The sequence below is a fragment of the Micromonospora endolithica genome (assembly GCF_003626595.1).
GTDB classification, from domain to species: domain Bacteria; phylum Actinomycetota; class Actinomycetes; order Mycobacteriales; family Micromonosporaceae; genus Micromonospora; species Micromonospora endolithica.
On sequence record NZ_RBAK01000005.1, the window covers coordinates 112798 to 225793 of the forward strand.

Below are 112996 nucleotides of genomic sequence, written 5' to 3' on the forward strand. Positions count from 1 at the left end.
CGACGTGGCCGCCCAGATCGCGCTTGTCGCCGCGCTGGCCGCGACCGCGGTGGCGCAGGAGCCGTCCACGCCGACCTGGCTGATCGCCGCGTTCGCCGGCACCTGGATGGTCAACCTGGTCACCTCGGTCATGCAGGCCGGCCCGAACGCGGCCAGCATGGTCACCTCGACCTCGCTCCCGGTTCGCCTGGCGAAGCTGATCCGCGACTACGGCGCGGTGATCTTCGTGGCCGGGCTGGTGCTGCTCTTCGCGCCCGCGCTCACCCTGTGGGTGGTGGTCGCGTTCACGGTCGTCAACGGCGGCTTCCTGCTGGCCAGCATCGCCTTCTCCGCCCGCGCCTCGCTCCGCTGAGGTGTAAGGAAGGGCCCCCTATTAACGCCTGCGGTAGAGGAAGGGCCCCTTATTAACCTGGCGGCATAGACAGAACGTGCCTGCGCGGTGCGAGCGGAAGCGCTAGCTGCACCGGGCAGCGCACCTGGTCGATGCGGCCCGCGCCGATCTTCAGGCCGACGACCCTGTCAGCGCGGGCCGGGTGCTGGTCGACGCCGCCCAGATGGCCCCGACAGAGGTACGCCACCGGCCAGCCGCCCGGGAGGCGCTCGCCCAGGTGGCCCGCGAACCGCACGCGCCGGCCACGATCATCCAGCTCGCCGCCGTCCTCGGGGTGAGCTGAGCATGACCGGCCCGTTCCTGTCGTTGGTCCAGATCCGCAACCGGCTTACTCTCACCGCCCGAGCGGTCCTCCGCGACCATCGGGCCAACCCGGACGGCCGCTGCCGGATGTGCCGTACCGGGGCACCGGGCCATCCGGACGATCGGCGAGGCGTTCGAGCGAGATCGGCAGCGCCCGGCACTCACCAGGTCGGTGGCCTAGCGGGGCGGGCGACTCAGCGAGGCGTACACGTCGATCAGCTGCTTGGTGACCACGTCCGGATGGAAGGTGCGCTCGTAGCGCAGGCGGGCGGCCGGGGCCAGCGCGGCGGCGCCGGCGGCGGCCGGCGGCAGGGCGGCGGCCAGCGCGGCCGGGTCCGGCGGCACGACCCAACCGGCCTCACCGGTCACCATCCCGACCGGCAGGCCGGGAATCGACGCCCGGAAGGCCGGGCCGGTGCCGGCGGGTTCCCGGGGGGCGTCGGCGCCGACCAGGTACGGGATGCCGCCGAGGGCGGTGCCGAGCACCGGCCGGCCCGCCGCCAGCGCCTCGATGATCACCGTGGGCAGCACGTCGTGCCAGGTCGAGGTGGCCAGGACCACGGCGCTGGCCTCCAGGGCGGCGCGCACACCCGCCCGGTCCAGCGGACCCAGGAAGGTGACGTCCGAGCGTTCCGCCGCGGCGGCCTCGACGAGCGGGCGCAGCTCGCCGTCGCCGGCGATGCGCAGCGGGCCGAGCGCGCCGTCCGGGTGCCGCCGCCACGCCTCCAGCAGCAGCCCCAGGCCCTTCTCCGGGGAGAGCCGACCGAGGAAGAGGAAGCCCTCGCCGACCGGCACGGGCGGGCCGGGGTCGGGAATCGCGTTCGGCTTCACCACGATCCGCTCGTCCGGAATGCCGTAGTCGCGCAGGTGGTCGGCGACGGCGCTGGTCAGCGCCACGAACCGGTCCACCGACCTCCAGGTGGGGCGGTGCACCGCCAGGGTGGTGGCCATCAGCGCGCTCTGCGCCCGGGAGTCCCGGTAGCAGCGGTGCACCACCGCCGGCACGCCCAGCGTCCGGCCCCGGCAGTCCTGGCAGATCACGCCGTCGCGGAAATACAGCCCGGAGGAGCAGACCTGCCGGTAGTTGTGCACCGTCTGCACCACCGGCACGCCGCGCCGGTGCGCGGTCCGCACCACCCACGGCGACAGCAGCGGGTACGGATTGTGCAGGTGCAACACGTCCGGACGGTGCTCGGTGATCAGTCGATCCAGGTCGTGCTGGGCCTTCGGCGCCCAGATCGGCGAGATCGGCAGCAGCGCCTTCGCCGCCTTCGACATCGACGGGATCTCGTCGGAGCTGCGCAGGAACGGCAGCACCTCCACGCCGGCGGCCGCGAGCTGCGTGATCTCCACGTCGACGATCGTGTTCTCCCCGGAGGGCTGAGCCTCGCGGTACCGGTTGTGCGCCACCACCACTCTCACGGGTGGAAAGGCTACCGTTGACTGGTGCCCGAACTACCGGAGGTTGAGGCGCTCGCGGGTTACCTGCGGCAGCGCGCGGTGGGGCGGCGTGTCGACCGGCTGGAGATCGCCGCGATCAGCGCCCTGAAGACGTACGATCCGGCCCCCACGGCCGCCACCGGACGGACGGTGACGGACGCGCGGCGGCACGGCAAGTTCCTGGACGTGGTGCTCGACGGCGACCTGCACGTGGTGATCCACCTGGCCCGGGCGGGCTGGCTGCACTACCGGGAGGCGTTCGCGTCCACCACCCCGCTGCGTCCCGGAAAGGGTCCGGTGGCGCTGCGGGTACGCCTCGACGACGGCTCCGGCTTCGACCTGACCGAGGCCGGGACCCAGAAGAGCCTCGCGGTCTACCTGGTGACCGACCCGGCGACGGTCCCCGGGGTGGCCCGGCTCGGTCCGGACGCGCTCGCCGCCGACCTGGCCACGTTCACCGAGCGGCTGCGCAGCCGCCGGGGCCAGGTCAAGGGGGTGCTCACCGACCAGACGGTGCTGGCCGGGGTGGGCAACGCGTACTCCGACGAGATCCTGCACGCGGCGAAGCTGTCGCCGTTCGCGCTGACCAACAGGCTGACTGACGACCAGCTGGCGACCCTGCACGCGGCGACCCGGCGGGTGCTGGGCGACGCGGTGACCCGGTCGGTCGGGCAGCGGGCCGCCGAACTGAAGGGCGAGAAGCGGTCCGGGCTGAAGGTGCACGCCCGTACCGGCCTGCCCTGCCCGGTCTGCGGCGACACGGTGCGGGAGGTCTCGTTCGCCGACTCCAGTCTCCAGTACTGCCCCACCTGCCAGACCGGCGGCAAACCGCTCGCTGACCGACGGCTGTCCCGATTGGTACGGTGAGTGACGACGCTCTCGATTACGGAGAGGAATCGACCGGCCTGTGCCGAACGTCCGGGTCGTCGTTCCACCGCGGCCGTCATCCATCGGTATAGTGGCTCGGTCCCCGGCTTTCGACAGGCGAGCACGTGGGAGACTGGGACGGTGGGCGACCCGGGCCCTCACGGCGAGTGAGCGGCACGTGTCATGCGGGAGGACATGGGTGAGGTGACGGCAAGCCTCCAGCGCCCGGTAACCAACACAGGCCGGAGCAAACTCGTGCGGCACGTCGACAGCTTCGAGATCCAGCCGCCGACACCGCCGTCCCCCAGCGGGGTCCCGCGGTCGGCATGGGCCCGGGCCCGGCGCCGGGTGTCGCGCTGGCACCGTCCCTACACCGCCGTCCTGCTGCTGCTGGACTTCGCGGCGGCGGCGTTCGCCAGCTTCACCGCCATCCACACCTTCGACCAGGCGCGGGCCGGCTTCCACGACGCCGACGACGACCCGACCTGGTTCTTCATCGTGGCATTCGCCCTGCTGCCGCTGGGTTGGGTGATCAGTCTCTGGTTCAACGGGGCGTACGACCGGCGCTACCTCGGCCTCGGTCCGGACGAGTACAAGCGGGTCATCCGGTCCGGCGTGGCGGTGGCCGCGACGGTCTCCTTCCTGGCGTTCGCCACGAAGACCGACCTCTCCCGTTACACGGTGGGCACCGCACTGCTCGGCGCGCTGCTGCTGATCCTGCTCGGCCGCATCCTGACCCGGTTCGTGCTGCACGTCATCCGACGCAACGTCGGCCAGGCCGGGCACCGGATGGTGCTGGTCGGGACGCTGCCGGAGTGCCTGGAGGTCTACCGGTCGGTCACCCGCAGCCCGGCCGCCGGCCTGGTGCCGGTCGCCATTCACATCACCGACGGCTACGCCGCCGCGCGGGGCATCCAGACCCCCATCCCGATCTACGCGGGCCGGGACGTCCTCGCCCTGGTCCGCGAAGTCGGCGGCGACACCATCGCGGTGTGCGGCTCGGCCAGCGCCGAGCCGGGCGAGCTGCGCCGGCTGGCCTGGCAGTTGGAGGGCTCCGGCGTCGACCTGGTCGTCGCACCGCAGCTCACCGACATCGCCGGCCCCCGGGTGCACATCCGTCCCATCGAGGGCCTGCCGCTGCTGCACGTCGAGGAGCCGACCCTCTCCGGGCCGGCGCTGCTGGCGAAGAATCTGCTCGACCGGGTCGCCGCCGGCGTCGGTCTGCTGTGCCTGATACCCCTGTTCGTGGTGATCGGGCTGGCCATCAAGGTCTCCGACCGGGGTCCGGTCTTCTTCCGCCAGCCCCGGGTCGGCCACGAGGGGCGGACGTTCCGGGTCTGGAAGTTCCGGACCATGTACGTCGACGCCGAGGACCGACTGGCCAGCCTGGTCGACCGGAACGAGACCGACGGCATGCTGTTCAAGATGAAGCAGGACCCCCGGGTCTTCTCGGTGGGCCGCTTCCTGCGCGCCTCGTCCCTGGACGAGCTGCCACAGTTGATCAACGTGTTCAAGGGCGAGATGTCGCTGGTCGGGCCCCGGCCGCTGCCCGCCGACGACGGCGACTTCCTCGGTGACGTACGCCGGCGGCTGCTGGTCCGACCGGGCATGACCGGCCTGTGGCAGGTCTCCGGGCGCTCCGACCTGTCCTGGGACGAGGCGGTCCGGCTGGACCTCTACTACGTCGACAACTGGTCCCTCACCTACGACCTCAGCATCCTGTGGCGCACCGTCGGGGTGGTGCTCGCCCGCAAGGGCGCGTACTAGCGCCGGGGGCCACCACCCGTCAGGATCGCTGCGTGGGTGGCAACCTCTCCGCCGTCTTCGGCGTCGTCTCACTGGTCAGCGCGCTGGCCGCGGCCCTGTACGCGGTGCTCCGGCTGCGTGCCCGGCGGGGCATCGCCACGGCCACCCAACGGGCCACCTACGAGGTGCTGCACACCGCCGGACTGGCCGCCGAGCCGCTGCGCGCCGGGCTGACCGCACCCCACGCGGCGAAGGCCGTACGCCATCTGCGGGCCCTGGTGGGGTCGGCCGGGCTGGCGCTCACCGACGCCGACCGGCTGCTGGCGCTGGACGGCCGCGGCACCCACCACGACGCGCAACTGGTCGCGGCGGCCCGGCGGGCGGTGGAAACCGGACGGTCGACCGTGCTCGGCGAGTCGGAGCTGCAGTGCGACCGGGTGGACTGCCCGGTACGCGGCGCGGTCGTCGCACCGCTCGACGGACCACTCGGTCGGCCCGCCGGCGCGCTGGTCGCGGTCGCCGACGGCCCACCCGAGCCGGGGCTGGTCCAGGCCACCCTGGAGACCGCCCACTGGGCCGGCAACCAGCTCGCCCTGGCCGAGTTGGACTCGTCCCGGGAGCGCCTGGCCCGCGCCGAGGTACGGGCGCTGCGCGCCCAGATCAGCCCGCACTTCATCTACAACGCGTTGACCGCGATCGGCTCGTTCGTGCGCACCGACCCGGACCGGGCGCGGGAGCTGATCCTGGAGTTCGCCGAGTTCACCCGGTACTCGTTCCGGGCGCACGGCGAGTTCACCACGCTCGCCGAGGAACTGCGGTCGATCGACCGCTACCTGACGATCGAACGGGCCCGCTTCGGTGACCGGCTCCAGGTGCGGTTGCAGATCGCGCCCGAGGTGCTGCCGGTGACGCTGCCGTTCCTCTGCCTGCAACCGCTGGTCGAGAACGCGGTCCGCCACGGGTTGTCCCGCAAGCCGGGCACGGGCATGGTGAGCATCGAGGCCCGGGACGCGGGCACCGAGTGTCACATCACCGTGGAGGACGACGGGGTGGGGATGGATCCGAGCGCGCTGACCGCCGGCATCGCCGAGCTGGCCGGGCCCGCCGGCGACCCCGGCGACGACCCGGGCGGTCACGTCGGCCTCTCCAACGTCGACGAGCGGCTCCGGTCGGTCTTCGGCGACGGCTTCGGCCTGGTCGTCGAGACCGGGCTGGGGGCCGGCACGAGGGTGAGCATGCGGGTGCCGAAGTTCCACCCCGGCGTACGGGCGGGCTCGTGAGTACCGGTTACCTGCGGGTGCTGGCGGTGGACGACGAGCCGCCGGCGCTCGACGAGTTGGCGTACCACCTGCGGGCCGACCCCCGGGTGGCCCGGCTGCACACGGCGGGCGACGCCACCGAGGCGCTGCGGGTGCTCCGCGACGACGACGTGGACGTGGTCTTCCTGGACATCCGGATGCCCGGCCTGGACGGCATGGAGCTGGCCCGGGTACTGCGCCGGTTCGCCCGGCCGCCGGCGATCGTGTTCGTCACCGCGTACGACGACGGCGCGGTGGACGCGTTCGACCTCGGTGCCACCGACTACGTGCGCAAGCCGGTCCGGGCCGAGCGGCTGGCCGAGTCGCTGCGCCGGGTGATGGGTTCCCGGGTGGTGCCGGCGCATCCGGCGGCGTTGGCCCGCGCCGAGGAGGACCCGACCATCCCGGTCGAGCTGGCCGGCACCACCCGGATGCTGCCCCGTTCGGCGGTGCGGTGGGTGGAGGCGCAGGGCGACTACGCGCGGCTGCACACCGCCGACGGGTCGCACCTGGTGCGGGTGTCGCTGGCGACCCTGGGGGAGCGCTGGGCGGACGCCGGTTTCGTCCGGATCCACCGGTCGTACCTGGTGCAGTTGCGGCTGATCGCGGAGCTGCGGCTGGTCAACTCCGGCTACGTGGTGGTGGTCGACGCGACCGAGCTGCCGGTGAGCCGCCGGCACACCCGGGAGTTGAAGGACAAGCTGGTCCGGGCCGCGAAGCAGGACTGGCGCTAGGTGCCTGTGTCAAAGCCCCTGGCCGGCCTGCGGCGGGCCCAGACGACGACCGGCCGCGTTGGAGACTCGTCCGGATACAACACCGGTATCCGCACGAATCTCCGCCTTGCCGGACCGCCGCCTGGACTCCGCCTCGGCTCGACCGAGGACTTCGACACAGGCCCTAGTTCGGCGGCACCCGGCCGTCCGCGGCGTGCAGCGGCAGGTAGTGGTCGAAGAAGAGCGACTTCGCCAGGTCGATGCGACCGCCCGCGCCGAACGCGGTGAACAGCGACATCATCCCCTCCTGCACCGAGTAAGCGGACATGCCCAGGTCGGCGGCGATCTGCCGGGTGCTCCGGCCGCGTACGACGGCACCGAGCAGCCGCCACTGCCACGGCTGGAGGCCGCGGGCCCGGCAGATGAACTCGCTGACCTGGTGCGGCTTGATCCGTTGCACGGTGACGTCCACCGAGGTCTCCCGGTGGGCGGCGTGGAACGCCAACCACCGCCCGTCGTGCCGGCTGCCGCCGGCCGGGTCGACCAGCCCGGAGACCCGGCCCCGGGTCACCGCCACCCCGACCCGGTCCAGTTCGGTGCTGTCGAGCAGCGCGCGGGCCTCCTCGCTGAGGTCGAAGAGCCGCCCGTCGGGGGAGATGGTCAGCGCGCCCGTCACCGGTCGACGGGGCCGGGGCGGGGCCGGCGGATCGGCCGGGCGGGGCGGCTCGCGTCGGGCCAGGCGGGCCAGCCGTTCCCGGCTGATCCGCCGGGTCCGGGCCGGGGCGGCGGCCGGGGCGGCGGACTCCTCGTCGGCACCGGCACGCGGGTCGTCGTCGCCCCGGGAGAGGGTGTGCCGCAGCGCCGTACCGAGCAGCGGGCCGGCGGGCGTGAGCTGGCTGAGGTCGGCGGCGGTGAACCGGCCACCGGCCCGGTAGAGCAGCAACGCCCCGACCGTGCCGACATCGTCGGTGAAGGTCAGGCGCAGTTCGTCGGTGAACCCACGTGGCTCGAGGACGGTCCGGAACCGCCGGCTGGACCTCGGGTCGCCGTGGGTGGCGGCGGCCAGGCCACCGGCGAGTGGGCCGTCCGCCAGGTCGGTGAGTTTCAGCACGTCGTCCTGGCCGTACTCGTTGGCGAAGAGTTCGTGCTCGAACGCGTCGTCGTGCGGGCCGCCGTCGATTACGCAGGACGCCCACATCAGCGTCATCGGGTCGAGCACCGCCCAGATCGCCAGGTCGAAGCCGACCGTGCCGCGCAGCAGCAGGCTGGCCCGGCGGCGCAACGTGACATGGTCGAGGTCGGTGTCCAGGTGCTGCCGCAGCCGGGCCAGGAACGGGGTGTGCGCGGCGACGGTGCCCACCGGCCAGGCGGCGAGCGGGTCGGAGCCCGATCCGGAGTCACCCCGGCCGGAGGGTCCGCCGCTGTCGTCGGCCGGATCCGCGTCGTCGTCCACGAGGTCGTCGAGGTCGTCGTCGTGCGTGCCGTCCAGGGGTACCCGGATGCCGGCGGCGTGCGCCAGCGTCACCGCCACCTCCCGGCTGGGCGGGCGGCGCTCCGGGTCCTTGGTGAGGCAGCGGTGCACCAGGTCGGTCACCACCGGCGGCACGCCGGACAGCCGGGGCAGCGGTTCCGGCTCGTGGTAGGCGTGCGCGGTCAGCATCTGGGTCGCCGTCTCGGTGGTCCACGGCGCCCGGCCGGCCAGCATCCGGTAGAGGATCAGCCCGACGGCGTACACGTCGCTGGCGGCCACCACGCGGTGCCCGAGCAGACGTTCCGGGGCCAGGTACGCGGCGGTGCCCAGCAGTTGGCCGGTGCCGTCGGCGTCGTCCGGCTGGCCGACGGCGGCGGCCAGGCCGAAGTCCACCACCTTCGCGCCGGCCGGGGTGAGCATCACGTTGGCCGGCTTGACGTCCCGGTGCACCAGACCGTGGGCGTGCGCGGAGGAGAGCGCGGCGGCGATCTCGGCGCCGACGCGCAGGGTCAGCTCCACCGAGACCGGACCCCGTTTGAGCCGGTCGGCCAGCGAACGCCCGGGCAGCAGCTCCATCACCACGAACGGCACCCGTTCGCCGGCCGTGGTCATCGACTCGCCGTAGTCGTAGACGTTGGCCACGTGCGGGTGGGTCAACCGGGCGGCGGCGCGCGCCTCGGCGAGAACCCGGCGGCGGGACACCGCGTCGCCGGCGTACTCGGCGTTCAGGACCTTGACCGCGACCTGACGGTCGAGCACCCGGTCGAAGGCGCTCCACACCACCCCCATGCCGCCCGCGCCGAGCTGGCTGACCAGCCGGTACCGCCGACCCAGCACCTGATGTCCCACGGGTGTCAGTCTGCCCCTCCCCCGGCGATCCCGCTCTGTCCGAAGTCGGTCCGTCGTCAGCGGGCGAAGGTTTCCAGGAGCCGGATCGCTCCCGGCCCGACGACGACGACGAAGAGCGCCGGGAAGATGCAGAGAATCATCGGGAACAGGATCTTGACAGGTATCTTCTGCGCGAGCTCCTCGGCGCGCTGGCGGCGCCGCAATCTCATCTCGGCGGCCTGCTGGCGCAGCACGTTCGCCACCGGCACGCCGAGCGTGGTCGCCTGCACCACCGCCGAGGCGAAGGCCCGCAGCTCGGTGACGCTGGTCCGGGCCGCCATCTCGCGCAGCGCCTCCACCCGGGGACGGCCGATCTGCATCTCGTGCAGCACCCGGGCGAACTCGCCGACCATCGGTCCGCGGCCGTTGCGCACCACCTGGGCCAGCGCCGCCTCGAACCCGAGGCCCGCCTCCACGGTCACCACCAGGGTGTCCAGGATGTCCGGCAGGGTGCGCCGGATCGCCTGCTGGCGTTCCTGGGCCAGGTGCAGCACGAGCAGGTCCGGTCCGAAGAAGCCGGCGGCCGCGCCGACGAGCACCCAGACCACGGTGCCGGCCGGCCCGGCGACCAGCAGGCCGACGACCAGTCCGGCGGCGGCGCCGACGAGCAGGAACAGCCCCTTGTACGCGAACAGGAGGTCCATCTTGAGCCAGGCCGGGTTGCCCGCCTGGTCCAGCCGCCGGCCCAGCCCGCCGCGCCCGCCACCGGGGGTCAGGCGGCGGCCCAGGTCGGTCGCCTGCCGGGTCAGCTCCCCCGCGCCGGAGGCCGGGCCCGCCTCCACCGCGCCGGGCAGCCGGTAGCCCTGGTCGACCGTCCGCAGCGTGCGGCGCACCTCGGCCCGCTCCCGGTCCGGGATCACCGCGACGAGCCCCACCAGCAGGGCGACGAACAGCGCGCCCACGCCGGCCAGCAGCAGCAACGAGTCCACGCCTACACCTCGACCTTCACCCAGCGGGACATCCACACCGTGCCGACCACCATCAGCACGGCGGCACCGATCAGCATGACCAGCCCGACCGGGGTGGTCCACAGCGGTTCGATGTACTCCCGCCGGACCAGCAGCATCCACCCGGCCATCACGAAGGGCAGCGCGATCAGCACGTACGCGGACAGCCGACCCTCGGCGGACAGGGCGCGGACGTGCCGGCGCAGCCGGTCCCGTTCCCGGAGCGTCTCCACCGTGGTCGCCAGGACCTCGGCCAGGTTGCCGCCGGTGTCGCGCTGGATCCGGATCGCCATCACCGCCCAGGCCAGATCGTTGTTGTCGACCCGCCGGGCGGCCCGCTCCAGCGCGTCGTCGAGGTCGGAGCCGAGCCGCACCTCGGCCAGCGCACGCCCGAACTCCACGGTCAGCGGACCGGCCGGGAAGTCGCGGACCACGCCGTCGATCGCCTGGGACAGCGCGAAGCCGGAACGCAGCGAGCCGACGATGAGCTGGAGCGCGTCCGGCAGTTGCTCGGCGAACGTCCGTCGCCGGCGGCTCTCCCGCAGCCGCCGGTAGAGGCTCGTCGCGAGCCAGCCGAGCAGGGCGCCGAGCAGCGCACCGAGCACGCCGCCGAGGAGCCCGAGCAGGACCGTGCCGCCGAGCGCGGTGCCGGTCCGCCAGGCCATCCACTCCCGGGGGCGCATCGTCAGCCCGGCGCGTTCCAGGTCGCGGCCGATCCGCTCCTCGGCTCCGCCGGAGCGGACCAACCGGTCGGAGAGGGCCAGCAGGGGGCGCGCGACATGACCCTCCGGCTGCGGCGGCACCGACCGGTCGTCGGGGCTGGCCCCGCCGCCGCCGAGGCGGAACCGGTCCACCTGCTTGAGGCGGCTGCGGGACACGCTGCCGCTCAGCCCGAGCACGACGAGCAGGCTCGCGAGCAGCAGGGCGGCGAAGACGAGCAGGCCGAGCGGGACCGGGCCGAGCGACGGCAGGGACAGCGCACCCCGGGTCGGATCACCGTCCGCCGGGCGCGGGACGGCGGCGAACCGGACCGGCAGGGCCGCGCTGACCCGCGTCGCACCGGTGCCGGCGGTGACGGTGAGGGTGGTGCTGGTGCCGCCCAGTTCCGGCGGGACCGCCACGGTGAGCGTGACCCGGGCGGGCACGGTGGCGGCGACCGCGCCCAGCGCGGCCGGCAGCGCGGACACCCCGGCGACACGGACCGTGCCGCCGGAGCTGGTGGCGAGCCTGCGCAACTGGCCCAACCCGTCGTCGGCGGGACCGATCCGGACCAGGTCGACCCGGTCCGCGGCGGCCGTGACGGCGGTGGCCGCCGCGCTCGCCGCCGCCGTGTCGTCGTCCCGTCCGCCGGCCACCACCACGAGCCGGCGATCCGCGTCCGGTCCGCCGACGGCGACCGCGGCGCGCAGCGCGTCGTAGAGGGCGGTCCCGTCGCTCGCCGGCAGGCCGTCCACCGCCGCGCGTACCGCCGCCCGGTCGGTGGTCGGCGTGGCCGCGACCGCCGGCTCGGCGCCGGCCGCGACCAGGCCCACCGCGACGTCCGTCGGCAGCGCCGCGACCAGCGCGAGCACCGCGTCCCGCACCGCCCGCAGGCGCGCGCCGGCAAGTCCGGTGTCGACGACCACCACGACGGTACGCGGACCGTCCGCCAACGCCTCCGGCGCTCCCGGCGCCACACTCACCGGCAGCGCGAAGCCGTCCCGCGCGACGGTCAACGGGGGCAGCTTCCCGTCCGCGGTCCGGGGCACGTCGGCGACGATGCGTAGCCGCTCCGGGGTGACCTCGGCGACGCTGGCCGTCAGGTCACCGCCGGCCGGCGCGGGCGCGACCCGGCCCACGGCGGGTGCGACCCCGGCGGGCGCGACCCCGGCCGGCGCGGCCACGGCCGGTACGGCGCCCGGCACGGTGAGCGCGGCGGCGGCCAGCGCCGCGACGGCGGCGACCCGGCGGCTCACCACGGCGCGCCCTCGAACACCCCGGCCGGCAGCGGGACCCCGGCGTCGGCCAGGGTGTCCAGCAGGCGGGGACGCAGTCCGGTCCAGCGCAGCACGCCCCGGTGCCGGCCGTCGGTGTCGAACCCGGCCCGGTGGTCGAAGACGAACAGGTCCTGCATGGTGACGACGTCACCCTCCATGCCGATCACCTCGGTGACGTGGGTGATCCGCCGGGTGCCGTCGCGCAGCCGGCTCTGGTGCACGATCAGGTCCACCGCCGAGGCGATCTGTTCCCGGATCGCGCGGACCGGCAGTTCCAGTCCGGCCATCAGGGACATCGTCTCCAGCCGGGCCACGGTGTCCCGGGGGGCGTTGGCGTGCACCGTGGTCAGTGAACCGTTGTGGCCGGTGTTCATCGCCTGGAGCAGGTCCAGCGCGGCGCCGTCGCGGACCTCGCCGATCACGATGCGGTCCGGGCGCATCCGCAGCGCGTTGCGGACCAGGTCCCGCACGGTGATCTCGCCGCGTCCCTCGATGTTCGGCGGCCGGGACTCCAGCCGCAGCACGTGGTTCTGCCGGAGCTGGAGTTCGGCGGCGTCCTCGATGGTGACGATCCGTTCCTCCGGCGGGAGGAAGCTGGACAGCACGTTGAGCGTGGTGGTCTTGCCGGAGCCGGTCCCGCCGCTGATCACCACGTCGAGTCGGCCGCGTACGCAGGCGTAGAGGAACTGCGCCACCTCCGGTGACAAGGTGCCGAACCCGATCAGGTCGTCGGTGGTCAGCGCCTCCCGGGCGAACTTGCGTACGGTCAGCATCGAGCCGTCCAGCGCCACCGGGGGCAGCACCACGTTGACCCGGCTGCCGTCGGGCAGTCGGGCGTCGACCATCGGGCTCGACTCGTCCACCCGCCGGCCGACCCGGGACACGATCCGGTCGATGACCCGGCGCAGGTGCTGCTCGTCGACGAAGGTCGCCTCGACCCGGTGGATCCGGCCGAACCGCTCCACGTAGATCTGGTCCGGCCCGTTGACCATGATCTCGGTGACGTCCGGGTCCCGCAGCAACGGCTCGATCGGCCCGTGGCCGAGGATCTCGTCCAGGAGTTCGGCCGCGATCCGCGCCGAGTCGGCCACCGCCAGCGGCGAGCCGTCCCGGGCCAGCACCTCGTTGACGGTGTCCCGGACCCGCTGCTCCAGGACCGCGTCGGCGGTGCGGTTGTCATAGAGCTGGGGGCCGAGGATGTCCAGCAGCTCGCGGTGCACCCGCAGCCGCAGCGCGGCGGCGGACGAGCCGTTGGAGACGGTGACCGCGCCGGACGTACGCCCGTTGCGTCCGCTGTCGTGCTCCGGGTACCGCTGCGCCAACCGGTCGGTGAGACTCATGCCGGCACTCCGCCGCGCTCCGTGCCGTCATGAGGCACCACGACGCTGAGTCGATGATTCACTCGCTGACGCTCGCTCATGACTTCCCACCACCGGGGCGGCCGAGGCGGTCCCGCAGGCCACGGGCCCGGGGGGTGGTCTGCCGGGCGATCCGCCCGAGCGCCAGGTCCCGGATCGCCGCGCTCACCGGATGGTTCGGCTTGTCCACCACGATCGGCACCCCTCGGTTGATCGACACCGGCACGTCCCGGCTGGACGGGACCTGCGCGGTGATCGGCGTCTTGAGCACACGTTCCACGTCGGCGGCGGTCAGGCCCACCCGGGCGTCGCCCCGGTTGAGCACCACCAGCCGGTTCTCGCCGCGCAGGCCCAGCAGGTCCAGCGTGTCCATGGCGACCCGCAGGTTCTTCAGCACCGGCACGTCCGGGGTGGCCACCAGCACGTGCACGTCCGAGACGTCGAACGCGGCCAGCACCGGATCGGTGAAGGCCGCCGGGGTGTCCACCACCACGTAGTCGGCGAAGGTGCGGACGGCGGCCAGCACCTTCGCCACCAGGTCCCGCCCGATCCGCTCGGCGTCGCTCGGCCCGACCGGTGCGAGCAGCACCTCCACCCCCGGCGCGTACGTGGTGAGCAGCGCCCGGACCAGCGTCGCGTCCACCCGGTCCCCGGCGGCCACCGCGTCGGCGATACCGCGCTCCGGGGCGAGTTGCAGCATGATTCCGACGTCGCCGAAGGCCAGATCCAGGTCGACCAGGCAGACCTTGCGCTTGCCCCCCTCGGCCAGCGACACGGCGAGGTTGGTGGCCAGGGTGGACTTGCCGACGCCGCCCTTGGCGGAGAAGACGGTCACCACCCGGGCCGGCGCGGTCGGCTGGCCACCGACGGTGGGCGCCGCGCCGAGCAGGTGCCGGGACACCTCCATCGCCCGTGCGCACGCGGTGCGGACTGCCACGATGTCCCGGGCGTCGACCACGTCGCGTACGCCGGCGCGCAGCGCGTGCCCCATCGTCTCCACGTCCAGCCGCTCGCGCAGCAGCAGCACGCCCACGGCGGGGCGGGCGACCCGCTGCCGGGCGGCGAATTCGAGCGCCAGCCCCGCGTCGGTCCCCGGGCCGAAGAGCACCAGCGGCTCGGCGTGCTGGTCCGCGAGCAGCCGCTCCACGTCCTCCAGCCGGCTCGTGGTGAGCACCCCCGGGCCGAGTTGCGGAGCGAGGTGGCCGCTCCACCGCCGGTCGGGCTCGAAGAGGATCGTCATGGCGCGTGCCTACCCGAACAGGGATCGGTTGTCCACGCCACTGTCCGGCTTGACCTCGGACGACTCACCGAGCAGGCCGATGTTCAGCTCCCCGCCGAGCGCGACCGCGTGGGCGAGCCGTTCGGCGTCCCGCTGGTTGAGGCCGAACGTCACCGACAGCTCGTCGGACCGGGCTCCGCCGGTGGACGCCACCCCACCGGCCGTGTCGCCGTCCCGCTCCTCGGCCTTGCCCACCGAGATCACCTCGACGTCGGTCATCAGCAGCCGGGTGACGCTGTTGGTCTTGCGCCCCTTCTCCAGGCCGGACCCGGAGACCGCGTCCCGGTCCTTGTCGTCCACCGGCGTGTACGTGTAGAAGATGGCCACCCGCGTGCCGGCCTGCACGGTGGTGGGGCCGAACACGTTGGACCGGACCCGGGCGGTGATCGCCAGTTGCCCGTCCGGGATCACCAGCCCGCTGCCGTCGCGCACGGCGGTGCCGAACATCGCCCGCAGCAGGAGCTGGCCGCGCTGCACCGGCGCGGTGACGACCAGCGCGTCCAGGTCGGCGCCGACCTCGCCGAGCGAGTCCTCGGGCAGGGTCTCGGCGGGCATCCGTACCTCCCGCAGGAACTTCTTGTCGCGCAGCGCCCGCCCGGAGGTGCCGGCGGGGATCTGCTTGTCGGCGACCAGCACGGTTCGGGCCTGCTTGCCCTCGACCGCCCGATCGTCGGCGGAGCGGAGGTAGAGCAGGACGGCACCGGTGCCGAACGCGGCCAGGACGACGGCGATCAGCACCGGGATGATGCGGCGGCTCATGAGTGTGACGTCCCCTGCCAGTGTGGTGTGTCGTGGTCAGCCGACGAGGGCGACGACCCGGGCGCCCAGGTCGGGCCCGCCGATCGCGCCGCCGCCGGGAAGAAGCTGCTCGGTGAGGTGGCCCCGTACGCACGGTTCGACGCCGTCGCCGCAGCCGGTGCCCTCGGTGCGGTCGCCGAACGTGAAGCCGGTGACCACGAACGCGGCGAAGCCCCGCACCGTGAACGCGTCCCCGCCGCCGCCGGTGGGCGGGTCGACCACCGGCACCAGCACCGACCGGCCCAGGGCGTCCTCCAGCGCGTCACCGCAGTCCGGATCGTCGGTCGCGCCGGCGGTCTCCTGGTTCACCGACCGCACCACCCGGCAGTCGTCGTCGGCGTCCAGCCAGCGGAAGCCGGCACCGGCGGCGGTGCACGTGCCGGTGGTACCCGGGCGCACCGGCACCGGCCCCGGGGCGGCCGGGAAGACGGTGCCGCTGCTGGTCAGCCGCTCCCAGTCGCAGAACGGCAGGGCCAGGGCCAGGGTGTCGGCCCGAACCGGCCCGCCCCAGGTGGCCCGGGCGCAGGCCCGCACCTCGGCGCCCCGGTAGCCGCCGAGCACGGCCTGCGCGAAGACCGGCGGCAGCAGGGTCTCGTCACCGTCGCGCCGGGTGCCGGTCCGCACCTCGACGTACGGGCCGGCGGCCGGCGCCGCGCGTAGGCAGTCGACCGGCGTGTCGCCGCAGGTGGCCAGCCCGCCGCCGCGACCGCACACCTCGGCGGTCGCCTGGCCGTCGTTGGCGTTGCCGTCGGCGTACCGGCCGGCCAGCGCGTCCACCGTCTCTCCGTCCGGGCCGGTGCACTCGGCCGGGTCCAGCGCGCAGGCCCGGGCGGCGGCCACGGCGGCGGCGTCCGCGCCGTTCTGCAACTGCCCGCGCTCGACGTAGAGGAGACCGACGTCGACCACCAGCGCCATCATGCCGAGCAGCACCCCCGATCCGATCAGCAGTCCGACGGTGACGGCCACGCCACCCCGGTCGGCGTCGGCCCGGCCCAGCCGGGCCCGGAGGCGGTCCCGCACGGCGGTGACGATCACTGGCACGGCGTCAACCCACGCGCGGTCAGCTCGACCTCACCGTCGAAGCCACCACCGAGCAGTCCGACCGGCGTGACGAAGACGAAGTCCTGGGTGAGCCGCACCTCCGCCGCACCGTTCACGCACTCCGCCTCGATCGCCACGTCCGGGCCGGCGATGCGGGTCACCCGCTCGGCCGGGTCCACGCCCAGCGAGACGCTCCGGGCGGCGTCCCGGGCCGCCTCGGTGAGCGTGATCTGGGTGTTCAACATCCGTCCGAAGTCGATGATCGCGAAGACGACGAGCAGGAGCAGCGGCAGCACCAGCGCCATCTCCACGGCCGCCGCACCACGGTCGGCGGTGGAATTGAAGCGGGAAGCTCGGTTCCGGCCGGCGTTCTCGCCCGACCGGAACCGGCTCCGGGGCTGTACTGCTAGCAAGCGTCGCCGCCGCCGATCGCGCGGCACGCGTTGAAGAGAAGAACGTTGATCCGACCACCGATCACGGCGAACGCGGCCGCCGCGATCGCGACGATGACGCCGAGGATCAGGGCGTACTCGACGGCGCTCGCGCCACGGTCGCGGGACTCGTGCCAGGCCATGACCCGGTGGATGAACTCCAGCATCGAACAGCTCCAGGGGATGAGTCGCGGCTCGGTGGCCGCGGCGGGTTGTTGACGGGAGGCAATTACCGGCAGGAACTTTCCCTTCCCCAAGGAAACATGTCAATCCTGTCGACGGGACCGGCCGGACCACCGGTGGCCACCGTGCGACACCGGGCCGGTCACTCTCCACTCCACCGTTCGGCGGGAGGCATCTCCACCGGTCGATCTAACCCGGAGTCGACAGCAGCACCGCGACCAGTGCGGCGAGGAGCATCGCCGGGCCGTACGGGACCAGCGTCCGGCGGCCCGCCCTCCGTACGATCAACAAGCCGATGACCAGTGGAAGATTGACCAGCGGGGCGAGCAGTCCGCCGGCCACCACGGCCGGCCAGCCGAGCCAGCCGAGGAAGAGACCGAGCACCGCCCCGAGCTTCACGTCGCCGAAGCCGAGTTGGGAACGCGGCAACAACGCAACGGTCAGATAGACGACACCACACGTGACCGCCGCCACTCCGGGACGTATCAGTAACGTGACGGAGCGCTCGGCGAGCGCGGCGGCCGACAGCAGCACCACCCCGCCGACGAAGGCGGTCAGCACCAGCGGGTCGGGCAGCCGCAGCACCCGCAGGTCGACCAGGGCGAGCGGCACGGCGAGCGCGGCGAGCAGCAGGAACGCCGGCAGCACCGGGGACGGGCCCACGGCGTACGCCAGGACACCCCAGGTCGCGGCGGACAGCGGCACGGTGAGCGCGGGGCCGGGCCACCGCCGGTCGGCGCAGCCGGCGCACCGCCGCGCGGCCCGCCACCAGGGCGGACGTGGCGCGTCGCAGTGCGGGCAGGCGGTCCGCCACGGCGGCTGGGGGGTGCCGTCGGGCCACTCGACGGCGTACCGGTCGACCAGGCCGGGGACGAGCAGCCCCCACCCGGCGCCGGCGAGGGTGGCCACGGCCACGAGGGGGAGCAGCACGCGCCGGATCGTAGCCGCCACCCACCGGACCGGCCGACCGGCGAAAGGAAACCTGGCTCTCCGGGAATACGCTCACCGGCCCGTACGCTGTACGGTAGCCCGTACGAGAGGCTGGAGGCCGCCGTGACCGCACCCTTCGATCCCGCCACCGAGTTCGACAGCCAGGTCGACACCCTGGTGAGACTGGGCTATCCGGCCCTCGCCGGACGCGCCGAGGACGAGTTCCGCGCCCTGCTCGCCCCGCTCCGGCCGGCGGCGGTGGCCGGGGCGGCCGGGCTGCCCGCGCCGACCGAGGATCGGGTCCCGTTCCTGCTGGTCGTCACCCGTGAGCTGGTGCCGGTCGAGGATCGGGTGGCGCTGACCACCCTGGCCGGCAAGCGCAAGCCCGGCATCGTCGACAAGCACTACCCCGAGGGCGACCTGGCCCGGTTCGACCCGATCAAGGAACTGGAGGTGCCGGCCGGTCCGGCGTACCTGCTCTTCGACGTCGACCGGGGTGCCGACCTGCGCAACCTGGCCCCGTCGGCGGCCATGGAGGTCATCACCGGCCGGGACCGGCTGCCGGTCAGCATCGACGAGGGCCTGGCCCTGGTCACCCTCTATCCGGCCACGCTGGCCAGCAACCGGTGCTTCTCGCTGGTCGGTTCCCGCTGCGGCGACAAGCGGGTGCCGGCGCTCTGGATCAGCCAGGGCGCGCCGAAGCTGGGCTGGTGTTGGTGGGGCAACCCGCACACCTGGCTCGGCTCCGCCTCCGCCCGCCCCGAGCGGGTCGGCCTGGAGTGAGTTCCACCGTCGGCGCGGGTGGAAGGGGGACCGGGTCCACCCCTCCCTCCCGGGAGCGACACCTTCGCCTGCCATCCACCACGCATTCGTGACGTCGTCGCAGGTCACCCCCCTGGGGACGGAGTTGTCCACAGGGGCGGAGCGTTTTCCACAGGTTGTCCACAACCTCTGTGGGTCCGCGCCGGCATCGGGGCGCCGGAAGCGATCGGCGATGACCTATTCTCCTGGGACCGGTTGGGACGGGGCGCACGACCGGCGCGGGTGGAGCCTGCTCGGACGCCCCACCCCCTTTCCCCCGAGGACGCAGATGCGCCTTCCCCTGATCGGCCGCGCCCTGACGGCCGGCACCGTCGCCGCGGTGCTCGTGCTGAGCGGTGCCGGACCGGCCCACGCCGAGGAAACCGGCACCGTCGGCGGTCGCCTCACCACCAGCGCCGGTGCCGGTGCCGCCGAGGTCCGGGTCGAGGTCTACCCCGCCGACGGCTACGAGCCGGCCGGCTCCACCACCACCGACGCCGACGGCGACTACGCCGTCTCCGGCCTCGCGCCGGGCTCGTACACCGTCGGCTTCTTCGCCTGGGGCCGGCCGGACCAGTACCACCACCACAAGTCCGACCTGTGGGACGCCGATCCGGTGACCGTCACCGCCGGCGAGACCACCACCGTCGACGAGCAGCTGCGGGCGACCGGCACGATCACCGGGCAGATCGTCGACCAGGCCGGGGCGCCCGTCCCCGGCCTGTTCGTCCGGGGCAGTGAGATCGACACGAACGACTGGGCCGCCGGCAGCACCGACGACACCGGAACGTTCACCATGTCGGCCCTGCCCGGCCGGTACCGGCTCAGCTTCGCCCCGATCGAGGGCTCCTACCAGGACCAGTACCTGCCCGGGAAGCTGGACGAGCAGGACGCCGGCATCTACGAGGTGCCGGCGGACGGCACCGTCACGGCCAACGACACCGTGCTTCCGGTGGGGACCCTCGCCGGCCGGTTGCTCACCGCCGCCGGGGCGCCGCTCGCCGACGCCGAGGTCTACGTCAACACCGCGAACATGTACGGCGGCACGAACGCCACGACCGACGCCGACGGCCGGTTCCGCGTTTCGGTGCTCCAGGGCTCCTACAAGGTGGGCTACAGCGCCGGCGAGCGGCAGCAGTGGTACCGCGGGAAGCTGGACAGCGAGGACGCCGACCTGGTGACCGTTCCGGGCGGGCAGCAGACGTCGATCGCCGACCGGCTGCTGGGCACCGGCACGATCACCGTGACGGCGGTCGACTCGGTCACCGGCGGCCCGGTGGCCAACTTCTGCGCGGTCGACTCGTGCAGCCAGGGCAGCGGCCGGGTCACCGTACGCGACCTGCCGCAGGGCCGGCACGACGTCTACCTGTACGCCCCGGACCGCCGGTACTTCCCCCGGGACCTGGCGGACGTGCGGGTCCGGGCGGGCCAGGACACCCCGATCACCGTCAAGCTGCGCCCCGGCGCCGTCATCACCACCACGATCGTGGACCGGCAGACCGGGTCCCCGGTCCGGGACGTCTGCGTCGACGCCTTCCTGCCGAAGCGGGCGAGCCTGCGCGACGGGTACGGCGAGTGCAGCAACGGTCAGGGCCGGCTCACGGTCGGCCCGCTGGCCACCGGCAGCTACAAGCTGTTCGCGGTCCCGCAGGACGGGCCGTACGGACGGCAGTGGGTGGGCGCCGACGGGGGCACCGGCGACGAGCGCCAGGCCCTCACGGTCACCGCTACCGCGGGTCAGGTGACCACCGGCCCGCAGGTACGCCTCGACCGGGCGGGCGTGGTGACCGGCCGGGTGACGGACGCGACGACCGGCGCACCGCTGGCCGACGCCACCGTCTCCGTGCTCACCGGGCACCCCGGCGTCGGTGCCGGTGACGCGCAGACCGGGCAGGACGGCACCTACCGGCTTGAGCGGCTCGGCCCGTACGCCTGGCCGGTGGTCTTCACCCACGGCAGCGACACGGCGCGGGAATGGTCGGGTGACGAGCCCAGCCGGTTCACCGCCACTCCGGTCACCGTCACCGTCGGCGGAACCGCGACGGCCGACGCCCAGCTCGACGCCGGCGTGCCGGTCGCCGGAACGATCCGGACCACCGACGGCACGGCCTTCCGCGGCGGCTACGTGATGGCGCACAGCGCGGACACCGGTGACTACGCCGGCAGCGGATGGGTCACCGACGGCCGGTTCAGCCTGCGGCTCAAGGGACCGCAGCGGGTGTTCGTCAGTTACGACGTGACGCTCGCGGACGACCAGCGGTACCAGGGGCGGTACCGGGCGACCCGGCCGGACGGCAGCACCGGGCTGGCCCTGTTCACCGTCCCCGCCACCGGGGAGCTGCCGGTGGATCTGGTGATCCCGACCAGCTGACGGGCCCGGGTGGGGGCCGGTGACGCCGCCGGCTCCCACCCGTCGCGCCGGCTCCTTGACATTCCCACCGATCCGGCGAGACTGCCGGGGTGACCGCCGCCGAGGACGACGTCCGGCCGGAGCGGACCAGGATCGTGCTGGCCGAGGTGTCGAGGCGGCAGGACCGGGCCGCCCGTACCCGCGCCGAGTTGGCCGAGCAGACCCGGATCGGCGAGACCCTGGTCCGGGGGCTGGTCCGGGCCCAGTTGGCGCTCGCGCTGCGGCTGTCGCTGGTGGTGCTGATCGGGCTGGGCGGGCTGCCGTGGCTGTTCGCCATCGCCCCCTCGGTGGGTCGGGTCACCGTGCTCGGGGTGAACCTGCCGTGGCTGCTGCTCGGGGTGGTGTCCTTCCCGTTCCTGGTCGGGGTCGGCTGGGCGTACGTGCGGTTGGCCGAGCGCAACGAGCAGGACTTCACCGACCTGGTCCAGCGGCCGGAGCACTAGGTGGGCAACGGCTTCGTCGTACCGGCCATCGTGGCGGTCACCCTGGTCACCGTCGGCATCGGCTTCTACGGCCTGCGGCTGGCCCGGACCACGTCGGACTTCCTGGTCGCCTCCCGGGCGGTCAGCCCCACCTGGAACGCCGCCGCGATCGGTGGGGAGTACCTGTCGGCCGCCAGCTTCCTGGGCATCGCCGGCCTGGTCCTCAAGTACGGCGTCGACGTCCTCTGGTATCCGGTCGGGTTCGCCGCCGGATACCTCGCACTGCTGCTGTTCGTGGCCGCGCCACTGCGTCGTTCCGGCGCGTTCACCCTGCCCGACTTCTGCGAGCTGCGGCTCGGCTCCCGACGGCTGCGCACCCTGGCCACCGTCTTCGTGATCTTCATCGGCTGGCTCTACCTGGTGCCGCAGCTCCAGGGGGCGGGGTTGACGCTGACCACGGTCACCGGGGCCGCGTACCCGGTGGGTGCCCTGGTGGTCGCCGCCGTGGTGACCGCGAACGTGGCGCTCGGCGGGATGCGGGCGGTCACCTTCGTGCAGGCCTTCCAGTACTGGTTGAAGCTCACCGCGCTCGCCGTACCGGCGATCTTCCTGGCGTTGCAGTGGCAGGCCGACGCCCGCCCGGCGGTGACGCCGCCCGACGGTCCGGCGTTCCGGACCGCGACCACCGTCGTGGTCGAGCAGCCCGCGACCCTCACCCTGCCCGACGGTCGGACCCAGGAGGTACGCCCCGGCGACGAGCTGACCTTCGCCGCCGGTGACCCGGTGCCGGAGGTGGCCGGGGTGGCGACCGGTGCGGCCGACTGGTTGCTGCCCAGCGCCGCCGGGGACGACGACCGGGGACTGTTCGCCACGTACTCGCTGATCCTGGCCACGTTCCTCGGCACCATGGGCCTGCCGCACGTGCTGGTGCGCTTCTACACCAACCCGGACGGCGCCGCCGCCCGGCGGACCACCCTGGTGGTGCTCGCCCTGGTCGGCGCCTTCTACCTGCTGCCCACCATCTACGGGGTACTCGGCCGGATCTACACGCCGCAGTTGCTGCTCACCGGCCAGACCGACGCGGTGGTGGTGCTCCTGCCCGGCGCGGCCCTCGGCGACGGCACCACCGGTCGGCTGCTCGCCGCGCTGGTCGCCGCGGGCGCCTTCGCGGCGTTCCTGTCCACCTCGTCCGGGCTGCTCACCAGCGTCGCCGGGGTGATCTCCACCGACGTGCTCGGGCGCGGCTCGGTGCGCGGGTTCCGGCTGGCCACGGTCATCGCCGGGGTGGTGCCGACGGTCCTCGCGCTGAACGTCTCCGGGCTGGACGTCTCGCAGGTGGTCGGCCTGGCGTTCGCGGTCGCCGCGTCCAGCTTCTGCCCGCTGCTGGTGCTCGGCATCTGGTGGCGGGGGCTGACCGACCTCGGCGCCGCCGCCGGGGTGCTGGTCGGCGGCGGCGCCGCGATCGGGGCGGTGCTGGTGACGGTGCTCGGTCCGCCACTGTCCGGCTGGCCGGCGACGCTGACCACGCAACCGGCCGCCTGGACGGTGCCGCTGGCGTTCACCGTGATGGTGGCGGTGTCGGTGGCGACCCGCCGCCGGGTTCCGCCCGACGTCGGCCCCACCATGCTCCGCCTGCACGCCCCCGAAGCCCTCCGGCTGCAAGGAAGGGCCCCTTCTTAACGCCTGGTGTATAGGAAGGGCCCCTTCCTAACAAACCGTCAGCAGTCGTCGGTGCCGTTACAGAGCCGTGCCGCCACCTTCTGCGCGGTCTTCCGGGCCTCCGCCTCGGTGATCTGGACGCCCAGCGACCTCACCGGGTTCTCCGCCACCAGGTCGCCCTGGCGGACCAGGATCCAGCGCTGCTCACGGCCGTCCACGGTGGCGCCCATCAGCAGTCCCTCATCCCCACCCAGCCCGTCGGCCAGGACCCTGATCGAGTCGCCCGGGCGAGCCGAGGTGCACTCGTCGGCCAGCCGCCGCGCGTCGGCCATCTTGGTCCGGGCACCGTCACCGGCGTGCCGGGTCACCCGCTGGCTGACGACCTCGGTCGGCGACCCGTAGGTCACCCGGCGGCTGCTCACCTCCCGCCAGACCGCCGGCCGCGAATCGCAGTCGAAGACGGTGGTCAGGAACCAGAGCGATCCGTCGCCCTCGAACTCGGGCTCCATCGCCTCGAAGCCGTCGGGCAGGTCGGCGAGTTGGAGCATGGCCGACGCCGGGACCGACTCGGCCGCCGTGCCGCTGGCTGGCGGGCGTCGCTGGCCCGGCGTGGTCGACGGTGTCGTCGGCCTGCGGGAGGGAGTGCGCGACGACCGCGCGGAAGGTGTCGGGTCGCCGCTCCGGCTGGGGGTCGCTTCCGGGGTGCCGGTGGGCGTCGGTTCGCCGGTGGCCGGGGGGATCGGCGGCGCGGCGTCCGGGCGCCCGGCCACGGCCACCGCCCCGGTCGCGATCACCGCGACCGCCACGGCACCGGCCACGCCGGCCGCGACGCGGGTACGCCGGAGGCGCTGCCGGCCGCGCTCCCGTACCTGCTCGGTCGGTGCCCAGGTCAGGCGAGCGGTGTCCCGGCAGAGGTCGAAGAACAGCGGGTCAGGCATGACGAACCTCCTCGGGCAGGGTCACGTCGAGCAGGGTGGCGAGGGTCCGGCGACCACGGGCGAGACGGGCCTTGACGGTGCCGGTGGGCGTACCGGTCTGCGCGGCGATCTCGGTGACCGACAGGTCGGCCAGGTGGTGCAGCACGATCGCCTGCCGCTGCTCGGCGGGCAGTTGGCGCAGCGCCGCTACCAGGGCCACGGTGTTCTCCGACGGCGGGCCGGCGTTCGGGGCCGGCCCGTGCCGCCGGTACGCGGCGATCCCGTTGCGTACCTTGCGCCAGCGGTTGATCAGGAGCCGGTGGCCGACGGTACGGACCCACGCCTCGGGGTCGTCGTACGCGCCGACCTTCGACCAGCGCTGCCACGCCCGCGCGTACGCCTCCTGCGCGGCGTCCTGCGCCTCGGCCAGGTCACCACCGAGCGCGTAGAGCACCGTGACGGTGCGGTGCCTGCTGGTCCGGTAGAACTCCCCGAACCCGTCGTCGTCGTCCAAGCGTTCCCCCATGTCCCGATCCTGCGGGTGTCACCCCCGGGCCGGGGTGCCCGGTTGCATCCACCGGGGACCTTTCGCGGGCTGAACGAAGCGTGAGTCGATGGCTACACTGCCGGACGTGACGCACGCCTCCGAACTGAACAAATCGATCAGCGACATGCTCGCCGCGCTCGGCCGTTCCACCGTGGACGGCGACGCCGGGCAGTCGACGGAGCCGTCGACGGACGTACGCGGTGTCGGCGAGGCGGCGGACGGCAAGATCCGGGTCGTCGCGGTCCCCGGTGGCGAGGTCGAGAGCGTGTGGATCGACCCGAGGCTGATGCGTACGCCGTCGGAGACCCTCGCCGAGGAGATCCGACTCGCCACCAACGCGGCCCTCGCCGACCTGCGCGCCGCGCTGGCCGGCGCGCTCCCGGCGCCGGACACCACGGCGGTGCTCGCCCAGCTCCAGGAGGTGCAGCGCACCGCGGTGCCCCAGTTGCAGGGGTTCATCGACGCCCTCACCGGCGTACAGGAACGGCTCGCCAACGGTCGGCGGCCCTGACGTGTCGCGGGCCATCGACCCGGAGGGGTTGCGCAGCGCCGGCACCGAGTTGCAGGACGTCTCCGACCGTTTCCTCACCGAGCTGCGGACGTTCCTGGCCGACCTGTCGGGCTTCGGTGCGCCGTGGGGCGACGACGAGATCGGCGGGCTGATCGGCGCGGCCGTCGAGGAGGTCACCGCGTACGCGGCGGAGTGCTTCGGCTCGGTGATGGAGGAGCTGGGCGTGGTCGGGGTCGACCTGAACCGGATGGCGCACCTGCACGAGGTGAACGAACAGGCGATCGCCGACCGGTTCACCGGTCTCGGCCGAGGGTTGGGGTGAGCTGACATGGGGCTGCAACTGCCCGGCGAGCTGATCACCGTGCTCGGCATGATCGGCTACGACTGGCCGCGCTCGGACGAGACGGTGCTGTTCGAGATGGGGCAGCGCTGGTTGGAGTTCAGCGGCACCGTGCAGACGCTGACCGCACAGGCGCAGCAGGCCGCCACGCAGGTCGCCGCCGGCAACGCCGGCGCCGACATCGACGCGTTCCAGGGGTACTGGACGGAGGAGGACGGCCCGGTCCGGGTCCTGGAGGACGGCGCCCTCGCCGCCGTCCTGGCCGGCACCGGACTGATGATCACCGGGGCGCTGGTGCTGGCGCTGAAGATCCAGGTGATCGTGCAACTGGCGATCCTGGCCATCCAGATCGCCCAGGCGATCGCGACCGCCGCGGTGAGTTTCGGGGCCACCCTCGCCGAGATCCCGATCTTCCAAATGATCACCCGGGAGATCGTCGGGCTGCTGATCGACCAGGTGATCACCGCCCTGCTCGACGGGTAGGCGCGGGCGCAGCGGGTTCATCCGGGCCAAGGTCCACTCGATGTCATTGAAGTCGGGCTGAAAACGTCATCCGGACACCCCGAGATCCGGGAAGCCGAGTGGATCATGGGAGGCGCGGTAGGTAATCCTGGAGGATGACGCCGGATCATCCCCCGGCCGGATCGGGGCGTGGCCCCGGCCGGATACGGTCGGACCCATGACAGGTGAGCAGCCCGCCCTGGCGCTACGGGGCCTGGCAAAGCGGTTCGACAGCAAGGTGGCGGTCGCCGGCGTCGATCTGGACGTGCCGGCCGGGTCCTTCTACGGGCTGCTCGGCCCGAACGGGGCCGGCAAGACCACCACCCTGTCGATGGCGGTGGGGCTGCTCCGGCCGGACGCCGGCTCGGCGACGGTGCTCGGCCACGACGTGTGGGCCGACCCGGTACGCGCGAAGCAGCTGCTCGGGGTCATGCCCGACGGCGTACGCCTCTTCGATCGGCTGAGCGGCGCGGAGCTGCTGGCGTACCACGGTCTGCTGCGCGGCATGGACCCGGCGGTGGTCGACCGGCGGGCGGCGGAGCTGCTCGACGTGCTCGCGCTCGGCGACGCCGGGCGGACGATGGTGGTGGACTACTCGGCCGGCATGAAGAAGAAGATCGGCCTGGCCTGCGCCCTGCTGCACGGTCCCCGGCTGCTGGTGCTGGACGAGCCGTTCGAGGCGGTCGACCCGGTGTCCGGGGCCCTTATCCGGGACATCCTCCAGCGGTACGTGACCGGTGGCGGGACGGTGGTCTTCTCCAGCCACGTGATGGAGGTGGTGGAACGGCTGTGCACGCACGTGGCGATCCTCGCCGCCGGTGTCATCAAGCGGGTGGGCACGCTGACCGAGGTACGCGGTGACCGCTCGCTGGAGCAGGTCTTCGTCGAGGTCGTGGGCGGCCGTACGGCGACCGGCGAGGAGCTGGCGTGGCTGTCGCAGTGAACGAACCGGTGGCCGCCGTCCGGCCGGTCCCGGCGCGGCACTTCGTCCGGCTGAAGCTGCGGGTGCTGGGCAACAACTTCCGCGGCCAGAAGTGGCGGGTCGCGATGTTCGTGACCGGCGTGCTGTTCGGGCTGTGGTTCGCGGCCATCGGGTTCGTCCTCTTCGCCCTGCCCGGGTTGGCCGACGAGCCGACGTACGCACTGCTGGTCGCCGCATTCGGCGGCGGCCTGGTGGTGCTGGGCTGGGTGCTGCTGCCGCTGGTCTTCTTCGGGGTCGACGAGACGCTCGACCCGGCCCGGTTCGCGCTGCTGCCGCTGCCCCGGCGGTCGTTGGTGACCGGCCTGTTCGCGGCGGCTCTGGTCAGCGTGCCGGCGTTCGCCGGACTGCTGGCGCTCAGCGGGCTGGTCGTCACCGCCGGGGTGATCGGCGGCTGGTCGGCCGCCGTCGTGCAGGCCGTCGGGGTGGTCGCCGGGGTGCTGCTGTGCGTGGCCGCCGCGCGGGCGATGACCAGCGCGTTCGCCAGCATGCTGCGGTCCCGTCGGGTCCGTGACCTGGCGGCGGTGCTGCTGGCGGTGCTCGCCGCGCTGCTCGGCCCGCTGCAACTGCTCGGGGTGGCCGCGATCCAGGACGCCGACTGGGACCGGCTGGTACCGGTGGCCGAGGTGATCGGCTGGACGCCGTTCGGCGCGCCGTGGACCGCCGGCATCGACCTGGCCGAGGGCCGGACGTGGGCCGCCCCGGTCAAGCTGCTCGTCACGGCGGTGACGATCGTGGCGTTGCTCGCCTGGTGGTCCCGGTCGCTGGAGTCGGCGATGCTCGGCGCGGTCAGCTCCGGCCCGGCCTCGACCACCAAGGCGACGGCCGGTGGGCCGGTCGCGCAGCTCTTCCCCGGGGCGGCGCGCTGGCTGCGGCGGGACCGGTTCGGCGCACTGGTCGCCCGGGAGACCCGCTACTGGTGGCGGGACGCGCGGCGACGGGCCAATTTGATCACCCTCGCCGTGATCGGGCTCTTCGTGCCCGCGATGGTCAACTTCGGCGGCTCCGGGTTCACCATCGACGAGCAGGGCATCTCCGTCACCGAGGGATCCTCGCCGGTGGTGGTGAGCCTGTCGATGCTCTTCGTCGGTGTGCTCGCGGCGGTCACCCTGGCCAACCAGTTCGGCTTCGACGGCAGCGCGTACGCGGCGAACATCGTCGCGGGCGTACCCGGTCAGGTGGAGCTGCGCGCCCGGATGACCGCGTTCTCGCTCTACGTGCTGCCGCTGGTGGTGTTCGTCTCGCTCGCGCTCACCGTGGTGCTCGGCGAGCCGGGCTGGCTCGGGCTGAGCGCCGGCACCCTGCTGGCCACCTACGGCGCGGGGCTGGCGGTGAACTCCTACCTGTCGGTGCTCGGCGCGTACGACCTGCCGGAGACCAGCAATCCGTTCGCCATGAACTCCGGCGCCGGGGTGGCCCGCAGTTTCCTGACCCTGCTGTCGATGGTCGTCTCGGCCGTGGCGGCGCTGCCGATGGTGCTGGCCGCCGCGCTGCTCGGCGACGTCTGGCTGTGGCTGGCATTCCCGGTCGGCGCCGCGTACGGCGTGGGGGCGGCGCTGCTCGGCGCGTACCTCGCCGGCGACGTGCTGGACCGGCGCCAGCCGGAGCTGCTCACCACCGTCACCCCCAACCGCTGATGCCGGTCGTCGAGGCGGCGGCGACCGTCCCGGTGCCCCCGGACGTCGCCTTCGCCGTGTCCCAGACCACCGCGCCGGTCCGCTACCGGTGGGATCCGTTCGTCCGGGAGCAGCACTTCACCGACGGGGCGACCCGTCCCGGCAAGGGTGTCCGCACCTTCACCCGCTCCCGGCACGGCCTGGTCATGGTCAGCGAGTACGTCTCCTACGCGCCGCCCACCAACGTGGGCATGAAGATGGTGCGCGGGCCGTGGTTCTTCGAGATGTTCGCCGGTGGGTGGCGGTTCGCGCCGGCACCGGAACCGGGCCACACCGTCGCCACCTGGCGGTACAGCTTCCGCTGCCGGCCGGCGTTCCTCCGCCCGGTCGCCGACCGGGTCGGGACGTGGCTGCTGGGCCGGGACATCCGCCGCCGCATCGCCGGCTACGCCGCCGGCTGCGCCGACCCCGAGGTCCTGGCCGCCGCCCGGCGCGCGCTCGACTGATCAGACCGGCGTACGCGGCGCCGGCGCGACCTCGCGCCGGCGCAGGAACGCGTGCAGGCCGCCGCCGAGCTGGCTCACCGTCAGCAGGTCCCAACCCCGCTCGGCGAGCAGGTCCGCGACGGCCAGCAGCTGGGCCAGGTTCTCACCGTGGAAGCCGGCCTGGGCGACCACGGCCAGATGCCGATGCGGATAGGCGCCCAGGTCGCACTCCTCGGCGAGCACCGTGGCGGCGGTGACGACACGGACGTTCGCGACGTGCTCGGGACTCACGCGGGCCATGCCCGCACGGTAGACGGTGGGACGGGACGCCGTAAGCCCCCGGTCGTCCGGCCGGCTCGCGGCGGCAGCGACTAGCCCGACGACGGCTCGCCCGACGGCGGCTCGCCCGGCGGTGGCGGCTCGCCCGGCGGTGGCGGCTCGCCCGGCGGACAGAGTTCAGCGAGGGTCATGTCCGAGCGAAATAATCATGTCTCTGGGAAATACCGCTCGTCGAACTCATTGCCGCTGGCCGGTGCGGGCGGAGGCGACGAAGGAGCGCCAGGTGCCGAGGCGGAACTCCAGCGTCGGGCCGGACCGGTCCTTGCTGTCCCGCACCAACACGATCCCCGGCAGATTGTCCGCCACCTCGACACAGTTGCCGCCGGTATCGGTAGATCGCGTCGACGTGCGCCAGCGGGGCTCGGCAGCGGTCATGGCGTCACCTTCAGCTTTCGGATCAGGTCCAGCGAAGCGCTCGTAGACAATGCCTCGCCGAGCAGGCTATCCCACTTCCGATCGATGAACCGGACGGTCTCAGGTTCGTTGACCACGTGTCCCCGGGCGGAATTCTCCAGGTAGACCGCCTGCTCGCCGTCGGCGAGCTCCACCAGCACGAAGCCCCCACCCAGACCGACGTGCTCGCCCACGTTCAGCGGCACGATGTGCAGCCTGACGTGCGGCAGCGCGGCCACCTCCAGCAGCCGGCCGAGTTGCGCGTCGAGCACCGCCGGCCCGCCGACCGGGCGGCGCACCGCCGTCTCGTCCAGCAGGAAGACGATCTGCGGCGGATCGGTCCGGTCCAGCAGCGTCTGGCGTTCCAGCCGGACCGACACCAGCTCGTCCACCATGGCGGGTGGTTGCAGGCCGCCCGCCGAGAGCACCGCGCGGGCGTAGTCCTCGGTCTGGAGCAGGCCCGGCACGAGGCAGGGCTCGAAGGCGCGCAGCCGCGTCGCCTCCTGCTCGTAGCCGCGCCAGGGGACGAACCAGGAGGGACCGCGCTCCCTGTCCGCCTCCTTGAGCAACTCGGCGAGCAGCCCGCCGGTGCCCAATGCCCCGTCGGCGGCGACCGCCAGCTCCATGGTGGGCCGGCGACGGCCGGTCTCGATGGCGGCGATCAGGGAAGGACTCCACGCGATGAGGCCGGCGAGGCCCTCCTGGGAGACGTTCGCCGCAGCTCGGGCCGCCTTCAGTGCCCGCACCCACATGTCGAGGTTCATCGCTCACCTATCCGGTAAGTACGCGAACGCGTTCGGTAGTAACCGCTGGCATCCTCCCCTGTCCGACGACTCCGGTCCAGGGTGGAAGGTGCGCGGCCCGGCCGGTGGAGGCGACGACCCGGCGGCCGGTCCTGCGTCGGGCCGCCCCGGTCATCCCCCCGACCGGGGCGGCTCCCGACCGCGAGGAGGCCACCCGTGTTCCGACTCTTCAGCAGGAATGCCGCGCTGCGGTCGTACCGGATGAGGAGCCGGCCGGAGCCGGCGCCAGCCCGGCCGACCGTGTCGGCCTGGGCGACCTGGCCGACGGTGGCCCTGCCGCGACCCGGTCGCGCCGGCTGGCTGACCCCGGCGCGGGCGAACGGCGGGCGCTGGTGACGCCGGCTCGGCGTCATGTGGCGATGCGACCGCTCTGGCGATGTCGGGCGTGCGGCGCGCCCTGGCCGTGCCAGCCTGCCCGACTGTCGCTGCTGGTGGAGTACCGGCACGACCGGCCCGCGCTGCTGATCTACCTGGGGACGCTGATGACCGAGGCGGCGACCCAGCTCGCGCAGCTCAACGGCAACCTGCCGCCGGCCGGGTTGCACTGGCGCTTCGTGGGCTGGGCACGGGTTGGGGGCGGCACAATGTTTCACGTGAATCCAGAGCCGGGCGCCGAGATCCACCACACCGATCCGTTCGCCGTACCCACCGACCAGCGTTCCCCCGTACGCCGGCTGCGGGGCCGCCTGGCGGCACCGGTGACGCTCTGGACGGCGCCCGGGCCCGCGGGCCTGACCGTCTCTTCCACGCTGGTCGCGGAGGGCGAGCCGGACCGCCTGCTCGGTCTGATCGACCCGGAGTCGGACCTGTGGGCGGCGGCCGAGGCGGCGGGTCGGTTCGCGGTGGCGCCGCTCGGCCCGGCGCACCGCCAGTTGGCCGACCGGTTCGCCGGGCTGTTCCCGTCGCCCGGCGGGCTCTTCGCCACCGGCGGTTGGACCGGGACGTCCTACGGCCCGGTGCCGTCCGACGCCGGCGGGTGGGCGGGGTGCCGGCTCGACACCGCCCGGGAGTACGGCTGGGCGCTGCTGGTCGAGGCCACCATCGAGACCGTCGAGTTGGCCGACGAGACCGATCCGCTGCTGCACTACCGGGGCAGGTACCGCGAGTTGACCTGACCGGGGCCACCGGCGGACGACCGTTCACCGGAGTGAGCTGCGTCACTCGGCGCAGCCACCGGCCCGTTCGGCGCAACCGTCGACCGGCGCCGATCTCAGCCTTCCCCGGCGGGGAGCGCGCTCTCTACCGTGCGCGAAACTCCCCGATGCCTGTGAAGGTGGTGATCCACAGATGTCCACGGACACACCCCCGACGACGCCGCCCTCCGCGGCGGACCGGTACATCGCCGTTCAACGGTCCGACGAATTCGCCGGGCTGCGACGCGCGCTGCGCGGCTTCATCTTCCCGATGACCGTCGCGTTCTTCCTGTGGTACGCGCTCTACGTGATTCTCTCCGCCTACGCGCGGGACTTCATGGGCACGAAGCTGGTCGGCAACATCAACGTCGCCCTGGTCTTCGGTCTGCTCCAGTTCGTCTCGACGTTCCTGATCGCCTGGCTCTACTCCCGTTACGCCGATCGGAAGATCGACCCGATCGCCGACCGGATCCGCGAAGAGATCGGGGAGGTGAAGCATGAGGATGGACCTCGCGGTTGAGGCGGGTGACACCACCGCCCGCAACCTCACCATCACTCTGTTCCTGGTGTTCGTGGCGGTGACGCTGGCCATCACCATCTGGGCCAGCCGGCAGACCAAGACCGCCACCGACTTCTATGCCGGCGGCCGGTCGTTCTCCGGCTTCCAGAACGGCATGGCCATCGGCGGCGACTACATGTCCGCCGCGTCGTTCCTCGGCATCGCCGGCATCATCGCCCTGTACGGGTACGACGGTTTCCTCTACTCGATCGGGTTCCTGGTCGCCTGGCTGGTCGCCCTGCTGCTGGTCGCCGAGCTGCTGCGTAACTCCGGCCGGTACACGATGGCCGACGTGCTGGCCTTCCGGATGCGCCAGCGTCCGGTGCGTACGGCGGCGGCGGTCTCCACGATCACCGTGTCGATCTTCTATCTGCTGGCTCAGATGGTCGGCGCGGGCGCGCTGGTCGCCCTGCTGCTGGGCATCCGCCCAGGGACCACCTTCCTCGGCATGGACGCCGACGCCGCGAAGATCGCCACCATCATCATGGTCGGCGCCCTGATGATCATTTACGTCACGGTGGGCGGCATGAAGGGCACCACCTACGTGCAGATCGTCAAGGCGTTCCTGCTCATGGGCGGCGCGACGATCATGACGGTGCTGGTACTGGCGAAGTACAACTTCAACCTCTCGTCGCTGCTCGGCGACGCCGCCGCCGCATCGGGCAAGGGATCCGCGTTCCTCGAACCCGGCCTGCGGTACGGGGTCGAGGCCGCGAGCGCGACGCAGACCTTCTACAACAAGATGGATCTGCTCTCGCTCGGCATCGCCCTGGTGCTCGGCACCGCCGGCCTGCCGCACATCCTGATCCGCTTCTACACCGTCCCGACGGCGAAGGCAGCCCGCAAGAGCGTGCTCTGGGCGATCGGCATCATCGGCACCTTCTACCTGCTCACCCTGGCGCTCGGCTTCGGTGCCGCGGCGCTGGTCGGCGGCGAGGCGATCACCGCACAGGACAAGGCCGGCAACACCGCCGCACCACAGTTGGCCGAACGGCTCGGCATCGACTTCCTCGGCGGCGACCTGGGAGGGGCCACCCTGCTCGCGATCATCGCCGCGGTGGCGTTCGCCACCATCCTGGCAGTGGTCGCCGGCCTGACCCTGGCGTCGTCGTCCAGCCTGGCGCACGACTTCTACGCCAACGTGATCAAGAATGGGCAGACGTCGGAGCGGCAGGAGGTCCGGGTCGCCCGGATCTCCGCCCTGGTGATCGGCGCGGTCTCCATCGCGCTGTCCATCTTCGCGCAGAACCTGAACGTGGCGTTCCTCGTCGCGCTCGCGTTCGCGGTCGCCGCGTCGGGCAACCTGCCGGCGATCCTCTACAGCCTGTTCTGGAAGCGGTTCAACACCTCGGGGGCGGTGTGGGCCATCTACGGCGGCCTGCTCGCCGCCGTCGTGCTGGTGTTCTTCTCCCCGGTCGTCTCCGGGGCGGCCACCTCGATGTTCCCCGACCAGGACTGGCAGTGGTTCCCGCTGTCCAACCCGGGCATCCTGTCCATCCCGTTCGGCTTCTTCTGCGGCTGGCTCGGGACGGTCATCTCCAAGGAGCGCGACGACGACAAGTACGCGGAGCTGGAGGTGCGCGCGCTGACCGGTGCCGGCGCCCACTGATCCGTCGTCCGCCGGCGGCTGCCGGCGCGCGTGTTAAGAAGGGCCCCCTGTACAACGCCAGGCGTTAACAGGGGGCCCTTCCTTGCACTTGTAGGCTGAACGGCATGAAGGTTGCAGAACGATTCGGATCCGGTCACCGGATTCTCGTCACCGGCGGTGCCGGCTTCGTCCCGTCGCACCTCGTGGACGCCCTGGTCGCTCGCGGCTGCACGGTGGTCGTGCTGGACAACTTCGTCACGGGATCGAAGGAGAACGTGGCCCACCTGCTGGACAGGCCGACCTTCACCCTGGTCGAGGCGGACATCTCCGACGGCCTGCCCACCCACCACCCGGCCGTCGCGGAGCGTTTCGACGCCATCCTGCACATGGCGTCCCCGGCCAGCCCGACCGACTTCGAGAAGCTGCCGGTGGAGATCCTGCGGGTCGGCTCGGTGGCCACCCTGCACCTGCTGGAGCGCGCGACCGCCGACGGCGCCCGGTTCCTGATGGCCTCCACCTCCGAGGCGTACGGGGACCCGAAGGAGCACCCGCAGCGCGAGACGTACTGGGGCAACGTCAACCCGGTCGGCGTCCGGTCGGTCTACGACGAGGCGAAGCGCTTCTCCGAGGCGGCCACCATGGCGTACCGCCGCAGCCGGGGGTTGGACGCCGCCATCGTCCGGATCTTCAACACCTACGGCCCGCGGATGCGCCCGGACGACGGGCGGGCGATCCCGACCTTCATCTCGCAGGCGCTGCGCGGCGAGCCGATCACCGTGCACGGCACCGGCAACCAGACCCGTTCGATCTGCTACGTCGCGGACCTGGTGCGCGGCATCCTGCTGCTGCTGGACTCGACCGAGGCCGGGCCGATCAACTGCGGCACCGAGCACGAGATGACCATGCGGCAACTGGCCGAGACGATCGTGTCACTATCCGGCAGCAGCTCCGAGGTGACCTACGTCACCCGCAGCGCGGACGACCCGGAGATGCGCCGCCCTGACCTGACGCTCGCCCGTGAGCTGCTCGGATACGAGCCGGAGGTTTCGCCCGCCGACGGCCTCCGGCGCACCATCGAGTACTTCCGCGAGCACCTGGGCTGACCGGTCCGGGTGATCCGGCCGGTCCACACCGGCTCCGCTTCAGGGCAGCGGTGGCCCGACGTACGTACCCTGAGTTACATGTCAGCGACCACGCCGCCCGGTGTCCCGCTCCCCTACCTGCACCGCAGCTCCGGGCGCGCCTCGGTGCCCGGCTCCGGCCGGGACGGCGGGCGCGCCCCCTCTGCGGACACCCGCTGGTACCCGCCGTACGACGACGAGGCACCGGCCGTGGGCCCGGGTGGCCCGGGCGGTCCGACCGGGCCCCAGGGTCCGGGAGGTCCGGGCGGACCCGGCCGGCCGGGTCGGCGTGGCCCCCGTCCGCGCTGGGGTCGGATCGGGTTGGTGGCCGGCGTGGCGGTGCTGGTGCTGGCGCTGCTCGGTGGGGTCGGCGCCTGGTTCTACGCCCGCGGCCTCAACAACGACCTGGCCCGCACCGACCCGTTCTCGGAGATCACCGGCGGCCGGCCGGCCAAGTCGGTCGACGGTGCGCTGAACATCCTCCTGGTCGGCAGCGACTCCCGTGACCCGGACGCGCCGGTGGACCAGCAGAGCAAGTGGCGCGCGGACACGATCATCGTGATGCACATCCCGAGCAACCACCAGGAGGCCTACCTGGTCTCCATCCCCCGTGACCTCTACGTGCCGATCCCCGACGGTGCGGGCGCGGAGTGCGGCTCCGGCCAACGCGGCAAGATCAATGCCGCGTTCGCCTTCGGCGGCCTGCCGCTGGCGGTGCGCACCGTCGAGTGCTTCACCGACGTCCGGATGGACCACGTGATGGCGATCGACTTCGCCGGGTTCAAGCAGGTGACCGATGCGCTCGGCGGGGTCGACCTGCCGGTCGAGCGGACCGTCACGTCGATCCACAAGCCCTATCGGACCTTCACCAAGGGCATCAACCACATGGACGGCGCCGAGGCGCTGGACTGGATCCGGCAGCGCAAGCAGTTCCCCCGCGGCGACTTCGACCGGATGCGGCACCAGCAGGAGTTCCTGCGCGCGCTGATGGACAAGGCGGCGAGCACCGGCACGCTGACCAACCCGAAGAAGCTGAACGCGTTCCTCAAGTCGGTGACCGCCGCGGTGACGGTGGACGAGGGGTTCTCGCTCGTCGACATGGGGCTTCAGTTCCGTAACCTGCGCGGCGAGAACCTGTCCTTCGTGACCAGCCCGCACAACGGCAGCCAGACCATCGGCGGCGAGTCGGTGGTGGTCTCCGACCGGGAGAAGGCGCTGAGCATGTACAAGGCGATGGCCGCCGACACCATGGCGGACTGGGTGAAGGCCAACGGGAAGACCGACAACGCGGGCGGCTGACGCCCGGCGTACCGACGTCGATACCGATCGGCGGCCGACCTCCGGGATACCGCGACGGCCGCCGATCGGTCGTATTGATTCATCCGATCGGCCCAATCCGGCCTGACGAGGGTCCGGACAACGAATATCGACCGGGCGATGAGCTCGCCAGGACGGGAAAGCGTCCGTACAGTGGTGCCGCCCCGACCACGCGAACTGGAGAAGGCATGCCGGTTCAGACCAGCGGTCGCCCGCCGTCGCTGGAGCCATCCCGCCCGTCCGCACGGACGTCCGTCGGCGTTCCCGCGCAGCCCGGTCCGGGCGGGAAGCCGATCGGCACCGCGTACGGCCGGCCCGCCGGTGGCGCGTCGGACACCACCACGAAGCGCCGACGCAAGCGCCGTACCGACCCTCTCTGGGCGCGACTGACGTTGATCGTCGGTGCCGTGCTGATGCTGACCAGCGGCGTCGCGATCGTCGGCAGCAAGGCGGTGATCGGCCAGGCCACCAGCAGCATCGACCAGCGCAACCTGCTCGGCGAGGCGGGCAAGTCCGACGCCGAGGGCGGCGCCAGCCTCAAGGGCCCGATCGACATGCTGCTGCTCGGGGTGGACGCCCGCGCCTCCTGGGACGCCGGGGACGTCCGGGCGGACAGCATCATCGTGCTGCACATCCCGGCGACCCACGACCAGGCGTACCTGATCTCGATCCCCCGGGACACCGAGGCGCACATTCCCGCCTTCGAGAAGAGCGGCTGGGGCGGTGGCACCGACAAGATCAACGCCGCCTTCCAGCACGGCGTGGGCAACGGCGCCGGCTGGGAGGGTGGCGCCCAGCTGATGGCCCGCACGATCAAGGACCTGACCGGGATCAGCTTCGACGGCGCGGCGATCATCAACTTCGGTGGTTTCAAGCGGGTCATCGACGCGCTCGGCTCGGTGCGGATCTGCGTCAGCCAGGAGACGACCTCCGCCCACATGTCGTTCGTCGACGGCAAGCCGATGTGGAACGCGGACGCCAAGAAGACCGGTAAGGACCGTGTCCCGGTGGTGCACAAGAAGGGCTGCCGGGAGATGGAGGGCTGGGCGGCGCTGGACTACTCCCGACAGCGCTACGGGCTGACCGGCGGCGACTACGCGCGCCAGCAGAACCAGCAGCAGCTGATCAAGGCGATGGCGAAGAAGGCCGCCCAGAACGGCACGTTGACCAACCCGCTGAAGCTGAACGAGCTGATCAAGGCGGCCGGCGAGGCGTTCGTGCTGGACACCGGCGGCGTACCGGTCGCCGACTTCGTCTTCACCATGCGCGGGGTCAGCGGCAGCGACCTGACGATGCTGCGCACCAACGGCGGCACCTACAACGGCAACGGGAACAACCGCGAGGCGCTCAACGAGCAGACCCTGGCGATGTTCCAGGCGGTCAAGCAGGACAAACTGGCCGATTTCGTGGTCGCCAATCCCGAGGTGCTGTCCACCCGCAAGTGAGCCGGTGTTTCCGGAACCCGGTCCGACGGACAGTCACCGCCCCGTAGCCTGACGTGAAGAGCATTCACGTACGGGCGGCGGGGAGGCACCACGTCCAGGTCGGGTGGGCAGGGACGGCAGCGGACCGGGACGAGCGTCCGCGCCCGTCTCCGCTGGCCCCGCGTCCTGCTCGGCGTCGGGCTGGCTCTCGCCCTGCTGGCCGGGCTCGCCGTGGTCGGCCTCCGGGCCCTCACCGACCGGTACGACCGGGCCGTCGCCGACGAGCAGTTGCTCGACCCGAGTGCCCGCCGGGAACGGACCGATCCGGACGGCCCACTGAACTATCTCCTGGTCGGCACCGACCGGTGGCAGAGCGGCAGCGCCGAGGACCGTCGCTCCGACACCATCCTCATCGTGCACGTCCCCTCCGGTGGGCGGGAGGCCTACCTGGTTTCCGTCCCCCGGGACCTGCTGGTCGCCATCCCGGCCCGCAACGGGCACCCCGGCGGACCGGACAAGATCAATGCGGCGTACGAGCACGGCGGCGGTGGGATCGGCGGCACCCAACTGCTCTCGGCCACCCTGGTCCGCCTGACCGGCATCCGGTTCGACGGTGCCGCGCTCGTCGACTTCTCCGGGTTCCGCCGGGTCATCGACCTGCTCGGCGGCGTACGCATGTGCGTGGACACCGAGGTCCGTTCGATCCACACCGACCGGCTCTTCAGCCCCGGTTGCCAGCAGATGGACGGCGGCACGGCCCTGGACTACGTACGCCAGCGCTACGGCCTGCCCAACGGCGACTACGACCGGCAGGTCCACCAGCAGCAGTTGCTCCGGGCGATGCTCGACCGCGCCGGCCAGACCGCGCTCGTCACCAATCCGGTCAAGCTCGACCAGCTGATCCGGGCGGTGGGCAGCTCGCTGACCGTGGACACCAACGGCGTACCCCTGGAGGACCTCCTCATCGCGCTGCGCGACCTGCCGGCGGGCGCGCTGCGCGGCGTGCGGGTGCCGTCCGGTCCGCAGACCATCGACTCGGTCTCCTACGTCGTGCTCAACAACGGGGGCGGCGGGCTGTTCGAGGCGGTCCGGGGCACCCGGATGACCGAGTGGGCGCGGGCCAACCCCCGCTGGATCAACCCGCTCTGACGGCGGCGCGGCCGGTGTCCCCCGACACCGGGACGAACGCGCGGTCGGGGTCTAGGCTTGGTGACCGTGTTCGGACCCCAGGTACCCACCGTGACCGTGCCCGAGATCGCCGACGACACCTACCTGCTTGACGTCCGGGAGGACGACGAGTGGGCCGCCGGCCACGCCCCGCAGGCTCACCACCTGCCGATGATGGAGCTGCCGGCACGGATGGCGGAGGTGCCCGCCGACCGGGACGTGGCCGTCATCTGCCGCTCCGGCGGCCGTTCCGCGCAGGTCGTCACCTACCTCCAGCGCAACGGGTGGGACCAGGTGCGCAACGTCGCGGGCGGGATGGGCGAGTGGGCCGCCGCCGGCCGGCCGGTGGTCGGCGACGACGGGCAGCCCGGCCGGGTCCTGTAGGCGCCGACGGCATGGACGGCCCTCTCGTCTTCGCGCACCGCGGCTCGTCCTACGACCTCCCGGAGCACACCCTCGCCGCATACCTGCGTGCCCTCGACGAGGGCGCCGACGGGCTGGAGTGCGACGTGCGGCTGACCCGCGACGGGCACCTGGTCTGCGTGCACGACCGCCGGCTGGACCGGACCAGCAACGGCCGTGGGTTGGTCAGCGCCCGCACCCTCGCCGAACTGGACGCGCTGGACTTCGGGTCGTGGCACCCCGGCGGCGTGCCCGCCGACGGCGACGAGGTGCTCGACGACACCCGCACCCGGCTGCTCACCCTGGAACGCCTGCTGGACGCCGTGCTGGAGGCCGGCCGGCCGGTGCGGCTGCTGGTGGAGACCAAGCATCCGTCCCGTTACGGCGCACACGTCGAACGCCGGCTGGTCGAGCTGCTGCGCCGGTACGGCCTCACCGAGCCGCGACCGGACCACCCGGTCCAGGTCACCGTGATGTCGTTCTCGGCGCTCGCCGTACGCCGGATCCGGGCCTTCGCGCCCGCGCTGCCGCGGGTGCTGCTGCTGGAGGTGCTCCCGCGCTGGCTCCCGCCCGGCCGGCTGCCGTTCGGCGTCCGCGTCGCCGGGCCCGACGTCGGCCTGGTCCGGGCCCGTCCGGGACTGGTCCCGGCCCTACGGGCCGCCGGCAACCAGGTGTACGTCTGGACCGTCAACGACCCGGCGGACCTGGACCTGGTCCTGACCGTCGGGGTGGACGGCATCATCACCGACCGGCCCGCGCAGACGCTGTCCCGGCTCGGGAGATGACCGCCCGCCGCACGGGGTATCCGGGAAGCGCGCCGAGGAGCACACTCGGCACATGGCGGACCGCATCGACTTCCCCGCTCTCGTCGCCGGACACACCGTGGTGATCGAGATGATCAACTCCGGGGACACCGGACTCCCCGTCCTGACCCAGCTCCTCCGCGTGGCGCAGTCCGCGCTCGACGCCGCCGGCATGGCGTTCGTCGAGTTCGCACCGACCGGAGGGCGGATCATCGCGGCCACCGGGGCCGCCGAGTGGACGATCGGCCGTCCGCTGCCGGCCGACGATCCGGCCACCGTGTGCATGCTGTCCGGCCCACGGGTGCGGCAGGTCCGCACCGACCAGCTGAGCGGCAAGCTGGCCGCCGAACTCGCCGACCGGGACCTGCTGGAGATGGTGGTCTCCCGGGCCGAGATCGGCGGGCTGACCGTGGGCAGCCTGCACGCCCTGTACCCGGACGACGACCCGCGGCCCGGCCCCGAGCAGCACGGGGTGATCGGCTACCTCGCCTCCTGCATCGCCCACATGTACGGCGACCAGAGCGGCCTACCCGTACACGGTGACGGCCCGGTGGTGGCCGCGCTCGCCGACGGGCTGGCGGTCGTCGACCGGGACGGCCGGGTCCGGCTGTGGAACCCGGCCGCCGTCCAGGTCACCGGCCGCTCCGCCGGGCAGGCGCTCAACCAGCCGCTGCCCTTCCCGCTCCCGCCGTCCGGGTCGGTCCTCGACCACCGGCTGCCGGACGGCCGCTGGCTGCGGATCACCTCCGGCGAGCTGCCCGGACCGGGCACCCTCCGGGTGGTCACCTTCCGCGACATCACCGACCAGCAGCGCCGCGACCACGACCGCGACCTCTTCGTCGCGGTCACCAGCCACGAGCTGCGGACGCCGGTCACCGTCATCAAGGGGTACGCGGACACCCTGACCGACCACTGGGAGTCGTTGACCGACACCGACCGGCGGCAGGCCGCCCGGGTCATCGGCCAGCGGGCCAACGAACTGGCCCGGCTGGTCGACCGGCTGCTCTCCTCGGCCACCGGAGCGGGGCCGGGCGAGGAGCCACCCGCGCCGTTCGACCTCGGTGACGCGCTGCGGTCGGCGGTCGACGACCTGCCCGCCGACCTGCGCCACCGGATCGTGACGGATCTCCCCGCCGACCTGCCCAAGGCACTTGGACACCGCCCCAGCCTGGCCACCGTGCTGACCGAGCTGAGCACGAACGCCGGCAAGTACTCCCCACCCGGGACCCCGATCGACCTCACCGCGTCCTCGGACGGGCAGACCGTCTCCTTCCGGGTCAGCGACCAGGGCATCGGCATCCGCCCGGAGCATGTCGAACGCGCCTTCGACCGCTTCTGGCAGGGCGAGTCCGGCGACCGCCGCCGCTATCCGGGCGCCGGGCTGGGCCTCTATCTCGTCCGCCGGATCGTTGAACTACAGAACGGATGGGTATCCCTCCGACCGAGGACCACCGGCGGTACCGTCGCAGAGGTGCGGCTGCCCCGGGGGTGACCGGCGGTGGGCACGGGGGCGTGAAGGGACGAAGGTGTCGACGCGAGCTGCCGAACGAGCGTGGTGCGTGGTGGTTCCCCACCACGGCACGGGAGCCCGGCTGGCCCGGCACCGGCTCGCCGCCGAACTGGCCCCGATCGTGACCCCAGCGCTGCTGGCGGACCTGGTCGCGGTCCTGGCCGAACTGGTCGGCAACGCCGTCCGGCACGCCGATCCGCTGCCCGGCGGCGTCATCCGGGTGTCCTGGCGGCTGCGAACGGCCCACGACGGCCAGCGCATCCTGCTCCGGGTGACCGACGGGGGCGCCGGCGTGGGCCCCCGGATCCGCCCCGCCGATCGGGACGCGGCCGACGGACGCGGCCTGCACATCGTCTCCGGGCTGGCCAGCCGCTGGGGCGTCGAGCGCGACGGTCTGGGGCAGAGCGTCTGGGCCGAGTTCGACCCCGTGCCGACCACCCGTCCGGACCTGGTGGTCGCCGGGTGAACGGCCGTCGGTGGTGGGTCCTCCCCACCGCACCGGGCCCCGGGCTCTAGGCTGTCTCGCCGTGAGCAAGCGTCGAAAGAGCCAGCGGGCCGCGGACACCACCGGAAAACGGGAGAAGGTGCGTGACGTCTTCGTACCCCGGCCCTTCGAGGGCCTGACCGACGAGCCGCAGTGGATCGCCCTGCGCGAGCTGGTACCGGCCGCGTCGGCTCCACTGACGCTCGCCCCCGCGCTGGTGGCGGAGTTCGGCGAGCGGGAGGTCGTGCTGGCCACCGTGCTGCCGATGGCCGCCCCGGCGATGACCAAGCCGGACGGGCGGGTCTTCATCGGGTTGCAACGCCACCAGCAGTCCGGTGACGTCTCCCGGGACCTGGCCGAAGCACTGTTGTGTGCCCTGCGCACCGAGCCCGGTGACCCGGTCGCCGTACCGCCCCTGCCCGGCCCCGGTCCCCGCCTGCCCGACGTCCTGGTGGACGGGCCGCTGGACGTCACGATGCACGACGGCTTCGAGTTCTGGCTCGACCCCGGCGCCACCGACGACCCGACCGTCCAGGCGTCGCTGGAGCGGGCGAACGCGGCGATCTACCCGACCGTCCGGCTGGCCGCCGCGCGTGCCGCGTACTGGTGCCAGGTGCCGGAGAAGGCCCACGTGCGCTGGGTGCTCCCGGACGACGAGGACTCCGCCCTGGACGCGCTCGCCCGGCTCAGCGTCGCCGGCACCCTCACCCTCGGCGAGGGCACCAGGTTCGCCGGCATGTTCCGGGCCCACGGTCGCCTGGTGCCGGTCTGGGACCTGCCCGAGGACGTCCCGGCCGCCGACTGGGAACAGCCGGTCGCCGACTTCGCCAAGCGGTACGCCGAGGCACTGGCCGACCCGACCCCGCTGGACGGCGCCGGCCGCCGGGCCCGCCACGGCCTCCTCGGCCGCCAGCTGACCCTCCGCTGACCGCTCGGCCCGGCGACCCGCTGAGTTGTTAAGAAGGGCACCTTCCTCTACCGCAGGCGTTAAGAAGGTGCCCTTCCTTACCCCCGGAGGGGGTCGCGGACGAGGGGGCAGGACATGCAGCGCGGGCCGCCGCGGCCCGACCCCAGCTCCGAGCCGGCGATCGGGATGACCTCGATCCCGGCGCGTTCGAGCTGCGCGTTGGTCTCGGTGTTGCGTTCGTAGCCCACGCACAGCCGGGGCGCCAGGGCGAGGGTGTTGTTGCCGTCGTCCCACTGCTCGCGTTCGGCCGTGACCGGATCGAGGCCGGTGTCGATCACCCGGAGCTGGTCCAGGTCCATCGCGTCCGCGGCGGCCCGCAGGAACGGCGCCGGGCCGTCCACCCGCGGATCCTCGCCGTCCGCGCCGGCGATGACGGTGTACGCCAGCAACGTGTCGGCGATGTTGGGGTACATCAGGACGGCGTCGACGTCGACCATCGTGCAGACGGTGTCCAGGTGCATGGTCGCCCGCTCCTGGGCGATCGGCACGACCAGGATGGTGTGCGCCAGGCCGGCGGCGAAGACCTGCCGGGCGAGGCGCTCCGCGCCGGCCGGGGTGGTGCGCTCGCCGACACCGACGGCCAGCACCCCGGGGGCGAGCAGCAGCACGTCACCCCCCTCCAGGTGCTCCAGCTCCGGGTGGTAGACGAACTGGGTGCCGGCGAAGCGGGGGTGGTGCCGGTAGATGGCGTCGGTCAGCGTGGTCTCCCGCCGCCGGGCCGGCATGGCGAGGCTGGTCACGCCGACGCGGTCGCCGATCCAGACCGAGGAGTCCCGGGTGAACAGCAGGTTCGGCAGCGGGTCGATGACGAAGTCGTGCCGGTCCATCAGCGTGTAGACCAGGCCGCCGGGCCGGTCCCGGCTGACCCGCAACTCCTCGTGGGCTAGCCCGGCGATCAGTACGTCGGCGAGCGCGACCGGGTCCAGATAGGCCAGATGGGCGGCGACCCGGGCGCGCAGCGAGTCGCCCAGGCGGCGGGAGCGGAGCACCTCCTCGGTGAGTTCCACCCGCGCGTCCGCGACGGCGAGCGTCTCGGCCAGGAGGGTGGCAAGGTAGAGGACCTCGACGCCGCGCTCGCGCAGCGCGGCGGCGAAGGCGTCGTGCTCCTCCTGTGCCCGGCCCACCCAGGGGATGGCATCGAAGAGGAGCGAGTCGTTGTTCCGCGGGGTCAGCCGGGCGAGTTCCGGGCCGGGACGGTGCAGCAGCACCGTGCCCAGCCGGGCGACTTCGCTGTCCACGTAGTGGGTCACGTCTCGCAGCCTAGGCAGGGTTTGGCGGTATCCGGTAAAACAACTGTGGATGAATATGGCATTCATCCGCACTCACTCCGCCGGTTCGACTTGCCGACCCGGGGGAGTAGCAACGTAGGGTAGTGAGAAGATAACTTCGAGGGACCTTTTGCCGGAGGTCGCGATGACTGTCTTTCCCGCTCGTCGAGCCGTACCGTCCGCTCGGGCACTGCCGCCCGCGGGGACGCCGCACCCCCGAGCGGAGGGTGCCGGGGTGCTCACCTCTCCCCGTCCATCTCCTTTGGAGTGGGCACGGCGGCGGCGGGCCGAGCGGGGCGCCCGTCGCCTGGAGGCGGCCGGAGCGCGCGCGCTCGGTCAACTCGACCATCTCGGTCCCGCCTGGCACGTCATCGAGTGGCCCCGCACCGACGCCAGCGACCTGCTGCTGGAGCACGACCAGGACGACCGCGCCGGTTTCCTCGCCATCGGTCCGAGTGGGCTGTTCGCGGTCACCATCGCCGACCACGGCCGGGCCCGGGTGCTGGTCGCCGGCGACGTGGTGCAGATCAACGGCAAGCGCCCGCCCTACGTGGCGGAGGCCCGCCGGGACGCCAAGCGGGCCAGCAAGGCGCTCTCCCAGGCCGTCGGACTGCCGATTCCGGTCTCCCCGGTGCTGACGTTCGTCGGTTCCGGCGTGATCAGCGTCTACGGCCTGCCGAAGGACTGTCTGATGGCGACCCACCGCGAGCTGGACCGCCTGCTCGTCGCCGGTGGAAGCCGGATCAGCCCGGCCACCGCCGAGAAGCTCTCCCGGGTCGCGCAGCACCCGTCGACCTGGATGAACGGCACCTACCGCCCGGCCGCCGACTACCGGTGGTACGAGGAGGGCCGAACGGCCACTGACAAGCCCGTCGGCCGACGGTAACGTCAGCCGCGACGCCAGGCGGCCCGGTTTCGTCGACACCCGCCGGATGCGCGTCGCCGGCCGCCCGGTCCAGGCATCCGACGCACCGGCGGGCCGGCGGGTCCGGCGCGGTCGCGGCGCGCGGTCGTGACCGGCTAGCGTGGACAGACCGTCGGTGTACATAGGAGGCGCGGTGGCCCACGTCGAACTCTCGCTCTCGGAAGTGTTCGTGCCTGCGGCAGGGACATCGGCCGAGCTGGAGTCCGACAATTTCCGGCAGTGGTCGACGACCGTCTCCCACGCCGACGAGCCGTGCCTGCTCATCGACGCCGAGACCAAGGTGGTGGCGGTCTCCGCGTCCGGCTGCGAGTTGCTCTGCCTGGGCGCCCCGGAGGACGTCATCGGGTTCCCCCTGCTGGACGGAGGGCTGCGGCTGGTCGACTTCACCGCCAACCCCCGGGAGCTGACCGAGGCCGAGATCGACAAGATCCCGCCGCTGCTGGCCCTCTCCTCCGGGCACCTCGCCCGGGGACTGCTGCGCGTGCAGGGCGCTTCCTCCGACGACCACGACGCGACCGTCGACGCGATCTCCACGCCGGTGCTCACCGACGGGACGGTCGCCGGTTCCCTCACGTTCTTCTCCGAGGTCTGACCTGCTCGTCGGATGTGGTGTTCGACGCACGCGGCGAAGCTGGGGCGGGTGCTCACCGAGGCCTTAAGGTGCCCTCATGCTCGATATCGTTCTCCTGCCGGGGGAGTACGCCGTGTGCCGCCTGACCGGCGACTCCGCCCTGCCGCCCACCCTCACCGGCGGGTTGCGCGAGGGCGACGTGGTGACGGTCAGCTGGACCGCCGACGGGATCTCGGTGATCTGCCCGGCCGACCGGGCGCCCGAGCAGGCGGCCGTGGAGACCGCCTGGCGGTGCCTGCGGGTGGCCGGGCCGCTCGACCTCGCCGTGTCCGGGACGCTGGCCGCGCTGGTGGACCCGATGGCGGCGGCCCGGGTCAGCGTGGTCGCCTTCTCCACGTACGACACGGACTACCTGCTGGTCCCCGCGGTGCGGCTGGGTGAGGCGGTCACCGCCCTGGAGCGCGCCGGGCACCGCGTACTCGCCTGAGCTTCACCACGCCGCCCGATCCTCCTACGATGGGCTCGGCCACCCCGGCCGAACGACGTTCCCCGATGTCTCCCCGAGGACCGGCCCGTGCCGCCCATCCCGCCCCACCGGGCCATCCCGCGCCGGCGCCCGCAACCGCCGGCCCGGCCGGCCCGGACCGCCACCGCCGCGGTGCTCGCCCTGACCGTCGTCGCCGGCTGCGGCGCCCCGCCCGAGCTTCGGCAGCCGACGGCGTCGACGACCCCGCAGGCGACCAGCAGCGCCACACCCGGGTCCACCGGCTTACCCACCACCCCGCCGGCGCCCACCGCGCCGCCCGGCGCGGGTGTCCCCGTGCCGACCCCGTCCCCCGGGCTCACGGCCGTGGCCTGCACCGCCGGCCCCTCCGGGTCGCGGGTGGCCGACCTGGTACGCGGCCGGACCGGACTGCTCCCCCGGAACGCGACGGTCCGGTTGCGGACCGGCCCGCTGTGCGCCGGGGACTGGCACTACACGGTGCTCGACGTGACCGGTTACGAGCAACTGCACGTGGTCACCCAGGGCCCGCCGCGGTCGCCCCGCCTGGTCACCGCCGGCACCGATGTCTGCACCGCCGAGGTACGGGTCACCGGTCCACCCGCCATCCAGACGCTGGCCTGCGACGGCGGCCCCGTTCCCGGACCTGGTGCGTAGGCTGTCGGCATGCCCGGAACACCGCCGACCCGCTTCGTGTACCTCGGACCCGAGGGCACCTTCGCCGAGCAGGCGCTGTACCGCGTGCCGGCCGCCGAACGGGGTAGCCGCACGCCGGCCCGCAGCGTCGGCGAGGCGCTGGAGAGCGTACGGGCCGGGGACGCCGACGCCGCTCTGGTGCCGTTGGAGAACTCGATCGGCGGGGCGGTCGGGGTGACCCTGGACGAGCTGGCCGAGGGTGAACCACTGGTGATCACCCGCGAGGTGATCCTGCCGGTGGAGTTCGTGCTCGCCACCCGGTCCGACACGAAGCCCGAGTCGATCCGCTCGGTCGCCGCCCACCCGCAGGCGTCCACCCAGTGCCGCAACTGGTTGCGCGCGCACCTGCCGGACGCGGTGGTGGTCGACGTGCTCTCCAACGGCGCGGCCGCCGCCGGTGCCGCCACCGGGGAGTACGACGCGGCGATCTGCGCCCCGATCGGGGCGACCCGGCACCGGCTGGAGGTGATCGCCGACAAGATCGCCGACCACCCGGACGCGGTGACCCGGTTCGTGCTGGTGTCCCGCCCCGGACCGCCCCCGCCGCCGACCGGCGACGACGTCACCTCGCTCGCGGTCTACATCGCCCACGACCGGGTGGGCGCGCTGCTCTCGGTGCTGATGGAACTGGCCGTCCGGGGGGTCAACCTGACCCGCATCGAGTCCCGCCCCACCGGGGAGGCGCTCGGCCGTTACGTCTTCTTCCTCGACTGCACCGGCCACGTCGCCGACGTACGCCTCGGCGAGGCGTTGCAGGGCCTGCGGCGGGTCTGCGCCGACGTGCGCTTCCTCGGGTCGTATCCCCGGCACCGCTGGACGCCGACGGTCGGCGAACGGCCGGTCCCCGCCCCGGCCGGGCTCTCCGACGCCGACTACCTCGACGCCGCCGCCTGGCTGGCCCGCCTCCGCACCGGCGACCCCACCTGACCCTCCCGCGTCCCACCGAGGGGTGGGACGCGGGAGGGCCGTGGGTCAGCTGAGCAGGCCGCCGAGGAGGCCCTGCTGCTCCTGCTGGCCGCTGCCCGCGATCGGGGGTTCCTCGGAGGGCTGGACGACCACGAAGCCCTGGCCGGCGAAGCTCATCGTGAACGACTCACCGGTGCGCCGGCCGAGCAGGGTGCCGAGGCCGAGCTGCTCCGCCCGGTGGTAGCCGGTCTGGAGGTTGGCCGACCAGCAGACCGCCGCCTGCGGGTCGACGTAGGTGGGCGCGTCGACGTTGAGCACCACCGGGGTGCCCTTGGTGGTGATCGCGATCCGACCGTGCCCCCTGAACACGCAGTTGAACAGGCCGGACGACGAGGCCATCCCGGCGCCGCCGACCATCTGGATGTCGTACTGGAGGGTGGAGTCGAAGGCCAACACGCTGGAGCCGTTGATCGACAGCGCGTCCCCCGGCTCCAGGTCGATGATGTGCACGTCCTTGGCGAGGTCGGCGAGGAAGACGTCACCCCGGCCGGAGACCTTCATCAGCGGCACGCCCTCGCCGGTGAGCTTCTGCTTGAGGAACTTGCCCAGCCCCCCGGAGCCGAGCGCCTGGAACTGCACCTGCCCCTGGTAGGCCACCATCGAGCCGACCCGGGCCATCGCCTCGCCGTTGAGTTCGATCTTCAGCATCTTGGAGTTCTGCAGCCGCATGCCGGGCTGCGCCGACTCCTTCTCCAGGTTTTCGGCGGAGAAGAGTTCGCTGCGCATGGAAGTGCCTCCTGAAGTCGGGCGGTGCCTCTCCGGCGACGGTAGGCCAGCAGCGCAACCCACTGCCACCGAACGGGCGGACGCCGCGCCGGCTCTCAGCCCCAGCCCAGCTCGTGCAGACGATCGTCGTCGATGCCGAAGTGGTGGGCGATCTCGTGCACGACCGTCACCGCGACCTCGTCGACGACGTCCTCATCGGTGTCGCAGATGCGCAGGATGGGATTGCGGTAGATGAGGATGCGGTCCGGCAGGACACCGGCGTAGTCCCAGCCCCGGTCGGTGAGGGCGTGCCCCTCGTAGAGGCCGAGCAGGTCCTCTCCCGGTGGTGGGTCGTCCTCGACGAGGATCACCACGTTGCTCATCAGCGCGAGCAGTTCCTCCGGCACCTCGTCGAGCGCCTCGCCCACGAGTTCCTCGAACCGCTCCCGGCTCATCTCCACAGCCACGACCCCATTGTCCCCGCCCGCCGCCGTGCGTCCCGCCGTGCGGGCCGCGCACTTTCGCGGAAGGAGTGGCCGTCCGGTGGGGAACGAGCCTTCGTTCCGCGAAAGTGCGCGGGTGCGGCGGTGGGTGTCAGGAGGCCAGGCGGGCGTTCAGGGTGATCTCGGCGCCGGGCGAGAGCAGGCGGGAGATCGGGCAGTTCTGCTTGGCGGCCTCGGCGAGCTTGGCGAACTCCGCCTCGTCGATGCCGGGCACCGTGCCGACGGTGTCCAGCTCGATGCGGGTCACGGTCATGCCGGCGTCGGTCTTGTCCAGGTGGACCTTGGCGGTCGTCTCCACCGAGGTGGGGGTCGAACCGGCGTCGGCGAGGGCTTTGGAGAAGGCCATCGAGAAGCAGCCGGCGTGCGCGGCGCCGATCAGTTCCTCGGGGTTGGTGCCCTCGCCCTCCTCGAAGCGGGACTTGAAGGAGTAGTTCCCCTCCAGTCCCCCCTTGCCGGTGCGGACTGTGCCGGACCCCTCGGTGAGGTTGCCCTGCCAACGTGCGGAAGCGGTACGGATAGGCATGCTCCCGACGCTAGCCCAAAGGGGACCGGCGGGCGACCGGCCGCGCGACGCACCACCCGGAACCGGTCGGACTTCACGGTGCCGCTCGCCGATTGCCGGCTGTGTCATGATTCGACGTGAGTCGCCGGTGCGGAAGGACGCAGGATGTCCCACGAGATCTCCATCCCCCGTCAGGACGACCGGTCCGACGGCACCAGCGTCGTGGAGTGGGGCGGCACCGAGCGGGAGCCCCGGGGCTGGCCGGGCCGGCTCGGCTTCGGGTTCGTCCGGGACCGCCGGCTGCCGGCGGTGCTCGTCGCGCTCGGTGCGGTGGCGGGGGCGGCCTCCCTGGTCGGTGAGTGGTTGGTGCTGACCCTGCCGAGCTCCGGTCCGAACGGGGACCTGATCCGGGTCCCCGAGGGAGTCTCCGAATTGGGTGGCTTCGGCACCGCGTACCTGGTGGGGCTCCTGATCCTGGGTTGCACGGTGATGCTGGCGCTGCGCGGCACCCCGCCGGTCCGTCCGAACGCCCGGGTCGTCGGTCTCGCCCTGGCGGTGGCGCTCCTGGTCCTGCTCGCGGCCGCCGCCGCGCACCTCGGTGACACCGACCGGCGGGCCCTCTACTACGGCGAGCAGGAGGGGTTCGCGATCGAGTACGGGCGGGGCCTGGTGACCGCCTTCGTCGCCTGCGCGCTGCTGGCCGCCGCGCTCTGGCCGAGACCGTCGGACGAGCCGGTGGGGGAACCGCGCGGGGCGGGCCGCCGGCGCCGCTCCTCCGACGACGCGGAGGAGGCCGACCTGGCGACCCCGGCCGACCTGACCGTCACACCGGCCGTGCCCTTCGCCCGGCCGGAGCCACCCGTCTGAGCTGCCCGTCCGCGCCCGGTCCCGGGCGGTGGCGGGGAGTCACCGGGGGTGTGCCGCGCGTTGGCGGATGATTCGCCTGGAAGCCATGGTCGGCACCGGTCGTGCGAGGTACGGTTGCTGCCCGCCGTCACTCCGGGTCCGAGCACCGGAACGGCTGGTTGCGACGGCGGCGGGCGAAGGAGGACAAATGACCCGCCCGGGACTGCCCAAGCTGATCGCCACCGACCTCGACGGGACCCTCGTCCGCAGCGACGACACCGTCTCGGCGTACACCCACGGCGTGCTCGACCGGGTCCGCGCCGCCGGGATCCCGGTGGTCGGTGCGACCGGTCGCGGCCCGCGTCTCACCGAGCTGACCCGCAACGACATCCGCGCCGCCGACTTCCTGGTGATGGCCGGCGGCGGACGGGTGGTCGACCAGAGTGACCCCGCCGGGCCGGTGGTGCTGCGCGACGAGCGTCTTCGCGGCGAGGTGCTCGCCGCCCTGCTGACCGACCTGGAGGCCGCCGCCGGGCCACTGACCGTGATGGTCGAGGCGTCCGACGAGCACGACGCCCCGCTCTGGGGTGACTACCACCCGAGCTGGCCCTATCAGGACCGGTTCGAGGCGCGTAGCCGGGCCGAGTGCCTGTCCTGCGACGTGATCAAGGCGTTCGCCCGGACCGCCGACCACCACGTCGACGAGCTGTTGGAGGTCGCCCGCCAGGTCATCCCGGCGGAGGTGGCCACGGTCACCCAGGCCGGCCTCGGCTTCCTGGAGATCAGCCCGCCCGGGGTGGACAAGGCGACCGGGCTGAGCGTGGTGGCGCAGAGCCTCGGCGTCGACCCCGCCGAGGTGCTGGTCTTCGGCGACATGCCCAACGACCTGCCGATGTTCGCGTGGGCCGGTTGGTCGCGGGTGGCCGTGTCCAACGCTCACCCGACGGTCCGCACCGCAGCCGACGAGGTGACCCTGCGCAACGACGACGACGGTGTGGCCGTCTACCTGGATCGGCTACTGTCGCGCTGATGGGAGAACGACCCGGACTGATCGCCACGGACATCGACGGCACGCTGCTCCGGGACGACCGGACGCTGAGTCCACGTACCGCCGACGTGCTCGCCCGGATCTCCGCACGGGGCACGCCGGTCGTGCTCGTCACCGGCCGTCCCATCCGCTGGCTGAAGCTGGTGTACGAGCAGCTGGCCGAGCCGCTGCCGGCGATCTGCGCCAACGGGGCGGTGGTCTACGACCCGGTGGACGACGAGGTGCTGCGCGCCGACCCGCTCGCCCCGGAGCTGCTCGCCGAGGTCGCCCGGCGGCTGCGGGCGGAGGTGCCCGGGATCAGCTTCGCGGTGGAGATCGTGGACAGCCGCCAGATGCGGCACGAGACCGGGTACCCGTTGCGCTGGGACGCCGACCACCACGCGATCCGGGCCGTGACCACCCCGGAGGAACTGCTGGCCGCCCCGGCGGTGAAGCTGTTGGCCCGTGCCGGCGAGCAGGACCCGGACGCCTTCGTCGCGCTGGTCGCCGGGGCGCTGGCCGGGCTGGCCGAGGCGACCCACTCGTCGTACTCCGGGTTGGTCGAGATCTCCGCCGCCGGGGTGACCAAGGCGGCCGGTCTGGCCTGGTACTGCACCCGGCACGGCATCGACGCCGCGGACGTGCTGGCCTTCGGGGACATGCCCAACGACCTGCCGATGCTCACCTGGGCCGGTCGGGGAGTCGCGGTGGCCAACGCGCACCCCGCCGTGCTGGAGATCGCCGACGAGGTGACGGCGGCGAACACGTCCGACGGGGTGGCGGCGTACCTGGAGAAGGTCTTCGGGGTGGGGTGAGCGGCCGGCCGGTCGCCCGACCGGCCGCCGACGGTCAGAGGTACTGGCCGGTGCTGTGGCCCTCGCCGCCCTGGGGCTGGCCGATGCCCGGCATGCCGGGGATCATTCCGGCCGGGCCGCTGGGCAGGGCCTGTCGGCCGGAGCGCATCTGCTCCAGCTGCACCCGGGCGGCCATCTGCTGCGCCACCAGGGCGGCCTGGATGCCGTGGAAAAGGCCCTCCAGCCAGCCGACGAGTTGGGCGTGCGCGATGCGCAGCTCGCCCTCGCTCGGGGCCTGGTCCTCGGTGAAGGGCAGCGAGATCCGCTCCAGCTCGTCGCGCAGCTCGGGGGCGAGGCCCTCCTTCAGCTCCACGATCGAGCGCTCATGGATCTCCCGCATCCGGTGCCGGCTGGCGTCGTCCAGCGGGGCGGCCTTGACCTCCTCCAGCAACTGTTTGATCATGCTGCCGATCCGCATCACCTTGGCCGGCTGCTCGACCAGGCGGGTCGGGTCCTCGCCGGCTGCGTCGTCGGTCTGCACGGTGCCGACCGGGCGGCCGTCCGGGCCGACCACCACCACCGTGCCGGCGTGCCCGGTGCCGTCCTGCTCCGGCTCGTCGTTCTGTCCAGCGGAGTGCGCTTGGGTCATGGCACCCATCTTTACCCAGGCGCGCCCCGCCATGCGTCCCGGGACCGACTACCGGGGCGCACCGGGGGCCGTGCTCGCGCTACGGTCGCGCCATGTCCGCCGATCCGCGTGCCGTGCTCAGCCGTCCCGCCCCGGCCCCGGACGTCACGATCGGCTACGGCGACCACCCGGACCAGGTGGTCGACCTGCGCCACCCGGTGGGCAACGGTCCGGCCCGACCGCTGATCGTGGTGGTGCACGGGGGTTTCTGGCGGGCGGAGTACGACCGGCGACACACGGATGCGCTGGCGGCGGCCCTGGCGGCGCTCGGACACCCGGTGGCCCAGGTGGAGTACCGCCGGACCGGCCGGCCCGGTGGCGGCTGGCCGAACACCCTCACCGACGTGCTGACCGGGGTGGCGGCGCTGCCCCGGCTCGCGGCCGAGGCACTGCCCGGTCGGGTGGCACCGGGTGCGCCGTACCTGGTGGGGCACTCCGCCGGCGGCCACCTGGCGTTGTACGCCGCGGCGGTCGCCCCGGAGACGGTGGCCGGTGTGCTGGCCCTGGCGCCGGTGTCGAACCTGGCCGAGGCGTACCGCCTGGATCTTGATTCGGGCGCGGTGGCCGCGCTCCTCGGCGGCGGCCCGGAGGACGTGCCGGACCGGTACGCGGCGGCCGATCCACGGACGCTGGTGCCGGGGCAACTACCGGTAGTAGTCGTTCATGGTTCCCGGGACCAGCAGGTTCCGGTCGGCATGAGCCGCGACCATGTCGCCGCCGGACGGGCGGCCGGAGCCGACATCACGCTCTTTGAGCTGCCATTTTGCGAGCATTTCGGGCTTATCGATCCTGAGTCGGCGGCCTGGCCGCAGGTTGCCGAGGCGTTGCGGTCTCTGTTGAAAGATCACTAGGCATTGACGGAGCGTCGCCGAGCAGGTAGAACGCCGGAGGGGCGTCCACCGTCCTGCAACGGATCCGGAAGGAACTCGGTGTCGCAGATGAACCGCAGGCGGGCACTACAGCTGCTGGCCGCGCTCGGTACGACGGGTCTGGTGGCCGCCTGCGGCTCCGACCCGGACACCGAGGGTGAGCCGAGCAGCCAGGGGAGCCCGATCAAGATCGGCCTCGTCGCACCGGCCTCGGGCGGATTCCGCGCGATCGGTGACGAGATCACCAACGGCTTCCAGCTCTTCCTCGACCTGCACGAGAGGAGCCTCGGCGGGCACCCCGTCGAGCTGCTCACCGCCGACGAGGGCGACAGCGCCAAGACCGGCAAGGCGGCCGTCGAGGGCCTGCTCAAGCAGGGCGTGCTGGCCCTCACCGGGGTGGCCAACCCGGCGGTGATGTTCGGCATCCGGGACACCGTGGAGCAGGCCCGGGTACCACTGATCGGCTCGAACGCGTCTCCCACCAGCCTCCAGAGCGTGGTCTACATCTGGCGCACGTCCTACGTGCTGGACGAGGTGGGCCGGGCCCTCGCACGGCACATGCAGGCGGCGCTCAGCCCGTCCGCCCGGGTGGCCTTCCTCATGCCGGAGACCGTCAGCAGCCAGGACGTGCTGCGTGGCTTCCGGCGGGAGTTCGGCGAGAACGACCGGCGGATCAAGGACCCGGTCGTCTGGACCGAGAACCCCAGCAACAACCCGTCCAAGTCCGTCTTCGTCTCGGACATCGAACGCGCGCTCGACCGCGACCCGACCGCGGTTCTCTGCTTCTACACCGGGGAAGCGGCCGTCGAGTTCATCCGGCAGTTGCGGGCCACCGGCTTCGACGGCAAGGTCTACGCTCCCGGCTTCCTCACCGAGGGCCGGATGCTGGAGAGCTTCGCGAACAACCCGGAGACCGCGCTCGGCATCGAGACCGTGCTCAACTACTCCGCGGACCTGAACAACACCGCCAACCGGATCTTCGCCTCCACCTACCGCTCCAAGCACGGGACCTCCCCGAGCACGTACGCGATGGCCTCGTACGACGCGGCGCAGGTGCTCGACCAGGCGATCCGGCTGACCGGTCCCAACCCGACCCCGCAGCAGCTCAACCTGACGATGGGCAAGATCGGTCAGATCGACAGCCCGCGCGGGATGTGGCAGTTCAACCAGCCGCGCACCCCGCAGCAGCGGTGGTACCTGCGCCGGGTGCAGCTCGACGGCCAGGTGCTCTCCAACGTCCTGATCAAGGAGCTGGCCACGCTCGGCTGAGTCCCACCCGTACGAGGAAGGGCCGGTCCCCCCGGGGGCCGGCCCTTCCTGTCGTAGTCGTTCAGTGCCGCAGTTCGGCGATGCAGCACTTCACGCTGCCGCCGCCCTTCTTCAGCTCACCCAGCTCGACCGGCACCGGGTGGTAGCCGGCGGCCTTGAGCGTGCCCGCCAGTCGGGTCGCCTCGCTGTTGAGCACCACGTTGAGGCCGTCGCTGACCAGGTTCAGGCCGAACGCCAGGGCGTCCGCGTCGTCCGCGATCACCGCGTCCGGGAAGAGCTGGGCGAGCACCCGCTGGCTGGCCGCGGAGAACGCACCCGGGTAGTAGACGACGTTCTCGTCGTCGATCGACGCGAGTGCCACGTCCAGGTGGTAGAAGCGCGGGTCGACCAGACGCAGCGACACCACCGGGCGACCGAGCGCCTCCTGCGCCTCGGCGTGCGCCGGCAGCTCGGTGCGGAAGCCGTGGCCGGCGAGGACCAGCCCGCCGTGCGCCTCGGGCAGGTACGCGAAGTCCCCCTCGCCCTCGTTGGTCTCGTTCGGCGCGATGAAGTGCCAGCCCCGAGTCTCGTAGAACGCCCGGTGCGCGACCGCCTCGGCGGCGCGCTGCTCGTGCTTGTACCGCGCGCCGTAGACGGTGCCGTCCACGACGAACGCGCCGTTCGCCGCGAAGACCATGTCCGGCAGGCCCGGCTCCGGGGTCAGCAGGTGCACGTCGTGGCCGAGGCCGAGCAGGGTCTCCCGCAGGCGGTCCCACTGCTTGACCGCCAACTCCGCGTCGACCGCGGTGCTGACGTCCATCCACGGGTTGATCGCGTACTCGACCGCGAAGTACTCGGGCGAGCACATGAGATATGTCCGCTTTCGCGAGACTCGCTGCTGGTTCACGGTGACCAAGGGTAGGTACCGTAGAACTTTGGTAACAGCCATAACCATTGCTTCCCAGAGGCGGAACGTTGCAGATAGATGCCGTGGACCAGCGGATCATTGCGTTGCTCGTGGCGGATGCCCGGGCGTCGTACGCGGACATCGGACAACGGGTGTCGCTCTCCGCACCGGCGGTCAAGCGGCGGGTCGACCGACTGCGCGCCACCGGGGTGATCAGGGGATTCACCGCCGTCGTGGACCCGGCCGCCGTCGGCTGGACCACCGAGGCGTTCGTGGAACTTTTCTGCGCCGGCCGGACCACCCCGGCGCAGATCGGCGTGGCCGCCCGGCGGCACCCCGAGGTGGTCGGCGCGTACACCGTGTCGGGTGAGGCCGACGCCCTCGTCCACCTGCGGGCCGCCGACATCTCGCACCTGGAGGACGCGCTGGAGCGACTGCGCGCGGAGTCCTTCGTGACGTCGACCCGGAGCACGATCGTGCTGTCCCGGCTGGTGGAGTCCCCCGGCGTCGGCCCGTCCACCGGCTGACAACGCCGCATCGACACGATGCATCCGCACGAGTAGGGGAACCCGGCCGCGCCGTCGCACGTCGGACCGACCATGAAACGGGGAACGCCGACCACGACGGCCGGCACACTGCTCGCGCTCACCCTGCTCGCCGGCAGCGCGGCGCTGCCGGGCGGCCCGCGGGACGACGGCACCGCACCGCCGCCCGGTCCCGGCCTGCCGACCGGGACCACCCGGTTGGTCTCCTTCGACTCCTGCGCCGAGGCGCTGACCGACCTGCGGTCGGCGGCGGCGGCCTCGGTCGGCCCGTGGGGCTTCGTCGACGACGAGACCGCCGACCCGATCCGGCGCGGTGTCGTGCCACTCCGGGAGGCCGGAGCAGCCGAGGCGGCCGGGTCCCACGGCCCGGGCGAGGCGCCGGAGCACTCCACCACCAACGTGCGGGAGGCCGGCGTCGACGAGCCTGACCTGGTCAAGACCGACGGCCGACGGATCGTCACGGTGACCGGCGGCGTGCTGCGCGTGGTCGACCCGGCGACCCGCCGCGCGGTCGGCCGGCTCGATCTGGCACCCGGCCGGTCGGAGGTCCGCTGGCAGGGTCACGACCTGCTGCTGCACGGCGACCGGGCACTGGTGCTCACCGACCGGTTCGCACCGCCGGGGGTGACCACCGGCAGGCGCGTGGACCCGGCGTTCACCGGCGCCGAACTGACCCTGGTCGACCTGACCGGAGACCCCCGCGTGCTCGGCACGTACCGGATCCAGGGCCGCACCCTCGACGCCCGGCAGACCGGCGGCACCGCCCGGGTGGTGGTGCGGTCCGCCACCCGGATCGCGTTCCCGCAGGACCTCGGCCTCGCGTCCGACGACCGGGGCGACAAGGCGACCGCGGCGAACCGGGTGGTGGTCGCCGCCGCCGGGCTCGACGCCTGGCTACCGGCGTACGAGTGGACGGCCGGCCCGCAGCGGTACACCGGACGGGTCGGCTGCGACCGGCTCAGCCGGCCGGAGCGGTTCACCGGGTCCTCGATGCTCACCGTGCTCAGCTTCGACCTGAACGGCGACCGGCTCGGCGACGGCGACCCGGTCAGCGTGGCCGCCGACGCGCACACCGTGTACGCCACCGGGGAGAGTCTCTACCTGGCCGGCCAACGGGAACTGGGCGCGCGACCGGAGTCTCGACGGTTGCCGTGGACCGTGGACGAGGTGGCCACCGACATCTACCGGTTCGACACCAGCGCGCCCGGTCGCCCCCGGTACGCCGCCGCCGGCTCGGTGCCCGGCTGGCTGGTCGACCAGTACGCGGTGTCCGAGTGGCAGGGCCATCTGCGGGTGGCGACCACCACCGGCGGCGACGAGCGCGACTCCGAGTCCGGGGTGCACGTGCTGCGCCGCGAGAGCGACGCACTCGTTCCGGTCGGCCGGGTCACCGGCCTGGGCCGGGGTGAGCGGATCTACTCGGTGCGATACCTCGGTGACACCGCGTACGTGGTGACGTTCCGGCGTATCGACCCGCTCTACACCGTGGACCTGTCCGACCCGGCCGCACCCCGGGTCACCGGGGAGCTGAAGATCACCGGCTACTCGGCGTACCTGCACCCGATGGCCGACGGACGGCTGCTCGGTGTCGGTCAGGAGGCGGACGACACCGGCCGGACCCAGGGCCTCCAGGTCTCGCTCTTCGACGTACGCGACCCGGACCGACCGGTCCGGCTGGACCGGTGGCACGCGCCGCGCAACATGTCGCAGGCCGAGTACGACCCGCACGCCTTCCTGCACGACCCGGCGACCGGGCTGGTCGCAGTGCCGGTCCCGGACGCCGTACGCCTGCTGCGGGTGACCGGCGACTCGGTCGCCGCGGACGGCACCGTCCCGCACCGGGGCGCCATCCGGTCCCTGCTGGTCCGCGGGGTGCTCTGGACGGTCTCCGAGACCGGGCTGATGGCGACCGACCCGGCCACCGCGCGGAGCCTCGCCTGGCTCCCCTCGACCTGATTCTCCCTCCCCCGGTGGGCGGGGTCCGGTTTCATTCGGGGTTACCGGGCCCCGCCCACCGCCAGCCGGCGGCGAGTCGTCACAGGTACATGCCGGTGCGGTGTTCCCCCTGGTCGCTCCGGCCCGGCTTGTCGCCCTCGCCGAAGAACCGCTTGCCGCCGAACTCGCCGTGCAGCCGGTCGTCCAGCTCGTCGGCGAGGCCGGTCATCACCTGCACGGCGAGCATCAGGTGGGTGGCCTGGAAGTTCCGGCCGAACACCGGGATCGACGCCCACACCGTGTCGTCGGCGCAGTAGAGCCGTCCGATCGGCATCCGGTTGGTCAGCTCGGACAGCTTGACGTAGAGCCGCTCGGTCGGCTCCACCTCGGTCAGCACCGGGGAGAACACGTCGACCAGGGGCGGGTTGTCCCGCACCCGCACGAAGACCATCGCCGAGCCGGCGCGGATGGTGATGTCCCCGTCCGAGTCGACCTGCAACCGGTCCGAGTCCGACTTGAGCATCGTCGAGACGACGGTCCGAACCCGCTCGGCCAGGTCGAGCACGTCGCCGTCGGCAGGCTGCGCGGCGGCCTTGGCCAGCGCCTCGTCCAGGTCGGCCTCGACGTCCGGGTCCGGGCCGAACTCGCTGCGCGCGGTGCCCAGCGGCCCGCCCTCCAGCGGCTCGCCCTCCGCGTCGTGGATCAGGTAGACCAGGAAGGCCGGGTGCGGTGCGCCGTACACGTCCCGCAGCGTGCGGGAGAGGAGGGCGGCGAGCCGGGTGGCTCCGGTGGTCGTGCCGTCCAACCCGAAATGCCCGCCGGAGCCCTCCAGCACACCCGGTGGCGACCAGCCCAGCGCGACCATGTCGGCCACCGCCGCCCGGTCCAGCCGGTAGCCCGCCGGGAGATCGGCGTTGCCCACCGCGCGGGCGGTCAGCGCCCCGTCGGCGCCCACGTCGATGCCGATCGAGTAGACGGCGTTCCCGGTGCCGGAGGCGGTCGGGTCGAGGGTCAGGTCCACGTGTGCGCCGGCGGGCAGCGCGGCCAGCCGCTCGGCGAGCGCCCGGGCGAACTCCCGCCACGCCTGCGTCACCTTTTCCCGCAGGTCCGCCGTGGTCGGTTCGTCGAGCAGGATCGACTCGTGGTGCTCCGGCGGTCCGCCGGGCGGATCACCGGCCGGCGCCGAGGGGTGGTCTGCCGTCATGATCGCCTCCGTCCGTCAAGGTCACCCTACCCACGCGACGGTGGACGCCAACCAACGGCGACCGGCATCGGACACCGGAGACACGCGCCGGTCAGGCCGGGCCTTCGCCGGGCCGCTGGTCGCCGAGTTCCACCGGCCAGGTGGCGGCCAGATCACGCAGCCGGGCCGCGGCGCCGGCCGGGTCCGCGCCCCGGCCGACCGCGAGCCCCACGAGGTACGCGCTGACCGGCGCACCCGGGCGCAGCACCTGGTGCGCCACGTCCCGGGCGAGGTCCAGCACGGCGGGCACCGGCACCTGCGCCGGGTCGAGCCCCAACTCGGCGCACGCCGCCGTGACCCACTCGTCCATCACCGTCATCGCGCCCACTCCTCCGCCCGACGTACGTCCTCGTCAGTGTCGCAGTCGAACCACGGCGGCGGACCCTGCCCGGACCAGGGCACCTCGACGACGGCCAGCCCGGCGACCACCGCCCGCAGTGGCGCCCCGGCGAGCGTTCCGCCCCGGGAATGCGCCAGCCGGCCCAGGGCGGCCCGCAGCGGCTCGACCCGCCACACCCCGCACAGGGTCTGCCGCCGTCCGTCACCGTCGACGAAACACACCCCGTCGACGTCACCGACACCCGCATCGACGGGATACGCACCGGCGTCGCGGCCGACGGCCGAGTCCAAGCCGACGGTTGGGTTCAAGCCGGCGGTCGGATTCAGGCCGACGTCGCGGCCGGCGGTCGGGTCCGGGCCGGCGAGTCGGTGCAGCAGCAGGCCGACCGCGTCGCGGGTGAGCAGCGGGAGATCGGCGGCGAGCAGGGCCACGACGGTCGACGTCGCCGGCAGCAGGGCCAGTCCCGCGGCGAGCGCGGCCACCGGGCCGCCGCCGGGCGGCTCCTCCCGGGTGACCAGCACCCCGGCGAGCGCGTCCGTCGATCCGCCGACGGACTGCTGGTCCGAGCCGGCGGACGGCTGGTCCGGGCCGGCCGTTGTCCGGTCGCACGGTCTCACCGGCGGGCCGACCAGGATCCGTGGGTCGGCGTCCGGCACCGCATCCAGTACCCGGTCCCGCATCGGCCGGCCGGCCACCGGGCGGGCCGGTTTGTCGGTCCCGCCCATGCGGCGGGCGGTCCCACCCGCGAGGACCACCGCCGCGTATCCGCCCATCCGGACACGGTAGTCCCAGGGTTACTCGGGAAACGCGTTGATCGCCCGCCCGGGGGAGCCGGACGGGTGGTGCGGACGGGCGGTGCGGTGTGCCGGCGGGTCGTGGACGGGGGAGGATGGCGGGATGGGACGGGCCACTGACCGCCGGGGCGTACTCCGGATCGACCTCGACGCGACGGCGGAGGGCCGCACCCCGGTCCGCCGACCGGACAGCCTCGCGGTGGAGGAGCCGCTGGAGATCCGGGCCGGTGCGGTGGGTCCCGGCCGGCGTCGGCCGCTCGCGGTCACCATGCGTACCCCCGGCGACGACCTGGACCTGGCGATCGGCTTCCTGCTCACCGAGGGGCTGATCCGGTCCACCGACGACGTGCTCACCGCCCAGCTGTGCGCCGGCGCGGACACCCCCAACACGTACAACGTGGTCGACGTGGTGCTGGCCCCCGGCGTACCGGAGCCGGCCACCGACCCGGCGCGCAACTTCTACACCACCAGTTCGTGCGGCGTGTGCGGGAAGGCGAGCATCGACGCGGTGCGTACCCGGTCGGTTTTCGCGGTCACCGGCGACCCGCTGCGGGTCCCGGCGGCGGTGCTGGCCGACCTGCCGGAGCGGCTGCGCGCGGCGCAGCGCGGCTTCGACCGCACCGGCGGCCTGCACGCGGCGGGACTGTTCACCGCCGACGGGGAGCTGGTGACGCTGCGTGAGGACGTCGGCCGGCACAACGCGGTGGACAAGGTGGTCGGCTGGGCGGTCCGCGAGCGGCGGCTGCCACTGGCCGGGCACGTGCTGCTGGTCAGCGGGCGGGCCAGCTTCGAGCTGACCCAGAAGGCCTGGATGGCCGGGGTGCCGCTGCTCGCGGCGGTTTCCGCGCCGAGCACCCTCGCCGCCGACCTCGCCGCCGAGGCGGGCATCACCCTGGTCGGCTTCCTGCGCGGGCGGACGATGAACGTCTACGCCCACCCCGAGCGGGTCACGACGGCCACCGGCTGAGCGACTACAGCAGCTCCAACCGGTTCGCCGCGTCCTGGGCGAGCAGGAAACCCGCGATGGCGAGGATCCAGCCCAGTGTGCTGCCGGAGGTCCGGGTGATCCACGCGTTGAGCCGGGCCAACAGCGGCTCGATCCAGGTGGGCCAGGCCACCCGGGCGGCCAGCAGCAGGATCGCCGGCAACACCATCACCAGGCAGTACGCGGCCAGCAGCCCCACCGCGCCCAGCTGCGACACGTCGGAGGTGGCCAGCAGGCCGACCGCGCCGAGGTACGGCAGCATCGTCGCCACCTCGGCCAGCGCGGCGAGCAGGGCCAGGCCGATCAGCCAGCGGACCGAGGAGTCACCGGCGGTCGCCCGGTCCCGCCAGCGCAGCACCCCGCCGGTGCGCGGGCGCTTCTTCCCGCCGTACCGGAAGCTCAGCGCGAACAGCCCCACCCCGAGGACGAGCTGCGCCCAGAGCACCGGCCGGTTGTCCAGCGCCCCACCGAGGGCCTCGCCGAGCCGGGTGCCGCCCCAGAACAGCAGCAGCCCGACGGCGAAGTAGAAGACGGCGATGGTGGCGAGGTAGACCAGGATCCGCCGGACGTTGACCGGGCCGGCCGCGAGCAGCAGCCAGACCGGGATGAAGAGGGTGCCGATGCTCGTGCTGTCCACCAGGGCCAGCCCGGCGAGGGACAGCAGCAGTCCGGCGCTCACGTCGTACCCGTTCTCTGTGCGACCACCCGACAATCCTCCGCCGCGTCCGGGCCGGTGGACTCGACCTGCGGCACGAACGTCACGTACATCCTTCGACGGAGCGGTCAGCGCGACCCGCGGCCACGGCGGCGGCGCAGCACGCCCGGCGTCCTCGGCGACGGCCAGCCGTCCAGCCGCTCCGGTGGCACGCCCTGGCGCAGCAGGTCGTCCAGGAAGCAGGCCAGCGAGTAGTCCGGGTGCAGGGCCAGCGTCCGTTCCAGTGCCACCGCCGCCAGCGCGCCCTGTCCTGCCCGCCAGGCGGCGAAGGCCAGCAGCGACCCGGGCGCGGCGGCGAACTCCGGCTCGGCGCGACGGAGCACGTCGCACCAGAGCGCGATGTCGCCGTCCCGGCCGTCGGTGCGCTCCCAGGCGAGGTCCCGGACCTGGAGATAGGTCAGGAGCAGGGCCAGCCAGGCCACCTCGTCGTCGCTGAGCCGGTCCCCCCGCCGCTGCCGGCGCAGCGCGAGACGGACCGCGGCCGACCCGGCGGCACGGACTGCCCGTCCCGACGTCAGATCGGCGTCGGAGGCCCGGCCGACCAGACGGGTCAGCCGGCGCTCGGCCCGTGCCGCAGCCCGGGTCAGCGCGGCGCGCTCCGGCCCCTCGACCGGTGCGACCTGCGCCACCAGGGCGGCGCGGTCGGGCAGGGCGACCTGGCCGGCGAAGACCGCCGCAGCGGTGACCTCGCTGGCCGACACGTCGTAGGGGGTGCCGTCGGCCGGGCAGCAGTCCGGCTCGGCGCAGAGGTACGACCAGTACCGGCCGTCGGTGACGCGCAGCGCGTCGAGAACGGGGATCCCCTGGTCGGCGAGGGCGGCGCGGACCGCGTCGACACCGGGCGTGACCCGGGCCGCCGGCCCGTAGCCGACCACCGTGGCCGTCTCCGCGGCCTGGCGGGCGACGACGGCGGCCAGATGTCGGGTGGGTGCCACCGGATCGGCGGGGTCCGGCAGGTCGAGCCGGGCGGCGAAGGTGACGCGGCGGCCCCGCATCGCCACCACGACCACGCTGTCGGCGGGGTGGAAGCCGAGCAGGTACGGCACGGCGGCGACGAGGTCGGCGGGGGAACGTACGGAGAGCAGGGGCGTGTCGGCCGGGGTCATGTCGGCAGCCTGCGGGGTGCCGCACCCGCCCGACAGCCCCTGTGGACGACACGCGGGTTATCCACACAACGCAGAGTGTTTCCGCAGGTCAGGACGTTCCGCCACGCTATTGGAACGCTTCGACGGATCGAGATCGACTCCACTTTCCTGACCTCGGGGTGTCCGAGTGCGCACGACACCCCGATGTTCGTGAACCCGAGTCGATCATCGGGCTTCTTCCGACCCGCAGCGGGCGGACAAGCACCCTCGCGCGTCGGTGGCAGGGGCTACCTTGCCTCTCATGGATCTGGCGTACCTGCGGGCGCACCCCGAGCACCTGCCGACGTTCCTGACCCACCAGCGGATCCGGGAGACGCCGGTCCCCGGTGGCGACATCTGTGCCGCGTCGCGCCTCACCCTGGACGACGGCCACTCGGTGTTCGCGAAGACCTGGCCGGAGAACGCCGACCGGCCGGTGCCGGAGGGCTTCTTCGCCACCGAGGCGGCGGGCCTGCGGTGGCTGCGCGAGACGGGGACGGTGGCCGTGCCGGAGGTGCTCGTCGCGCTGCCCGATCTGCTCGCGCTGGAGTGGGTCGAGCCGGGTGAGCCGAGCCGGGACGCGGCCGAGCGCTTCGGCCGGGAGCTGGCCGGGCTGCACCGGGCCGGGGCACCGGCCTTCGGCGCGGAGTGGACCGGTTTCGTCGGTGCGCTACCGGCGGACAACACCCCGCACGAGGGCCCGTGGTCGACCTGGTTCGCCGAGCGGCGGCTGCGACCTTATCTGCGGATGTCGGTCGACAACGGCGCGCTCGGCGGCGACGACGCGTCCGCCGTCGAAATGGTGATCGACGCGGTGGCGGAGTTCGGCGGCGACGAGCCGCCCGCGCGCGTCCACGGCGACCTGTGGCCCGGCAACGTGCTGTGGGGCGCCGACGACCGGGTGTGGCTGGTCGACCCGGCCGCGCACGGCGGGCACCGGGAGACCGACCTGGCGCAGCTCGCGCTCTTCGGCGGCGTGCCACACCTGGACCGGGTCCTGGCCGCATACGACGAGGAGTGGCCGCTCGCCGACGGGTGGCGTGCCCGGGTGCCGGTGCACCAGCTCCACCTCGTGCTGGTGCACACCGCCCTGTTCGGTGCGGCGTACCGCGATGTGGTCGGCCGGACCGTGCGGGACGCCCTCACCGCCCTGCGTCGCGCTACGGTCGACAGGTGACCGCCGCCCCGCCGACCGAGGGCGTCCTCGTCGACCGGTACGGCCGCGTCGCCCGGGACCTCCGGGTCTCCCTGACCGACAAGTGCAACCTGCGCTGCACCTACTGCATGCCGGCCGAGGGTCTGCCCTGGCTGGCCGGGCCGCAGCTGCTCAGCGACGACGAGATCGTCCGGCTGGTCCGGGTCGCGGTGGGCCTTCTCGGGGTGACCGAGGTGCGCTTCACCGGCGGCGAGCCGCTGATCCGGCCGGGCCTGGTCGGCATCGTCGCGGCGGTCGCCGCCCTGGAGCCACGCCCGCGCATCTCGCTGACCACCAACGGCATCGGCCTGGACCGGCTCGCCGCCACGCTGCGCGCCGCCGGCCTGGACCGGGTGAACGTGTCGCTGGACACCCTGGACCGGGACCGGTTCGCCCGACTGACCCGCCGGGACCGGCTGGACGACGTCCTCGCCGGGCTGGCCGGGGCGGCGCGGGCCGGACTCACCCCCGTCAAGATCAATTCGGTGCTGATGCGCGGCGTCAACGACGACGAGGCGCCGGCGCTGCTGCGGTTCGCCCTCGACCACGGCTACGAGCTGCGGTTCATCGAGCAGATGCCACTGGACGCCCAACACGGCTGGGACCGCACCACGATGGTCACCGCCGACGAGATCCTGGCCACGCTGCGTCAGGCGTACGCCCTGGCGCCGGACCCGGTGGTGCGCGGCGCCGCGCCGGCCGAGACCTGGTTGGTCGACGGCGGTCCGGCGCGGGTCGGTGTGATCGGCAGCGTGACCAGGCCCTTCTGCGGCGACTGCGACCGGACCCGGCTCACCGCGGACGGCCAGGTCCGCAACTGCCTCTTCGCCACCGAGGAGTCCGACCTGCGCGCCGCGCTGCGCGGCGGGGCGGACGACGCGGAGCTGGCCCGCCGGTGGCGGGCCGCGATGTGGGGCAAGCGGGCCGGTCACGGCATCGACGACCCCACGTTCCTGCAACCCGACCGGCCGATGTCGGCGATCGGGGGCTGACCGTGGCCGACACCCGACCGGCCGGAACGGCCGACCGGCCGGCGGCGACCGGGACGCTGACCATCAGATACTTCGCGGGAGCACGGGCCGCGGCCGGCCGTACCGAGGAGACCGCATCCGCCGGCCGCTGCCTGGACGAACTCCTCGGTGAGCTGTCCGCGCGGCACGGCGACCGACTGGCCGCGGTGCTGCGGGCGGCGAGTTTCCTGGTCGACGGCGTGACCTGTCATGATCGGCAGGCACCGCTGCCGGCCGGGGCCACGATCGACGTGCTGCCCCCCTTCGCGGGCGGCTGAGGGAGGCCCACGTGTTGGCGGTAGTCGGGTTCGTGACCACGCTGGGCCTGATCACCGGTCTGATCCACCTCTACCTGTGGAAGCGGCTGGTGCGCGACACCACCACACCCGGTCGCGGACGGCGGGTCGGTGGGATCACCGCGCTGGTGCTCGCGCTGCTGGTGCCGGCCACGCTGATGGGCACCCAGGCCGGGCTCTACTGGCTCGCGTGGCCGGGCTACCTCTGGCTCGCGGTCATGTTCTACCTGCTGGTCCTGCTGGTGGCACTGGAGATCCCGATGCTGGTGGCCCGGCTGGTGCTGCGCCGCCGGGTGATCGCCGCCGAGCCCACCACCGCCGCGCCGGAACCGGCCCTGGTGGGGGCCGCCGGGCCCGCCGACCCGCCGGCCGGTGGGGCGGTCACCCCGACCGACCACGACCCGGACCGCCGGTTGCTGCTCGCCCGTGGGGCGGCGATCTTCGCGGGCCTCACCGCCACCGGCCTGACCGGGTACGGCATCCGCACCGCCCTCGGCCCGCCGCAGCTGGACCGGGTGCGGATCCCGCTGGCGAAGCTCCCCCGGAGCATGGACGGCCTGCGCATCGCGACGGTCTCCGACATCCACCTGGGTCCGCTGCGCGGGCGGGCGCACACCGAGCGGATCGTGGCCGCGATCAACCGCCTGGACGCCGACATCGTGGCGGTCGTCGGTGACCTGGTCGACGGCTCGGTCGCCGAGCTGGGCCCGGCGGCGGCACCGCTGCGCGACCTGCGGTCCCGGTACGGCAGTTACTTCGTCACCGGCAACCACGAGTACTACTCCGGCGTGGAGGAGTGGGTGCGGGAGGTGGACCGGCTCGGGCTGCGCGTCCTGCAGAACCGCCGGGTCGAGATCGCCGCGCGCGGCGGCGTGCTGGACCTGGCCGGCGTCAACGACGTCACCGCGCAGGGCACCGGGCTGTCCGCGCCGGCCGACTACCGGGCGGCGCTGGGCGACCGCGACCCGAGCCGCCCGGTGGTGCTGCTCGCCCACCAGCCGGTCGCCGCGGCCGAGGCGGCGAAGTTCGGCGTCGACCTGCAACTGTCCGGCCACACCCACGGCGGCCAGATGGTGCCGTTCAACTACCTGGTCAAGCTCCAGCAACCGGTGGTTTCCGGCCTCGGCGAGGTGGACGGCACGAAGGTCTACGTCACCAACGGCGCCGGCTTCTGGGGCCCGCCGGTCCGGGTCGGCGCGAACCCGCAGATCTCCCTCGTCGAGTTGCGCTCGGCATAGCGCAGCTCACCTCCGAGCGTGGCAACCGGGCGACGCCGCGGCCGGCGTGACAGGATGCGGCGTGCCTCCGTTCAGCGCCGCACCCCCCGGTGGCCTCCCGCCCTTCGTCGCGGACCTGCACATCCACTCGAAATACTCGCGCGCGTGCAGCCGTGACCTGACCCTGCCGAACCTCGGCTGGTGGGCCCGGCGCAAGGGCGTCGCGGTCCTCGGCACCGGCGACTTCACCCACCCCGCCTGGTACGACCACCTGCGGGAGACGCTGCACCCGGCCGAGCCCGGCCTCCACCGGCTGAGCGAGGAGGCGGAGCGGGACATCGCCCGCCGGTTGCCACCCCGGCTGGCCAGCGCGGCCGAGACGGACCCGGTGCGGTTCATGCTCAGCGTGGAGATCTCCACGATCTACAAGCGCGACGACCGCACCCGCAAGGTGCACCACCTGATCTACCTGCCGGACCTGGACGCGGTGGCCCGGTTCAACGCGGCGCTGGGCCGGATCGGCAACCTCGGCTCGGACGGCCGGCCGATCCTCGGCCTGGACAGCCGGGACCTGCTGGAGATCACCCTGGAGGCGAGCGCGGACGGGTACCTGGTGCCCGCACACATCTGGACGCCGTGGTTCTCCGCGCTGGGCTCCAAGTCCGGCTTCGACGCGATCGCCGACTGCTACGCCGACCTGGCCGAGCACGTCTTCGCGGTGGAGACCGGGCTGTCCTCCGACCCGGCGATGAACTGGCGGGTCGGCAGCCTGGACCGCTACCGGCTGGTGTCGAACTCCGACGCGCACTCGCCGCCCGCGCTGGCCCGGGAGGCCACCGTCTTCGACTCCGGTCGCGACTACTTCGCGATCCGCGAGGCGCTGCGCACCGGCGACGGCCTGGCCGGGACGATCGAGTTCTTTCCGGAGGAGGGCAAGTACCACGCGGACGGGCACCGGCTCTGCGGCGTGAACTGGTCACCGGAGCGGACCCGGCAGGCCGGCGGGCGCTGCCCGGAGTGCGGCAAACCGCTGACCGTCGGGGTGCTGAGTCGCGTCGAGGAGCTGGCCGACCGGCCCGAGGGGCACCGGCCGGCACACGCGCGCGACGTGACGCACCTGGTGCCGCTCGCCGAGATCCTCGGTGAGATCAACAAGGTGGGTGCCCGGTCGAAGAAGGTCGAGGGCCGACTGCACGAGCTGGTCGCCGCGCTCGGCCCGGAGCTGGAGATCCTCACCCGCGCCCCGCTGGACGAGATCGGCCGGGTCGGTGGTGAGCTGCTCGCCGAGGGCATCGGCCGGCTGCGACGCGGCGACGTCCGCCGGGTGCCGGGCTACGACGGCGAGTACGGCGTGATCACCCTCTTCGACCCGGCCGAGCTGGGCGGATCGGGCGCGTCCGGCGCGCAGGAGACGCTGTTCGACGTACCCGTGCCGGCGCCGCGGCGGTCCCCGGAGTCGGCGGAGACGGCGAAGCCCCGGCGCACGACGGCGGCCGCGAAGGCCGAGCCGAGGCGGAAGCCCGCGCCGCCGCCGCCGATCGCTCCCCCGCCCTCGCCGCACGAGCCGTTCGAGCCGATGCTGGCCGGCATGGAGGAGGTCGGCACCGGCCTGCTCGACCGGTTGGACGCGATGCAGCGGGTGGCCGCCTCCGCGCCCGGTGGGCCGCTGCTGATCGTGGCCGGGCCCGGCACCGGTAAGACCCGGACGTTGACGCACCGGATCGCGTACCTGTGCGCGGAGCTGAACGTCTTTCCCGAGCGGTGCCTGGCGATCACCTTCACCCGGCGGGCCGCCGAGGAGTTGCGGCACCGCCTGGACGGGCTGCTGGGGCCGGTCGCCGAGGACGTCACCGTCGGCACGTTCCACTCCCTCGGCCTGGCCATCCTGCGGGAGAACGCCGAGGCCGCCGGGCTGCCGGCGGACTTCCGCATCGCCGACGACGCGGACCGGGCGGCGGCGCGGGCCGAGGCCGGCGACGATCCGGCCCACTACACGGCGCTGCTGCGCAAGCAGGACCTGGTCGACCTGGACGAGCTGCTGACCCTGCCGGTGGCGCTGCTGCGCGGGGATCGGAAGCTGGTCGCGCACTACCGGGACCGCTGGGAGTGGATCTTCGTCGACGAGTACCAGGACGTCGACGACGTCCAGTACGAACTACTGCGGCTGCTCAGCCCCGCCGACGGCAACCTCTGCGCGATCGGCGACCCGGACCAGGCGATCTACTCGTTCCGGGGCGCCGACGTCGGCTACTTCCTGCGCTTCTCACAGGACTTCACCGACGCCCGGTTGGTCCGGCTCAACCGCAACTACCGCTCGTCCGCGCCGATCCTGGCCGCCGCGGTGCAGGCCATCGCCCCGTCGTCGCTGGTACGTGGCCGTCGGCTGGACCCGGCCCGGCTCGACCCGGAGTCCCCGCTGGTCGGCCGTTACCCGGCAACCTCCGTCGCCGACGAGGCCGAGTTCGTCGTCCGTACGATCGACGAACTGGTCGGCGGGCTGTCCCACCGCTCGCTGGACTCGGGGCGGATCGACGGCCGGTCCACGTCGCTGTCCTTCTCCGACATCGCGGTGCTCTACCGCACCGACGCGCAGGCCGCGCCCATCGTGGACGCCCTGACCCGGGCGAACATCCCGGTGCAGAAGCGGTCCCACGACCGGCTGCGGGACCGGCCCGGCGTCGCCGCCATCGCCCGCGAGCTGCGGCACGCCGACGGGCTGGACGGGTCGCTGGCCGCCCGGGTCCGGTTGGCCGGGCAGGTGGTCGCGGACCGCTTCGCGGTGCCGACCCTCGACGGCGCCGGCACGGTACGCCCGGAGGACGTCCGCTCGGCGGTCGACCTGCTCACCCCGCTGGCCCGCCGCTGCGGCGACGACCTGGAACTGTTCCTCGGTCAGCTCGCCACCGGCGCCGAGGTGGACGCGCTGGACCCGCGCGCCGAGGCGGTCACCCTGCTCACCCTGCACGCCGCCAAGGGCCTGGAGTTCCCGGTGGTCTTCCTGGTCGGCGCGGAGGACGGGCTGCTGCCGCTGCGCTGGCCGGGCGCCGAGCCGGACCCCGACGCGGTCGCCGAGGAACGGCGGCTCTTCTTCGTCGGGCTGACCCGCGCCCAGGACCGCCTCTACGTCAGCCACGCCGCCCGCCGGGTACGGCACGGGTCGGAACGGGAGTGCCGGCCCTCGCGGTTCCTGGACGTGATCGACCCGGGGCTGTTCGAGCGCTTCGGGGAGGCGGAACCCCGCCGCCCGAAGGACCGCCAACTCCGCCTCATCTGAAGCTGCGGTGCAAGGAAGGGCACCTTCTTAACGCCTCGTGTATAGGAAGGGCCCCTTCTTAACCCGTGCTCCGCTCAACCGGCGTGGGCGCGGGGGCGGCGGGTGCGGGAGTGCGCGGGCGGGGGTTGCGCGGGCGTTCGGTGGTGACCACCAGCGCCACACCGGCGACGATCACCGCCCCGCCGAGCACCACCTGTGCGGTGATCGGCTCGGCCACCAGCAACGCACCGAGGGCCACCGCCACCACCGGGTTGACGTACGCGTACGTGGACACCAGCGAGATCGGCGCGTGGTGCAGCAGCCAGACGTACGCGGTGAAGGCCACCAGCGAGCCGGCGACCATCAGGTACGCCAACGCGAGCCACGATCGGGTGGACACGGCCGCCGGGTCGAAACCCCGGAACTCGCCGCGTCCGGCGGCCAGGACGGCGAGCAGCGCCGCTCCGGCGGCCATCTCGTACACCGTGGCCACGAACGGGTCGGCGGGCATCCGGAGGCGTCCGGAGAGGAACGAGCCGACCGACCAACTGGTGGCCGCGGCCACCACGGTCAGCGCACCGACGACCGGCACCGCATCCGATCCGCCCCGGGGCAGCACCAGGAGGACCAGGCCGGCGAAGCCCAGGGCCACCCCGACGAACGTCCAGAGCCCGGGGCGGTCGCCGGTGGCCGAGCGGAGCAGCACCACCAGCAGCGGCACGGTCGCGACCAGCAGCGCCGCGATTCCGGACGGCACCGCCACGCCGGGCGGGCCGGACTCGGCGAGCACCACCAGGCCGTTGCCGCCGGCCAGCAGCAGCATCCCGACCAGTGCGGCGGAGCCGAGCTGCCGCCGATCCACCCGCAGGGCGCCCGGCCCACGCCGCAGCCGCAGCACGACCGCCAGCACGACACCCGCGACGGCGAACCGGGCCGCCGCCGATCCGAGCGGCGGCAGCGTCTCCACGGTGATCCGGATGCCGAGATAGGTCGACCCCCAGAGGACGTAGACCAGCGCCAACGCGGTCCAGATCAGCGCGGGGGTGGCGGCCGGACGGCGCGGTGGGGCGTCCGGCGACCCGGAGCCTGCGGGGGGCACGGGATCTGGCACAGGTGAGCTCATCGGTCGTCCACGCTACGGTGACGAGGGGCTCGGCGTCCGGTGAGGGTGGCCGGCCTCTCACCACTCGTGCAGGAGGGCTGGCATGGCGAACTACGGACCACCGGGCGGCGGGGGCCCGGAACCGTGGCGGGGACAGCGGCCGGGCGACGCGTACGGCCCCTCGGGCGGCAGACCCGCCCCGGGCCGTTGGGACGACCCGAACGCCCCGGACCCGCAACGTCAGGGGGATCCGCGGGCCGGCCACGGTGGCGGGCCGTACGGGCCGCCCACCGGCCCCGATCCGCGTCCCGGCTACGGCGGTGGCCCCGGTCCGGCCGGTCCACCCGGGCCCGGTGACGCACCCCGATACGGCGGCGCACCCGGCTACGGCGGTCCGCCCGGTCCCGGTGACGCTCCGGGCTACGGCGGCGCACCCGGCTACGGCGGCGCACCCGGCCACGGCGGCAGCCCGGGCCAGGGCGGGGGCGCAACCGGCTACGGCGCACCCGGCTACGGCGGCGGTGCACCCGGCGACGGAGCGCCGGGCTACGGCAACGATCCGTACCGTACCGGCGGCTCGCCGTACGGCTCGCCTCCCGACGCCGGCGGTGCGGCGACCGCGTACGCCGGTGATCCCGTACCTCCCCCGGAGCGCAAGCGGTCGCGGGGTCCGCTGATCGCGGTGCTCGCCGCGGTGCTGGTCCTGGTCCTCGGCGGGGCGACGGCGCTCTACCTGCTCGGCCGCGACGACGCCGCCGCGCCCACCGCCGGGCCGACCGAGCCGGCGCCGGCCGCCGACGAGTCCAGCGAGCCGGCGGTGGAGCCGGAGCCGACGTCGACCGCACCCGCTCCGGAGTCGTCGGCCGATCCGCGGTTCGCCAAGGCGGGGCAGTGCGTCCGCAACGAGGGTGCCGCCGGCGGCAAGCCCAAGCTGCTGATCAGCGAGTGCGCGCCGAAGACGTACGAGGTGCTGCGGCGGGTCGACGGCGCTACCACCGGGGAGAAGGACGCCGCCTCGAAGTGCGCGAAGGTGGCGGGCTATACCAACTGGTACTTCTTCGACAGCGAGCTGGACACCCTCGACTTCGTGCTCTGCCTGAAGCAGCGCTGACCGTGGTACCCCAGGGGGAGAAATGACCACCAACGGAGCGCCCGGCCAGCCCGACGACCCCTACCGGCGTCCGTCCGACGATCCCCCGGTCGACCCGACCGCACCGCAGTGGGGCCGGCCCACCCCGGGCGTCGAGCCGCCGACCGCGCCGATCTGGGGTCCGCCCCAACCGCCGACGTCCGGTGCGGGTTACCCGCCACCGCCCACGTCCGGCGCGGGTTACCCGCCGGGCGGTCAGCCGGACGGGCCGGGTGGCTACCGGCCGCCGGGGCCATTCCCGCCGGCCGGACCGACGCCCGCGCCGGGCGCCGGCCAGCCCTGGGCGGTCCCGGGTGGGTACGGCACGCCCCCACCGCCGACCGGTGGCCGGCGTGGCGGCCGGATCGCGCTGATCGTCGGCCTGGTGGTACTGCTCCTGCTCTGCCCGTGCCTCGGCCTCGCCGGTTGGGCGGTCCTGTGGGCAGCCGGGGACGACGGGAACAGGCCGTCCGTCTCCGCACCGGTGCCCGGGGTGCCCGACACCTCCGGCGAACCGGCGGACCCGTCGCCCGCGCCGTCGTCGACCGCGTCCGGACCGGGTGGGGGCTACGGCCTGGACCTCGCCGCGGGCGACTGCGTGGTCAACGACGGCACCGAGGACGACGCGGAACTGCGCGAGGTGCCGTGTGGTCCGAACACGTTCGAGGTGCTGCTGCGCCTTCCGGCCACCACCGAGGGCGAACGGTGCGCGAGCCGGGCACCGGAGGCGACCGCGAACTACGTGCACGACAACCCGGTCGACCTGCTCGACTACGTGCTCTGCTTGAAGCGACGCTGATTGCCGAAACTAGGGCTGTCTAGCGTGGACGCTAGACAGCCCTAGTTTTGGGTCGAGGAGGGCTCGACACGCCGGTAGCGCCATCTACGGATATCTAGCCCGCCAGCTAGACGGCCCGATACTCTGCGATGCGTGGATCCGGTCCGCAACCCGTACGCGCCGGGCGCCGGCCAGCGCCCGCCCGAACTCGCCGGGCGGGGGCGCGAGCTGGACGTCTTCGACGTCGTGCTGGAACGGATCGCCCGGGGCCGCCCGGAACGCAGCCTGATGCTCACCGGCCTGCGTGGCGTCGGCAAGACCGTCCTGCTCAACACCCTTCGCTCGCAGGCCATCAACCACCTCTGGGGCACCGGCAAGATCGAGGCCCGGCCGGAGGTGTCGCTGCGCCGTCCGGTCGCCGCCGCGCTGCACATGGCGGTCCGCGAACTGGCCCCCCGGCACCGCGCCCCGGACCGGATCGACGCCTTCCTCGGTGTGCTCAAGGCGTTCGCCCAGCGTTCCGTGCCCACCGGCCGCACCGCCGCACCGAAGCTGCGCGACCGCTGGCAGCCGGGCATCGACGTGCCGGCGACCAGCGGACGCGCCGACTCCGGGGACATCGAGATCGACCTGGTCGAGCTCTTCACCGACGCGGCCTCGATCGCCGCCGACGTGGGCACCGGCATCGCCGTCTTCATCGACGAGATGCAGGACCTCGGCCCGGAGGACGTATCCGCGCTCTGCGCCGCCTGCCATGAGCTGTCCCAGCTCGGCGCGCCGCTCATCGTCGTCGGCGCCGGGCTGCCGCACCTGCCGGCCGTCCTCAGCGCCGCCAAGTCGTACTCCGAACGGCTCTTCCGCTACCAACGCATCGACCGGCTGGACCGGATCGCCGCCGACCAGGCGCTCTGCGCGCCGGCCGAGCGGGAGCAGGTCGAGTACGAGCAGAAGGCCCTCGACCTGCTCTACGAGAAGTCGGGCGGCTACCCGTACTTCGTCCAGGCGTACGGGAAGGCGACCTGGGACCACGCTCCCCGGTCACCGATCACCGCCGCCGACGTGCGGGTCGCCGCCCCGGAGGCCGAGGCGGAACTGGCGGTCGGCTTCTTCGGCTCGCGGTTCGAGCGCGCCACCCCGGCCGAACGCGAGTACATGCGGGCGATGGCGACGCTGTCCCTGGTGGAGGGGGAGGCCGACGGGGGTGGACGGGACGACATGGACGCCGCCGTGCCGACCGCCGAGATCGCCCGCGCGTTGGGCCGCAAACCGGCCAGCCTCTCCCCGGCCCGGGACGCCCTGATCAAGAAGGGCCTCATCTACTCGGGTGAGCGCGGCACCGTCGCGTTCACCGTCCCCCACTTCGGGCGCTACCTGCGCACCCAGCCGGCCTGACAGCCGGCGGGCTGGGATCAGACCTTGGACCAGGGGGGCGGGAAGACGACCTCGCCGCGGGGCGGAGGGCCCTCGCCGCTGGTCGTCGGAGGCAGCGTGAGGGCCTGCCACGGCTCACCCAGTCCGGACCAGGGGCTGGTCAGCCCCAACTCGTCGGCGCGGCCGAAGCCGAACCGGCGGTAGTACGCCGGATCCCCGAGGACGACGACCAGACGCTCACCCAGTTCGGTGGCCGCGTCGAGGGCGGCCTGCACCACCGACGTGCCGAGGCCGATCCGCTGCCGGTGCGGCGCGACCGCCACCGGACCGAGGGCCAGCGCCGGGGCCACGCCCGCGTCGGACGTCACCCGTACGCGGGTGAGCAGGGCGAATCCGACCACCTCGCCGCCGTACTCGGCGACCATGGCAAGAGGGGGCACCCAGGCGTCACTACCGCGTAATTCGTCGACCAGCCCCACCTCGGGCGGGGTGGTGACGTCGGGACGGGCGAAGGCCGCCGCGAGCACCCGACGGACAGCGCCGGCGTCCGCCGGGTCCTCCGGGCGGAGCCGCAGTGTGGTCACGCCGCGAACGTTACTCCGCGTGGCCGGTCCATCCGCGACGGTCGCCCGGCTCGGCGTGGCGCGACGTCAACGTCCACCGATCGGATCGGCGGTTGCGGGGGTAACGCGGGCCGCGACGGGGTATGACTGATCCATGACGCCTGTGCGCTCCCTCGCCCGTGCCATGCTGAGCGGCATCTTCGTGGTAAGCGGGGTGAGGAACTTCCAGAACCCCGGCCGGCTGGTGCCTGCCGCCAAGCCGGTGACGGACCGGGTGGCGCCCCTGTTGCAGCGGGCCCACCCCCGCATCCCCACCGAGACCGAGGCGTTGATCCGGGTGAACGCCGCCGTCCAGGTCGGTGCCGGCCTGATGTTCGCCACCGGGCGCCTCACCCGGCCGGCCGCGCTGGTCCTCGCCGGCACGCTGGTGCCGGTGACCATCGCCGGGCATCCCTTCTGGAACAACGACGACCCGGTGGCGCGCAACAACAACCAGATCCACTTCCTCAAGAACCTCGGTCTCTTCGGCGGTCTGCTGCTGGCCGCGGCCGACACCGAGGGTAAGCCCGGCCTGCGGTGGCGAACCGGTCACCGGATCGGCCACTCCCGACGTTCCGTCCAGCGGGCTGTCCGAACCGCCCGCCGAGAGGCCCGGATCGCCGTACGATCGGCATCGACGGCACGTCGACTCCCGGGTTGACCTGCGTCGATCCTCCCCTCACCGGTTCGCCACCCCCACCAAAACCGCGAATCCCCTGAACCACCCGGGACCAGTTAACGCGGTTGAAATGTCAAAAACTTGTGTGGGATCGGACACGGTCGCATAACGCGGGAGGCGCTGAGGTGGAGGACCGTTCTAGGCTCCGTGCAGGACCTGGACGGGTACGACGACATTGGTACGGGGGTGGCCACACCATGCCGACGACCGTCGGTAGACGGGTGGACCGCCTCGCCCCAGTTCGCCGCGTGACGAGTCAGATCGAACGCGGAACAGTCGTACGGATCGGTGTCGTCGCCACCGTCGTCTACGCCGCGTGGCTCGCCGTCGGAGCCTTCGGCCGGCCGTACAACTTCTTCGACATGAAGATCTACCACGGCGCGGTGGTGTGGTGGGCGAGCGGCCATGAGCTGTACGAGTTCATCGCGCCCGGCACCACCCTCGGTTTCACCTACCCACCGTTCGCCGGCCTGGTGATGCTCCCGATGGCGCACCTGCCGGTCGGGGTGGCCGGCCTGGTCAACGCGGCGGCCAGCATCGCCGCCCTGGCGGTCGTCCTGGCCGCGCTGCTGCGCCCGATCGTCGACCGACTGGGCTGGCCACTGTGGTTCACCGTGGCGATCGCGACGCCGCTGGCCGTGGCCATCGAGCCGGGCCGGGAGACGCTCGGCTACGGCCAGGTCAACCTGCTGCTCTTCGCGCTGATCATCGCCGACCTGGTCGGCCTGCGGTGGCGGGCCCGCCGGGGCACCCACGTCGCCCCGACCGACGGACTGCTGCTGCGCTTCGTCTACAGCGGCGCCTGGGCCGGGGTCGGCATCGGCCTGGCCACCTCGGTCAAGCTGACCCCCGCGCTGTTCATCGCCTACCTGATGCTCACCCGGCAGTGGCGGGCGGCGATGACCGCCGTCGGCACGGTCGTCACGGTGACCCTGGGTTCGTTCGCCGTGGTCGGCACGGAGGCCCGGGCCTACTTCGGTGGCGTGCTGTGGCAGACCGAACGGGTGGGCGCGGCCGACATGACGCCCAACCAGTCGCTGGCGGGTCTCCTGGCCCGCCTCTACGACTCCATCGAGACGCCGGGCCTGCTGTGGCTGTCGTTCGCGTTGTTGATGCTGGCGCTGGGCCTGTCCCGGGCGGCGAACGCGCGGGCCGACGGCGACGAGCTGACCGCGTTCACCCTGGTCGGTCTCACCACGAGCGTGGTCAGCCCGATCTCCTGGACGCACCACCTGGTCTGGGTCATCCCGGCGATCATCGTGCTGGCCGACGCGGCGATCCGACGCAGGGACGCCAGCCGGGGTCCCGCGTCGCGGCCCGGATACGGTGGGCTGCCCGGGGTCAACGGGCTGCGCCCGCCGATCTGGTATCCGACGTGGACCGGCATCCGGCACGGAGTCGCCGCGATCGTGCTCTACCTGCTGTTCCTGGTCTCCCCGATCTGGCCGTACGAGCACCAGCTCCCCGAGGTGTCGCACTATCAGGACGGCCTGTTCGGGGCGTTGATGGAGAACTCGCTGGCGCTGGCGCTGATCGTGCTGGTCGCCGCGCTGCCGTGGCGTCCGGGTGCGGAGCCCGCCTTCTACGCCGACCGGTTCGGTCGTACCCAGGCGCTGCACGGCCGGCGCTGAGGGTGACACCCAGGGCCTTCGTCGAAATCCTCGGTCGAGCCGAGGCGGAGTCCAGGCGGCGGTCCGGCAAGGCGGAGATTCGTCCGGATACCGGTGTCGTATCCGGACGAATCTCCAACGTAGCCGGTCGTCGTCTGGGCCCGCCGCAGGCCGGCCCGGGGCTTCGACACAGGCCCTACGGGCAGTTGACCCATTCCTCGGTGCCGTCGGCGAACACCTGACGCTTCCAGATCGGCAGGCGCGCCTTCACCTCGTCGACAAGCCGCGCACAGGCGGCGAACGCGGCGGCCCGGTGGGCGGTGCTGACCGCCGCGACCAGGGCCACGTCGCCGATGGCGAGCGGGCCGACGCGGTGCGACACCGCCACCGCGTAGACATCGGGGTCGGCGGCGATCTCGGCCGCCACCTCGTGCAGGATCCGTTCGGCGGTCGGGTGCCCCTCGTACTCCAGACTGGTCACCGGGCGGCCGTGATCGTGGTCGCGGACCACGCCCTGAAACGACACGACCGCGCCGGCCCGACGGTCGGCGACCGCGGCCTCGTGCGCGGCGAGGTCCAGCGGCCGGTCGGTCACCGTGCCGTGGACAGTGGTCGGCGCGGTCACCGGCCCCGCTCCCCGGGCAGCAACGGCAGCGGCACGACCGGCACCCGGTCGCCCGACGCGCCGGAGGTGCCGGGGCGGATCACCGCGAAACCGTCCGCGCCGGCCAGGCCGCGCAGCATCGCCGATCCGACGTGTCGGACCGGGTGGGCGGTGCCGGCGGCGTGGTCCACCCGGACCAGCGCCAGGTGCGTGTGGTCGCCCCGCCCGGGCACCGGCTCGGCCAGGGTGGCGTGCGGCAGCACCGGCATCGGACGACCGGCGAGGCCGGCGAGTAGCGGCGCGACCAGCGACACCAGGGCGACGATCGCGGACTGCGGGTTGCCCGGCAGCCCGGCGACGAACCGGACCCGACCGTCGGTGCCGACCAGCCGGGCCAGCAGCATCGGGAAACCGGGCCGCACCGCCACCGTGTTGACCACGTGGTCCGCACCGAGCGCCTCCAGCGCCGGATGCAGGTGGTCGACCGGCCCGTGCATCGTGCCGCCGGTGGTGCAGACCAGGTCGGCGTTGGTCAGCGCACCCCGCAGCGCGGCGACGTGCGCGGGCAGCGTGTCCGCCACCGGGCCGACCACGTCGGCCGCGCGCACCTGGCACCCGTAGCGCCGAAGCCACCCGGGGACCGCCGGCCCGAGCGCGTCGCGGACCCGTCCCGCGCCGGGCGGCCCGGCGGTCAGCAGCTCGTCGCCGAAGACCAGCAGCGCCGCGCGTGGCTGTCGCCGCACCCGCAGGCTGTCGTGCCCGCAGGAGGCGGCCAGGCCGATCAGCGCCGGGTCCACCGGCGTGCCGGCGGGCAGAAGTTCCTCATCGGCGTACGCCTCCTCGCCGGGCTCGCGCCACTCCGGCGCGGACCGCGGCGTGCCCTCGACCAGACCCTCGGGCGTACGCGTCGACTCCTCGATCCGTAGCACCGCCGTCGTGCCCTGCGGCACCATCGCGCCGGTGGCGATCTCGACGGTCGTCGAATCCTCGGCCAGCGGGGCGGGTGTGTTGCCGGCCAGCACCCGTCCGACGATCCGCCACGGGCCCGGACCGCGCACCGCCCAGCCGTCGACGCTGGAGGTCGGGAAGGCGGGCAGGTCGGTCCGGGTGGTCAGCGGCTCGGCGAGGGTGTGCCCGTCCGCCTCGGCGAGCGGCCGGGCCACGACGGGAAGCGCGGCGGCCAGACCGACCGCGTAGACCCGCGAGCGCGCCTCCTCCCAGCCCGCCGGCGGGGGCGCGGCGACGCGATCGTCGGCCGATGCGGTTTCCGTGCTCACCGGTCGAGCCTATCGGTGCGGTCCGACAGGCGCTTCCCTAGTGGTCGCCGCCGCGGAGCTGGTCGACGGCGTGGGTGAGGATCGGCCCGAGCACGGCGAGCCCGTCGCGGGCCCCGCCGGTCGAGCCCGGCAGGTTGACCACCAGGGTGCGGCCGATCACGCCGGCCAGCCCACGGGACAACGCCGCCGCCGGCACCTTGTCGCGGCTGTGCGCGCGGATCGCCTCGGCGATCCCGGGAACCTCGTGGTCGAGCAGCGCCCGGGTGACCTCCGGCGTGCGATCCGACGGGTTGATGCCGGTGCCGCCGCTGGTCAACACCACGTCCACCCCGTCGGCGACGGCCGCCCGCAGCGCCGCACCCACCGGATCGCCGTCCGGCACCACCACCGGGTCGTCCACCGCACAGCCGAGGTCACGCAGACCGGCGACGAGGAGCGGGCCGCTGGTGTCGGCGTAGACCCCGGCGGAGGCCCGGTTGGAGGCCACCACCACCCGCGCCCGGATCACGGCCGGTCCTCCGGGCGGCTCCACTCGCCGGTCTTGCCGCCGCTCTTGCGCAGCACCCGGACGGCGTCCACGCTGGCCGCGGGGTCGACCGCCTTGACCATGTCGACCAGGGCCAGCCCGGCGACGGCGACCGCCGTCAACGCCTCCATCTCCACGCCGGTGCGGTCCGCCGTCCGGGCCGTCGCGGTGATCTCGACCGTGTCGGCGGTGAGTGCCAGATCGACCGTGACACCGTGCAGCGCGATGGGGTGGCACAGCGGGATCAGATCCGGGGTGCGCTTCGCGCCCATGATGCCGGCCAGCCGACCGACGGCGAGCGCGTCCCCCTTCGGCAGACCGTCGCGCCGCAGCAGGTCCACCACCTCCGGGGTGGTGCGCAGACGCCCGGCGGCCACCGCCGACCGGCCGGTGACCTCCTTGGCGGAGACGTCGACCATCCGGGCCGCACCGGCCGCGTCGACGTGGGTGAGCTGTGCGGGATCGGTCACGGCCGCGAGCCTATCTTTCCGGTACGACGCACGAGCGGCGGTGTGGCTCGGGAGGAGCGGTCCGACCGGGCACGTCGACGTGCCGTCGTACGCCGCCCCTCCCTCGCCGACCCGCCGCCGAAGCCCGCTGGGGTAGACCCCGACGGCGGGCGTGTCGACGACCAAGGTCCTGAGCCCTCGTCGCAGGACCTCCCCCGATCGCCGTACCGCGCCACGCTAGCGAGCCCGGCGATAAGAAATCGATAAGCGCCGCGACAGCAGGTCAGGCGCACTCAGCCAGTCGCTTCGCCACCTCGAACCGCTCCGGCACGCCCATCCGGTCGAAGATCGCCAGGGCCCGCTCCCAGTGCCGCCGGGCCCCGACGGGATCCGTCCCGACAAACTGCCCGGCCAACCCGGCCAGCGCTCGCCCCTGCTCATAGGGGTGGGATATCCGTGTTGCCACACGCAGGGCTGCGTTGAACATCTCGACGGACCTCGAATCGTCTCCCGACCGCGCCAAGGCTCGCCCCAAATCGTTCAGTGCCGCTGCCTCCACATGCTGTTCGCCCGACTCGATTGCCAGCCGCAGCGCGAGTTCATGTTGTCGAGTGGCGGCGGAGATGTCACCGAGGCCGATCAACGCGACGCCGAGGTCATTTTGCACCTCCGCCTCGGCATACCGGTGACCTGTGCGGTCGCGCAACGACATCGCTGCGCGGAGCAGCCGGATCGCGGACTCGTAATCTCCCATTCTTGCCTTTATCGATCCGATGTGCCCCATGGCGTTCAGTATGTGAAAATAGTCTCGGTGTACTCGCCCCTTATACAGGTGTAGGCGATGAATGCGAAGCGCTTCCTTGTATCTGCCCAGACCGGCCAACGCGAGCCCCAGGTTAGCCAGGCCACTCGGCACCTCGTGATCACCGTATCCGCGTGGATCACGCAGCGCGGCGACGCCAACTGAGACCGCTTCTTCCAAATCTCCGCGGAGCCAGTACACGGCAGCAAGGTTCGCCCGGAAACGGAAGAGATTCGACCGGTTTCCCTGCTTTTCGCAGGCAGCGACGGCTGCGGTCAGATGCTTGAGGGCATCACCGTACTTGCCCCTTCGCACGTATGCAGACGCGATGTAGTTGTTCATCAACGCGATGCCGGTCAGGTCCTTTGACTCCTCGGCAGCTGCCAGCCCATGTCGATGACTCAGGACGATGTCGTCGAAGTAGGCACGGATGTAGGAGAAGCGCCAGATGGCCCGCGCCAGCCGCCAGGCGTAGAAGCTCCGGCCCTCCTCGTGCGCCGCCACCACGAGAGCAACGACATTGGACCGCTCCTCTTCCATCCACTCCGTTTTCTGTTCACCGAGCAGACCGGCGAGGTCGGTACGAAGAGGGGGCTCGGTCGGAACGTGGGCACGAAGTAGATCACCCTCAAGTGCATCGGCGGCATCGAGGCAGTCATGCAGAACGACGTCGAGGAGTTGTTCGAGCGCTCGCCCTCGCTCCTCCGCTGTGTCTATGTCCATCGACAGGTCGGCCGAGTATCGACGTAGGAGATCGTGCATCCGGTGACGTCCGCCCTGCACCGCCTCGACGAGGTGACAATCGATCAGTTCGTCGAGCACTCGCGCGGCGGTGGACAGGTCCGCTCCGAGGATCGCCGCAGCCACCTTTACCGTGAAATGCGGACCGGGGTGGACAGCCAGGAAACGGAACAGACGCCGGCCCTCCCAGCTCAGTGATCCGTACGACGTCGCGAACGCCCCGGCCACCGATCGCTCCCGTAGTGCGAGGTGCCCCAGACGGTCGGCGGTGTCGTCCAGCAACCGGGCCAGATCCCTGACCGTCCATGCGGGACGGTGCGCTAGCCGGGCACCGGCAAGCCGGATGGCCAGGGGAAGGTAACCGCAGCTCCGTATCACCATCGCCGCCGCCTCGGGCTCTGCCGATATCCTCTCTTTGCCAACTGCCGATTCGAGGAGAGCCAGCCCTTCTGACGGCCTCAGGACCGGGAGTAGCCACGGCGGGCTCGCGTCAACGCCGTCGAGCCTGCGACGGGTGGTGACGATGACCACGCTGCCTGGCTCCGACGGCAGCAGGGGATGAACCTGTTCACTGGTCGCTGCGTTGTCCAGAACCACGACACTTCGGCGTCGGGAGAGCTCTCGGCGCCAAAGTTCTGCGCGATGGTCCTGTTCGGCGGGGATCTGAGCGCTCGGTACTCCCAGCTGGCGCAGCAGAGTACCGAGTGCGACGACGGGATCGACCATCCCACTTGCGCCGTGTCCGCCCAGGTCGATGAAGAGCGCCGCGTACTGATGGTGACGCACCAGCAGACGCGCCAGATGCACTGCGGCTGTGGTCTTGCCACTTCCAGCCATGCCTTCGATGACGTGCACCGGCGAGGTGTGGACCACCAGATGTCGGGTCTCCGCTATCAGCTCGGAAATGAGATCTGCTCGACCGACGAAGTACGGCACCGGCCGGGGCAGCCAGTTAACCGCCGGTTCCCGCCTGACGGGGGCAGCGGTCCGGGAGTCACGTGTAGTAGCCGCCGTCCGGTGCTGTGGCACCGAACCGGCGGGGTGGGTCGTGTCCATGATGGTGTGGACTGCCCTTCGCAGCTCACCTCCGGGCTCGATGCCGAGTTTCTCGGCCAACGTCGTCCGCGCGGCCTCGAAGACGGCAAGTGCCCCCGCATGATCACCCTGGGCACGCAGCGCCCGGATGAGGAGGACGTAGGCAGGCTCCCGCAGGGGATCAAGAGCGAGGACCTCACGTACGGTCGGAACCGCCGATTCCGGACGCTTCAACTCGATTCTGAGCTCGGCCAACAGCTCCATGGCGCCCAATCGTTGCTCGTGTGCACCCGAGACACGAGCGCTGAGTGACGGACCCAGCGAGAGGCCCGCAAGCATGCGACCCCGCCAACGGTCAAGCGCTCGGGCTGTCAGGTGCTCGGCCTCCCGCAGGTCGCCACGCCGGGCCAGTTCCCGAGCCTCGGCGTACTCCGAGGTGAACTCCATCAGGTCAAGACCGGATTCGCCGAGCCCGAAGCGATAGCTGTCCCCTTCCTTGATGACGGCCTCTCTTCCCTGCCCTGCCCTCTTGAAGATCCGCCTGAGGTTGGCGGCGTACGTACGGACATTCGGGACCGCGGATCTCGGGGGTTGGTCCGGCCATAGTTCGTCCACGAGTTCGTCGACCGTCACCAGCCGGCCTGCGTGCACGGCCACCATCGCGAGGACCACCTTCTGCTTCGGCGTGCCGAGGGGCGGGCAACCTGCCTCCGCCCGGACAGCCAACTCGCCCAGAACCCTGATTTCCACCCGGCCCCCCGACTGTTAATCGGCCGCAGTTCTAGCAACAACCGAACGTTAGCGGAGGTTCACGGTAAACCGAACTACGGATACGGCAGAGGCGATAGGCCGCGACAATGAAGCAGCGGGACGCGTAAGCGACGCCGGCCGCCCCGCAAGGCGGCTCGGCGCGCCAATACGATCGCGCACAGCGTCCGTCGACAGCAATCCGCGAAGGAGCGTGGACAGAACGTCACATACACGTCGAAGGTTAGCTAATGTTGCGCATAGCGACATTTTCTTCTTCAAAAGATTCCTAGCCGCCCCTAGGCTCCCTTTCGGGAGCAAAACCCTCTGAGCGTTATCGCGGCGGGCTGGGGAGCGGGAGGAGATCAGCTATGTCTGCGCACGAATGGCAATGAGCAATTGTGGTCGACGCGTAGCCGCACGTAACCTTTGCACTGCTTAGTAGGGCAGAGCAGTCAGGGATGCGGTGACGCGAACGCGAGAAGGCAAGACAGAGGCCGAACGGCAGCTGAAGCTGCACGTCGGCCTCGTCTGCGTCGCGGCGACGGTCGCTGCCACAGTTGCCGTGCACCGGCTTACCCTGTTGGACCTGTCCAGTGACGACCTGGCACTCTCCGTCGCGTTGACGTCCATGGCCGCGCTGGGCATGGCCATCAAGTGGCGGGTCCGGATCCGCGCGACGGTCCACGCGATCTCCTGGAGTGAGACGGCGATCATCCTCAGCCTGTCCGTGGCACCGACCCCCCTGGTCGTCCTGACCACGGGATTCGGCGTGGCAGTCGCCTTGGCGGTTATCAAGCTATCCCGGTTGAAGGCAGCCTTCGGGGTTGCCAAGAGCATGTGCCTAGCGGCGGGAGCCGGCACCACCCTCACTATCCTCGGTTGGACCAACGACCTCGGTAACCTCACCCGGGCGATCAGTATGATCGCAATCGCCTATGCCGTGATCGTGGTGCTCGACGAGCTCCTGACGCTGCCGGTCATCGCCCGTGCGACCGGCACCGGCGTCGGACAGCTCTTTCGCGACGACCTGGGTATGCGGTTGACGAGCGCCATGGCGCGCTTCGTGCTCATCGTCATCACTTTGCTGATCCTGCGCGCCGATCCCCGGCTTCTCCTGGCGGTGCCTCCGCTCGTGCTCAGTCTTCATCTGCTCTATTCCAACCGGGTCAAGGCCCGTACCGAGCAGCAGGCGTGGCAGCGCCTGGCCCGCACCACCGACGCGCTCAACGTGGTCGACCTGGACGAGGTGCTCACCACCGCCGTCACCCAGGCCGCCGAGCTGTTCTCCGCCGACGAGGTGGAGATCGAGCTGCGCGATGGTGGCCGGACGGTCCGGGGCGGCGCCGGCGGCATCACCTACGACGGGCCGTCCGGTGAGCCGGACCCGGTGGACGGGACGGTGCTGCCCACCCCGCTGGAGGGGCACGACCGGACGGTCGACGTCGGGGTGCTGCGGTTGCGGTTCCGGGGCGCGGTGGAGCTGTCCGAGCGGGAGCAGTACACGCTGCGGACCTTCGCCTCGGCGCTGTGTACGGCGGTCCGCAACGCGCAGGCGTACGCCGAGTTGGCCCGCGTCGCCGACGAGCACGCGTACGCCGCCGCCCACGACGCGCTGACCGGGCTGGCCAACCGCCGGCACCTGCTGGAGCAGGGCACCGAGCAGTTGAGCAGCCGGCACGCCGATGGGGTCACCGCGCTGGTGCTGATCGACCTCAACCACTTCAAGGAGGTCAACGACACGCTCGGGCACGCCGCCGGCGATCAGGTGCTGATCCAGGTCGCCGAGCGGCTGCGCGCCGCCGCGCAGGGCGACGACCTGGTGGCCCGGCTGGGCGGCGACGAGTTCGCCGTACTCCTGCGGGGCCTGCCCGCCCCGGCGGTGGCCGCGCACCGGGCGGAGTCCCTGCTGAGCACGTTGCACGAGCCGTTCGACCTCGACGGCATGCGGATCAGCGTGGAGGCCAGCGGTGGCATCGCCGCCGCGCCCGCCACCGGCGGGATGGCCGAGCTGCTGCGCCGCGCGGACGTCGCCATGTACCAGGCCAAGCGGGCCGGACAGCGGACCTCCACGTACGCGCCCACCCGGGACACCGCGGACCTGGGACGGCTCACCCTCGGTGGCGACCTGTCGCGGGCGGTCGCCGACCACGAGTTCACGGTGAACTTCCAGCCGATCGTCGACCTCGGCAGCGGCGTGGTGATCGGCGCCGAGGCGCTGGCCCGCTGGCACCACCCGACCCACGGCGTGATCGACCCGCTGCGCTTCCTGGAAGCCGTCGAACGGTCCGGCCTGCTCCCCGCCTTCGCGGAGGCGATCCTGGACCAGGCCCTGATCGCGGCGGGTAGTTGGCGGGACGCCGGCTTCGACGTACCGGTCGCGGTGAACGTCTCCCCGCGCAGCCTGCTCGACGCCCGCTTCCCCGGCTCGGTCCTGGCCCGGCTGCGCGCCCACGACCTGCCACCGGACCGACTGGTCCTGGAGCTGACCGAGACCCTCACCCTCAGCCAGCTCGACGTCGTCGACCGGGTGCTCAGCCGGCTGCGCGACGAGGGCGTACGGCTGGCCCTGGACGACTTCGGCACCGGCTACTCGTCGCTGTCCCTGCTGTCCCGCATCCCGGTGCACGAGCTGAAGATCGACCGCAGCTTCGTCGCCGCGATGGAGTCCTCCGCCGAGGCCGCCGCCGTCATCCGGTCCACCCTCGACCTGGGTCGCAGCCTCGACCTCACGGTCGTCGCCGAGGGCGTGGAGAACGAACCGCAGCGGCGTGCGCTCTGGGAGCTGGGCTGCGTGGCCGGCCAGGGTCACCTCTTCGCCCGACCGACACCCGCCGGGACACTGCTCGCCGCGTTGCGCCGGGGCTCCGGTGGCAGCCCCGGCGTCCTCGCGCCGCCCCTGCACGACAGCGGGTCGGTCATCCGGCTGGCCCCCGGCCGCCGCACCGCCACGCGGGGCCGCACCGATCGGCACCTGCCCGCCTGACCGCCCGCGGCGGGCCCGACCGCCACGATCAACCGTCTGCCAGACTGGCGCCGTGACCGCCCCCGCCCCGACCAGCCGCCACGGCTGGCGGTCCCTCGACGCCGCCGCCGGTGGCCTCGCTGTCGACCTCGGCCTCTACGCGATCTCCGCCGCCTTCGCCGCGGTCACCGCCGCCACCTCCACGCTCGCCCCGCACCGGGCCTGGGGTGCCGTCGCCGCCGTCGGCTACCTCGTCGCCGCGCTCGCCGTGACCGGCCAACTGCTGCTGCGCCACCGCGACCCCGGGTCCCCGCTGGCCGGCCTGCCGGCCCGCTGGGTGGTCACCGCGTCGGCCTGGACGGCCACCGCACTGCTCCCGGTGGTCCTGCAGAGCCTCCAGCGGGCCGGCGGACGGACCGACCGGGCACAGGAGGAGGTCGTCGTCGTCGAGGAGTCCGGACGGCGGCTCGTCGACACCGGCACCCCGTACCTCGGTCACGACGCCATCGCCGCCCTGCCCCCCGGCGAACAGCTCCTCGGCTACACCCCCTACCAACCGGGCATGGCCCTGTTCGGGCTGCCCCGTGCGCTGCTCGACACCGGGTTGACCGACGCACGGGTCTGGTTCGCGGTGGGCACCGCGGTCGCGCTGGCGCTGGCCGTACGCACCCTCCGGTCGACGCACCGGCCGGCCGGCGCACCCGCGACCGCGCCGGTGCTGCGCGGCGTCCAGGCCGCCACCGTGCTGCCGGTCTGCGCGCTCACCCTCGCCACCGGCGGCGACGACCTGCCCGTCCTCGCCCTGTGCCTGCTCGCCCTCGCCTACGCCGCCGTCGACCGACCCGGCCGGGCCGGCGTCGCGGTCGGCCTGGCCGGTGCCCTGAAGCTCTTCGCCTGGCCGGTCGCGCTCGTCCTCATCGTCTGGGGCCTGACCCGCCGCGCCGGTCTGCGCGTCGCCGCCGGTGCACTGGGCGTGCCCATCGCCGCCCTGCTCCCGGTGCTGCTGGTCGACTCCGACGCCCTGATCGAGAACGTGCTCCGCTTCCCCCTCGGCCTCGGCCTGGTCAGCAGCCCCGCGCAGTCACCCTTCCCCGGCCAGTTGATCGCCGCGAACCTGCCCGCCGGCCGCGCCCTCGCCGCCGGCCTGCTGCTCGCCGCCGGCCTGGCCATCGCCGTCCGGCTCGCCCGCCGACCGCCGCGCAGCGCCACCTCGGTCGCCCTGGTCTGCGGGTACGGGCTGCTCGCCGCGATCCTGCTGATGCCCTCCACCCGCTTCGGCTACCTGCTCTACCCACTGGCGTTCCTGGTGTGGGCGCCCGCCCTCGATCGCCCGGGATCCGGCAACCAGCGGGCGGAAACCCGCGACGGGGCGTAGACCTGAGGACATGACCACCTACCGAGACCGAGCCGAGGCGGGACGGATGCTCGCCGACCGGCTCACCGCCCTCGTCGGCGACCGGGACGCGATCGTCCTCGGCCTGGTACGCGGCGGCGTACCGGTGGCGGAGGTCGTCGCGGAGCGACTCGGCACCCCGCTCGACGTGCTGGTCGTGCGCAAGCTCGGCATGCCCTGGGCACCCGAGGTCGCCTTCGGCGCGCTCGGTCCGGGCGGCGTGCAGGTCCTCAACGACGCCGTCGCCGCCCGCCTCGACGCCCCGGCCATCGCCGAGGTACGCCGCCGCGAGCAGGCCGAGCTGGACCGCCGGGAGAAGCTCTACCGCGCCGGCCGCCCACCGCTCGACCTGTCCGGCCGCACCGCCGTGATCGTCGACGACGGCCTCGCCACCGGGGCCACCGCCCGCGCCGCGGTCCAGGTCGCCCGGCAGCTCGGCGCCCGCCGCGTCGTCGTCGCCGTCCCGGTCGGCGCCCAGGAGGCGTACGAGATGCTCGCCGCCGAGGCCGACCAGGTCGTCTGCGCCCAGCGTCCGCCGGAGTTCCTGTCGGTGAGCACCTACTACGACGACTTCCACGAGGTCTCCGACGCGGAAGTCGCCGACGCGCTCACCGCAACCGCCTAGCCGGAGCAGGTACCGTCGAGAGATGAGCCTCACCTGTCCCAAGTGTCACGGAGAAATGCGTCAGTACGAGCGCAGCGGCGTCGTCATCGACCAGTGCGGAGAATGCCGGGGGATCTTCCTCGACCGCGGCGAGCTGGAGAAGCTGTTCGAGGCGGAGGCCAACTGGCAGCGCCAGCAGAGCCCGGCTCAGCCCTCGCAGCCCGCCCACCAGCCGGGCGGACACCAGCAGGGCTACGCCCAGGGCGGCTACCCGCCGCCGCCCCCGCCGCCCGCCCCGCACCAGCCCGGCTACGGTGCAGTCCCCCCGCCGCCCCCGCCGGCGCACGGCTACCCGCCGGCCCCCGCGCCCGCCTACGGGCACGCGCAGCAGCACCACGGCTACCACGGCCACTACAAGCGCAAGAAGCACAAGGGCTTCCTGGACGAGATGTTCGGCTGAACCCGCTCCGCTGTTCCGGGCCGGCGTCGGCCGGCCCGGGACACCGCTCACCGTGCCGTCCGGCATCCGCTGTGCGAGGCTGCGAGGCATGATGTCCGGTGGCCACCACATCGCGTTGGCCCAGGCGTACGACGGCATCATCCGGGCCGTCGCCGACCTGGACGACAGCGACCTGCAACGCCCCACCCGGTGCCACGGTTGGCTGGTCGCGGACCTGCTGCTGCACGTGGTCGGCGACGCGCAGCGGGCCCTGGTCGCCCTGGCCAGCCCGGTGGACGGCCCGCCCGACACCGACGACGTCAGCTACTGGCGTGGCGCCGGGTCGGGCGACGACGAGGGCGCGGCCCGGCACGCCTGGTGGGTCCGCCGCTCGGCCGCCGCCTTCCACCGCCCCACCGGCATCGTCCGGCTGTGGACCGACACCGCGCCGGCCGCGGTCCGCGCCGCCGGCAACGCGGACCCGGACCGCTGCGTGACCACCCAGGGTCATGTGCTCCGCGTACGCGACCTGCTGGCCACGCTCACCACCGAGGCCGTCGTCCACCACCTCGACCTGGTGGTCGACCTGCCGGACGCCCCACGACCCGGCGCCGCCGCGCTGCGGGTCGCGGTGGCCACGATGGACGGCCTGCTCAGCGACGACGCGGTCCGGCCGGCCGGCTGGGACGACGAGGAGTACCTGCTCAAGGCCACCGGACGGGTGCCGCTGACCGACCACGACCGGATGGAACTCGGTGAGGTGGCCGGGTGGTTCCCGCTGCTGGGCTGAGGTCGGTCAGACGCCAGGCGGCTCGACTGTCGGAACCTGCAGGAAGGTGGACCGCTGGAGCCTCATCGCCTCCGACCGCCGTGGGCAGCACGGCAACTCTCCTGGTACGTGGAGCCCGTCGCACATGCCACATCCCGGACAGCGCTGCCGACCTTCACCTGTCAACGAGGGAAACGGTCCCTCGAGATCGCCGCTGCGACAGCCGCCTTGCGCGGCAGCGCGACAGCGGCGTCGGCATACAGCAAAGCCACGATCATCTCGGCTGGCCTACAGGTTGTCCCCACCGTGAAGATCGTCTTATGCGGTCGTACTGACAATCCGTCGATTCCCTGGCTTACCAGAAAAGCACGGAACGGATCGAGCAGTCGCCGACTGCCTACCAGCCTGAACTGCGGGAATGTCGCCGAACTTGGGGCGGGGCGTCGATAGATCCCCAGCGAGCCATCCCCGTCGACCACGCCGCGCCAGAAGTCACGCGATCCGGTCAGATGCTCGTCCACACGACCCTCGTATCGTCCGAGCGAGATGACCCGGTCTGCCAGCTTCTCCGAGCGGACGGAGAACTGACAGGAGCCGTGGGTGCGGCTCGGCGCCGAGATGCTGCTGCTGGATCCGAGGAACTGACGGAGGGAGACGAGATGCTCACGGTCGCGCGCGGCCAGTCCGACAGAGATCTGAGGCAGATGACCAGCACGGTAGGTGACGCATCCGTCCGCGAAGAGGAACCCAAGCCAGTAGCAGGCATCCGGCGTCAAGGAGTCGAACGCATCGTGCCGAAGGGTGTGGACCACCTTCCGAAGTACGACGCCACGGCGGATCAGAAGGCCACGCATACCCGGTTCTGTCAGACCGAACATCTTCGCGACCGCACTCACGGTCAGTCCCTCGGCGTACCGTTGGACGGCTTCCGCACGTTCCGGCTCAGCCAGTTTTGCGACGGTGCCCGGGGACGCCCCGTCGGCGGAGAAGGCCACGGATGGCCTGTCTGCTGACGCCGTAGGACTCCGCGATCCGGGTAAGGCTCTCCCCGGTTGCCGCCCTCCGAACGGCCTCATCAATCTCTGCCAGCGACAGACGAGGTTTAGCACCCCTCATACGATCGCCATGTCGACGAAGCGGGACAGGTGTAGCTGGGCGGCCACTGTCACAGTGTCGGTCGGTCCATTCCGATGCTTAGCAATTATAAAATCCGCCTCCCCCGCCCGGGGAGACTCCTTGTCGTAGTAGTCGTCCCGGTGCAGAAGTATGACAACGTCGGCATCCTGCTCAATTGATCCACTTTCGCGCAGATCGGACAACTGGGGACGCTTGTCGGTGCGCTGCTCCGGGCCACGGTTCAGCTGGCTGACCGCGATGACCGGGCACTCGACCTCCTTGGCCAGCAGCTTCAGGCCACGGGACAGGTCCGCGACCTCCTGCTGCCTGCTCTCGGTGCGCTTCGGTGAGGTCATCAGCTGGAGATAGTCGACGACGATCAGCTTCAGGTCGTGCCGCTGCTTCAGCCGCCGCGCCTTGGCCCGGATCTCCATCAGGTTCATGCTCGGCGTGTCGTCCACGAACAGTGGCGCCTCGCTGATCTCACCCATGCACCGGGCCAGCTTGGTCCAGTCGTCGTCGGAGAGCTGGCCGCTGCGCAGCACGTGCAGCGGCACCCGGGCCTCGGCGGAGAGCAGTCGCATGACGATCTCCACCTTGCTCATTTCGAGCGAGAAGATCGCCGCCGCCTGGTTGGCGCGAATAGCGGCATTTCGGGCAAAGTCCATACTTGCGGTCGATTTGCCGAGGCCCGGCCGGCCGGCCACGATAATTAACTGCCCGGCGTGCAGGCCGTTGAGCAGGCGGTCCAGGTCGGTGAAGCCGGTCGGCACCCCGGTCATCATGCCGCCCTGGGCACCGACCGCCTCGATCTCGTCGAGGGTGGGCTGGAGCATGTCGGCGAGGACGGCGAAGTCCTCGCTGACCCGGCGTTCGGTGACGTCGTAGACGGCCTGTTGGGCGAGGTCGACGACGTCGTCCACGTCCCGGCTGCCGCCGCTGTTGGTGCCGTAGCCGAGCTGCACGATCTTCGTGCCGGCCTCGACCAGGCGGCGCAGCACCGCTCGCTCGCTGACGATCCGCGCGTAGTAGGCCGCGTTGGCGGCGGTGGGCACGCTCGCGATCAGGGTGTGCAGGTAGGGCGCACCGCCCACCCGGACCAGATCACCGGAATCGGCGAGCGCGGCGGCGACGGTGATCGAGTCGGCCGGCTCACCACGCCCGTAGATCTCCAGAATGATGTCGAAGATGGTGGCGTGCACCGGCCGGTAGAAGTCGTTGGTCTTGAGGATCTCCACGACGTCGGCGATGGCGTCCTTGGACAGCAGCATGCCGCCGAGCACGCACTGTTCGGCGGCGACGTCCTGTGGTGGGGTCTTGTCGAACTGGCCGTCGCGCGGCGGCGGCGCGGACTGCTGCCCGCCGGAGCGCGGCTCCGCGCGCATGTCGTCGGTGACCGACACGGGTCCCCCCTCCACGCCGTCGGATGCTCGCCCCAAGCTCTACCGCCGGGGTGCGACAACTACGACCTGCCGGTCGATCGGGGGTAATCGCCCGGTCGGTCGGTGGCCAACCATACGGACTCCGAGGTCAGCGCCTCAACAGCGGCGGTGGACAAGCCTCGGGACAACCTGTGGACACGGTGGGCGTACGTGTGCGCAGTGTGTGCACAGGCTGTGGACAACCGTTGGGGAATTCTGGCCGATCTGTGGCCTGAGCTGGGGAAACGTTGTCCACAGTCTGTGGGGGAGAATATTTTGGTCAGACTCCGACCTCATTCGTCCCGTACTATCTCCCCCAACGGCTACACCTGCACAGCGGATTGCGCTTTCGGTTGAGAAGGGTCACGCTCCGGCCGTGAGACACCGGGACTGGGATCGCGGAGAGGATGGTCCGCGCGAGCGACGCACGGTCGCTCCCTGGGACGAGCCCGCCGATCCGCCTCCGGTCGATCGTTACGCGGCCGGCACCGGTGTCTACCGCACCCCGAGCCGCCGTCGGGCCATCGAACGCGGCCAGCAGGAGCCGGTCGAGGCGTACCTTCCCCGGTGGGCTCTGGAGTCCGGCGTACGCAGCGCGGACGGCGGCGGCCGGCACGCCGCCCCGGACGACGAGAACGACCGTGCGGACGACTACGAGCCGGAGCGGCCGTGGTCGGGTGGATGGCGCGGCACGGAGACCACCAGCACCTGGCGACGGGGTGGCGAGCCCGCGCGGCGGGAGCTGCCGGCGATCGGCGCGGCGCCGGCTCCGCTGCCCGAGCCGCAGTCGGACCACACCCGGGAATGGACCTTCGACCGCCCGCAGGACCAGGGTTACGTGGGCAGCCGGCGGGCTGACGACGGCCCGGTCTCCGGTGTCGCGGGCCCGCAGAGCCGTCCCCGACGGTCGCCGTCCCGCCAGCCCCAGGTGGTCTGGTCGGGGCTGGACGACGCGGACGAGGTGACCGGTGCGGTCGCGGAGGTGGAGCGTCCCACCCGGCGCAGCCGTCGGGTGGCGGAGGCGCCACCCGCGGTCGATCCCTGGGAACGGGGGGCTCGGCGATCGGCGGAGCCGGCGCCCACGCCCGAGGTGGATCCGTGGGACGCCTCCGGTGTGTACGCGTGGCGGCCGGCCGGGGAGCCGGACCGCTGGGACGGTTCGGTGGCGGGCTCCCGTTGGAACCGGCCGGACGACACCGGGCAGTGGGACCGCCCCGACGACACCGGACGGTGGGACCGGCCGGACGACACCGGGCAGTGGGACCGCCCCGACGACACCGGGCAGTGGTACCAGCCGGACGGCACCGGTCCGTGGGAGCGGGTCGACGACATCCGGCAGCGGGACGGGCACAGCGGCGACGTCGGATGGGACCGGGCGGCTTCGCCCCGCTCCGGTGGTGGATCGGGTCGGGGCTGGCCGGAGCGGGACGAGGGGTTCTGGCCGGGAACCCGGTTGGCGGGGGACGACCCGCGGTGGGTGGATCCGCCCTCGTCGGCGCCACGTTCGCCGGTGGTCGGCTACACCGCGCCCCGTCCGCGCGCCGCACCGCGCCGCCGACCGGAGCCGGTGGGCGGCGGCGCACGCGGCGTCGCCGCGGCGGGGGTACGGCGGCGGATCGATCCGGTGGGGGCGGGCGCCTGGTCGCGCCGTCTCGAGGACGACCTGCTCGACCCGGATCCGGGGGGTCCGTGGCGGCCGTTGCTCTACACGGCCGCCTGTTACCTGTTGCCGGCGATGGTCGTCTTCCTCTGGTTGCTGACGTTGGACGGTCAGGCGCCGGCTGGTTGCGTGACGGACATCAGCGGTGGCGGGTGCGACTCACCACGGTCGCGGGCGCTGGGATCGTTGGCGGAGGCCCTGCCGCGGCTCGGGCTGGCGCTGGCGAGCAGCCTGGTGGTCGCGTTGCTGCTGCGCCGGGTCGGTACGACGTGGCGGTCGGTCACGGTGGCCGCGGCGGCGGCGGTGGTGGGCGGTGGGCTGTCCACGGTGATGATCAGCGCGGTGACGGGTCAGCCGATCGGCTGACCGCACCGACCGGCGCGGGCGGGCGGGGGCATCGGCGACCTGGCCGGACCGCGACGGGTCGACGCTCGGGCGGGCGGAACAGCGAACAGGGCCCGCACCGGCGTGGTGCGAGCCCTGTCGATGGTGCTGGTGGGTGTCAGCCCTGGACGACGTTGAGGTCGAACGTGGCGGCCACCTCGGGGTGCAGCTTGATCTTCACCTGGTAGGTGCCGGTCGACTTGATGTGACCGGGCATCTCCAGCCGGCGGCGGTCGAGCGCGGGGCCGCCGGCCGCCTTCACGGCGTCGACGACCTCGGCCGGGGTGACCGAGCCGAAGAGCCGACCGCCGTCGCCGGCGCGGACCCTCAGGTTGACCTTGAGGCCCTCGATCTGCGCCTTGACCTCGTTGGCGTGCCCGAGGTCACGGATCTCCCGGGCCGAACGGGCCCGCTTGATCGAGGTGACCTGCTTCTCCGCGCCCTTGGTCCACGTGATGGCGAAGCCCTGCGGGAGCAGGTAGTTACGGCCGTAGCCGTTCTTCACCTCGACGATGTCGCCGGGGGTCCCGAGGCCGGACACCTCCTGAGTCAGGATGATCTTCATTTCGGTGCCTCCTCTCAGCGGGCCGTGGCGGTGTACGGCAGGAGCGCCATCTCACGGGCGTTCTTGACCGCACGGGCGATCTGCCGCTGCTGCTGCGAGGTCACGCCGGTCACCCGCCGAGCGCGGATCTTGCCGCGGTCGGAGATGAACTTGCGCAGCAGCGCGGTGTCCTTGTAATCGATATAGGTGATCCCGTCCTTGTCGAGCGGGTTCACCTTCTTCTTCGGCTTGCGAAGTGCCGCAGCCTTGGCCATTGACCTTGCTCCTGGTTTGCGATCGCGGGCGCTCGGCGCCATTAGAACGGGGGCTCCTCGTCGAAGTTGCCGCCCGAACCACCGCGCGAGGGAGCCGGCGCAGCCGAAGCCCAGGGGTCGTCGAAGTTGCCTCCGCCGCCACCCTGGCCACCGCCACCACCGGAGCCGAAGCCTCCGCCGCCGCCACCGGAGCGCGACATCTTCTGCACCTTCGCCGTGGCGTAGCGCAGCGACGGGCCGATCTCGTCGACCTCGAGCTCGATGACGGTGCGCTTCTCACCCTCGCGCGTCTCGTACGACCGCTGACGCAGCCGACCCGAGACGATCACGCGGGCGCCCCGCTGGAGCGACTCGGCGACGTGCTCCGCCGCCTGCCGCCACACGGTGCAGGCCAGGAAGAGCGGCTCGCCGTCCTTCCATTCGTTGGTGGTCTTGTCCATGAACCGGGGCGTCGAAGCGACCCGGAACTTGGCGACCGCCGCACCGGACGGGGTGAACCGCAACTCGGGGTCATCGGTCAGATTGCCGATGACCGTGATGGTGGTGTCTCCTGCCATGACCATCTCCTCGCGCACTCATCGTTGCGCCGTACAGACTCTCAGAGCCGTGTGACAGTGCCGATGAGGCTGATCCGGGCGAACCGGGGTTTGGATGCTCAGCGCATCTTGGACGCTTAGCGCATCTCCGGCCGGATGACCTTGGTGCGCAGCACGGACTCGTTGAGTCGCAGCTGACGATCCAGCTCGGCCACCGCCGCAGGCGTCGCCTGCAGGTCGATGACGGCGTAGATGCCCTCGGTCTTCTTGTTGATCTCGTACGCGAGGCGCCTGCGGCCCCACACGTCGGTCTTCTCCACCGAGCCACCCGCGGTCCGGATCACGTTCAGGTACGTGTCGAGCGACGGGGCGACGGTGCGCTCCTCGAGGCTGGAGTCGAGGATCACCATGACTTCGTAATGACGCAAGACGTGCTCACCTCCTGTGGGCTATGCGGCCACGGTCCTTCCGTGGCAGGAGGTCGTGCGTCGTGGCCCGCGCCGGTGCCCGGGGGAACCCGGCCGGACGCGGACAACCGGACCAGGATACCCGGTCCGGACGATCATGCCCGCGCAGGTGGGAGTCCCCCTCCGGGTACGCGGCGACGGGGGCCCACCTCGACGTCGCTGTCGAAGCGGGCCCCCGTCACCACGAGGCCGCGGGGCGTCCCGTCCGCATTCCTTGGGTGGGACCTGGGGAGGAACGACCACACCGATGAGGTTGGACAACGGACGCCCCGCGGAGCTTTATCATGTTGTGATTTGGACACTATCCCGACTCTTGGCGCCTTGTCGGAGAAACCGGAAAATTGCCGACAAAAGTTTTCGTCGTCGCGCTCGCCCGGGAGTGTCGCGAACCCGCCGCACCGGGCCGCGCGGCGGGCGTCGCCTCCGGACCGGATCGGCGGCCCTGCCGGCGGCCGGGGCGAACCCGGTGCCGTTCCCGGTGCGACCGACCGTCGATCCCACCTTCTCAACGAACACCGCGGCGCTCCGGTGACGGATCCGGCGACCCGTGCCCCGCCGTCGATCCGTTCGTCAGGGACGGGACGTAGGCTCGCCTGCATGCGCATCGGAGCACACGTCGATTCGACCGACCCGCTGGCGGAGGCGAGCGCCAGAGCGGCCGAGGCCGTGCAGTTCTTCCTCTCCGACCCGCAGGGCTGGAAGGCCCCGAAGCCGCGCGCGGACGCGGACCGGCTGCGGGCCGCCGAGGTGGACCTCTACGTGCACGCGCCCTACGTCATCAACGTCGCCACCCTGAACAACCGGATCCGGATCCCGAGCCGCAAGCTGTTGCTGGCGCACGCCCAGGCGGCCGCCGCGATCGGCGCCAAGGGGCTCATCGTGCACGGCGGCCACGTGAGCGCCGGCGACGATCCCGCGGTCGGCTTCGACAACTGGCGCAAGACCTTCGCGTACGCGGCCGACTCGGGTGGCTTCGGGGTGCCCGTCCTGATCGAGAACACCGCCGGCGGTGACAACGCCTGCGCCCGGCGGCTCGACGCCCTCGCCCGGCTGTGGGACGCGCTGGGCGACCACGAGGTGGGCTTCTGCCTCGACACGTGCCATGCGCACGCCGGCGGGGAGGATCTGCTGGGCCTGGTCGACCGGGTCAAGGCGATCACCGGGCGGATCGACCTCGTGCATGCCAACAACTCCAAGGGCGCGTTCAACTCGGGTCAGGACCGGCACGACAACCTGGGCGGGGGCACCATCGACCCCGACCTGGTGGTGGCGGTGATCCGGGGCGCCGACGCGCCGGTCGTCGTGGAGACGCCGGGTGGCGTCGACGGTCAGGGCGCGGACATCGCCTTCCTCCGCGAGCGGCTCGGCACGGAGATCCGCACGGCATGACCACCGACCAGCCCGCCCGCCGCGGCACCACCGCCCCGAGGACCGACGCCGGAGGGCGGACCGCTGCCGGCGGTACTCCGGTCGCCGCCACGTCGGCCGACGCCGTGGCCGAACCGGACGACGCCGCGCGGAAACCGGCCAGCACCGCCGAGCAGCCGACCGGTGCCGCGCGGAGACCGGCCAGCACCGCCAAGGAGCCGACCGCCGCGAACGAGGCGGCCACCGCCGCGAAGAAGGCCGGCCGGAACGGCGCCGGAAAGCGGGACCGCCGCGGGACGACCACCGCCGGCAAGCCGAGCGACGCCGCCAAGCCGGGTGAGACCGCCAAGCCGGATGAGACCGCCAAGCCGAGCGACACCGGCGCGCCCGGATCCACCGGCAAGCCGACCGCCGCCGGCAAGGCCGAGACGTCCGGCGAGACGAGCGACACCGACAAGCCTGGTGAGACCCCGAAAACCGGCAAAACCGGGACGGCCGGTGACGCGGACGAGGCCGCCGGGAAGGGTGCCGGCGACGGTACGGAGGACAAGGACCCGTTCGTCGCCTTCGCGCCCGCGCCGGAGCCGGTGCCGTCGCGGCCCCGCCGGATCGCGCGGGCCGCCGGGCGGGTGCTGGTTCACGAGTGGAGCCTGGCGGCCTACGGCGCGCTGGCGCTGGCCGTGTTGATGACCTGGCCGACGTTGCGCTACCCGAGTTACACGTTGCCGCAGGACTACTGGGACCCGAGCCTCCAGGCGTGGCAGATGGCCTGGTCGGGTCACGCCCTGCTGACCAACCCGGGGCTGCTGTGGCAGGCCAACGCCTTCTTCCCGGAGGCGTGGAGCTTCGCCTTCTCGGACACCCTGCTCGGCTACGCCCCGGCCGGGATGATCGGCACCGGCCCCGAGGCGGCCGTACTGCGCTACAACATCATGTTCGTGCTGGCGCACGCACTGGCCACGTTCGGGGCGTACGCGTTGGCGCGGCAGCTGGGTGCCGGCCGGATCGGCGGCGCGGTGGCCGGGGTGAGCTACGCGTACGCACCCTGGCTGCTGGCCCAGGCCGGGCACCTGCACGTGATCTCCAACGGCGGCATCCCGTTGGCGCTGGCCATGCTGGCCCGGGGGCACGGCTGGTCGTTGCGGCACGGTTACCGGCCGGAGCGCCGGCACGACGGCTGGGTCTACACCGGTTGGCTGGTGGCGGCCTGGCAGCTCAGCCTCGGCTTCGGCATCGGCCTGCCGTTCGCGTACTTCCTGGCGGGGACCGTGCTGGTCGCGGCCGTGACGTGGTGCCTACGGCGGTGGGTGGTCCGGCCGGTGAAGCGGCCGTTCGGCACCCGGCTGCTGGTCGCGGACCTGGTCGGCGGGGCCCTGTTCGGCGGGATCGGCGTGCTGCTGGCGATCCCGTACTTCAAGGTGGCGGAGCTGCACCCGCAGGCGGAACGCTCGGTCGGTGACATCGCCCTGTTCTCGCCGCCGGCGAGCGGGTTCCTGACCGCGCCGGGCGAGTCGCGGGTGTGGGGTGCCCTGCACGAGGGGGCCCGGGCGGCGCTGCCGTGGCATCCCGAGATGACCCTGCTGCCCGGCTATGTGCTTTACGCGCTCGCCGCCGGTGGTGTGTTCTTCTCGGTGTGGCGGTTGCGGCACCGGCTGCTGCTGCTGGCCGGCGTCGTGGTCACCATGATTCTCGCCATGGGGACGGAGTTCTTCGGTGGCACGTTCACCTACGTGCCGCTGTTCGAGCACCTTCCCGGCTGGAACGGCCTGCGTACCCCGGGTCGGTTGATGCTGTGGAGCACGTTGTTCCTCGGTCTGCTGGCGGCCGGCGCGGTGAGCGCGTTCGCCGCGCGGGTCCGCGAGATCTCCGCCGAGCGCATCCCCTCGTGGCCGAGCCCCTGGCTGCGGGCGGCCACCCTGCTGCCGCTGGTGCTGGTGATCGCCGAAGGGCTCAACACCACGCCGCACCCGGTGGTGCCGGCGCAGCCGGCCGCGATGCGTACCGTGGACGGCCCGCTGCTGGTGCTGCCGAGCAGCCAGAACCTGGACCAGCCGGTGATGCTGTGGTCCACCACCCACTTCCAGGACATCGTGAACGGCGGCAGCGGTTTCACGCCGCGGCAGCTCGACGACGTACGTCGGGTGACGATCGCCTTCCCGGACCAGACCAGTGTGGACTTCCTGCGGGTCCTCGGCGTCCGCAACGTGCTGGTGATGCGCGACCAGGTCGCCGGCACGCCGTGGGAGATCAGCATCGACGCGCCGGTGGACGGGCTGGGCATCACCCGCGAGGAGATCGGCGAGGTGGTCGTCTACCGGTTGTGAGCCGGTCAGACGGTGACCGGCTCGGGTGACGGCTCGCTTGTGGTCTCTCGTTTCCGCCATCGGTGCAGCCATCCGACGTCCGGCGCGCCGTCGAGGACGCCGCCGTCCGGATCGTCGTCGTAGGTGGCCCGCACCGCGTCCTCCTCGGGGTGCAGGATCTCCCGCACGACCAGCACGCAGAGCAGCACCACGGTGCCCAGCCGGAGCGAGGCGGCCAACACGAACACGCCCTCCGGGAAGACCGGACGGCTGGTGGCCGCGCCGAGCAGCTCGCCGTAGAAGGCCGCGAAGTAGCAGACCTCGGCGACCTGCCAGGCGAGGAAGGCGCCCCACTTCGGCCGGGCGAGCACCACGAGCGGCAGCAGCCACAGCACGAACTGCTGCGACCACACCTTGCTGAAGATCAGGAAGGCGGCGACCACCAGGAAGGCGAGCTGGGCGAGGCGCGGCCGGCGCGGCGCCATCAGCGCCAGCGCGGCCACGCCCAGGCAGGCAAGCCCGAAGAGGGCGTACGACAGGTTGTTGAGCACCGGGATGTTGACGTTCAGCCATTCGAACGGCCCGAGGTCGGCCGGGTCGCCGCTGCCGGTCTTCCCGTCCAGGTAGCGGCCGATGTACCAGAGCGTGCCCCAGTCGATCGGCCGCTCGGTGTTCAGCTCGAAGAAGCGGTCCCAGTTCTCCCGGTAGGTGGTGGCGGCGTGCAGGTTCACCAGGACCAGTGACGCCAGCGCCGCCCCGATGGCGGTGAGGGCGGCCCGGATCCGACCGGCACGAAGGGCGAGCACCAGGATCGGCCCGAGCAGGAACAGCGGCCACATCTTGGCCGCCCCGGCCAGGCCGAGCAGTACGCCGGCGGCCAGGGGCCGGCTGCGGGCCCAGGCGAGCAACCCGAACGCGGCCAGGCCGATGGCCAGCAGGTCCCAGTTGACGGTGGCGGTGAGCAGCAGTGCGGGGGCCAGGGCGAACAGCGCGGCGTCCCAGGGTCGTCGGCGGCGCAGGGCGAGGAGCACCGCGACGGTGGCCACCGCGAGGGCGCCGAGGACCAGGACGTTGGCGTTGTAGAACCACTGGCCCTGGTTGATCGACGGGTCGTCCACGCCGAGGGCGTGCACCGGCAGCCCGAGCGCGCCCATGAAGTAACCGGTGAGCACCGGGTACTCGACGGGGTGGTCCCGGTAGGGGACCTTGCCCTCGTTGAGGCCCTCGGCGTAATAGAGGGCCAGCACGTCGGTGTAGCAGAACCGGTTGTACTGCACGTTGTTCTGCCAGGCGCCGTCCTGGCAGGGCGACTTCTGCACCCAGTGCAGCGCCAGGGTCAGGCACACCAGGGCCAGGACGATCCGGCTCGCCGTCCAGAACCGTCGTTCCCGGCCGGCGGGCCGGTCGAGGGCGGTGGCGTGGTCGCCCAGCGGGCCGCCGATGACCCCGGACAGGCCACGGACGAAGCCGTCGGATCGGGACGGGTGGTCCGCCGCACCGGTGTCGTCGATGCCGCGCGTCGACTGCGTGCTCATGAGGGTGCATCCTGCCGTACGCCGGGGGTCCCCGTCCCGTCCCGACGCGAAGATGCCGGTACGCGAGACGCCGCCGGCGCCCGGAAGTGGTGCTCTCCGGGCGCCGGCGGCGGTCAGGGTCGATCAGCCGCGTACGCGGGGTGGGCTGGTCGGTAGCACGCCGCCTCCGCCACCGGGCCTGGTCGGCTCGGTCGGTAGCTGGCCGCCGTTGTTGTTACCCCCGCCGTTGTTTCCACCGTTGTTGCCGCCGTTGTTGTTGCCGCCGTCCGGGCAGAACAGTTCGAGCGGACCGCAGTTCGGCTGGCCGGGCAGGCCGGGCTGGCCCGGTGCGGGCGGCGGCGGCTCGACGGGCTTGACGCCGTTGCCGCTGTCGTCCTTACCCACATTGGCCGCCGGCGGGAAGGGGAGCTTGTCCTTGCCCTTGAGCGCCTCGTCCATGAACCGTTCCCAGATGTCTCCGGGCAGGTTGCCACCGCTGACCTTGCGCTTGTCCTTGAGGCGCAGCGGCTTGCGCTCCTGCACGTTGCCCACCCAGACGGCGGTGGCGATCTGCGGCGTGTATCCGATCATCCACGCGTCGCCGTTCTCCTCGCTGTTCTCCTTGAGCTCCCAGGTGCCGGTCTTGGAGGCCGCCTTGCGACCGTCGTCGAGCCGGTGGTCCACCTGTCCCGGGTAGCGCTCCAGCACCGAGGTCACGTCGGCCACCACCTTCGGGTCGATGCGCTGCTCGGTCTGGAGCTTCTCGGTGACCAGCTGTCGCCACTTCCCGGTGTTGGGGTCCTGCTTGTGCACCGAGTAGAGGAAGTGCGCCTTGTTGTACTTGCCCTGCGCCGCGAAGGTCGCGACGCCGTTGGCGTGGTCCAGCACGGTGATCGGGTACTGGCCGTAGCCGACGACGTGGAAGAAGGGATCCGGTGCGATCTTCTTCGGGTCCTCCTTGGTGAGGTCGTAGCCCTTGGGCGGGTTGGTGTCGGAGCGCCACATCATCGTGACGCCGGCCTTTCTGGCCATGTCGACGACCTTGTCCGGGCCGATGTCCTCGGTGACGTAGTAGAAGGGCACGTTCAGCGACTTCAGCGTGGAGACGGTCAGCGAGCAGGAGTCACCGCAGGCGGGGTTGTCGTCGCCGGCGTTGCTGACCTTGAAGGTGCCCGTAGGCTTGAACGCCTTGCCCTTCCAGACCGACTCGAGGGACTTCTCCGCCTGGAGCGCCGCCGCGAGCGTGTAGATCTTGAAACTCGACCCCGGCGGGTGGCCACCGGTGACCGCGCCGGTGGAGTCGGTGTTCTTGCCGGCGTAGTCGGTGCCGGTGCCGTTGTCGCCACCGTAGTAGGCGAGCACCCGGCCGTTCTGCGGGTCGATCGCGACCACCGCGGCCATCAGGTTCTTCGGCTGGCCGGCGAGCTCGGAGCCCTTGGTCTTGCGCTGGGCCGTCTCCACCGCCGCCGCCTGGATCTTCTTGTCGATGGTGGTGCGGATCCGGTAGCCGCCCTCCATCAGCGCCTGGGAGCAGAGCGGCTTCTTCTCGGTGACCTGCGCCTCGCTGTCGACGCAGATGCCCTTGTCCCGCATCTCGGCCTTGACATAGTTGATCACGTTGCCGTACGGCGTGTCGACGCCGAAGTCGACACCGGTGCCGTTGGTCTTCTTGATCTCGGTCGGGTACTCGGTCGGTGCCGCCGGTCGTCCGGCGGCGTTCAGCCAGCCTTCCGCGATCATGCCGTTGATGACGTACTGCCAGCGCGACTGGGCGTCGGTCGGGTTGACCGAGGGGTCGTACCCCCGGTGCGTCGCGGTCGCCTGCGGCTGCTTGATCAGCGCCGCGAGGACCGCCCCCTCGGCCACCGACAGGTTCTTCGCCGGCTTTCCGAAGTAGGTGTTGGCCGCCGCCTCGATGCCGTACGCGCCGCGTCCGAAGTAGATCACGTTGAGATAGTTCTCCATGATCTTCTCCTTGCTGAACTCGTCGTTCAGCTTGGAGGCGAGGATCGCTTCCTTGACCTTCCGGGCGTACGTGTCGTCCTTCAGGTTGTCGTAGGCGTTGCGGGCGTACTGCTGGGTGATCGTGGACGCACCCTGCTTGTCGCCGCCGGAGAGGTTGTTCCAGGCGGCCCGCGCGATGCCCTTGTAGTCCACCCCGGAGTGCCGGTAGAAGTTCCGGTCCTCGGCCGCCGCGACCGCGTCCCGTACGTGCTGCGGGATCTGGTCGATGGTGACCAGCGTGCGGTTCTGCTCACCGACCTTCGCGATCAGCGTCTTGTTGTCGAACGCGTACAGCGACGTCGCCTGGGGCGGCGGGGTGTCCTTGGGCAGCACCACCTTGGTCGAGTAGTAGGTGAAGCCGACCACGCCGATGCCGGCCAGCATGATGAACACCGCGAACCCGGCGATCAGCATGTTGACCCGCTTGCGCTTCTTCGCCCGGGCCACCGCGTCCGGGTCACCGGCACCGCGACCGGCCCGACCCGGGCCGGTCGGCCCACCGGGGCCGCCGGGGCCACCCGCCGCGCCGTAGGCCGGCGACACGCTGGCCCGGGCCACCGACGCGCGGCCACCGACCGCCGCCGAGCCGACGCTGGCCCGGCCGGCGGACGCGGAGCCGACGGACGCGGCACCCACCGAGGCGGCACCGACCGACGCCCGTCCGGAGGGCCCGCCGACGGGGGACACCGGCACCGAGGCCCGTCCCGCGCCGGCCCGGCCCGCCGCGGCACCGGGGGCCGGGGAGACGGGAACCGAGGCGCGCCCAGGTCCGGCGCGCCCGACCGAGGCGGAGCCCACCGACGCGGAGCCCACCGACGCCGAGCCGGCGGCACCACGGCCGGGGCCGGGCACCGAGGCGGAGCCGGCGACCGAGGCACGACCGCCGGCGGCACGCGGCGCGACCGGGGCACGACCGCCCGGGGCCGCCGCGTCGTCGGCGGCCGACCAGCCGGCCGCCTGCCCGTCCGGGCCGGAGCGTCGGTACGCGTCGTCGGCCCGCCCGGGGTCACCGTGCTGGCCCGGGATCTGGGCCCGCCCGCGCGAAGAACTGGGATCGCCGTACGAGTTCATTCCTCACACCCTGCCGGTCGCGGTGGAGCGCGGTCGCGCGGCCACCGGGTTGCCGTGAGTTGAGACACCCGTCGTCGCCGCGTGGATCCGCCGGGACACAGGTGTCAGTTCTGAATCAATCGGGCTAATCAGACCAACGAGCCGTCGGTCGACCCGGGCGTGCACACGCTGGCCGGGGTCAGCCGATCGAGCTGGGATCACCGTTGAGCCTCTCGCCTTCGCCGTCCGACGGACGCCGCCGAGGTGGCCGCGCCACCCACCGCGCCCTGGTCCGGCCCGTCCTCGGCCAGCCCGTCCCGCCCGAGCAGGTACTGCTCGACGAGATGGTTCCAGTCACAGCCGAGACACACCTCCACCACGAAGACCTGGAACTCACGCAGCGTCATTGCCAGCACGGGCAACTCCGCCAAGGTCCGGGCCTGGCCGGCGGACTGCTTGAGTTCGTCCCCGTAAATGTAGTGGACGTGGGTCAGGTTCTCACTCCGGCAGATCGGACACCGGTGGTCGGTCGGCTCGCCGTGGAAGCGAGCAGCGTTCTTCAGGTACGGCGAGGCGTCGCAGACGTCGTAGGTGCCGACCCGTCCCGCGTGAAGCTCACGCAGCACTGCTCGCTTCTGGAGCGAGTAGTCGACGACCTGACGAGACGTACGCATGCGGAGAAGGGTACGCGGTCTGATCCGGCGGGGCGACCACGGTGACGATGCGTGATCGCAGGAACCCGGAACGGGGGTTTGCCCTGATCACCGCGATCCGCTAGCGTGCGATGTATCGGTCCGATACATCGCGGTTGGTTGGCACTCCGCGCACAGGGTAAAGGAAGGATGGCCAGTGCTCGAACTCGCCATCCTCGGCCTGCTCCAGGAGGCCCCGATGCATGGCTACGAGCTGCGCAAGGAGCTCACCGCCAAGCTCGGCGCGATCCGGGCGGCCATCAGCTACGGCTCGCTCTATCCGACCCTGCGCAGGTTGCAGGCGGCGGGGTGGATCGCCGAGGCCTCCGAGACGCCCGCCACTGTCGAGGAGGTTCCCGCACTGACCAGCCGGCGTGGCCGGGTGGTCTACAAAATCACCGCGGAGGGCAAGGAACGCTTCGCCCAGCTGATCGCGCAGGCCGGACCCGAGACGTACGACGACACGGGTTTCGGTGTGCACTTCGCGTTCTTCGCCCGGACCGACCAGGCGACCCGCCTCCGCATTCTGGAGGGTCGCCGCCGCAAGATCGAGGAACGTCGCGAAGGGCTTCGTGACGTGCTGGGCCGCGCGGCCGAGCGCCTCGACGCGTACACCCTGGAACTGCAGCGCCACGGCCTGGACGCCTGTGAGCGCGAGGTCCGCTGGCTGGAGGAGCTCATCGCCAACGAGCGCTCCGGCCGTGCCCCGACGGTCCCGCAGCCCGGGACGGCCGGTGGCCGACGAGATAACGACAGCCCGCCTCCGCCTGGAGAGACCAGGAAAGAGCGGCCGTGATGAAGAAGAAGGAGGCAGACGCTATGGGCTCCGTCCGCGTCGCCATCGTCGGTGTGGGTAACTGCGCCTCGTCCCTGGTTCAGGGCGTCGAGTACTACCGGAACGCCGACCCGAACGACCGCGTCCCGGGTCTCATGCACGTCACCTTCGGCGACTACCACGTCTCGGACGTGGAGTTCGTCGCGGCGTTCGACGTCGACGCCAAGAAGGTGGGCATGGACCTCGCGGAGGCGATCGTCGCCAGCGAGAACAACACCATCAAGCTCTGCGACGTGCCGCCGACCGGCGTCACCGTGCAGCGCGGCCCGACCTTCGACGGCCTGGGCCAGTACTACCGCGAGATCGTCCAGGAGTCCGGCGCCGAGCCGGTCGACGTGGCGCAGGCGCTGCGCGACGCGCAGGTCGACGTCGTCGTCTCCTACCTGCCGGTGGGCTCGGAGCAGGCCGACAAGTTCTACGCCCAGGCCGCGATCGACGCCGGTTGCGCGTTCGTCAACGCCCTGCCGGTCTTCATCGCCTCCGACCCGGAGTGGGCGAAGAAGTTCGAGGACGCGGGCCTGCCGATCGTCGGCGACGACATCAAGAGCCAGGTCGGCGCCACCATCGTGCACCGCGCGCTGGCGAAGCTCTTCGAGGACCGCGGTGTCGAGCTGCTGCGCACGTACCAGCTCAACTTCGGCGGCAACATGGACTTCATGAACATGCTGGAGCGCAACCGCCTGGTCTCGAAGAAGATCTCGAAGACCCAGTCGGTGACCTCCCAGATCCCGCACGAGATGAGCAAGAGCGACGTGCACATCGGCCCGTCGGACCACGTGCCGTGGCTGGACGACCGCAAGTGGGCCTACATCCGCCTGGAGGGTCGCTCCTTCGGTGACACCCCGCTCAACGCCGAGCTGAAGCTCGAGGTGTGGGACTCGCCGAACTCGGCCGGCGTCATCATCGACGCGGTCCGCGCCGCGAAGATCGCGCTGGACCGCAAGATCGGTGGCCCGATCCTGTCCGCCTCGTCGTACTTCATGAAGTCTCCTCCCGTGCAGTACGCCGACCACGACGCGCACGCCGCCGTCGAGGAGTTCATCAAGGGCGAGATCGAGCGCTGACGCGCCACCTGAGCAGCACCGCCGAGGGCCGGGTCCGCGAGGACCCGGCCCTCGCCGTCTGCCTCAGGCCGGCATCTCCGGGTACGGCGACAGCGGCGACGGGTCAGCGCACGGAATCCGTGCGTGGCAGCATGCGGCGGTGCGTCTGCGACCGCTGCTCCTCGCCGCCGCGGCGGGCCTCGCCGCCGCGCACGTCCTCGGCATCCTGGCCGGAGATCCCCTGCTGCGGTACGCGGAGATCCTGGCCCTGCTCCTGCTGCTCGGCCACGCCCTGCTCGGTGAATTGCCGGCACCGCGGTGGGTCGTGCCGACCGGTGACGGCGACCGCCGTCACCTCGGCACGGCGGTGTCGCTGCCCGTCGCACTCGGGCTGGCCGCCGTCGGCCTCGCCGCCGTGCTGGTCCGACGCGGTCGGCGAAGCGCCGCCACGGGTGCGGTACTGCTCGCCGTCACCGCTCTGGCTTACGTCGACACGGCACTCGCCGCGGTGCCGCTGCCGGTGTACGTCGGCCACGAGTCCGCTGTCCTCACCGGGGCCGCCCGCCTGTCGTCGGGCGTGTCGTCCCCGCTGCCAGCGTTGACCGCCGCCACTGAACTGGCCGCGGATACTCTCGATCATGCCGTTTGATCTGCAGCCCGTGCTTCGTGGAGATCTCGTTGGCGTCCGGCCCTTGCGATCGGCGGACTTTGATGAGCTCTATCAGGTTGCTCGGGACCCCCTCATCTGGGAGCAGCATCCGGTCAAGGATCGGTACCGCTACGAGGTCTTCACGCGGTTCTTCGCGGAGTCCCTGGCGTCCGGTGGCGCTCTGGCGGTCACGTCGGCTGCGGGCGACATCATCGGGTCGTCCCGGTTCCATGGCTACGACCAGTGGCGCAGCGAAGTCGAGATCGGGTGGACGTTCCTCGCCAGGTCGTACTGGGGCGGCCAGGCGAACGGCCAGCTCAAGACCTCCATGGTGGGACACGCGTTCCGCTTCGTCGAGCGGGTCGTGTTCCTCGTCGGCCCAGATAATCGACGCTCCCAACGAGCGCTTGAGAAAGTCGGCGCGGTTCGCGTAGGAAGCCGGCCCGACGCGGCAGGCCAGGACAGCGCCTTGTTTGAGATGCGGCGCCCAGCGGACTTTACGACGTCCGGGTGAGTCTCGGGGACGTGCTGCTCAAGGTCGAGGTGGATCATCAGGCCCAGGTGAAGGTGCGGCGGGCTTGTCGACGTGCCGGTTTGCCGCGGCTGATGCGGCGTGTGATGCCGGCGATGGCAGCCCAGCGGATGAGAGCTTCGGATACTGCGGGTTGGCGTTCGTAGTCGCGGGCCAGCCGGCGGCAGGCGGTGAGCCAGGCGAGGGTGCGCTCCATGACCCACCGGCGGGGGTGGACGGCGAAGCCTCGCTGGTCGGCGGGTTTGCGGACGATCTCCAGCGTGGTGCGCAGGGTGTCCCGGGTCCAGTCCACGAGTCGTCCGGTGAAGCCCTGGTCGGCGAAGACGTGCCGGATCGGGGCGGCCATGTAGGCGCTGAGCAGGGCGGTCTTGGCGCCGTCGCGGTCCTGCCAGCTCGCGGCGAGCACGGTCACGGTGACCCAGCAGGCCAAGGGTGTCGGTGATGATGAACAGCTTCCGCCGTTGACCTTCTTGCCGGCGTCGTAGCCTCGGCTGCCCCGGCCGACGGTGTCGGCACCCTTCACGCTCTGCGAGTCGATGATCCCCGCCGACGGTTCCGGCTGGCGGCCCTGCTGCACCCGCGCCTTGACCCGCAGTCCCGCCAGGAGTTTCTCCGTCACACCGGCTTCTTCCCAGCGGGTGAATACCAGTACACCGTCTGCCACGGCGGTAGGTCAGCGGGCAGGTACCGCCACGGACATCCGGACCGCACGGCGTACAGGATCGCGTTGACGATCTCCCGCCGCGGGTGCTTCTCCCTGCGACCGTCCGTGTTCGGGCTCCGGCAACAGCGCCTCGATGAGCGCCCACTGAGCATCTGTCAGATCGGAGGGGTAGCCACGACGCACAGACACCGCGCCACCATGCCCGTCTCGCCGACGGAAGTCATGGCAGCACGCCGTCCACCACAGACCTTCTCGAACACCCTCTCAGGCTTGAGATTCAGGGTGAAGGCCATACCAGATTTGTATGACTCGTCCCGTCGGGACGTCAACCACGCTCGGCACTACGTGTCCTCCTCGCTGACTCTGATCGAGCGGATCTCGCCGCAGGAAGATCTTGGCGAGGATTGCTCGGACCCAGGCGGACAGGCTGTGCGCGGTCTACCCTGCCGACCAGGCTCGGCGCAGGGCGACGCCGGCCTCCAGCTCCAGCAGCTTCACCTTGCGGTCCAGGCCGCCGCCGAAGCCGACCAGCTTTCCGCCGGCGCCGACGATCCGGTGGCAGGGCACCAGAACCGGGATCGGATTGCGGTTGCAGGCCACCCCGACCGCTCGCGCGGCCCCGGGATCGCCCACCTCGCGGGCCACCTCCCCGTAGGTCGACGTCTCCCCGTACGGGATGCGCAGCATCGCGGCCCAGACGGCCCGTTCGAACGCCGAGCCGCGGGGCGCCGCCAGCGGGACGGTGAACGTGCCCAGGTCGCCCGCGAAGTACGCCCTCAGCTCGGCGACCGCCCGCCCGGCGAGCGCGTCGGCCGGCTCGTCGACGGCTCCGTCGGCTCGGCCGAAGTGCGCGCCGCACACCGCGACCCCGTCGGTGGCCACCGAGAACTCACCGATCGGTGACTCCAGCACGGTCCATCGCATCCGCCCATTCTCCCCTTTGATGCCAGCGCCACCGGAGGAGCCGATCAGAGCAGGGTCACGCCGAGCAGCAGGGCACCGGCGCTCAGGCTCGCGCCACCGGCGACGGCGAGCCAGATCAGCTTGTTGGGCTTCGTGTCGGTCGGGCGCACCACGGACAGGAAGAAGCCGAGCGGCATCAGGATCGGCGCGGCCACCAGCAGTGCCCGGATCAGTGTGCGGGTGCCGTCGGACGCGTCGGCGTGGTCGACGTACGGCAGCACGGCGAGCGCGAAGAGGACCAGCACCCCGGCGTGCGCGTGGCCGGCGGTCCACAGGCCCCGGCGTACCGGGTTGTCGAGGTAGCCGGCCTGCCGACGGGCCAGGTGTTGGAGCAGGGTGAGCCCACCGAAGGCGATCGTCACCACGGTGACGAGCAGGATTCCGGCGGTGGTCAGGGTTGCCGAGGACATGAGGACATCTCCTTCTTGTCAGTGACAAGATTGACCCCGTGACGCTAACTTGTCAATGACTAGATGGTGCTCGTGGGCAAAGATCCCGGGCCTACCGGCGTCTGAGTCTGGGAGGTGGAGGGTGACCGACGGGACCGACCAGGAGTTCACCTCGTTCGTCAACGAACGGGGGGACGCTCTGCTGCGCGTCGCGTACGCCCTCGCGGGCAACCAGCACGGCGCGGAGGACCTGCTCCAGAACGCACTGGCCAAGGCGTACGCGCGCTGGACGCGGATCCGGGGCGACGCCGAGCCGTACGTCCGCCGGATCCTCTACCACGACCAGGTCTCCGGCTGGCGCCGGCTGGCGCGACGGCCCGAGGTGTCGGTCGCCGTCCTGCCCGAACCGGCGGTCGTCCGCGACTCGGGGCAGGACGCCGACCTGCGACTGCTGCTGCGCGACGCGCTGCGGGCGTTGCCGCCCCGGCAGCGGGCGGTGCTGACCCTGCGCTATCTGGAGGACCTCAGCGTCGAGCAGACCGCGGCCATGCTCGGCTGCCACACCGGCACCGTGGCCAGCCAGACGTCGAAGGCACTGGCCCGGCTGCGGCAACTCGTGCCCGCCTTCGACGGTCGGATCACCGAGGAGGTGCGATGAGAGCGACCGAGGACGACATGCTGCGGGCCGCCGTCGGTGACCTTGCCGGTGAAGCTCGGGGCGTACCGGATCTCGCGGACCGTGCGCTTCGCCGGGGCCGGCAGCTTCGCCGCCGGCGTCGAGGCACGGCGGTCGTCGGGGCCTTCGTCGCGCTCACCGGCCTGACCGCGCCCTTCCTGCTCCTGCGCCCCGGCCCGCCGGCGGGTACCGCCGCCTGGAACGATCCCGTCGTACCCGTTGTCTCCGTCGCACCCGCGCCCACCGGGGACTGGACGCGCAGCCGGTTGCCCCTGCCCGGCGGCTGGGTGCTCGCCGGCGCCACCTCCACCGGAACCCCCGCCGAGACGGCGTACGCCCTGGACCGGACCCGGAACCGCTACCTCGCCGTAGACACGTACGAGCAGGTGTGGGCGCCGCCGCAGGGGCGCACGGCGGTCGTCGTCGACGAGGACCGCCGCGGGTCGACCGGCCTGCTCGACATCGCCACCGGCTCAGTACGGTGGGTGGACACCGGCAGCAGCATCCTGGATCCCCACTGGTCACCGGACGGTCAGCGATTGGTCGTGACGATCCTGGACAAGGACACCGCCCAGTTCTCGATGGGGGTGCTGACCGCCCGTACCGGCACGTACCAGACGTTCCCTGTGGACATCGCCAGCCGCTATCTGTGCACCGACTACTGCTTCTTCACCTGGACCCGAGACGGCCAGGAGGTCGTACTCCAGCAGACGGATCCCGGCGCGCCGCGCTCGGAGTCGGCGCCGCACCCCCGCCGAGGCGTACAACTCTTCTCCCCGGACACGGGACAGCCGACCCGGTTCCTTCCGGTGCCCGGTGATCCCGCCGGCCCCTGGTCGTGGTCCCCCGACGGACAACTGGTGGTCATCAAGGGTCGCGACGGCCCGCAGATCGCCGAGGTCGCCACCGGCCAGGTGCTCGGCGCGGCACCCGCCGAGCACGCCGCCTGGGTGAGCGACGACCGGCTGCTCTACCGCGACCTCCAGGCCAACGAAATGGTGCTGGCCGACCGGGACGGCCGGGACCTGGCCCGCCAGGCACTGCCCCGCGAGTTGGGCGCGAACATGGTTCTCACCATCTCCCCCGACTGACCAACCGGCGGTGTTGCCGTGCGTCGCTACCGTGCGGGTCGTGGCCACGGGGACATTGATCTTCCTCATCATCGGTGTGGTGGGGGTCGCGGTACTGACCCTCGCCCTACTCGGCACGGAACTACTCCACTTCGGGCAGCCGGACTTCGACGGGCCGGTGTCCACCGAGGCGGTCGCCGGGTTCGTCGGAGCGTTCGGGTTCGGCGGCGCGATCGTCAACGAGCTGCTCGGTGCGCGTACGCCCGGCCTGGTGGCACTGGCGGCGGCCGGC

At 72.4% G+C, this 112996-nt stretch carries 113 protein-coding genes and 1 pseudogene (2 of these 114 running past the window's edge); 67 read left to right on the top strand and 47 right to left on the bottom strand.

Annotation, left to right across the window (positions count from 1 at the left end; all coding sequences use genetic code 11):
* Both D7223_RS14955 and D7223_RS32800 read left to right on the top strand, forming a co-directional pair.
* Positions 1 to 352, top strand: partial view of a CDP-alcohol phosphatidyltransferase family protein gene (locus D7223_RS14955; protein ID WP_120729007.1) — the 3' end only. Its footprint begins 374 nt before the window's first position; the window shows 352 of its 726 coding nt (coding positions 375–726); its start codon lies beyond the left edge, outside the window; the stop codon is at positions 350 to 352.
* 181 nt (positions 353 to 533) lie between these two features.
* Complete coding sequence (locus tag D7223_RS32800) at positions 534 to 674, top strand: hypothetical protein (RefSeq protein WP_158610895.1); 141 nt, start codon at positions 534 to 536, stop codon at positions 672 to 674.
* Positions 675 to 871: 197 nt separating this feature from the next.
* Here D7223_RS32800 and D7223_RS14960 read toward each other — a convergent pair whose 3' ends face one another.
* Positions 872 to 2116 (bottom strand): glycosyltransferase, encoded by a 1245-nt coding sequence (locus D7223_RS14960; RefSeq protein WP_120729008.1) that lies wholly within the window; start codon positions 2114 to 2116, stop codon positions 872 to 874.
* Between the two features lie 24 nt (positions 2117 to 2140).
* Between D7223_RS14960 and D7223_RS14965 the strand changes: the two genes are divergently transcribed.
* From D7223_RS14965 to D7223_RS14980, 4 genes are all read left to right on the top strand, one after another.
* On the top strand, positions 2141 to 3001 hold the full coding sequence (locus D7223_RS14965; RefSeq protein ID WP_120729009.1) for an Fpg/Nei family DNA glycosylase: 861 nt from the start codon (positions 2141 to 2143) through the stop codon (positions 2999 to 3001).
* A 195-nt stretch (positions 3002 to 3196) separates the two neighbouring features.
* Positions 3197 to 4768 (top strand): sugar transferase, encoded by a 1572-nt coding sequence (locus D7223_RS14970; RefSeq protein WP_120729010.1) that lies wholly within the window; start codon positions 3197 to 3199, stop codon positions 4766 to 4768.
* 32 nt (positions 4769 to 4800) lie between these two features.
* Positions 4801 to 6027, top strand: coding sequence for a sensor histidine kinase (locus D7223_RS14975; RefSeq protein ID WP_120729011.1), 1227 nt, complete (start codon positions 4801 to 4803; stop codon positions 6025 to 6027).
* Complete coding sequence (locus D7223_RS14980) at positions 6024 to 6779, top strand: LytR/AlgR family response regulator transcription factor (protein WP_120729012.1); 756 nt, start codon at positions 6024 to 6026, stop codon at positions 6777 to 6779. Before D7223_RS14975 ends, D7223_RS14980 begins: the two co-directional genes overlap by 4 nt.
* 163 nt (positions 6780 to 6942) lie before the next feature.
* Here the strand turns inward: D7223_RS14980 and D7223_RS33215 are convergent, their stop codons facing one another.
* The 10 genes from D7223_RS33215 to D7223_RS15030 all read right to left on the bottom strand — a co-directional run bounded on the left by D7223_RS33215 (position 6943) and on the right by D7223_RS15030 (position 18060).
* Positions 6943 to 9078, bottom strand: a complete 2136-nt coding sequence (locus tag D7223_RS33215; protein ID WP_238161996.1) for a serine/threonine-protein kinase — start codon at positions 9076 to 9078, stop codon at positions 6943 to 6945.
* 56 nt (positions 9079 to 9134) lie between these two features.
* Positions 9135 to 10046 (bottom strand): type II secretion system F family protein, encoded by a 912-nt coding sequence (locus D7223_RS14990; protein ID WP_120729013.1) that lies wholly within the window; start codon positions 10044 to 10046, stop codon positions 9135 to 9137.
* 2 nt (positions 10047 to 10048) lie between these two features.
* A complete protein-coding gene (locus D7223_RS14995) occupies positions 10049 to 12019 on the bottom strand; it encodes a type II secretion system F family protein (protein WP_147252640.1) in 1971 nt (656 codons plus the stop codon).
* Positions 12016 to 13380, bottom strand: coding sequence for a TadA family conjugal transfer-associated ATPase (locus D7223_RS15000; protein ID WP_120729015.1), 1365 nt, complete (start codon positions 13378 to 13380; stop codon positions 12016 to 12018). The genes D7223_RS14995 and D7223_RS15000 overlap by 4 nt, the downstream gene beginning before the upstream one ends.
* 76 nt (positions 13381 to 13456) lie before the next feature.
* A complete protein-coding gene (locus D7223_RS15005) occupies positions 13457 to 14638 on the bottom strand; it encodes a CpaE/TadZ family protein (RefSeq protein ID WP_120729016.1) in 1182 nt (393 codons plus the stop codon).
* A 9-nt stretch (positions 14639 to 14647) separates the two neighbouring features.
* Positions 14648 to 15436 (bottom strand): Flp pilus assembly protein CpaB, encoded by a 789-nt coding sequence (gene cpaB, locus D7223_RS15010; protein WP_120729017.1) that lies wholly within the window; start codon positions 15434 to 15436, stop codon positions 14648 to 14650.
* A 36-nt stretch (positions 15437 to 15472) separates the two neighbouring features.
* Positions 15473 to 16516 (bottom strand): pilus assembly protein TadG-related protein, encoded by a 1044-nt coding sequence (locus D7223_RS15015; protein WP_147252639.1) that lies wholly within the window; start codon positions 16514 to 16516, stop codon positions 15473 to 15475.
* Complete coding sequence (locus D7223_RS15020) at positions 16507 to 16827, bottom strand: TadE family protein (protein WP_120729019.1); 321 nt, start codon at positions 16825 to 16827, stop codon at positions 16507 to 16509. The genes D7223_RS15015 and D7223_RS15020 overlap by 10 nt, the downstream gene beginning before the upstream one ends.
* Positions 16828 to 16922: 95 nt before the next feature.
* Entirely contained in the window at positions 16923 to 17114 is a 192-nt protein-coding gene (locus D7223_RS15025) for a Flp family type IVb pilin (protein WP_120729020.1), read from the bottom strand.
* Positions 17115 to 17319: 205 nt separating this feature from the next.
* A complete protein-coding gene (locus D7223_RS15030; protein ID WP_120729265.1) occupies positions 17320 to 18060 on the bottom strand; it encodes a prepilin peptidase in 741 nt (246 codons plus the stop codon).
* Positions 18061 to 18183: 123 nt separating this feature from the next.
* Here D7223_RS15030 and D7223_RS15035 point away from each other — a divergent pair, with 123 nt between their 5' ends.
* From D7223_RS15035 to D7223_RS15050, 4 genes are all read left to right on the top strand, one after another.
* Entirely contained in the window at positions 18184 to 18843 is a 660-nt protein-coding gene (locus D7223_RS15035) for a DUF5701 family protein (protein ID WP_238161998.1), read from the top strand.
* A gap of 307 nt (positions 18844 to 19150) precedes the next feature.
* On the top strand, positions 19151 to 21232 hold the full coding sequence (locus tag D7223_RS15040) for a carboxypeptidase-like regulatory domain-containing protein (protein ID WP_158610896.1): 2082 nt from the start codon (positions 19151 to 19153) through the stop codon (positions 21230 to 21232).
* A gap of 89 nt (positions 21233 to 21321) precedes the next feature.
* Positions 21322 to 21714: a DUF485 domain-containing protein gene (locus D7223_RS15045; RefSeq protein ID WP_120729022.1), complete on the top strand. Its 393-nt coding sequence runs from the start codon at positions 21322 to 21324 to the stop codon at positions 21712 to 21714.
* Positions 21715 to 23373 carry a sodium/solute symporter gene (locus D7223_RS15050; protein WP_120729023.1) on the top strand — a complete coding sequence of 553 codons (1659 nt, stop codon included), beginning with the start codon at positions 21715 to 21717 and terminating at the stop codon, positions 23371 to 23373.
* Positions 23374 to 23411: 38 nt separating this feature from the next.
* Here D7223_RS15050 and D7223_RS15055 read toward each other — a convergent pair whose 3' ends face one another.
* Positions 23412 to 24290, bottom strand: coding sequence for a hypothetical protein (locus D7223_RS15055; RefSeq protein WP_120729024.1), 879 nt, complete (start codon positions 24288 to 24290; stop codon positions 23412 to 23414).
* On the bottom strand, positions 24283 to 24783 hold the full coding sequence (locus D7223_RS15060; RefSeq protein WP_120729267.1) for a SigE family RNA polymerase sigma factor: 501 nt from the start codon (positions 24781 to 24783) through the stop codon (positions 24283 to 24285). Before D7223_RS15060 ends, D7223_RS15055 begins: the two co-directional genes overlap by 8 nt.
* 118 nt (positions 24784 to 24901) lie before the next feature.
* Between D7223_RS15060 and D7223_RS15065 the strand changes: the two genes are divergently transcribed.
* From D7223_RS15065 to D7223_RS15090, 6 genes are all read left to right on the top strand, one after another.
* The gene (locus D7223_RS15065; protein ID WP_238161999.1) at positions 24902 to 25327 is read left to right on the top strand and encodes a YbaB/EbfC family nucleoid-associated protein; all 426 of its coding nucleotides are present in this window, start codon (positions 24902 to 24904) and stop codon (positions 25325 to 25327) included.
* A gap of 1 nt (position 25328) precedes the next feature.
* Positions 25329 to 25649, top strand: a complete 321-nt coding sequence (locus tag D7223_RS15070) for a hypothetical protein (protein ID WP_120729026.1) — start codon at positions 25329 to 25331, stop codon at positions 25647 to 25649.
* A 6-nt stretch (positions 25650 to 25655) separates the two neighbouring features.
* Positions 25656 to 26150: a WXG100-like domain-containing protein gene (locus D7223_RS15075; RefSeq protein WP_120729027.1), complete on the top strand. Its 495-nt coding sequence runs from the start codon at positions 25656 to 25658 to the stop codon at positions 26148 to 26150.
* Between the two features lie 196 nt (positions 26151 to 26346).
* Positions 26347 to 27111: an ABC transporter ATP-binding protein gene (locus D7223_RS15080; protein WP_120729028.1), complete on the top strand. Its 765-nt coding sequence runs from the start codon at positions 26347 to 26349 to the stop codon at positions 27109 to 27111.
* Complete coding sequence (locus tag D7223_RS15085; RefSeq protein WP_120729029.1) at positions 27096 to 28784, top strand: ABC transporter permease; 1689 nt, start codon at positions 27096 to 27098, stop codon at positions 28782 to 28784. Before D7223_RS15080 ends, D7223_RS15085 begins: the two co-directional genes overlap by 16 nt.
* Positions 28784 to 29269, top strand: a complete 486-nt coding sequence (locus D7223_RS15090) for an SRPBCC family protein (RefSeq protein ID WP_120729030.1) — start codon at positions 28784 to 28786, stop codon at positions 29267 to 29269. Before D7223_RS15085 ends, D7223_RS15090 begins: the two co-directional genes overlap by 1 nt.
* On the opposite strand, the gene D7223_RS15095 is transcribed toward D7223_RS15090, so the two are convergent.
* From D7223_RS15095 to D7223_RS15105, 3 genes are all read right to left on the bottom strand, one after another.
* Positions 29270 to 29548: a transcriptional regulator gene (locus D7223_RS15095; protein WP_120729031.1), complete on the bottom strand. Its 279-nt coding sequence runs from the start codon at positions 29546 to 29548 to the stop codon at positions 29270 to 29272.
* Positions 29549 to 29764: 216 nt separating this feature from the next.
* Positions 29765 to 29962: a DUF397 domain-containing protein gene (locus D7223_RS15100; protein WP_120729032.1), complete on the bottom strand. Its 198-nt coding sequence runs from the start codon at positions 29960 to 29962 to the stop codon at positions 29765 to 29767.
* The gene (locus D7223_RS15105) at positions 29959 to 30744 is read right to left on the bottom strand and encodes a helix-turn-helix domain-containing protein (RefSeq protein ID WP_120729033.1); all 786 of its coding nucleotides are present in this window, start codon (positions 30742 to 30744) and stop codon (positions 29959 to 29961) included. The genes D7223_RS15100 and D7223_RS15105 overlap by 4 nt, the downstream gene beginning before the upstream one ends.
* Positions 30745 to 30939: 195 nt before the next feature.
* On the opposite strand from D7223_RS15105, the gene D7223_RS32505 reads away from it, so the two are divergent.
* The 13 genes from D7223_RS32505 (at position 30940) to D7223_RS15165 (ending at position 43219) form a co-directional block, all read left to right on the top strand.
* Positions 30940 to 31119, top strand: coding sequence for a hypothetical protein (locus D7223_RS32505; RefSeq protein WP_147252638.1), 180 nt, complete (start codon positions 30940 to 30942; stop codon positions 31117 to 31119).
* Positions 31120 to 31214: 95 nt separating this feature from the next.
* Positions 31215 to 31898: a flavin reductase family protein gene (locus tag D7223_RS15110; RefSeq protein WP_238162000.1), complete on the top strand. Its 684-nt coding sequence runs from the start codon at positions 31215 to 31217 to the stop codon at positions 31896 to 31898.
* 172 nt (positions 31899 to 32070) lie between these two features.
* Positions 32071 to 32436: a DUF485 domain-containing protein gene (locus tag D7223_RS15115; RefSeq protein WP_120729034.1), complete on the top strand. Its 366-nt coding sequence runs from the start codon at positions 32071 to 32073 to the stop codon at positions 32434 to 32436.
* On the top strand, positions 32414 to 34084 hold the full coding sequence (locus D7223_RS15120) for a solute symporter family protein (RefSeq protein WP_120729035.1): 1671 nt from the start codon (positions 32414 to 32416) through the stop codon (positions 34082 to 34084). The genes D7223_RS15115 and D7223_RS15120 overlap by 23 nt, the downstream gene beginning before the upstream one ends.
* Before the next feature lie 104 nt (positions 34085 to 34188).
* Positions 34189 to 35166: an NAD-dependent epimerase/dehydratase family protein gene (locus D7223_RS15125; protein WP_120729036.1), complete on the top strand. Its 978-nt coding sequence runs from the start codon at positions 34189 to 34191 to the stop codon at positions 35164 to 35166.
* 78 nt (positions 35167 to 35244) lie between these two features.
* On the top strand, positions 35245 to 36483 hold the full coding sequence (locus D7223_RS15130; RefSeq protein ID WP_120729037.1) for an LCP family protein: 1239 nt from the start codon (positions 35245 to 35247) through the stop codon (positions 36481 to 36483).
* 206 nt (positions 36484 to 36689) lie between these two features.
* Positions 36690 to 37946, top strand: a complete 1257-nt coding sequence (locus D7223_RS15135; RefSeq protein ID WP_120729038.1) for an LCP family protein — start codon at positions 36690 to 36692, stop codon at positions 37944 to 37946.
* Positions 37947 to 38156: 210 nt separating this feature from the next.
* Positions 38157 to 39074 carry an LCP family protein gene (locus D7223_RS15140; RefSeq protein ID WP_475038370.1) on the top strand — a complete coding sequence of 306 codons (918 nt, stop codon included), beginning with the start codon at positions 38157 to 38159 and terminating at the stop codon, positions 39072 to 39074.
* Between the two features lie 66 nt (positions 39075 to 39140).
* Entirely contained in the window at positions 39141 to 39476 is a 336-nt protein-coding gene (locus tag D7223_RS15145) for a rhodanese-like domain-containing protein (RefSeq protein ID WP_120729269.1), read from the top strand.
* Between the two features lie 11 nt (positions 39477 to 39487).
* Positions 39488 to 40279: a glycerophosphodiester phosphodiesterase gene (locus D7223_RS15150; protein ID WP_120729040.1), complete on the top strand. Its 792-nt coding sequence runs from the start codon at positions 39488 to 39490 to the stop codon at positions 40277 to 40279.
* Positions 40280 to 40331: 52 nt separating this feature from the next.
* Positions 40332 to 41789 carry a sensor histidine kinase gene (locus tag D7223_RS15155; RefSeq protein ID WP_120729041.1) on the top strand — a complete coding sequence of 486 codons (1458 nt, stop codon included), beginning with the start codon at positions 40332 to 40334 and terminating at the stop codon, positions 41787 to 41789.
* Between the two features lie 67 nt (positions 41790 to 41856).
* On the top strand, positions 41857 to 42273 hold the full coding sequence (locus D7223_RS15160; protein ID WP_186832306.1) for an ATP-binding protein: 417 nt from the start codon (positions 41857 to 41859) through the stop codon (positions 42271 to 42273).
* Between the two features lie 61 nt (positions 42274 to 42334).
* Positions 42335 to 43219, top strand: a complete 885-nt coding sequence (locus tag D7223_RS15165) for a DUF5926 family protein (protein ID WP_120729043.1) — start codon at positions 42335 to 42337, stop codon at positions 43217 to 43219.
* 77 nt (positions 43220 to 43296) lie between these two features.
* Here the strand turns inward: D7223_RS15165 and D7223_RS15170 are convergent, their stop codons facing one another.
* Positions 43297 to 44508: an arginine deiminase gene (locus tag D7223_RS15170; RefSeq protein ID WP_120729044.1), complete on the bottom strand. Its 1212-nt coding sequence runs from the start codon at positions 44506 to 44508 to the stop codon at positions 43297 to 43299.
* Between the two features lie 163 nt (positions 44509 to 44671).
* Between D7223_RS15170 and D7223_RS15175 the strand changes: the two genes are divergently transcribed.
* From D7223_RS15175 to pheA, 5 genes are all read left to right on the top strand, one after another.
* On the top strand, positions 44672 to 45412 hold the full coding sequence (locus D7223_RS15175; RefSeq protein ID WP_120729045.1) for a hypothetical protein: 741 nt from the start codon (positions 44672 to 44674) through the stop codon (positions 45410 to 45412).
* Between the two features lie 172 nt (positions 45413 to 45584).
* A complete protein-coding gene (locus tag D7223_RS15180; protein WP_120729046.1) occupies positions 45585 to 46043 on the top strand; it encodes a hypothetical protein in 459 nt (152 codons plus the stop codon).
* 76 nt (positions 46044 to 46119) lie between these two features.
* Positions 46120 to 46509 (top strand): ACT domain-containing protein, encoded by a 390-nt coding sequence (locus tag D7223_RS15185; protein ID WP_120729047.1) that lies wholly within the window; start codon positions 46120 to 46122, stop codon positions 46507 to 46509.
* Positions 46510 to 46623: 114 nt separating this feature from the next.
* Positions 46624 to 47181 carry a hypothetical protein gene (locus D7223_RS15190; protein ID WP_120729270.1) on the top strand — a complete coding sequence of 186 codons (558 nt, stop codon included), beginning with the start codon at positions 46624 to 46626 and terminating at the stop codon, positions 47179 to 47181.
* 9 nt (positions 47182 to 47190) lie between these two features.
* Complete coding sequence (gene pheA, locus D7223_RS15195; protein ID WP_120729048.1) at positions 47191 to 48147, top strand: prephenate dehydratase; 957 nt, start codon at positions 47191 to 47193, stop codon at positions 48145 to 48147.
* A gap of 45 nt (positions 48148 to 48192) precedes the next feature.
* On the opposite strand, the gene D7223_RS15200 is transcribed toward pheA, so the two are convergent.
* The 3 genes from D7223_RS15200 to D7223_RS15210 all read right to left on the bottom strand — a co-directional run bounded on the left by D7223_RS15200 (position 48193) and on the right by D7223_RS15210 (position 49917).
* On the bottom strand, positions 48193 to 48912 hold the full coding sequence (locus D7223_RS15200) for an AIM24 family protein (RefSeq protein ID WP_120729049.1): 720 nt from the start codon (positions 48910 to 48912) through the stop codon (positions 48193 to 48195).
* Between the two features lie 95 nt (positions 48913 to 49007).
* A complete protein-coding gene (locus D7223_RS15205; RefSeq protein WP_186832434.1) occupies positions 49008 to 49352 on the bottom strand; it encodes a metallopeptidase family protein in 345 nt (114 codons plus the stop codon).
* Positions 49353 to 49485: 133 nt separating this feature from the next.
* Positions 49486 to 49917 (bottom strand): OsmC family protein, encoded by a 432-nt coding sequence (locus D7223_RS15210; RefSeq protein WP_120729050.1) that lies wholly within the window; start codon positions 49915 to 49917, stop codon positions 49486 to 49488.
* A gap of 144 nt (positions 49918 to 50061) precedes the next feature.
* On the opposite strand from D7223_RS15210, the gene D7223_RS15215 reads away from it, so the two are divergent.
* The 3 genes from D7223_RS15215 to D7223_RS15225 all read left to right on the top strand — a co-directional run bounded on the left by D7223_RS15215 (position 50062) and on the right by D7223_RS15225 (position 52584).
* Complete coding sequence (locus D7223_RS15215) at positions 50062 to 50763, top strand: hypothetical protein (RefSeq protein WP_120729051.1); 702 nt, start codon at positions 50062 to 50064, stop codon at positions 50761 to 50763.
* Positions 50764 to 50950: 187 nt separating this feature from the next.
* Positions 50951 to 51772, top strand: coding sequence for an HAD family hydrolase (locus D7223_RS15220; RefSeq protein WP_120729052.1), 822 nt, complete (start codon positions 50951 to 50953; stop codon positions 51770 to 51772).
* Positions 51772 to 52584, top strand: a complete 813-nt coding sequence (locus D7223_RS15225; RefSeq protein ID WP_120729053.1) for an HAD family hydrolase — start codon at positions 51772 to 51774, stop codon at positions 52582 to 52584. The genes D7223_RS15220 and D7223_RS15225 overlap by 1 nt, the downstream gene beginning before the upstream one ends.
* A gap of 34 nt (positions 52585 to 52618) precedes the next feature.
* Here the strand turns inward: D7223_RS15225 and D7223_RS15230 are convergent, their stop codons facing one another.
* On the bottom strand, positions 52619 to 53221 hold the full coding sequence (locus D7223_RS15230; protein WP_120729054.1) for a bacterial proteasome activator family protein: 603 nt from the start codon (positions 53219 to 53221) through the stop codon (positions 52619 to 52621).
* An 83-nt stretch (positions 53222 to 53304) separates the two neighbouring features.
* Between D7223_RS15230 and D7223_RS15235 the strand changes: the two genes are divergently transcribed.
* Positions 53305 to 54102, top strand: coding sequence for an alpha/beta hydrolase family protein (locus tag D7223_RS15235; RefSeq protein ID WP_120729055.1), 798 nt, complete (start codon positions 53305 to 53307; stop codon positions 54100 to 54102).
* Between the two features lie 78 nt (positions 54103 to 54180).
* Positions 54181 to 55389, top strand: a complete 1209-nt coding sequence (locus D7223_RS15240; RefSeq protein WP_120729056.1) for an ABC transporter substrate-binding protein — start codon at positions 54181 to 54183, stop codon at positions 55387 to 55389.
* Positions 55390 to 55450: 61 nt separating this feature from the next.
* Here the strand turns inward: D7223_RS15240 and ddaH are convergent, their stop codons facing one another.
* On the bottom strand, positions 55451 to 56284 hold the full coding sequence (ddaH, locus tag D7223_RS15245; protein ID WP_186832305.1) for a dimethylargininase: 834 nt from the start codon (positions 56282 to 56284) through the stop codon (positions 55451 to 55453).
* A gap of 59 nt (positions 56285 to 56343) precedes the next feature.
* On the opposite strand from ddaH, the gene D7223_RS15250 reads away from it, so the two are divergent.
* Entirely contained in the window at positions 56344 to 56802 is a 459-nt protein-coding gene (locus D7223_RS15250) for an Lrp/AsnC family transcriptional regulator (protein WP_120729058.1), read from the top strand.
* Between the two features lie 72 nt (positions 56803 to 56874).
* Entirely contained in the window at positions 56875 to 58776 is a 1902-nt protein-coding gene (locus D7223_RS15255) for a beta-propeller domain-containing protein (protein WP_120729059.1), read from the top strand.
* Positions 58777 to 58855: 79 nt separating this feature from the next.
* On the opposite strand, the gene D7223_RS15260 is transcribed toward D7223_RS15255, so the two are convergent.
* From D7223_RS15260 to mobA, 3 genes are all read right to left on the bottom strand, one after another.
* On the bottom strand, positions 58856 to 59959 hold the full coding sequence (locus D7223_RS15260) for a T3SS (YopN, CesT) and YbjN peptide-binding chaperone 1 (RefSeq protein WP_120729060.1): 1104 nt from the start codon (positions 59957 to 59959) through the stop codon (positions 58856 to 58858).
* A gap of 91 nt (positions 59960 to 60050) precedes the next feature.
* Positions 60051 to 60317, bottom strand: a complete 267-nt coding sequence (locus D7223_RS15265) for a DUF6457 domain-containing protein (RefSeq protein ID WP_120729272.1) — start codon at positions 60315 to 60317, stop codon at positions 60051 to 60053.
* On the bottom strand, positions 60314 to 61111 hold the full coding sequence (gene mobA / locus D7223_RS15270) for a molybdenum cofactor guanylyltransferase (RefSeq protein ID WP_120729061.1): 798 nt from the start codon (positions 61109 to 61111) through the stop codon (positions 60314 to 60316). The genes D7223_RS15265 and mobA overlap by 4 nt, the downstream gene beginning before the upstream one ends.
* A gap of 124 nt (positions 61112 to 61235) precedes the next feature.
* On the opposite strand from mobA, the gene fdhD reads away from it, so the two are divergent.
* Positions 61236 to 62099: a formate dehydrogenase accessory sulfurtransferase FdhD gene (gene fdhD, locus D7223_RS15275; RefSeq protein WP_120729062.1), complete on the top strand. Its 864-nt coding sequence runs from the start codon at positions 61236 to 61238 to the stop codon at positions 62097 to 62099.
* A gap of 4 nt (positions 62100 to 62103) precedes the next feature.
* On the opposite strand, the gene D7223_RS15280 is transcribed toward fdhD, so the two are convergent.
* Positions 62104 to 62796: a GAP family protein gene (locus tag D7223_RS15280; protein ID WP_120729063.1), complete on the bottom strand. Its 693-nt coding sequence runs from the start codon at positions 62794 to 62796 to the stop codon at positions 62104 to 62106.
* 104 nt (positions 62797 to 62900) lie between these two features.
* Positions 62901 to 63938 (bottom strand): DUF4192 domain-containing protein, encoded by a 1038-nt coding sequence (locus D7223_RS15285; protein ID WP_120729064.1) that lies wholly within the window; start codon positions 63936 to 63938, stop codon positions 62901 to 62903.
* Between the two features lie 280 nt (positions 63939 to 64218).
* On the opposite strand from D7223_RS15285, the gene D7223_RS15290 reads away from it, so the two are divergent.
* The 5 genes from D7223_RS15290 to D7223_RS15310 all read left to right on the top strand — a co-directional run bounded on the left by D7223_RS15290 (position 64219) and on the right by D7223_RS15310 (position 70948).
* Positions 64219 to 65133, top strand: a complete 915-nt coding sequence (locus tag D7223_RS15290; RefSeq protein WP_120729065.1) for a fructosamine kinase family protein — start codon at positions 64219 to 64221, stop codon at positions 65131 to 65133.
* Positions 65130 to 66143, top strand: coding sequence for a GTP 3',8-cyclase MoaA (moaA, locus tag D7223_RS15295; protein WP_120729066.1), 1014 nt, complete (start codon positions 65130 to 65132; stop codon positions 66141 to 66143). The genes D7223_RS15290 and moaA overlap by 4 nt, the downstream gene beginning before the upstream one ends.
* 2 nt (positions 66144 to 66145) lie before the next feature.
* Complete coding sequence (locus D7223_RS15300; protein WP_120729067.1) at positions 66146 to 66439, top strand: MoaD/ThiS family protein; 294 nt, start codon at positions 66146 to 66148, stop codon at positions 66437 to 66439.
* Positions 66440 to 66450: 11 nt separating this feature from the next.
* Entirely contained in the window at positions 66451 to 67695 is a 1245-nt protein-coding gene (locus tag D7223_RS15305; protein WP_120729068.1) for a metallophosphoesterase, read from the top strand.
* A gap of 61 nt (positions 67696 to 67756) precedes the next feature.
* Entirely contained in the window at positions 67757 to 70948 is a 3192-nt protein-coding gene (locus tag D7223_RS15310; RefSeq protein ID WP_120729069.1) for a UvrD-helicase domain-containing protein, read from the top strand.
* 58 nt (positions 70949 to 71006) lie between these two features.
* Here D7223_RS15310 and D7223_RS15315 read toward each other — a convergent pair whose 3' ends face one another.
* Positions 71007 to 72050, bottom strand: coding sequence for an EamA family transporter (locus D7223_RS15315; RefSeq protein ID WP_120729070.1), 1044 nt, complete (start codon positions 72048 to 72050; stop codon positions 71007 to 71009).
* Between the two features lie 595 nt (positions 72051 to 72645).
* Between D7223_RS15315 and D7223_RS34120 the strand changes: the two are divergent.
* The 3 genes and pseudogenes from D7223_RS34120 to D7223_RS15330 form a co-directional block, all read left to right on the top strand.
* Positions 72646 to 73140: pseudogene (locus D7223_RS34120) on the top strand (LppU/SCO3897 family protein); the annotation flags it as partial.
* A gap of 388 nt (positions 73141 to 73528) precedes the next feature.
* Positions 73529 to 73957, top strand: a complete 429-nt coding sequence (locus D7223_RS34125; RefSeq protein WP_120729273.1) for an LppU/SCO3897 family protein — start codon at positions 73529 to 73531, stop codon at positions 73955 to 73957.
* Between the two features lie 132 nt (positions 73958 to 74089).
* Positions 74090 to 75328 carry an ATP-binding protein gene (locus D7223_RS15330; RefSeq protein WP_120729072.1) on the top strand — a complete coding sequence of 413 codons (1239 nt, stop codon included), beginning with the start codon at positions 74090 to 74092 and terminating at the stop codon, positions 75326 to 75328.
* 17 nt (positions 75329 to 75345) lie between these two features.
* Here the strand turns inward: D7223_RS15330 and D7223_RS15335 are convergent, their stop codons facing one another.
* Complete coding sequence (locus D7223_RS15335) at positions 75346 to 75891, bottom strand: GNAT family N-acetyltransferase (protein ID WP_120729073.1); 546 nt, start codon at positions 75889 to 75891, stop codon at positions 75346 to 75348.
* Between the two features lie 133 nt (positions 75892 to 76024).
* On the opposite strand from D7223_RS15335, the gene D7223_RS15340 reads away from it, so the two are divergent.
* Positions 76025 to 76570 carry a DoxX family protein gene (locus tag D7223_RS15340; RefSeq protein WP_120729074.1) on the top strand — a complete coding sequence of 182 codons (546 nt, stop codon included), beginning with the start codon at positions 76025 to 76027 and terminating at the stop codon, positions 76568 to 76570.
* Positions 76571 to 76785: 215 nt separating this feature from the next.
* Positions 76786 to 78219, top strand: coding sequence for a glycosyltransferase 87 family protein (locus D7223_RS15345; RefSeq protein ID WP_120729075.1), 1434 nt, complete (start codon positions 76786 to 76788; stop codon positions 78217 to 78219).
* Positions 78220 to 78394: 175 nt separating this feature from the next.
* Here D7223_RS15345 and D7223_RS15350 read toward each other — a convergent pair whose 3' ends face one another.
* The 5 genes from D7223_RS15350 to D7223_RS15370 form a co-directional block, all read right to left on the bottom strand.
* Entirely contained in the window at positions 78395 to 78823 is a 429-nt protein-coding gene (locus D7223_RS15350) for a molybdenum cofactor biosynthesis protein MoaE (RefSeq protein WP_120729076.1), read from the bottom strand.
* Positions 78820 to 80079 (bottom strand): molybdopterin molybdotransferase MoeA, encoded by a 1260-nt coding sequence (locus tag D7223_RS15355; protein ID WP_120729077.1) that lies wholly within the window; start codon positions 80077 to 80079, stop codon positions 78820 to 78822. Before D7223_RS15355 ends, D7223_RS15350 begins: the two co-directional genes overlap by 4 nt.
* 37 nt (positions 80080 to 80116) lie before the next feature.
* Positions 80117 to 80587 (bottom strand): MogA/MoaB family molybdenum cofactor biosynthesis protein, encoded by a 471-nt coding sequence (locus D7223_RS15360; RefSeq protein ID WP_120729078.1) that lies wholly within the window; start codon positions 80585 to 80587, stop codon positions 80117 to 80119.
* On the bottom strand, positions 80584 to 81075 hold the full coding sequence (gene moaC / locus D7223_RS15365; protein ID WP_120729079.1) for a cyclic pyranopterin monophosphate synthase MoaC: 492 nt from the start codon (positions 81073 to 81075) through the stop codon (positions 80584 to 80586). Before moaC ends, D7223_RS15360 begins: the two co-directional genes overlap by 4 nt.
* 262 nt (positions 81076 to 81337) lie before the next feature.
* A complete protein-coding gene (locus D7223_RS15370; protein WP_120729080.1) occupies positions 81338 to 84382 on the bottom strand; it encodes an AfsR/SARP family transcriptional regulator in 3045 nt (1014 codons plus the stop codon).
* A 463-nt stretch (positions 84383 to 84845) separates the two neighbouring features.
* On the opposite strand from D7223_RS15370, the gene D7223_RS15375 reads away from it, so the two are divergent.
* From D7223_RS15375 to D7223_RS15395, 5 genes are all read left to right on the top strand, one after another.
* Positions 84846 to 87365 (top strand): putative bifunctional diguanylate cyclase/phosphodiesterase, encoded by a 2520-nt coding sequence (locus D7223_RS15375; RefSeq protein ID WP_420330314.1) that lies wholly within the window; start codon positions 84846 to 84848, stop codon positions 87363 to 87365.
* Positions 87366 to 87417: 52 nt separating this feature from the next.
* On the top strand, positions 87418 to 88719 hold the full coding sequence (locus D7223_RS15380; protein WP_120729081.1) for a glycosyltransferase 87 family protein: 1302 nt from the start codon (positions 87418 to 87420) through the stop codon (positions 88717 to 88719).
* Positions 88720 to 88729: 10 nt separating this feature from the next.
* Positions 88730 to 89362 (top strand): phosphoribosyltransferase, encoded by a 633-nt coding sequence (locus D7223_RS15385; protein ID WP_120729082.1) that lies wholly within the window; start codon positions 88730 to 88732, stop codon positions 89360 to 89362.
* Positions 89363 to 89384: 22 nt separating this feature from the next.
* On the top strand, positions 89385 to 89801 hold the full coding sequence (locus D7223_RS15390; RefSeq protein WP_120729083.1) for a TFIIB-type zinc ribbon-containing protein: 417 nt from the start codon (positions 89385 to 89387) through the stop codon (positions 89799 to 89801).
* Between the two features lie 88 nt (positions 89802 to 89889).
* On the top strand, positions 89890 to 90570 hold the full coding sequence (locus D7223_RS15395; RefSeq protein ID WP_120729084.1) for a maleylpyruvate isomerase N-terminal domain-containing protein: 681 nt from the start codon (positions 89890 to 89892) through the stop codon (positions 90568 to 90570).
* A 161-nt stretch (positions 90571 to 90731) separates the two neighbouring features.
* Here the strand turns inward: D7223_RS15395 and D7223_RS15400 are convergent, their stop codons facing one another.
* Together D7223_RS15400 and dnaB are read right to left on the bottom strand one after the other, a co-directional pair.
* Positions 90732 to 91544 carry a hypothetical protein gene (locus D7223_RS15400; protein WP_120729085.1) on the bottom strand — a complete coding sequence of 271 codons (813 nt, stop codon included), beginning with the start codon at positions 91542 to 91544 and terminating at the stop codon, positions 90732 to 90734.
* A gap of 117 nt (positions 91545 to 91661) precedes the next feature.
* Positions 91662 to 93068, bottom strand: coding sequence for a replicative DNA helicase (gene dnaB, locus D7223_RS15405; protein ID WP_120729086.1), 1407 nt, complete (start codon positions 93066 to 93068; stop codon positions 91662 to 91664).
* Between the two features lie 394 nt (positions 93069 to 93462).
* On the opposite strand from dnaB, the gene D7223_RS15410 reads away from it, so the two are divergent.
* Positions 93463 to 95112 (top strand): hypothetical protein, encoded by a 1650-nt coding sequence (locus tag D7223_RS15410; protein ID WP_120729087.1) that lies wholly within the window; start codon positions 93463 to 93465, stop codon positions 95110 to 95112.
* A gap of 136 nt (positions 95113 to 95248) precedes the next feature.
* Here D7223_RS15410 and rplI read toward each other — a convergent pair whose 3' ends face one another.
* The 4 genes from rplI to rpsF all read right to left on the bottom strand — a co-directional run bounded on the left by rplI (position 95249) and on the right by rpsF (position 96913).
* Positions 95249 to 95695: a 50S ribosomal protein L9 gene (gene rplI, locus D7223_RS15415; RefSeq protein WP_120729088.1), complete on the bottom strand. Its 447-nt coding sequence runs from the start codon at positions 95693 to 95695 to the stop codon at positions 95249 to 95251.
* 14 nt (positions 95696 to 95709) lie between these two features.
* Positions 95710 to 95949, bottom strand: coding sequence for a 30S ribosomal protein S18 (rpsR, locus tag D7223_RS15420; protein ID WP_007073789.1), 240 nt, complete (start codon positions 95947 to 95949; stop codon positions 95710 to 95712).
* A 41-nt stretch (positions 95950 to 95990) separates the two neighbouring features.
* Complete coding sequence (locus tag D7223_RS15425; RefSeq protein ID WP_186832304.1) at positions 95991 to 96524, bottom strand: single-stranded DNA-binding protein; 534 nt, start codon at positions 96522 to 96524, stop codon at positions 95991 to 95993.
* 98 nt (positions 96525 to 96622) lie between these two features.
* Positions 96623 to 96913, bottom strand: a complete 291-nt coding sequence (gene rpsF, locus D7223_RS15430) for a 30S ribosomal protein S6 (RefSeq protein WP_120729089.1) — start codon at positions 96911 to 96913, stop codon at positions 96623 to 96625.
* Between the two features lie 636 nt (positions 96914 to 97549).
* On the opposite strand from rpsF, the gene D7223_RS15435 reads away from it, so the two are divergent.
* Entirely contained in the window at positions 97550 to 98341 is a 792-nt protein-coding gene (locus D7223_RS15435; RefSeq protein ID WP_120729090.1) for a deoxyribonuclease IV, read from the top strand.
* The gene (locus tag D7223_RS15440) at positions 98338 to 100644 is read left to right on the top strand and encodes a hypothetical protein (RefSeq protein ID WP_238162002.1); all 2307 of its coding nucleotides are present in this window, start codon (positions 98338 to 98340) and stop codon (positions 100642 to 100644) included. Before D7223_RS15435 ends, D7223_RS15440 begins: the two co-directional genes overlap by 4 nt.
* 5 nt (positions 100645 to 100649) lie before the next feature.
* On the opposite strand, the gene D7223_RS15445 is transcribed toward D7223_RS15440, so the two are convergent.
* From D7223_RS15445 to D7223_RS15455, 3 genes are all read right to left on the bottom strand, one after another.
* Positions 100650 to 102158, bottom strand: a complete 1509-nt coding sequence (locus D7223_RS15445; protein WP_120729091.1) for a glycosyltransferase family 87 protein — start codon at positions 102156 to 102158, stop codon at positions 100650 to 100652.
* Positions 102159 to 102281: 123 nt separating this feature from the next.
* Positions 102282 to 105212: a transglycosylase domain-containing protein gene (locus tag D7223_RS15450; protein ID WP_120729092.1), complete on the bottom strand. Its 2931-nt coding sequence runs from the start codon at positions 105210 to 105212 to the stop codon at positions 102282 to 102284.
* Between the two features lie 197 nt (positions 105213 to 105409).
* Positions 105410 to 105865: a DUF5318 domain-containing protein gene (locus D7223_RS15455; protein WP_120729093.1), complete on the bottom strand. Its 456-nt coding sequence runs from the start codon at positions 105863 to 105865 to the stop codon at positions 105410 to 105412.
* A gap of 175 nt (positions 105866 to 106040) precedes the next feature.
* On the opposite strand from D7223_RS15455, the gene D7223_RS15460 reads away from it, so the two are divergent.
* The 4 genes from D7223_RS15460 (at position 106041) to D7223_RS15475 (ending at position 108924) form a co-directional block, all read left to right on the top strand.
* Positions 106041 to 106679: a PadR family transcriptional regulator gene (locus tag D7223_RS15460; RefSeq protein ID WP_120729094.1), complete on the top strand. Its 639-nt coding sequence runs from the start codon at positions 106041 to 106043 to the stop codon at positions 106677 to 106679.
* A 23-nt stretch (positions 106680 to 106702) separates the two neighbouring features.
* Positions 106703 to 107782 (top strand): inositol-3-phosphate synthase, encoded by a 1080-nt coding sequence (locus D7223_RS15465; RefSeq protein ID WP_120729095.1) that lies wholly within the window; start codon positions 106703 to 106705, stop codon positions 107780 to 107782.
* 139 nt (positions 107783 to 107921) lie between these two features.
* Positions 107922 to 108410, top strand: a complete 489-nt coding sequence (locus tag D7223_RS15470; RefSeq protein WP_120729096.1) for a hypothetical protein — start codon at positions 107922 to 107924, stop codon at positions 108408 to 108410.
* On the top strand, positions 108400 to 108924 hold the full coding sequence (locus tag D7223_RS15475; protein ID WP_120729097.1) for a GNAT family N-acetyltransferase: 525 nt from the start codon (positions 108400 to 108402) through the stop codon (positions 108922 to 108924). Before D7223_RS15470 ends, D7223_RS15475 begins: the two co-directional genes overlap by 11 nt.
* A 37-nt stretch (positions 108925 to 108961) precedes the next feature.
* On the opposite strand, the gene D7223_RS15480 is transcribed toward D7223_RS15475, so the two are convergent.
* The 4 genes from D7223_RS15480 to D7223_RS15490 all read right to left on the bottom strand — a co-directional run bounded on the left by D7223_RS15480 (position 108962) and on the right by D7223_RS15490 (position 110979).
* Positions 108962 to 109561: a transposase gene (locus tag D7223_RS15480; protein ID WP_238162005.1), complete on the bottom strand. Its 600-nt coding sequence runs from the start codon at positions 109559 to 109561 to the stop codon at positions 108962 to 108964.
* Positions 109558 to 109758, bottom strand: coding sequence for a transposase (locus D7223_RS33575; RefSeq protein WP_238162006.1), 201 nt, complete (start codon positions 109756 to 109758; stop codon positions 109558 to 109560). The genes D7223_RS15480 and D7223_RS33575 overlap by 4 nt, the downstream gene beginning before the upstream one ends.
* A 286-nt stretch (positions 109759 to 110044) precedes the next feature.
* On the bottom strand, positions 110045 to 110530 hold the full coding sequence (locus D7223_RS15485; RefSeq protein ID WP_120729098.1) for a methylated-DNA--[protein]-cysteine S-methyltransferase: 486 nt from the start codon (positions 110528 to 110530) through the stop codon (positions 110045 to 110047).
* A 44-nt stretch (positions 110531 to 110574) separates the two neighbouring features.
* Positions 110575 to 110979: a hypothetical protein gene (locus D7223_RS15490; RefSeq protein ID WP_120729099.1), complete on the bottom strand. Its 405-nt coding sequence runs from the start codon at positions 110977 to 110979 to the stop codon at positions 110575 to 110577.
* A 121-nt stretch (positions 110980 to 111100) separates the two neighbouring features.
* On the opposite strand from D7223_RS15490, the gene D7223_RS15495 reads away from it, so the two are divergent.
* The 3 genes in view from D7223_RS15495 to D7223_RS15505 are tightly spaced (at most 10 nt apart) and all read left to right on the top strand, a layout consistent with a single transcriptional unit that may run on beyond the window.
* Positions 111101 to 111616 (top strand): SigE family RNA polymerase sigma factor, encoded by a 516-nt coding sequence (locus D7223_RS15495; protein ID WP_120729100.1) that lies wholly within the window; start codon positions 111101 to 111103, stop codon positions 111614 to 111616.
* Positions 111613 to 112725, top strand: a complete 1113-nt coding sequence (locus D7223_RS15500) for a TolB-like translocation protein (protein ID WP_120729101.1) — start codon at positions 111613 to 111615, stop codon at positions 112723 to 112725. The genes D7223_RS15495 and D7223_RS15500 overlap by 4 nt, the downstream gene beginning before the upstream one ends.
* Before the next feature lie 10 nt (positions 112726 to 112735).
* Positions 112736 to 112996, top strand: the start of a protein-coding gene (locus tag D7223_RS15505; protein ID WP_120729102.1) for a hypothetical protein. The gene runs 282 nt beyond the window's last position; the window shows 261 of its 543 coding nt (coding positions 1–261); it begins with the start codon at positions 112736 to 112738; its stop codon lies off the right edge, out of view.

What these genes read in the sequence shown, in the direction of transcription:
- D7223_RS14970 (WP_120729010.1), top strand. Translation starts at nt 3,197, where the DNA reads ATGGGTGAGGTGACGGCAAGCCTCCAGCGCCCGGTAACCAACACAGGC.
- D7223_RS15000 (WP_120729015.1), bottom strand. Translation starts at nt 13,380, where the DNA reads ATGAGTCTCACCGACCGGTTGGCGCAGCGGTACCCGGAGCACGACAGC.
- D7223_RS15005 (WP_120729016.1), bottom strand. Translation starts at nt 14,638, where the DNA reads ATGACGATCCTCTTCGAGCCCGACCGGCGGTGGAGCGGCCACCTCGCT.
- cpaB (WP_120729017.1), bottom strand. Translation starts at nt 15,436, where the DNA reads ATGAGCCGCCGCATCATCCCGGTGCTGATCGCCGTCGTCCTGGCCGCG.
- D7223_RS15025 (WP_120729020.1), bottom strand. Translation starts at nt 17,114, where the DNA reads ATGCTGGAGTTCATCCACCGGGTCATGGCCTGGCACGAGTCCCGCGAC.
- D7223_RS15040 (WP_158610896.1), top strand. Translation starts at nt 19,151, where the DNA reads ATGCGCCTTCCCCTGATCGGCCGCGCCCTGACGGCCGGCACCGTCGCC.
- D7223_RS15055 (WP_120729024.1), bottom strand. Translation starts at nt 24,290, where the DNA reads ATGCCTGACCCGCTGTTCTTCGACCTCTGCCGGGACACCGCTCGCCTG.
- D7223_RS15075 (WP_120729027.1), top strand. Translation starts at nt 25,656, where the DNA reads ATGGGGCTGCAACTGCCCGGCGAGCTGATCACCGTGCTCGGCATGATC.
- D7223_RS15080 (WP_120729028.1), top strand. Translation starts at nt 26,347, where the DNA reads ATGACAGGTGAGCAGCCCGCCCTGGCGCTACGGGGCCTGGCAAAGCGG.
- D7223_RS15090 (WP_120729030.1), top strand. Translation starts at nt 28,784, where the DNA reads ATGCCGGTCGTCGAGGCGGCGGCGACCGTCCCGGTGCCCCCGGACGTC.
- D7223_RS15095 (WP_120729031.1), bottom strand. Translation starts at nt 29,548, where the DNA reads ATGGCCCGCGTGAGTCCCGAGCACGTCGCGAACGTCCGTGTCGTCACC.
- D7223_RS15100 (WP_120729032.1), bottom strand. Translation starts at nt 29,962, where the DNA reads ATGACCGCTGCCGAGCCCCGCTGGCGCACGTCGACGCGATCTACCGAT.
- D7223_RS15105 (WP_120729033.1), bottom strand. Translation starts at nt 30,744, where the DNA reads ATGAACCTCGACATGTGGGTGCGGGCACTGAAGGCGGCCCGAGCTGCG.
- D7223_RS15115 (WP_120729034.1), top strand. Translation starts at nt 32,071, where the DNA reads ATGTCCACGGACACACCCCCGACGACGCCGCCCTCCGCGGCGGACCGG.
- D7223_RS15120 (WP_120729035.1), top strand. Translation starts at nt 32,414, where the DNA reads ATGAGGATGGACCTCGCGGTTGAGGCGGGTGACACCACCGCCCGCAAC.
- D7223_RS15125 (WP_120729036.1), top strand. Translation starts at nt 34,189, where the DNA reads ATGAAGGTTGCAGAACGATTCGGATCCGGTCACCGGATTCTCGTCACC.
- D7223_RS15130 (WP_120729037.1), top strand. Translation starts at nt 35,245, where the DNA reads ATGTCAGCGACCACGCCGCCCGGTGTCCCGCTCCCCTACCTGCACCGC.
- D7223_RS15135 (WP_120729038.1), top strand. Translation starts at nt 36,690, where the DNA reads ATGCCGGTTCAGACCAGCGGTCGCCCGCCGTCGCTGGAGCCATCCCGC.
- D7223_RS15150 (WP_120729040.1), top strand. Translation starts at nt 39,488, where the DNA reads ATGGACGGCCCTCTCGTCTTCGCGCACCGCGGCTCGTCCTACGACCTC.
- D7223_RS15155 (WP_120729041.1), top strand. Translation starts at nt 40,332, where the DNA reads ATGGCGGACCGCATCGACTTCCCCGCTCTCGTCGCCGGACACACCGTG.
- D7223_RS15175 (WP_120729045.1), top strand. Translation starts at nt 44,672, where the DNA reads ATGACTGTCTTTCCCGCTCGTCGAGCCGTACCGTCCGCTCGGGCACTG.
- D7223_RS15185 (WP_120729047.1), top strand. Translation starts at nt 46,120, where the DNA reads ATGCTCGATATCGTTCTCCTGCCGGGGGAGTACGCCGTGTGCCGCCTG.
- pheA (WP_120729048.1), top strand. Translation starts at nt 47,191, where the DNA reads ATGCCCGGAACACCGCCGACCCGCTTCGTGTACCTCGGACCCGAGGGC.
- D7223_RS15200 (WP_120729049.1), bottom strand. Translation starts at nt 48,912, where the DNA reads ATGCGCAGCGAACTCTTCTCCGCCGAAAACCTGGAGAAGGAGTCGGCG.
- D7223_RS15210 (WP_120729050.1), bottom strand. Translation starts at nt 49,917, where the DNA reads ATGCCTATCCGTACCGCTTCCGCACGTTGGCAGGGCAACCTCACCGAG.
- D7223_RS15215 (WP_120729051.1), top strand. Translation starts at nt 50,062, where the DNA reads ATGTCCCACGAGATCTCCATCCCCCGTCAGGACGACCGGTCCGACGGC.
- D7223_RS15220 (WP_120729052.1), top strand. Translation starts at nt 50,951, where the DNA reads ATGACCCGCCCGGGACTGCCCAAGCTGATCGCCACCGACCTCGACGGG.
- D7223_RS15225 (WP_120729053.1), top strand. Translation starts at nt 51,772, where the DNA reads ATGGGAGAACGACCCGGACTGATCGCCACGGACATCGACGGCACGCTG.
- D7223_RS15230 (WP_120729054.1), bottom strand. Translation starts at nt 53,221, where the DNA reads ATGGGTGCCATGACCCAAGCGCACTCCGCTGGACAGAACGACGAGCCG.
- D7223_RS15235 (WP_120729055.1), top strand. Translation starts at nt 53,305, where the DNA reads ATGTCCGCCGATCCGCGTGCCGTGCTCAGCCGTCCCGCCCCGGCCCCG.
- D7223_RS15255 (WP_120729059.1), top strand. Translation starts at nt 56,875, where the DNA reads ATGAAACGGGGAACGCCGACCACGACGGCCGGCACACTGCTCGCGCTC.
- D7223_RS15260 (WP_120729060.1), bottom strand. Translation starts at nt 59,959, where the DNA reads ATGACGGCAGACCACCCCTCGGCGCCGGCCGGTGATCCGCCCGGCGGA.
- D7223_RS15265 (WP_120729272.1), bottom strand. Translation starts at nt 60,317, where the DNA reads ATGACGGTGATGGACGAGTGGGTCACGGCGGCGTGCGCCGAGTTGGGG.
- mobA (WP_120729061.1), bottom strand. Translation starts at nt 61,111, where the DNA reads ATGGGCGGATACGCGGCGGTGGTCCTCGCGGGTGGGACCGCCCGCCGC.
- fdhD (WP_120729062.1), top strand. Translation starts at nt 61,236, where the DNA reads ATGGGACGGGCCACTGACCGCCGGGGCGTACTCCGGATCGACCTCGAC.
- D7223_RS15285 (WP_120729064.1), bottom strand. Translation starts at nt 63,938, where the DNA reads ATGACCCCGGCCGACACGCCCCTGCTCTCCGTACGTTCCCCCGCCGAC.
- D7223_RS15290 (WP_120729065.1), top strand. Translation starts at nt 64,219, where the DNA reads ATGGATCTGGCGTACCTGCGGGCGCACCCCGAGCACCTGCCGACGTTC.
- D7223_RS15315 (WP_120729070.1), bottom strand. Translation starts at nt 72,050, where the DNA reads ATGAGCTCACCTGTGCCAGATCCCGTGCCCCCCGCAGGCTCCGGGTCG.
- D7223_RS15340 (WP_120729074.1), top strand. Translation starts at nt 76,025, where the DNA reads ATGACGCCTGTGCGCTCCCTCGCCCGTGCCATGCTGAGCGGCATCTTC.
- D7223_RS15345 (WP_120729075.1), top strand. Translation starts at nt 76,786, where the DNA reads ATGCCGACGACCGTCGGTAGACGGGTGGACCGCCTCGCCCCAGTTCGC.
- D7223_RS15385 (WP_120729082.1), top strand. Translation starts at nt 88,730, where the DNA reads ATGACCACCTACCGAGACCGAGCCGAGGCGGGACGGATGCTCGCCGAC.
- D7223_RS15390 (WP_120729083.1), top strand. Translation starts at nt 89,385, where the DNA reads ATGAGCCTCACCTGTCCCAAGTGTCACGGAGAAATGCGTCAGTACGAG.
- D7223_RS15395 (WP_120729084.1), top strand. Translation starts at nt 89,890, where the DNA reads ATGATGTCCGGTGGCCACCACATCGCGTTGGCCCAGGCGTACGACGGC.
- rplI (WP_120729088.1), bottom strand. Translation starts at nt 95,695, where the DNA reads ATGAAGATCATCCTGACTCAGGAGGTGTCCGGCCTCGGGACCCCCGGC.
- rpsR (WP_007073789.1), bottom strand. Translation starts at nt 95,949, where the DNA reads ATGGCCAAGGCTGCGGCACTTCGCAAGCCGAAGAAGAAGGTGAACCCG.
- D7223_RS15435 (WP_120729090.1), top strand. Translation starts at nt 97,550, where the DNA reads ATGCGCATCGGAGCACACGTCGATTCGACCGACCCGCTGGCGGAGGCG.
- D7223_RS15440 (WP_238162002.1), top strand. Translation starts at nt 98,338, where the DNA reads ATGACCACCGACCAGCCCGCCCGCCGCGGCACCACCGCCCCGAGGACC.
- D7223_RS15445 (WP_120729091.1), bottom strand. Translation starts at nt 102,158, where the DNA reads ATGAGCACGCAGTCGACGCGCGGCATCGACGACACCGGTGCGGCGGAC.
- D7223_RS15450 (WP_120729092.1), bottom strand. Translation starts at nt 105,212, where the DNA reads ATGAACTCGTACGGCGATCCCAGTTCTTCGCGCGGGCGGGCCCAGATC.
- D7223_RS15455 (WP_120729093.1), bottom strand. Translation starts at nt 105,865, where the DNA reads ATGCGTACGTCTCGTCAGGTCGTCGACTACTCGCTCCAGAAGCGAGCA.
- D7223_RS15465 (WP_120729095.1), top strand. Translation starts at nt 106,703, where the DNA reads ATGGGCTCCGTCCGCGTCGCCATCGTCGGTGTGGGTAACTGCGCCTCG.
- D7223_RS15475 (WP_120729097.1), top strand. Translation starts at nt 108,400, where the DNA reads ATGCCGTTTGATCTGCAGCCCGTGCTTCGTGGAGATCTCGTTGGCGTC.
- D7223_RS33575 (WP_238162006.1), bottom strand. Translation starts at nt 109,758, where the DNA reads ATGCTCAGTGGGCGCTCATCGAGGCGCTGTTGCCGGAGCCCGAACACG.
- D7223_RS15485 (WP_120729098.1), bottom strand. Translation starts at nt 110,530, where the DNA reads ATGCGATGGACCGTGCTGGAGTCACCGATCGGTGAGTTCTCGGTGGCC.
- D7223_RS15490 (WP_120729099.1), bottom strand. Translation starts at nt 110,979, where the DNA reads ATGTCCTCGGCAACCCTGACCACCGCCGGAATCCTGCTCGTCACCGTG.
- D7223_RS15500 (WP_120729101.1), top strand. Translation starts at nt 111,613, where the DNA reads ATGAGAGCGACCGAGGACGACATGCTGCGGGCCGCCGTCGGTGACCTT.